The sequence below is a fragment of the Sphingobacterium sp. BIGb0165 genome, from assembly GCF_024810095.1.
Lineage (GTDB): Bacteria > Bacteroidota > Bacteroidia > Sphingobacteriales > Sphingobacteriaceae > Sphingobacterium > Sphingobacterium detergens.
In genome coordinates, this window is the sequence record NZ_JANUEB010000006.1 from 1 (window position 1) to 115,343 (window position 115,343).

At 38.7% G+C, this 115,343-nt stretch carries 89 protein-coding genes (1 of these 89 running past the window's edge); 18 read left to right on the forward strand and 71 right to left on the reverse strand.

Annotated features, from left to right (window positions below; all coding sequences use genetic code 11):
• Window positions 1–56 precede the first annotated feature (56 nt).
• Entirely contained in the window at window positions 57–566 is a 510-nt protein-coding gene (locus tag M2408_RS14495) for a hypothetical protein (RefSeq protein WP_259182991.1), read from the reverse strand.
• A gap of 889 nt (window positions 567–1,455) precedes the next feature.
• On the opposite strand from M2408_RS14495, the gene M2408_RS14500 reads away from it, so the two are divergent.
• Window positions 1,456–1,602, forward strand: coding sequence for a hypothetical protein (locus M2408_RS14500; protein WP_182983844.1), 147 nt, complete (start codon window positions 1,456–1,458; stop codon window positions 1,600–1,602).
• 128 nt (window positions 1,603–1,730) lie between these two features.
• Here the strand turns inward: M2408_RS14500 and M2408_RS14505 are convergent, their stop codons facing one another.
• The 17 genes from M2408_RS14505 to M2408_RS14585 form a co-directional block, all read right to left on the reverse strand.
• Window positions 1,731–4,217 carry a hypothetical protein gene (locus M2408_RS14505; protein ID WP_259182995.1) on the reverse strand — a complete coding sequence of 829 codons (2,487 nt, stop codon included), beginning with the start codon at window positions 4,215–4,217 and terminating at the stop codon, window positions 1,731–1,733.
• Window positions 4,218–4,503: 286 nt separating this feature from the next.
• Window positions 4,504–4,794, reverse strand: a complete 291-nt coding sequence (locus M2408_RS14510) for a hypothetical protein (RefSeq protein WP_259182997.1) — start codon at window positions 4,792–4,794, stop codon at window positions 4,504–4,506.
• A 121-nt stretch (window positions 4,795–4,915) separates the two neighbouring features.
• Complete coding sequence (locus M2408_RS14515; RefSeq protein ID WP_259182999.1) at window positions 4,916–5,419, reverse strand: hypothetical protein; 504 nt, start codon at window positions 5,417–5,419, stop codon at window positions 4,916–4,918.
• A 91-nt stretch (window positions 5,420–5,510) separates the two neighbouring features.
• On the reverse strand, window positions 5,511–6,185 hold the full coding sequence (locus tag M2408_RS14520; protein ID WP_259183000.1) for a hypothetical protein: 675 nt from the start codon (window positions 6,183–6,185) through the stop codon (window positions 5,511–5,513).
• Between the two features lie 227 nt (window positions 6,186–6,412).
• Entirely contained in the window at window positions 6,413–7,540 is a 1,128-nt protein-coding gene (locus M2408_RS14525) for a TlpA disulfide reductase family protein (RefSeq protein ID WP_259183001.1), read from the reverse strand.
• A 349-nt stretch (window positions 7,541–7,889) separates the two neighbouring features.
• Complete coding sequence (locus M2408_RS14530; RefSeq protein ID WP_259183004.1) at window positions 7,890–8,282, reverse strand: hypothetical protein; 393 nt, start codon at window positions 8,280–8,282, stop codon at window positions 7,890–7,892.
• A gap of 5 nt (window positions 8,283–8,287) precedes the next feature.
• Entirely contained in the window at window positions 8,288–8,653 is a 366-nt protein-coding gene (locus M2408_RS14535) for a hypothetical protein (protein ID WP_259183006.1), read from the reverse strand.
• Window positions 8,654–8,657: 4 nt separating this feature from the next.
• A complete protein-coding gene (locus M2408_RS14540) occupies window positions 8,658–8,996 on the reverse strand; it encodes a hypothetical protein (RefSeq protein ID WP_259183009.1) in 339 nt (112 codons plus the stop codon).
• A 383-nt stretch (window positions 8,997–9,379) separates the two neighbouring features.
• Complete coding sequence (locus M2408_RS14545; RefSeq protein WP_259183011.1) at window positions 9,380–12,172, reverse strand: carboxypeptidase regulatory-like domain-containing protein; 2,793 nt, start codon at window positions 12,170–12,172, stop codon at window positions 9,380–9,382.
• Window positions 12,173–12,174: 2 nt separating this feature from the next.
• Window positions 12,175–13,365 carry a hypothetical protein gene (locus tag M2408_RS14550; RefSeq protein ID WP_259183013.1) on the reverse strand — a complete coding sequence of 397 codons (1,191 nt, stop codon included), beginning with the start codon at window positions 13,363–13,365 and terminating at the stop codon, window positions 12,175–12,177.
• Between the two features lie 22 nt (window positions 13,366–13,387).
• Window positions 13,388–14,008: a hypothetical protein gene (locus M2408_RS14555; protein WP_259183014.1), complete on the reverse strand. Its 621-nt coding sequence runs from the start codon at window positions 14,006–14,008 to the stop codon at window positions 13,388–13,390.
• A 140-nt stretch (window positions 14,009–14,148) separates the two neighbouring features.
• Complete coding sequence (locus M2408_RS14560; RefSeq protein WP_259183016.1) at window positions 14,149–14,541, reverse strand: hypothetical protein; 393 nt, start codon at window positions 14,539–14,541, stop codon at window positions 14,149–14,151.
• On the reverse strand, window positions 14,538–15,761 hold the full coding sequence (locus M2408_RS14565) for a 6-bladed beta-propeller (RefSeq protein WP_259183018.1): 1,224 nt from the start codon (window positions 15,759–15,761) through the stop codon (window positions 14,538–14,540). Before M2408_RS14565 ends, M2408_RS14560 begins: the two co-directional genes overlap by 4 nt.
• 1,241 nt (window positions 15,762–17,002) lie before the next feature.
• Window positions 17,003–17,773 carry a formyltransferase family protein gene (locus M2408_RS14570; protein ID WP_259183019.1) on the reverse strand — a complete coding sequence of 257 codons (771 nt, stop codon included), beginning with the start codon at window positions 17,771–17,773 and terminating at the stop codon, window positions 17,003–17,005.
• Between the two features lie 13 nt (window positions 17,774–17,786).
• Window positions 17,787–18,668: a carbohydrate deacetylase gene (locus tag M2408_RS14575; protein WP_259183021.1), complete on the reverse strand. Its 882-nt coding sequence runs from the start codon at window positions 18,666–18,668 to the stop codon at window positions 17,787–17,789.
• Window positions 18,669–18,694: 26 nt separating this feature from the next.
• The gene (locus M2408_RS14580; RefSeq protein WP_259183448.1) at window positions 18,695–19,690 is read right to left on the reverse strand and encodes a glycosyltransferase family 2 protein; all 996 of its coding nucleotides are present in this window, start codon (window positions 19,688–19,690) and stop codon (window positions 18,695–18,697) included.
• A gap of 933 nt (window positions 19,691–20,623) precedes the next feature.
• Window positions 20,624–21,184, reverse strand: a complete 561-nt coding sequence (locus tag M2408_RS14585) for a hypothetical protein (protein WP_259183022.1) — start codon at window positions 21,182–21,184, stop codon at window positions 20,624–20,626.
• Between the two features lie 137 nt (window positions 21,185–21,321).
• Between M2408_RS14585 and M2408_RS14590 the strand changes: the two genes are divergently transcribed.
• Window positions 21,322–22,014 (forward strand): hypothetical protein, encoded by a 693-nt coding sequence (locus M2408_RS14590; protein ID WP_259183025.1) that lies wholly within the window; start codon window positions 21,322–21,324, stop codon window positions 22,012–22,014.
• Between the two features lie 29 nt (window positions 22,015–22,043).
• Here the strand turns inward: M2408_RS14590 and M2408_RS14595 are convergent, their stop codons facing one another.
• Window positions 22,044–22,385, reverse strand: a complete 342-nt coding sequence (locus tag M2408_RS14595) for a hypothetical protein (RefSeq protein WP_259183027.1) — start codon at window positions 22,383–22,385, stop codon at window positions 22,044–22,046.
• A 170-nt stretch (window positions 22,386–22,555) separates the two neighbouring features.
• On the opposite strand from M2408_RS14595, the gene M2408_RS14600 reads away from it, so the two are divergent.
• The 3 genes from M2408_RS14600 (at window position 22,556) to M2408_RS14610 (ending at window position 24,912) form a co-directional block, all read left to right on the forward strand.
• Entirely contained in the window at window positions 22,556–23,161 is a 606-nt protein-coding gene (locus tag M2408_RS14600; protein ID WP_259183028.1) for a hypothetical protein, read from the forward strand.
• Window positions 23,162–23,312: 151 nt separating this feature from the next.
• Window positions 23,313–23,987, forward strand: a complete 675-nt coding sequence (locus M2408_RS14605; protein WP_259183030.1) for a hypothetical protein — start codon at window positions 23,313–23,315, stop codon at window positions 23,985–23,987.
• A 118-nt stretch (window positions 23,988–24,105) separates the two neighbouring features.
• Window positions 24,106–24,912: a DUF6896 domain-containing protein gene (locus M2408_RS14610; protein WP_259183031.1), complete on the forward strand. Its 807-nt coding sequence runs from the start codon at window positions 24,106–24,108 to the stop codon at window positions 24,910–24,912.
• Window positions 24,913–24,948: 36 nt separating this feature from the next.
• Here M2408_RS14610 and M2408_RS14615 read toward each other — a convergent pair whose 3' ends face one another.
• Window positions 24,949–25,671, reverse strand: coding sequence for a hypothetical protein (locus tag M2408_RS14615; protein ID WP_259183033.1), 723 nt, complete (start codon window positions 25,669–25,671; stop codon window positions 24,949–24,951).
• A 200-nt stretch (window positions 25,672–25,871) separates the two neighbouring features.
• Here M2408_RS14615 and M2408_RS14620 point away from each other — a divergent pair, with 200 nt between their 5' ends.
• The gene (locus M2408_RS14620; protein WP_259183450.1) at window positions 25,872–26,138 is read left to right on the forward strand and encodes a DUF5367 domain-containing protein; all 267 of its coding nucleotides are present in this window, start codon (window positions 25,872–25,874) and stop codon (window positions 26,136–26,138) included.
• Between the two features lie 64 nt (window positions 26,139–26,202).
• Here the strand turns inward: M2408_RS14620 and M2408_RS14625 are convergent, their stop codons facing one another.
• The 3 genes from M2408_RS14625 to M2408_RS26375 form a co-directional block, all read right to left on the reverse strand.
• Window positions 26,203–26,538 carry a hypothetical protein gene (locus M2408_RS14625; protein ID WP_259183035.1) on the reverse strand — a complete coding sequence of 112 codons (336 nt, stop codon included), beginning with the start codon at window positions 26,536–26,538 and terminating at the stop codon, window positions 26,203–26,205.
• Window positions 26,539–26,699: 161 nt separating this feature from the next.
• Window positions 26,700–27,065 carry a hypothetical protein gene (locus M2408_RS14630; RefSeq protein ID WP_259183037.1) on the reverse strand — a complete coding sequence of 122 codons (366 nt, stop codon included), beginning with the start codon at window positions 27,063–27,065 and terminating at the stop codon, window positions 26,700–26,702.
• On the reverse strand, window positions 27,062–27,307 hold the full coding sequence (locus tag M2408_RS26375) for a DUF6984 family protein (RefSeq protein ID WP_409049491.1): 246 nt from the start codon (window positions 27,305–27,307) through the stop codon (window positions 27,062–27,064). Before M2408_RS26375 ends, M2408_RS14630 begins: the two co-directional genes overlap by 4 nt.
• A 188-nt stretch (window positions 27,308–27,495) precedes the next feature.
• Here M2408_RS26375 and M2408_RS14635 point away from each other — a divergent pair, with 188 nt between their 5' ends.
• The gene (locus M2408_RS14635; protein ID WP_259183039.1) at window positions 27,496–28,545 is read left to right on the forward strand and encodes a hypothetical protein; all 1,050 of its coding nucleotides are present in this window, start codon (window positions 27,496–27,498) and stop codon (window positions 28,543–28,545) included.
• A gap of 690 nt (window positions 28,546–29,235) precedes the next feature.
• On the opposite strand, the gene M2408_RS14640 is transcribed toward M2408_RS14635, so the two are convergent.
• The 7 genes from M2408_RS14640 to M2408_RS14670 all read right to left on the reverse strand — a co-directional run bounded on the left by M2408_RS14640 (window position 29,236) and on the right by M2408_RS14670 (window position 40,958).
• Window positions 29,236–30,363, reverse strand: a complete 1,128-nt coding sequence (locus M2408_RS14640) for a TlpA disulfide reductase family protein (protein WP_259183041.1) — start codon at window positions 30,361–30,363, stop codon at window positions 29,236–29,238.
• 270 nt (window positions 30,364–30,633) lie between these two features.
• Entirely contained in the window at window positions 30,634–34,620 is a 3,987-nt protein-coding gene (locus tag M2408_RS14645) for a LamG-like jellyroll fold domain-containing protein (RefSeq protein WP_259183043.1), read from the reverse strand.
• 462 nt (window positions 34,621–35,082) lie between these two features.
• Window positions 35,083–38,250, reverse strand: a complete 3,168-nt coding sequence (locus M2408_RS14650) for a sensor histidine kinase (RefSeq protein WP_259183044.1) — start codon at window positions 38,248–38,250, stop codon at window positions 35,083–35,085.
• A 9-nt stretch (window positions 38,251–38,259) separates the two neighbouring features.
• On the reverse strand, window positions 38,260–38,994 hold the full coding sequence (locus M2408_RS14655; RefSeq protein WP_259183046.1) for a LytTR family DNA-binding domain-containing protein: 735 nt from the start codon (window positions 38,992–38,994) through the stop codon (window positions 38,260–38,262).
• Between the two features lie 166 nt (window positions 38,995–39,160).
• Entirely contained in the window at window positions 39,161–40,027 is an 867-nt protein-coding gene (locus tag M2408_RS14660) for a collagen-like protein (RefSeq protein WP_259183048.1), read from the reverse strand.
• A 152-nt stretch (window positions 40,028–40,179) separates the two neighbouring features.
• Window positions 40,180–40,401: a hypothetical protein gene (locus M2408_RS14665; RefSeq protein WP_259183050.1), complete on the reverse strand. Its 222-nt coding sequence runs from the start codon at window positions 40,399–40,401 to the stop codon at window positions 40,180–40,182.
• Between the two features lie 20 nt (window positions 40,402–40,421).
• A complete protein-coding gene (locus M2408_RS14670) occupies window positions 40,422–40,958 on the reverse strand; it encodes a cysteine hydrolase family protein (RefSeq protein ID WP_259183052.1) in 537 nt (178 codons plus the stop codon).
• 249 nt (window positions 40,959–41,207) lie between these two features.
• Between M2408_RS14670 and M2408_RS14675 the strand changes: the two genes are divergently transcribed.
• The 7 genes from M2408_RS14675 to M2408_RS14705 all read left to right on the forward strand — a co-directional run bounded on the left by M2408_RS14675 (window position 41,208) and on the right by M2408_RS14705 (window position 48,101).
• Window positions 41,208–41,669 (forward strand): VOC family protein, encoded by a 462-nt coding sequence (locus tag M2408_RS14675; protein ID WP_259183053.1) that lies wholly within the window; start codon window positions 41,208–41,210, stop codon window positions 41,667–41,669.
• Between the two features lie 112 nt (window positions 41,670–41,781).
• Window positions 41,782–42,048 carry a hypothetical protein gene (locus tag M2408_RS14680; protein WP_147420381.1) on the forward strand — a complete coding sequence of 89 codons (267 nt, stop codon included), beginning with the start codon at window positions 41,782–41,784 and terminating at the stop codon, window positions 42,046–42,048.
• A 77-nt stretch (window positions 42,049–42,125) separates the two neighbouring features.
• A complete protein-coding gene (locus M2408_RS14685) occupies window positions 42,126–42,776 on the forward strand; it encodes a tetratricopeptide repeat protein (protein ID WP_259183055.1) in 651 nt (216 codons plus the stop codon).
• 211 nt (window positions 42,777–42,987) lie between these two features.
• Complete coding sequence (murQ, locus tag M2408_RS14690) at window positions 42,988–43,794, forward strand: N-acetylmuramic acid 6-phosphate etherase (RefSeq protein WP_259183056.1); 807 nt, start codon at window positions 42,988–42,990, stop codon at window positions 43,792–43,794.
• Window positions 43,795–43,797: 3 nt separating this feature from the next.
• On the forward strand, window positions 43,798–44,424 hold the full coding sequence (locus tag M2408_RS14695; protein ID WP_259183058.1) for an RNA polymerase sigma factor: 627 nt from the start codon (window positions 43,798–43,800) through the stop codon (window positions 44,422–44,424).
• 31 nt (window positions 44,425–44,455) lie between these two features.
• Window positions 44,456–45,457 carry a FecR family protein gene (locus M2408_RS14700; RefSeq protein ID WP_259183060.1) on the forward strand — a complete coding sequence of 334 codons (1,002 nt, stop codon included), beginning with the start codon at window positions 44,456–44,458 and terminating at the stop codon, window positions 45,455–45,457.
• 10 nt (window positions 45,458–45,467) lie between these two features.
• Window positions 45,468–48,101, forward strand: a complete 2,634-nt coding sequence (locus M2408_RS14705) for an outer membrane beta-barrel protein (protein WP_259183061.1) — start codon at window positions 45,468–45,470, stop codon at window positions 48,099–48,101.
• A 422-nt stretch (window positions 48,102–48,523) separates the two neighbouring features.
• On the opposite strand, the gene M2408_RS14710 is transcribed toward M2408_RS14705, so the two are convergent.
• The 6 genes from M2408_RS14710 to M2408_RS14735 form a co-directional block, all read right to left on the reverse strand.
• Window positions 48,524–49,024 carry a DUF2938 domain-containing protein gene (locus tag M2408_RS14710; protein WP_259183063.1) on the reverse strand — a complete coding sequence of 167 codons (501 nt, stop codon included), beginning with the start codon at window positions 49,022–49,024 and terminating at the stop codon, window positions 48,524–48,526.
• Between the two features lie 153 nt (window positions 49,025–49,177).
• Window positions 49,178–50,614 (reverse strand): MFS transporter, encoded by a 1,437-nt coding sequence (locus tag M2408_RS14715; protein ID WP_259183065.1) that lies wholly within the window; start codon window positions 50,612–50,614, stop codon window positions 49,178–49,180.
• A 133-nt stretch (window positions 50,615–50,747) separates the two neighbouring features.
• A complete protein-coding gene (locus M2408_RS14720; RefSeq protein WP_259183067.1) occupies window positions 50,748–51,560 on the reverse strand; it encodes an AraC family transcriptional regulator in 813 nt (270 codons plus the stop codon).
• A gap of 154 nt (window positions 51,561–51,714) precedes the next feature.
• Window positions 51,715–52,152, reverse strand: coding sequence for a carboxymuconolactone decarboxylase family protein (locus M2408_RS14725; RefSeq protein ID WP_259183069.1), 438 nt, complete (start codon window positions 52,150–52,152; stop codon window positions 51,715–51,717).
• A 69-nt stretch (window positions 52,153–52,221) separates the two neighbouring features.
• The gene (locus M2408_RS14730; protein ID WP_259183071.1) at window positions 52,222–52,659 is read right to left on the reverse strand and encodes an N-acetyltransferase; all 438 of its coding nucleotides are present in this window, start codon (window positions 52,657–52,659) and stop codon (window positions 52,222–52,224) included.
• An 84-nt stretch (window positions 52,660–52,743) separates the two neighbouring features.
• Window positions 52,744–54,207: a PLP-dependent aminotransferase family protein gene (locus M2408_RS14735; protein ID WP_259183072.1), complete on the reverse strand. Its 1,464-nt coding sequence runs from the start codon at window positions 54,205–54,207 to the stop codon at window positions 52,744–52,746.
• Window positions 54,208–54,283: 76 nt separating this feature from the next.
• Here M2408_RS14735 and M2408_RS14740 point away from each other — a divergent pair, with 76 nt between their 5' ends.
• Together M2408_RS14740 and M2408_RS14745 are read left to right on the forward strand one after the other, a co-directional pair.
• A complete protein-coding gene (locus M2408_RS14740) occupies window positions 54,284–54,946 on the forward strand; it encodes an FMN-dependent NADH-azoreductase (protein WP_259183073.1) in 663 nt (220 codons plus the stop codon).
• A gap of 131 nt (window positions 54,947–55,077) precedes the next feature.
• Window positions 55,078–55,305, forward strand: coding sequence for a hypothetical protein (locus M2408_RS14745; protein ID WP_259183075.1), 228 nt, complete (start codon window positions 55,078–55,080; stop codon window positions 55,303–55,305).
• A gap of 234 nt (window positions 55,306–55,539) precedes the next feature.
• On the opposite strand, the gene epsC is transcribed toward M2408_RS14745, so the two are convergent.
• The 12 genes from epsC to M2408_RS14805 form a co-directional block, all read right to left on the reverse strand.
• Window positions 55,540–56,349, reverse strand: a complete 810-nt coding sequence (gene epsC, locus M2408_RS14750) for a serine O-acetyltransferase EpsC (protein ID WP_259183077.1) — start codon at window positions 56,347–56,349, stop codon at window positions 55,540–55,542.
• A gap of 39 nt (window positions 56,350–56,388) precedes the next feature.
• The gene (locus tag M2408_RS14755) at window positions 56,389–57,864 is read right to left on the reverse strand and encodes a sulfatase (protein ID WP_259183079.1); all 1,476 of its coding nucleotides are present in this window, start codon (window positions 57,862–57,864) and stop codon (window positions 56,389–56,391) included.
• 14 nt (window positions 57,865–57,878) lie between these two features.
• Window positions 57,879–59,801 carry a sulfatase-like hydrolase/transferase gene (locus M2408_RS14760; protein WP_259183080.1) on the reverse strand — a complete coding sequence of 641 codons (1,923 nt, stop codon included), beginning with the start codon at window positions 59,799–59,801 and terminating at the stop codon, window positions 57,879–57,881.
• Between the two features lies 1 nt (window position 59,802).
• Window positions 59,803–61,266 (reverse strand): RagB/SusD family nutrient uptake outer membrane protein, encoded by a 1,464-nt coding sequence (locus M2408_RS14765; protein WP_259183083.1) that lies wholly within the window; start codon window positions 61,264–61,266, stop codon window positions 59,803–59,805.
• A gap of 2 nt (window positions 61,267–61,268) precedes the next feature.
• On the reverse strand, window positions 61,269–64,412 hold the full coding sequence (locus M2408_RS14770; protein WP_259183086.1) for a TonB-dependent receptor: 3,144 nt from the start codon (window positions 64,410–64,412) through the stop codon (window positions 61,269–61,271).
• A gap of 219 nt (window positions 64,413–64,631) precedes the next feature.
• Window positions 64,632–65,534, reverse strand: coding sequence for a sulfite exporter TauE/SafE family protein (locus M2408_RS14775; RefSeq protein WP_259183089.1), 903 nt, complete (start codon window positions 65,532–65,534; stop codon window positions 64,632–64,634).
• A 637-nt stretch (window positions 65,535–66,171) separates the two neighbouring features.
• Window positions 66,172–69,111, reverse strand: a complete 2,940-nt coding sequence (locus tag M2408_RS14780; protein ID WP_259183091.1) for a pitrilysin family protein — start codon at window positions 69,109–69,111, stop codon at window positions 66,172–66,174.
• A 239-nt stretch (window positions 69,112–69,350) separates the two neighbouring features.
• Window positions 69,351–69,908, reverse strand: a complete 558-nt coding sequence (locus M2408_RS14785) for a GAD-like domain-containing protein (protein ID WP_259183092.1) — start codon at window positions 69,906–69,908, stop codon at window positions 69,351–69,353.
• Between the two features lie 94 nt (window positions 69,909–70,002).
• Window positions 70,003–71,421 carry a TlpA disulfide reductase family protein gene (locus tag M2408_RS14790; RefSeq protein WP_259183093.1) on the reverse strand — a complete coding sequence of 473 codons (1,419 nt, stop codon included), beginning with the start codon at window positions 71,419–71,421 and terminating at the stop codon, window positions 70,003–70,005.
• Between the two features lie 149 nt (window positions 71,422–71,570).
• Window positions 71,571–73,046, reverse strand: a complete 1,476-nt coding sequence (locus tag M2408_RS14795; RefSeq protein WP_259183094.1) for a RagB/SusD family nutrient uptake outer membrane protein — start codon at window positions 73,044–73,046, stop codon at window positions 71,571–71,573.
• A gap of 11 nt (window positions 73,047–73,057) precedes the next feature.
• Window positions 73,058–76,681, reverse strand: coding sequence for a SusC/RagA family TonB-linked outer membrane protein (locus M2408_RS14800; RefSeq protein ID WP_259183095.1), 3,624 nt, complete (start codon window positions 76,679–76,681; stop codon window positions 73,058–73,060).
• 161 nt (window positions 76,682–76,842) lie between these two features.
• Entirely contained in the window at window positions 76,843–77,994 is a 1,152-nt protein-coding gene (locus M2408_RS14805; RefSeq protein ID WP_259183096.1) for a FecR family protein, read from the reverse strand.
• A 232-nt stretch (window positions 77,995–78,226) separates the two neighbouring features.
• Between M2408_RS14805 and M2408_RS14810 the strand changes: the two genes are divergently transcribed.
• Complete coding sequence (locus M2408_RS14810; protein WP_259183097.1) at window positions 78,227–78,787, forward strand: RNA polymerase sigma-70 factor; 561 nt, start codon at window positions 78,227–78,229, stop codon at window positions 78,785–78,787.
• Window positions 78,788–78,831: 44 nt separating this feature from the next.
• Here M2408_RS14810 and M2408_RS14815 read toward each other — a convergent pair whose 3' ends face one another.
• From M2408_RS14815 to M2408_RS14910, 20 genes are all read right to left on the reverse strand, one after another.
• Window positions 78,832–79,350: a hypothetical protein gene (locus M2408_RS14815; protein ID WP_259183098.1), complete on the reverse strand. Its 519-nt coding sequence runs from the start codon at window positions 79,348–79,350 to the stop codon at window positions 78,832–78,834.
• Window positions 79,351–79,459: 109 nt separating this feature from the next.
• Window positions 79,460–80,794: a DUF5689 domain-containing protein gene (locus M2408_RS14820; protein ID WP_259183099.1), complete on the reverse strand. Its 1,335-nt coding sequence runs from the start codon at window positions 80,792–80,794 to the stop codon at window positions 79,460–79,462.
• 44 nt (window positions 80,795–80,838) lie between these two features.
• Entirely contained in the window at window positions 80,839–81,750 is a 912-nt protein-coding gene (locus M2408_RS14825; protein WP_259183100.1) for a DUF4397 domain-containing protein, read from the reverse strand.
• Window positions 81,747–83,177, reverse strand: coding sequence for a hypothetical protein (locus M2408_RS14830; RefSeq protein ID WP_259183101.1), 1,431 nt, complete (start codon window positions 83,175–83,177; stop codon window positions 81,747–81,749). The genes M2408_RS14825 and M2408_RS14830 overlap by 4 nt, the downstream gene beginning before the upstream one ends.
• Before the next feature lie 26 nt (window positions 83,178–83,203).
• The gene (locus tag M2408_RS14835) at window positions 83,204–86,515 is read right to left on the reverse strand and encodes a TonB-dependent receptor (RefSeq protein WP_259183102.1); all 3,312 of its coding nucleotides are present in this window, start codon (window positions 86,513–86,515) and stop codon (window positions 83,204–83,206) included.
• Between the two features lie 111 nt (window positions 86,516–86,626).
• Entirely contained in the window at window positions 86,627–87,631 is a 1,005-nt protein-coding gene (locus M2408_RS14840) for a FecR family protein (protein ID WP_259183103.1), read from the reverse strand.
• Window positions 87,632–87,884: 253 nt separating this feature from the next.
• Window positions 87,885–88,496 (reverse strand): sigma-70 family RNA polymerase sigma factor, encoded by a 612-nt coding sequence (locus M2408_RS14845; RefSeq protein ID WP_259183104.1) that lies wholly within the window; start codon window positions 88,494–88,496, stop codon window positions 87,885–87,887.
• Between the two features lie 300 nt (window positions 88,497–88,796).
• Window positions 88,797–91,109 (reverse strand): IPT/TIG domain-containing protein, encoded by a 2,313-nt coding sequence (locus M2408_RS14850; protein ID WP_259183105.1) that lies wholly within the window; start codon window positions 91,107–91,109, stop codon window positions 88,797–88,799.
• Window positions 91,110–91,113: 4 nt separating this feature from the next.
• Window positions 91,114–92,187 (reverse strand): fasciclin domain-containing protein, encoded by a 1,074-nt coding sequence (locus M2408_RS14855; protein ID WP_259183106.1) that lies wholly within the window; start codon window positions 92,185–92,187, stop codon window positions 91,114–91,116.
• A gap of 10 nt (window positions 92,188–92,197) precedes the next feature.
• The gene (locus tag M2408_RS14860) at window positions 92,198–93,484 is read right to left on the reverse strand and encodes a fasciclin domain-containing protein (protein ID WP_259183107.1); all 1,287 of its coding nucleotides are present in this window, start codon (window positions 93,482–93,484) and stop codon (window positions 92,198–92,200) included.
• 60 nt (window positions 93,485–93,544) lie between these two features.
• A complete protein-coding gene (locus M2408_RS14865) occupies window positions 93,545–94,768 on the reverse strand; it encodes a fasciclin domain-containing protein (protein ID WP_259183108.1) in 1,224 nt (407 codons plus the stop codon).
• A gap of 12 nt (window positions 94,769–94,780) precedes the next feature.
• On the reverse strand, window positions 94,781–96,106 hold the full coding sequence (locus M2408_RS14870; RefSeq protein ID WP_259183109.1) for a hypothetical protein: 1,326 nt from the start codon (window positions 96,104–96,106) through the stop codon (window positions 94,781–94,783).
• A gap of 10 nt (window positions 96,107–96,116) precedes the next feature.
• Window positions 96,117–97,889, reverse strand: a complete 1,773-nt coding sequence (locus tag M2408_RS14875; RefSeq protein WP_259183110.1) for a hypothetical protein — start codon at window positions 97,887–97,889, stop codon at window positions 96,117–96,119.
• 2 nt (window positions 97,890–97,891) lie between these two features.
• Window positions 97,892–101,107 (reverse strand): TonB-dependent receptor, encoded by a 3,216-nt coding sequence (locus tag M2408_RS14880; RefSeq protein WP_259183111.1) that lies wholly within the window; start codon window positions 101,105–101,107, stop codon window positions 97,892–97,894.
• 35 nt (window positions 101,108–101,142) lie between these two features.
• A complete protein-coding gene (locus M2408_RS14885) occupies window positions 101,143–102,438 on the reverse strand; it encodes a DUF4302 domain-containing protein (protein WP_259183112.1) in 1,296 nt (431 codons plus the stop codon).
• A 12-nt stretch (window positions 102,439–102,450) separates the two neighbouring features.
• Window positions 102,451–103,737: a DUF4302 domain-containing protein gene (locus tag M2408_RS14890; RefSeq protein WP_259183113.1), complete on the reverse strand. Its 1,287-nt coding sequence runs from the start codon at window positions 103,735–103,737 to the stop codon at window positions 102,451–102,453.
• 13 nt (window positions 103,738–103,750) lie between these two features.
• Window positions 103,751–104,596, reverse strand: a complete 846-nt coding sequence (locus M2408_RS14895; RefSeq protein WP_259183114.1) for a substrate import-associated zinc metallohydrolase lipoprotein — start codon at window positions 104,594–104,596, stop codon at window positions 103,751–103,753.
• Between the two features lie 18 nt (window positions 104,597–104,614).
• Window positions 104,615–106,084 (reverse strand): RagB/SusD family nutrient uptake outer membrane protein, encoded by a 1,470-nt coding sequence (locus M2408_RS14900; RefSeq protein ID WP_259183115.1) that lies wholly within the window; start codon window positions 106,082–106,084, stop codon window positions 104,615–104,617.
• 8 nt (window positions 106,085–106,092) lie between these two features.
• On the reverse strand, window positions 106,093–109,686 hold the full coding sequence (locus M2408_RS14905; protein WP_259183116.1) for a SusC/RagA family TonB-linked outer membrane protein: 3,594 nt from the start codon (window positions 109,684–109,686) through the stop codon (window positions 106,093–106,095).
• A gap of 247 nt (window positions 109,687–109,933) precedes the next feature.
• Window positions 109,934–110,941, reverse strand: coding sequence for a FecR family protein (locus tag M2408_RS14910; RefSeq protein ID WP_259183117.1), 1,008 nt, complete (start codon window positions 110,939–110,941; stop codon window positions 109,934–109,936).
• A gap of 185 nt (window positions 110,942–111,126) precedes the next feature.
• Here M2408_RS14910 and M2408_RS14915 point away from each other — a divergent pair, with 185 nt between their 5' ends.
• The gene (locus M2408_RS14915; RefSeq protein WP_259183118.1) at window positions 111,127–111,708 is read left to right on the forward strand and encodes an RNA polymerase sigma-70 factor; all 582 of its coding nucleotides are present in this window, start codon (window positions 111,127–111,129) and stop codon (window positions 111,706–111,708) included.
• 295 nt (window positions 111,709–112,003) lie between these two features.
• Here the strand turns inward: M2408_RS14915 and M2408_RS14920 are convergent, their stop codons facing one another.
• The 3 genes in view from M2408_RS14920 to M2408_RS14930 are tightly spaced (at most 34 nt apart) and all read right to left on the reverse strand, a layout consistent with a single transcriptional unit that may run on beyond the window.
• Entirely contained in the window at window positions 112,004–113,140 is a 1,137-nt protein-coding gene (locus M2408_RS14920; RefSeq protein ID WP_259183119.1) for an AhpC/TSA family protein, read from the reverse strand.
• Window positions 113,141–113,167: 27 nt separating this feature from the next.
• Window positions 113,168–114,310: a TlpA disulfide reductase family protein gene (locus M2408_RS14925; protein ID WP_259183120.1), complete on the reverse strand. Its 1,143-nt coding sequence runs from the start codon at window positions 114,308–114,310 to the stop codon at window positions 113,168–113,170.
• A gap of 34 nt (window positions 114,311–114,344) precedes the next feature.
• A protein-coding gene (locus M2408_RS14930; protein ID WP_120258832.1) for a RagB/SusD family nutrient uptake outer membrane protein crosses the window boundary here: on the reverse strand, window positions 114,345–115,343 show its 3' portion. It continues 438 nt past the right edge of the window; 999 of the gene's 1,437 nt are visible here — the last part of the coding sequence; the start codon falls outside the window, past its right edge; the stop codon is at window positions 114,345–114,347.

A 115,343-nucleotide genomic window follows, 5' to 3' on the forward strand; every position in this document is an offset into this window, starting at 1 on the left:
TGAAAAAATAATCTTATAATTGTTGGCCCGTAATCACCGATACGGGTGGCCCATATTCAAGCGATAGGCTTGGCCCGGAATAACCGATATACACAGCAACTATGACCACCAATCATATGTCCGTCCTTCAATCTTAAATTAATCTCAGAGTAGTTGAGGACAATAGAGAGCCCTTCTTGCATTAGAAACGTATAAAAATTATACAATACAACCTGGCACAATTCTCTCCTCTTACGATTCGTTTTATTATCTTTAAACGACTCTCGCAACCTGATTTCAAGAAGTACCTTTGCATCATTATAATCAACGATTCCCTTTGCAAGCGAATAACACACTTCTTGTGTCACCTTATTAAAACCACCTTTAATAAAGTTGTTCTGTTTTAACATCTGCGCCATCCCTTTCGGATTCTCCTGTGCAAAATCTAGCTGTCTACATGACAATTTCATTACATCCTCCTTTTTTATCACATCCACCATCAAACTTGCTGCAATTGAGGCATGCAGACTCCTCCCATTTCCTCCAAAACCTCGTTTTGAAAGATCCGTTATATTCTTACGAATCATTTTAGAACAATATGAGTTAAGAGGTCACTAAACTCATTAAATTACGGGAGCCAAACCAATTGTCATTTTTTCAGATAAATTATTACGAGTTAGCGTTAATATTTACATTTGAAAAACCGAATATGAAGACGGGCTTGGACCTGTCCCAAAGATTTTAAGCCACATTCGCAGTGTGGCTTTTATCTTTCTACAACAAATATCAATGATTTTCTTGCGAAGCGGTAGTTTGACTTTTAAACATTTTGGGCAAAAGTTTGTCATAGGATGCGTATGCTGTCAGAAACGAATAGTAACTACCTAATAACATGACACATATGAATGTGGATAACTTTATCAATTCACTAAGAAAATTATCTTACAATTGTACTATCTTAAAAAAAAACTATCATTTTTAGCCAGTTATTTTTTTTATAAAATATACTTTTTTTTACCTTTGCACCTCTTTGGCGGATTAATGTCTTATAGCCTCAAAAAACCTCTAAATCCTACATCTAATTTTAATTACCAATCTTCTGTATGAATCAAATTGTATATAACGCAACAACGATCATTTGATTGTATAATAACATCTTTAAAGGATGCGCCGAAACAATTAAGCTTTTTTGCGATATACTCTTCTCTATTTTCAAGATACTCTATTAATTTGTTTTCGTTACCTTGTAATTCCCTTGGAATATTTAAAGTCAATATTAATTTATGTCCCACGTCCCAAATTTCCTGTTATGAAACTGATAGTGCAAGACATTGTGCTTTACGTTGCCTATAACGGTAACTTAAATTCATCCAAAAATGACACTACCCAAGATATCATTGATTATAATTTACAGGTTACGGGATACAATAAATGGCATACCTCATCTAATTGTATTTTAGATAAAAATATTTTAAGATGGAAACAATTAAAGCAATCAAACCGGGACCAAAGCCTAAGAAACAAGATGGCACTCCCGATAGAAGACAACGGGTAACACCCGACACTAAACCCAAACATCCGGATCTGAAACCGCACAAGCACAAACCTGGGGATTCGAAGTAGGGTTAAAAAGAGTTCAGCTATAACAAGATAGCTGAACTCTTTTTATTTTTAAGATCAATAGGAGCACATTAGAAACTCTCCTAAATCTGATGGGACTGTGATGTTTATAACTTTAAATCACATTCTCTCTACCGAATAATATCCCCATTTTCATCTTTCAAGATCAGATAAAAATTATTCGATTGTGGATCATAACAACTAAACCGAGCATATAAAGCTCCATCGGGAACAGTTATTTCTTGATTGGTGATAACCATATCCGTCTGCGGATAAGCTGATAGAAAGGCAGCTGCACCATTATTGCTATAAAATGCAATCCTACTGCCCTGATTACCAAATCGGCCATTGTAAAGGATCTTCTTCGCCCCCATCAGATCTACATAGCTACTGACACCCCAAAGCGCTGTTGCAGCTGAAGTCGTTCCCGACGCATTGATCATAGCAGACATTGTCAAGGAAGGGATCACCTTCGAAGGACTCTGATCGGCGGTCAATAAAACTTCTACATCCATAATCCGGTCTGCGTCAAAGGAATTAATGGAAAGCTCTTTGGATTGTGGATTGAAAGCGATAAATCCTGTCGGTGTAATATCCCCTAGCCTATTTGCCAAAACTCCTGATTTAATCTCGCCAATATATTGGCCATAGGCAGATTTTGAAGTCACAATTGCATTGTGAGTACCGATATTGAGTACCGAGTTTACTGTTTTACTCGGTGACCAAGATTTAAGGGAACAGAGGGAGACCAATCCGTCTTTGTGATTAGTGACAACCAATTGCGCATTCGTCTTGTTTTCATTAAATGTTATCGTTGACTGATCCTTGAATCTAAATCCGTCAGCAGCATTAAGTGCAAGTCCGATATCATCTGTTCGGAAAGTATCCTGAATAGAAACAGATTGGGACAGTTTATTGAGCTCTGCTGCTAAAGCTGGATCGATAAAACCCGAGGCATGCTCAAGCACTGAGGTAGCCGTATTACCTGCCGCATGGAAATTTTTGATCCCTCGGTAGTAATAAGGTGATTTATCCTTTCGCTGGCTATTCTCTACACTACAGTTGATGATATTGACTCCGTTGGCGATGTAATCTGCCTTTGTATAGCCCGTCCAACTATTCTTTACTTCCCCTGTTTCGTCTCCTGTACGTAGGATCGTTCCATTAACCTTATTTCTATATACAGAAAAGCTACAGTTTTCAATATTGATATTTTTATAGACTTCCCAAGATCCGGCGACAGGCTCGTCTGGCAATGCCATTCGCATAAAGCCAACGGCCATAGGTGTCCCGATATGCTGTACGTTTTTGATATACACATTCTCCGCATACCCACGGATACTGCCAAATTCCTTTAGCAAGGCTTTCGAAGTGGATGACTGATTGATGATCTTGACGTCTTCGATCCAAATGTTTTTGACGTAATATAACTGTGTATGCGACATAAATTTTCGTAGATCTTCATATTCATCGGTGATGACCCAAGTGGTATTTTTGACCCTAATATTTTCAACGAGCTTATTTTCGTCATAGCCCACAAACTTAAATCCATCGCCATTGACCGAATAAAGATTTTCGGCATAGACATGACTTGCCTGCACATAGATACATCGCTCAATAGGATTGATCGCCCGGATATTGTTATAGGTGGTATAACTCCCTGAACTCAGAACACAATCCATTCCATAAGGCTCTGGTATGGTGGGCACTTCTTTTTGAACAAAATTTGCGCTTTGCTCCCGCGTATTGATCAATTCGATATTCTGGATGTAACTATTCCAGGTATTATTTACCACACCGGAAGCAGCATTGTAGAATTTGCAGTCCGCGATAAGCAAGCCCTTGGAAAGTGACAGATTGCCGCCAACATTCCGGTCAGTCGTAATACTTGCATGGATGTTGTAAGTGACAATATTGCTGATTTCACCGCCCATCATTCCCGACTCTTCAAGAAGTCCTTTTGCTCGGTATTTACCATTCTCCTCAGGAACTATTGCCCGGCAAATAATATTGCGGTAATAGATATATCGATCTGTCTTTGTACCTGAGGAATAGAAAAGGGTACGACAGTTGTGCGCTGTTGTATTGCTCCCAAAATTATTCCGAAGTTCGATCTCAAGATCTGTAACATGCAATCGCTTCACATTGGTGGTGTTGATCTGAATGTCACCATCAACGATCAGTTTGGCTCCGTTGATCGCTCTAAGTGAAGATCCGCCCATTGTAGCTCGCGGTCCTGCCGCCTGGATCAATGTATCACGGCTGAGTATGACTTCTTTTTTATATTTTCCGGCATAGACGCTTGAGAAATAAAATGCATCTAAGTCATTGGTCAGGCCATCGCAATGAGCTCCGAAATATAAAACATCGACTCCATCGGTAAAATGATGAACAAGCTTGATACCTCCAACAGCAATAACGCTTCCTCCATCATCGCCTCCGGGTTCGGTAGCAGCGTAATAATATACGATCGGTGCTTGTGTATCTCCTTGTTTGTAATAGCCCAGTAGCTTTACGCCTGAATAGATTGGAGTGGTTCCTTGTAGTCCTGCAATTTCATCTGAGGAGAGTTCCCTCATCTCTTGCATCGTGTTTTTAATTAAAATCTGATTTGCCATATTTCTTTGATTTAAAGTGTATAGCAAAATTAGGCGGGCTGGTACCGCTATTTGAGGAAAATAAGGTGTATGTAAGCGGTAGTGGCGAGATACCGAAAAGTCGGTTATCATGAATATTTCAACATGAAGCACTCATGTGTAAAACAATGAAAATTGGCCGGTCGCCCACTAACCCAATCAGATGCCAGTTTTAAATTAAACTGGGTTTTCAGTTCATTGACCAACGGTGGGGTTGTAAGTAAGTCCATCGCTTTTCGGAGAAGCTGCTAGAATAAATTGGAATGCATCATGATAAGGAGGGTTCATATTGGATGTCATTTATTCCATCAAAAAGACCATAGGAGACCTTAGCTGTAATGATTCGGATTTCATTAAATTTGTTCTTTACTTTGAGGTTTAAATAGGTATGAAGAGGATAATGAGGCTTAGTAATGGCAAACATATATCCAAAAATAGATTGATGCTGTTTCGCAAAATTACCAATAGACCATGATGGTAGCACTTCGTAGGATATTAGCTCGAATTTATGCTGCTCCAAATCAAAATCTATATATTCATCAACTGCGACCCGAACCATTTTCTTTCGTAAAAAAACGCTATAGATTGCCAGCATGTACAATAAAATAAAGATAAAAATGATGTCAGGGCCCATATTTTCAAAAATAGAATGACGAGGTGAAAGATAATGAAATTAAGATCTAGCGAAAGTTCAATAAAGTGTCTGCTGTACTCTTCAGAAACTCATCCATGTTAAAACAGTATCGTTTATAGATCTTTTGTTCAGCAGAATAATATGAAATTTCACCTTGTTCATTATTCAACCCAATATAATATGTAGGTGTAGGCGTTCCTCTCAAATGAAATTTAAAGTCCGAAAAACATTCCTCCAAATTGGCATGGTACAAAAACATTTCATCTTCGCTGAAGAAGAATGACCGCTCATAACCGAGAGCTCGCAATTCAGCAATGGATTGATTTTCATCATTTAAGACGTCCAATTTTTTCACTGCTAATCTATCGCTTGCCTCGTCAAACCAGTCTCTAACTTCAATAATATCCCACTGCCAATCAAGAATATATTCGACTGTATTATCAAATTCATAGCATATTTGGATTATCCCCCAAACTTCATTGGGCGGTAACTCCTCTTCGTAAGGACTTGCTTTCCTTTCAAGATTAAAATACAATTTACCACAATTCATTTTTGTCAAAATCTAGTTATTTACAATATAAGCTCTCCAAGCGATAATCCTCAACAGTTAAGCTACCTAAAAAAGAAATATATTTGGTCTATCAAAATATAACCTCAACGGAATTATCAAATTCAAGACCTGTAATGCCATTTTCTTCAAGGGCAGATCTCAATTTCGCAGAAATGAAAATTCCACCTATGCGAGAATAGAAAAGGTCCAGTTTTGAATCAAATTCATTATTCAGCGCTAATACTTTTATTTGAGGAAAAGGCCTGAAATTTCTCATTTCCTCCCCATTCGAAAATTGATGGTCAGTGAGAGCCACATTTCCATATCCTCCCGTATAAAAGACCGATTTACTAAAGTCAACGATATCATAATCTTGCATTAAGGCAAAGAACATCTTATACGAATGAATTTCCTCTGAATTAATAGGGTCAGAGATAATACTTGGATAAAGTTGATGTGATTGAATATTAAATGATTCCAATAACTTAAGCGATCTATCGTCAATTAGAAAAAGGCAGTTATTAAAGTGAGGGCAGAAGCTCATGAAATTCGTTTCTTTTGTCAGTTTCAACTTTTTAAATTGAAAATAAACAGAGAAATCGGGTAATGCGTCTTTCAACGTCCAAGAACTTCCCGTATGGAAATAAGAATCCAGTTTCTTTAAGTATTCCTTTGTAAAAACCTTTTCCATCAATTCAACTTGATAGATCCCGTTCCGCACACCGATAATTTTGGGATCACTTGATAATTTTAATTTAAAATACATTAGCTTTTATTTAAAAGAAATCATTTATTTTTTTTCTAGGTTAGAACACGTTTGATACCTCGTCAGAACAAAGTTGATCAAGTACTTATACTAACATAGGCCAAAGCATTAAAAAATGGTACTCGTTGTTTTTTTTGATACTTTATCATATTTTTTCCAGTTATAAAAATGCTTCACTTTTATTTGCCTGCTAAATATTTCTAAAGGAATATTTTTAACTTACTCAGTTATTTTCCTAAAATATCTTCCAATGCTTTTAAAAGCTCCTCTTCCCTAAGATTAGTGGCTATAATCACACCATTAGGATCCAAAAGAAAATTTTGGGGAATTCCTCTCACATGATATAATTCAGCTACCTCACTTTGCCAGCCTTTAAGATCGGCAACCTGTAACCACGTCAATTGATCTTCTTTAATGGCTTTAAGCCATTTTTCTTTTGTAGTTTCATCATCCAAAGAAACCCCTAAAATTTCAAAATTTTTAGCTTTGAATTTTTGATAGGCTTTTACCACATAAGGATTTTCCTCTCTACAGGGTCCGCACCAGCTTGCCCAAAAGTCCAACAGCAGATATTTTCCTTTTAAACTGCTCAGAGATACCAAATTTCCGGATGTATCCCTAGCACTAAAATCAGGTGCTATTTTTCCAATTTGAACCGCGTTCATACGATCGACCTGCGTGCGAAACTTTTTACCTAAAGGCGTTTGTCGGAGAGCCTCATCCAGACTGCCCCATAAATCTTCTATTTGTCTTAATGTGAATCGACGGAGAAAATATTCTAATGCCATTAAACTGGCGAAACTTCTGGGATGTTTGCTTATATAGTCAATTCCCAAATCTCTTTCGTCCTGTTGGATTTTTTGATATTCAATGCTAAATTTATTCAATTCGTTACTATCTGGATTCGCTGTCATTTTGAATTGATCATATCGCTCGTACCATTTTGATCGTGCTAGCTCTGCTGGTTTTAATACCTGTTTAAGTTCTCGGAAATCGTTATTGATCTGCGATCCATCAATACGGGACTCATTAAAATTTCCATCCACATGAATTTTAATATTGGCTGGCTCAATTGAAAAGTCGAACTGATTTCCATCATCTGGGTTCGCTGCACCTGTATGTTTTAGCTGAATATAGGCATGTGTTCCATACACGGGAACGCCTTTAAAATAGAAGACTCCATTTTTGATAAGTGATGAATCTTGTTTAAAACCTTCCGTACTTTCATAGTTGAGATAAATATATTTATAGTCGGTTTTCTTGGTCAGCTTTCCTTCAATAGTAAAATAATCTTGTTGTCCATACGACAATTGTCCACTTAATAGCAAGGCTAAAGCGAGAAATGCTAGTCTCATAAATTTATATGTTCAGGGGTATAATTTAACTTAGATTTCGGATTAATTCCAAATGCGAAAATAGAAAATTTTTAATGATTTTTTTAGCATAATATATTTCCAGAAAACAATTAAAAACCGCTTTTAGACCTACGCATTTCAAAAGGGAGCGCTGAGCACGCCGCTCATATCCGATGCCCAACGTTCAGATGAGGAATGAATGTATTTCCCTGTACTGCCCCCAATTTTAAACCCGTCGAATTCGAAGGGTTTAGAAATAGAAAAAACCAATGCAATTGGTATTATATTCAAGAATTTAGATATTGAGGATAACAAGAATTTTATTCTCCAATATGCTAGGATAATAGCATTATAGAAATTCTATTCTCAATGCTGTCTTGGTAATTATGAAGCAGTTGAAACCACTCGTTTGACGAAAAGTGTAATAGAACAAATCTGGCATTTTCATTGCATTCATTTTATCCTCAGCAATATAATTTTTCATGCGATTAAAATAGCGCAAATGGCTATTGAAAAATACTTCAAAGCTATTTTCGACTTCTATTACATTAAAGATATTGACAAAATCAAACTCCGAAAACTCCTGCCAGACAACATTTTCAAAAATCATTTTCTTAATCGGAGGCGCGTTTTCTGTTATATACTCACCGTAATATATTTCCGTGACTTTGTTTTGAAAATTCACACTTAGATTGTAAGCGAATAAGTCTCCAAACTCTTCATTTAATTTATTGCCATCCATATTGATTAGACAGTTCTCATAAGAGGTGTTATTTTAAAAATGTGATCTTCATCGTGTTCATTATCCAATGACCAATAATCTATCAGTTCGACAAAATATCTTTTATCCTTCGATAACATCGCTCTAATTCTATCCCATCTATAATCTACAGATACGTCATACTCATTTAGATAATCATCATAGGATGCAACAATCAGAGACATTAATGTCATCCTTTCCTCAAATGCTAAATCATATTCGTGATACAAATCAATAAATTCATTTATCCGCGAGGAGTCTGCCATTTCGATATCCCAATCCTGCTCTGTCCCTGTATAAGGCAGGGACAACTTTTTGCTGAGTGCTATGATTATGTCTTTCTTTAAAATCATTCAGTTATATATAAGTTTTATCAACGTTGGAATAGGATTGCCATTCTTCATAATCAAACACTGTTTTAACTGTGCCTATTTTTGAGCAGGCATTTTCAAAATACCCGTCATCCAATGCGTCTTGAATAGCTTTACGGATAGTCGAATGAGATAAATCCGGCACGATAATCATATCGGAAGCCCAGAAATAGGAAGCCTCATCACGTCGCATCAACATGTCAATGTTTTTTAACGTAAACAAAGTAGCAACATATACGTCGTCATTACTCAGTATTATATGAATATCGATATTGTCATTAAAAATATCCGCTACCCGGTGAGTAAAAAATAATTTAAACTGCATTTCTCGCATAATGATCATCGTCAATTTAGCTATCAAAAATGAGGATTATTGTTTGTCTAATTTCAATAAATTATCAATTCAAGCCAAATTTAAAATAGAACTGATAGCAGCGATTTACTTCCTTGAAATAGATACTCAACAATAAACCCGTCGAATCTGACGGGTTTATTGTTAAATATTGCTTTGCTCGTAAATTACATAAGAAGATCCCTTCCTCATCTTTCAATAGCGCTGCATAAGACTTGTGAGTTTCCAATTTTCCAACAGCCGCCAGGGATTTTTCCAATTTACGTTACCCATTGATCTATTTAGTGGTCATGTCAAATATTGTTGATAGCTGCACTATAAGAAATTTGAGATAGTTGGAAAAACTTTATCTCAAACTATAGACCAAACTTCCTTGGAAAGTAAGTTAATGACAGCAGAAAATATCGGTTTAGGTTGTTGCGCTGTCCATAGGTCAATTCTGTTGGTGAACTATTTATATATATACCATTATTTTGATTCAGTAGATCATATCCAGCAATTTTCACCTCAAAGGAATTTCCTTTACCCAACCGGTAGCTTGCGGAAGAATTTATGAGGACCAAGCTCTTATTATATGCAGTAAAGCTGATATGCCTTGAAGACAGGTTTGAACGAAAAACCAGTTTTTTTGTAATAAAATATGAAGCTCCAACTCCGACGGAAAGATCTTTGCTACTATAATTAATAGTATTATTTGTAGGGACATTCCTCCGAAAAAGATTATAATTTCCCAGCACCCCAACAGAATATCTATTGTTATATGCATAGAATATCTTAACATCATAGGTTTGGCTATTGGAGTAAAAATTGAGTAGTTCGTCTCCTAAATATTGGTAACTCTTATTCCAATTAAAATCTATGTTGGTATTATATGACAAGGATCTGCCTCCTTTTAACGAATAGGACTTGTTTAAACTAAGCGTATTTTTAAAGAGATAGCCAGTCATAGGTGTATTCACAGTGTAGATCTTCTGTTGCTCATCGTAGATAATGCTATCAATGATGCCGCTTTTTACAATATTGTATGATGAACTGAAATTTATATCATAGCCGTTTGACATCCACTCTTTATAAGAGATATTCACAGCTATTTTATTGACCTTCTCCTTCTTTAAGTTTTTATTTCCAAAATAACGGAAAGAAGGGTTTAAGTCGTCATAAATCCGGACCAGTTGATCTAAGTCTGGGTAGTTTTCATCATATAAATATGCTGTCCCAATGTTAAATCGATATTTACTTAATTTATTAAAACTATAGTCCAACGCTAACTTTGGCAGCAATGTCCGAAATCTTCTGGAGACCATCATGTCCCCCAGTGTTGAGCTATTGGTTAGGTTAAATATCCTTCCTCCCAATTCGCTCCCTAATGTCAAATACGTTTCTTCACGACCCATGAGAATCTTTCTAACAAGATCTAGCTGATAATTAAGTGATGATTCAATCGTGCGCTTCTTAAAATCAGACCCATATGTCAGAAATGGATTTACCGATTGCTTGTTGTCTACCAGATCAAAAGTATGCTGATTCGTTTTGATTACTTCGTTTTGAAAATTATTGCTCCATTTCCATCTTTGCCATTGAACACCAAAGAGGAGCCTATTTGCATTTCTGTCAATTGTATTTTGATAATTTCTATTATCTGTTTTATCTGAGGACGGATCGACGAAACTTCTGTATTCACTATGGACATGCTTATCCGTAGACTGGGCTGACCATTCAGGGGTCCACTTCAAAAAGTAGGACAAACCATCAAAAAAATTAGCTTTCATGTTTTCTTGATACATCGTCGATGATATGTCTTTAGAAGATAGGTTGACATCAACGAGCATCTGTCCTTCGGTTCCATCTGATGTATGCTGGGAGGAACTAGCCTGAGTGCCATTATTACTGGGATAATTGAAAGTATTGAAAACTGATGAATTATTATTTTCCCTCAGGTTTTTCAAATTTAATCTAGTATTGATCGAAATTTTTCGCTGTTCGATCTCATTGTTATATTGATAATCAGCCATACCATATTGCACTACTTTTTTTGCTTCTGTTGAAGCTTTAAAAGCTCTTTCATTGGTAAGATCCTTTTCACTGGAGGTCAATTGTGTCCTTGAGGTATCGGTAGAAATTTCCCTGTTCCAGTCCACAAGATAATCGGCCTTCAGCAAGCTCTTTTTTCGTCTGTCATTATCTTTTGCGAAATCATACTGGGCTCTGCCTCCTAGAACACTCTGGGAGCTTTGCCCATATTTGTTCATATCAGGCTCAAAGTTGCTCATGATGCTGATATTTTTATACACTGTGCTTCGCAAAAGCTGCTCAATGCTATTTAGGGTTTTGTTGGTATTATTACGGGAAAAGGCGACCGTGCTTTGCAGCCTGCGGGTGGCATAATTCAAATTGGCGTTGCTATCGTGATGGTCGGATGTTCCAAATCCTAGGGATATCGCTCCAAAGATCATTTTCTCCATGCCTTCCTTTAACACAATATTCATCTCAAAATTTTGATCATTTGGATTGTTTAATATTGCACTAGCATCCCTCGTGTCATAGATCTGAAGTTTTTCGACAGCATTTTTAGAAATGTTCTGAAGGGCAATATCTTTATCACTGCCAAAAAACTCTTTCCCGTTTACAATTACTCTGGGGACCACTTTACCTTTATAAGTTATCTTCCCATCTCCCCAAACTGTTATGCCGGGTAATTTATAAAGGAGATCACCAATAACTGCGGTTGAATCTAAACGGAATGCATCTGCGTTGAATTCTATGGTATCTCCATTCATCGTAACCGGCGCCTTGATATCTACTGTTTCAAGCATCACATTTTTTTTAAACATATTGATATTGCCAATGCGCTTGGTTTCTTTCGGTTTCAATCGGACGTTAATCTCTTTCTTCTCAAATCCTTGAAATGTGAACACTACTTTCCAGTTGATATCCGAGGGAAGTTCACTAATCTCAAATCTACCGTACCGATCAGTCAGAGTTACTTTTTCAACAGTTTCCGAGTTCTCAGGATAAACAGCAACGGTAGCGGAAATTAGTACAGAATTACGCGAGGAATCGATAAGGACACCCGATACCTTGGTCTGTGCATACCCGGCATACATCATTACCACGCTAATGGCTAACAAAAAAAATAGCCTTAAAAACATTTTTATTTAAGCTTAAACTTTACGAGAATGGGATTTTTGGAATTTGCCATCCTTTTTATTCTTTCAGGAAGTTCTTTGTGCTGATAGAAATCTTCTATACAGCGGTTAATATCCCTACTCAGTACAATACTATACAAATATGTTCCATCTGAAAAAATGGAACCGTTCGTTGATGAAAAAAGCGGCATAAACGCATTGCTCTCATCAGGTATGACACTACCGAGATTAATTAAATCTCCGGTCTGCAGATTATATGCATATTGGCCCGAAAGCCCTCTGACAAAACTAAAGATCAGATAATCTCCATATCTTATTACATTGCTAATGGCCATTACCACATCAGGAAATCTTTTGTAAAACATGCTCCTGTCTGACGTGAACAGCTTATCTTTATATAGATCCAGAGAACCGGTATTTTTCAAAGGGAGAATAAACTGGTATTTTTTTTCCAGTCCTTTTTCTGAAATTTCAATCACTTCATAGGTCAAAGGATTTGAGTAATGTAAATAAGATCCCCTGTCTGCAAAGGTTGTAAAAAATTGAATTGTGGAAAACAGTCCGTCTTTGCTGTAGTTATTTTCATCAAGTTTCAATACTGATGATATATTTCCTTTGTGGTCTCTACGGTGGAGAATAGTGCGATCACCTCGCGTTAGTGCTCTGTATGGATTAGAATACCAGTATTCAGTAGTCCCAATTTTAACCATCCCATCAACATAGCATAGTTTCTGGTCAATAAGCTGATTTCTTACGGGTATCTGTTCTATAAATTCGCCTTTCAATGAATATTTTATCCCGTCTGCTTCCTGCTTGCCTTCTCCCAATTTGTCAATATCGGACAAATAAAAGTAGGCGTTGTCCAAATTATTGATTAAAGTATTCGAACGGATTTTTTCGTTATCGATTTCAAATTTAGATTGGAACTTACCATCTAAATTGTAGGTCCAGATACTTCCTTCTAATTGGTCATCTTTAAGGAATAATTGATCACCAATGATATAACATCGGTTAAAATTCTCTACCCACCCCTTTTTCGGCTTGTCGAGTTCTATATATACTACATCTGTCAGCAGATCAGAAGCCGTTCCACTAAATGCATCCAATGGGGAAATCCGGATCTCCTCCACAGGAAGAGATGCTGGTAAGGCCAGTTTTTGAGAATAACTACTAAAATGAATAAGTAATAAGACCATTAAACATAATCGGTTCATTTTATTATTTAATTATTTCGTTAAAATACAATTTAATCTCTGAAGGTAACGTGATCTCAGGAAAGAAAATTTTATCCGTTTCATAATTGGAATTAATAGTAAAGCAAAATGGCACTCCCTTTCCTTCGATTGGAATATCTAAAAAATTTAGTTTGTTTGTTTCAGAGGTATAAAAAGAGTAAGATTTAAGGGGAATTTGGCGATTTTTTTCTTTCGCTATAAAATCAGTAAAGTCTAAGTTATCACTTAACAATATGATTTTATTTCTCTTCCTTTCTGGTAATGTTTTGATCACAGAGATAATCGTATTAACACATGTATTACAATCGAGAGCAGAATATCTCACAAATACAACATCATTCCCATATTTTTTGATTAAATTTTTTAGACTTAGTCTATTTCCAAAAGCATCTATCAATGTAGCTTCTATGTTAATTTTTATGCCTTCATTTTCTAAAGTAACAAGGAGTATATCATATCCCCTAGAAGACGTCCGATCCTTAACCTTCTCGTTAGCAATGGCCTTATTGGTCTCAATACAGGTTTTGCCTCTCAAAAAAATCGTACTTAATAATATGATGTTTAATATACTCAATAGTACAATAAACGCTTTCTTTCCAATCATAAATCGCTATTTATATATCCATTATTTCAAGTGAATTCAAATTAATATTTCCGCATAAACCAATTTTATTAGAACTGATTTATGCAGAAACAAAATAAGCTAAAAGATTTTTTTATTAAATTTGATTAACCTGTTAATATTTATGATCCTGTCCCTGATCCACTACCTATTGGCCCTGGAGCACTCTCATCACTTGGGCAAAATCTACTTAAAACTTCAATTTGAGTACACGAGCTTCCAGCTTGCGTAACACACTCAGCTCTTTTGTAAAAAAGATCTTCCTCGTTTTGCATTTTCAAATAATAGATTCCCGTTGGGCTTGTTTGGGCTTTATAGGATATCCATTTACATGAAACACAAAGAACTTCACTTTCTCCATCACTTTTCTTCCCAGCAACACCTGATTGTTTGTATGTACAAGAGGGTGACGATAAATTCGTCTGAGAGATAGCTGGAGTAAAATACCCGCTTATCACCACAAGGTGTAGGATACACATCAATGCACCTATACCAATAAACATTTTTTTCTTCATAATTTATTTATTTTTACATCCTTTAGCTTAAATTTTACAATAACGCCATTTGAAAGCATGTTGATCTTATTATAGACCGACCTTAGATTCTCATTTTCGCTCAAGATCGAGTTCCTGTTCGGCACCTCATTCATTGCATCTAAAAACTGCTTGCTCGGATAATAAGAATAAAAATATTCTTCATCACTGCCGTAAACGAAATAGGAAATCGGCGGCAATGTTTTTGTATCACTTTCATATTTAATATCAGATTCAAGAATATTACCTCTGCCGCTTAATGATAATAAATTTATTGGACGAGATCTATTCCCCAATGTATAAATAACGCCATTTTTAGTTTTGAAAATAGACCTAATATTATAGAACTCCTTCTTATTTCGGTCTAAGTACTCGCTTCTTTTTCCGAAATATTCTGGATTCACAATAAAATCATTCGGTATTTGGAACAGATTCGGTCGATTTAACTTTATTTCGGTTGTAGATAAAATTCCTTCCTCTGAAATTTTATAATAATTTAATTGCCCCTGAATTGTCAAAAAAAGTTCGTTACCGCACTCATAAAAATTTTTCCAGTTGTTAGGAATCTCGCCCTTATAAATGCTTTTTTCATTGTAACCTATATAGCTATCAACCGTCTTCATAGACGATGTATCTATAAGATCAATTAAGTACTTTTTATCATCTCCCTTACTAATCTCTTCTCGCGTCAAATAATGGTTGTAGATAACGAATTTGTTTCCAATTGGCGCAAAAGAATAAAAATCTGATTTAACTTCTTTTCGGCTGATATACTTACCACTTCCGGTAAAAGAAATAATGCTACTTGTATTACCATCTCTCACATATATTAGGTCAGGCTTATTACTTTTTCTCAATTGTAAAAATTGAATTTCATCCACATCAGATTTCCCATCGAAAGTACCTAAAAATCTTCCTTCGCTATCGAAAATAAGCACTTGATTAATAGAACGATTTAATATGTAATAACGGTCTCCAATGATTAACATATCACTTATGTCGGAAAATAAATTTGATCGATTTGTTTCTAGGGGTATGAATTCTATACTTTCAAACACATCCCTCGAATAAATATCATTTTGAATACTATCTAATGTAATAATATCATTTATGGGTGTTTCGACAAGAATATTTTTTTCCAAATTATTTTGTTGAGTACAACTAAGAAAAGGTAACAACATGAACAAGTAATTTAACTTCATATTATTCTATATTTAGGTAAAACCAATTAAAAACTAAAAAATGAGAATACACGATAAAATAACCTACATAGATAAGAACAATCCACTTTCTATATTGATATAATTTCGGAGTTAAGAAATTATAAAATAGGAGTAAGATAAATATCAACGGCAAATACATGTAACGGTCCGCAAAAAAGGACGGTCTATATACTGGAACTATATGTAAACATGGCAACAATAAACATAAGCTTATAAGAATCAAATAAAAATAAGGCTTAGCATACCACTTCTTTTTTATACATAAAAAAAACAGCAGTACCCAAAAAATAACAAAGAAATAAAACACTATAGGAATTGACTCTCCAGGTTGAAAAGGATATCCATAATTATAATGTAGATTAAAAGGAAAAAAACAATTAAAAAGGTACCAAAACAACGAATAAAAGAGAAGAATTACTCTCTCACTAAAATTATAGCGAACTAGTTCCATACTCTCTGCGTTGATTTGGAGTGTCAATAATGAAAATATCACAACGATTGTAAAATATGTAGCATACTCAAAAAAATTGATCTTCTTTAGGCTGTCATTTTTATGGTAAAAAATATCTAATAGAAAAAAGATCACTGGAAGAATAACACTTTGCTCTTTACAAAGACATGATAATATAACAAGACATGCAATCGTCATCTGAGAACGAATATTCCTTTGATTATGCTTCAAAACAATCAAAATTGCACTCAGCGAAAAAAATGACGAGAGAAGAATTTTAGAAGCAGAAATCCATATTACACTTTCAACGTTTAGAGGATGAACGCACCATATCAAAGCCAAAATAAAGGATTTCTCGTAATTCTGCACGAAATAATTTATTAATCGGTATACGAAAATAGTATTAAAAATATGAATAGTTATTGATGCAATGTGGTAAATAGATGGGTTAAATCCATCAATCTTATTTAACAATATATAATAAATCGTATTTAGCGGAGAATACTGTATATCATTAATTTGGGATAATACGGACTTAAAAAAAGTAAAGGAATATTCCCTTTGTTGTACAAGTGAATTTTCTAACAGCATCCATCCATCATCGGCACTACAAAAACCCACAAAAACAAAGGAACTATAAACGGTCAATGTTATAATTGCAAAAATAAAATAGTAGGTATATGCTTTATGATTCATTTACAATGAAGAATTTAAGTTATGTACTAATAATAATTTTCGAAAAACAACCTTATACTACCTATACATTGGTTTAAATAAATTTTTTTCTTCTTTCCCGAAATTCCCTCCAATGCTGCTGCGTAGGAAAACTATAGTATGATGGTGTTTCTTTACTGCAATCAGCTATTGTACCATTTTCAATCTTAATTAAAGCATCAATACAAACTTGTGCGCTATTTGTGAAACATTTTTGATACAAGGCATCTACAGTATCCTCTTCCCTAATTGCTACTCTATATTGAGCCAAAACAAGTCCTCTGTCAATTTGTGTATTCATCAAATGAACCGAGACTCCCACCTCGCACTCGTCATTTCTAAGAGCCTGAAAAATGGGCCAAACACCACCATAAGAGGGTAATAAACCACTATGTCGGTTCAAACAAAAACGCGGTATTGACAAAATTTCATATCCAAAATAGAGAGAGTTGGAACTGATTATAACATCTGGTTTAAGAGCTTTTATCTTATTAATATACTCTCTTTTGTTGATATTATATTTCACTTGAAAATAAGGGATATTAAAATGTTTCAACACTGATTTTACACTGTAGAAATGATGTGGAATATCTTGATTTATAGTGTTTTTAACAAAAAACACTATCCTTTTTTTTAAAAGCTTATACATCTCTTTCAGTGTTAAATATTTATAATTTCGAATCATATATGATGTTATATTGTTTTTCGGTAAAATTTTCACCACTAAAGCACATCCAATAATTTCTTCCCGTTTAAATTTCAGTAAATCTGCAACAAAATCCGGCTGGTAAAAGCATGTTTCATCGACTACTAAAAGTATTCTCATTGTTTGACATCTTTTAGTTTAATTTATTTATTATAAAACTGTTTACAAATTGATATTCCTTCTTTCGCCATTTACTAGAGTAGTACTTTATAAAGCCTTTTTTATCAGTCCAATCAATACTTAAATGTGAATTTACTCCTCCCGGATGGAATAATATTTCAACAATTGCATTGCTTTTACCTGAATATTTTAATCGTTCAAGCGATGATTTAACCGCATGTCTATCCATTCTTCCTGAGGCCAGGATACCGATGAAATAATCATTAGTAACAATGTTCCTATCTTCTATTTTCTTCTTCTGGGTCAAACACAAAATCTTTAATATCAAATACTTAAGTATATTTGAAGAAATATAATTTCTCCAAGATTGTATATTAAAATAGAATTTCTCGTTAGGGTACCTCATAGAAGTAATATTATAATGAATTGATAACTCTAATATTATATCAAGTACAAACGGAATCATGTGGATATGGGTATGTCCATCAATGTGAATTTCGTCATCACATGATGGGAATATATCTTTATATACTTCTATTTGCTTTTTTATCTCTAAAGATACTTGTTGTTTAAGTGATTTTCTTTTCGAACGACTTGAAAAGATATAGCGTCCCCATAGTGAAATAAAACTATATTTAAATTCTCCAGTTTTATTTATTAAAAGGGATACATCTTGTTTTTCCGATACAGGTTTCCCCTCCACAAGGTTTATATGACACCCTGTCTCTAATTTAACGGCAGTATCTTTGCCTAAATTGAGGGATGCTTCATTTATATATGACGTGTTACATACAATACTTGCTCTATGAATCTTATTGTTTTTGGCGCATTCGAGTATTCGATCAGATATCTCCTTAGATATCCCATAGTCATCTGCATGTAGGATTAATTTCATAATTAATTGGTTAACGTAAAACAGATCTATTCAATTACTTCTCGAATATGATAATGAGGCCTCTTTTTTGCTTCAAAATATATTTTACCAATATATTCGCCGATTACACCTATACCCAGAAGTTGTACACCTCCTAAAAAATACAGTGGCAACGTTATTGAAGCCCAACCAGGAACAGTATTTTGAGTTAAAAAAACATATAAGACATTGCAACTTAAAAATAAACATAGAAAAAATATAAAAATGCCGAGGTATGTTATTATCCTAATTGGAGTTGTAGTAAATGATGTAATACCTCTTGTGGCTAAAGAGATCATCTGTTTAATATTATACTTTGATTTACCTTTAAGCCTTCTATTTTGCTTGTAACAAATAATCTTTACATTATCAGTTACCAAAGTTAAAAGTCCGCGCAAGAATATATTACTTTCTCCATATTTTAAAATTTCTTTTACGGCAAATTGAGATAACAATCTAAAATCAGCGTGGTTCTCGATCAATTTAACCCCGAAATTATTCATTAACCTATAGAAAGCTCTCGCGGTATATCTTTTAAAAGAAGAATCACAATTTCTATTTTCTCTAACACCACATACAATATCAGCACCACTTTTATACTCTTCCACCATTTTTTCAATCACAGATAAATCATCTTGTAAATCTGCATCAATAGTTATAATGCAGTCAGCTTCTTCTTTAACAAATTGGATACCTGCTAATAAGGCGCTTTGATGCCCACTATTCTTAGCGAGTCTAATAATTTTTGTATGTATTTTTTTTTCTTCTTTTAGGATTATAAAAGTATCGTCGTCACTTCCGTCGTCCACGAATAGTATAAAACTTGAAACGGAAATAATCTTGTTAGTTATTAGCTTAAATAAGACTGCTGAAATTTTCTCAGTTGTATCCGATATACATTCAGCCTCATTAAAGCAGGGTATAATTATTACTAATTTGGGCGCGTACATAATCAGGTTAAGAAGGTAAATACGTTTAAAGTTATTATTATAAATACAATACATTAAATTAAATGACACGTAAAATATCTCGTTATTTATCATATAATACAAAACATCAAAACAGGACGAAATAAATTGGAGTCCGTACTCAAAAACGTAGGTCGGCTAAACAACAACAAATCGCCAAGCCAATTAGTATTATAGTGTATAATTAAATCTTTTTACTGTTATTCTCTTATTTTAGGTACTAGCAATAGATTTTCTTACTGAACCGAACTCAAAGTATAATTTATATCTAATTTCAATATCAATCGATAATAAAGAAGCGCTGTTCAAAAAATCAAAGCAATAACAATCGTAAATAGTTTCTTTCTTTGGTTAATGCTCATTTTGTTACAATAATCTAGTTTACAATTTATAATGATGCAAATCAGTATTTCTAACATTGGTTACAACGAAACGATTGTTATTTATGTCAAGTTAAAAAAATATATCTTTAAAATCAAAATAAATATTGAAATAATTCATAATATGATTTTACCATTGATTTATTAACTTTCAAAAAATAACCATAAACACATGCATATCAACGTATTACACACAAGTTCTTTTATTTTTTTATTTTACATTAAGCTGTAGCTTTACCACCCTAAAAACGTGGTCATGAATTCAGGAAAGTATGTTCTTTCTCAACTTCTCCGATATATCCACAGATACGAGTTGGATATGTTTCAAAGTACGATGATTGCTGCCCACTATTGCGATCTCAGTTAGTTTGGCGTTGAACTGTGCTTTCAAACTATTTACCAAAGAAATCGCTGATAACAAATCGTTAGCATAATTTAGCCTGCAATCAACCACTACAATAGATCTCTTAAAGTATCTAAGCGTTGGAGAGAAGATAAATAATTCCGATTTTATTACCCCGAATTCTGGGATCTATACAAAAAAAGTAAAGTTCTTTCGAATTCTGCATTTTTATAGCTTCACGCTTTATTACATTTTAATAACCCCTAGTTCATCATTGAGATCTATCTTTTGCCTCCACTCTTCTTCCTCTAAACAGCTCTCATTTCGTAGATCCACCCCTTCTCTAACTGCCTTAAGTGTTATATATTCAGATATAGGAAAATTACCTACCTCCCATTTTTTCTTATAGCCAACGAAGCCAAAATTTGCTAGCATCTCCTCCAGCGATTGATAAATAGCATCGAACAATTTTCTTGTTTCAATATCTTCATGAATTAGCATCTCTTTATAACCCAAATTAGAAGGCGATAATTGATCAATTTTGATATTGATATGGGAATCAACAGAATTCATACTGATGGTCCAGTTATAATTAACACAATCGTCCTCCCACAATACAGTGGTAGAATAGGGAAAATACGCTATATCTTTTTCTTTTACGATTTCATAAATAAAGAAAAACTTGTTAAGTAGCTCTTGGAATTTATCGCCATAATCTGAACTATGACCTATTTTGAATCGTTTGGTCTCGGATGAAATCTCAGCTACAATATAGCCCAAGGTCATTATTTTAAATTTGACTTCCATTTATTTACAATAGTAATTGTTCACAGCGAATTTTCCTAAGTCTCGAGATAAATATCGCAATAAATATACTGCGCAAATACCCTGCATACCTTTAGAATATATTTGTTTAGAAAAATGAGGATTAGCAATTATAGTATATGACACTTGAAGAATTAACACTTGAAATTTATGCGGAAAGGGCATTGACTTATTTTGAAAGTAAACACCTCGTTACATGGGCCGTAAATGTTTTAACCTTGGGATATGAGAGTGACAACCTGTATATTTTAGCTGGTTTGGATAACGCATCTACGGAAGAACGCGAAATCTATTTTTGGAAATCAATTGCTGATCTAAAGTTGAATATAGAGAAAAGCGAAGAAGATTTAATGGAAAACTATGCATTAACAATCGCAAAAAAAGCACTCAAAAAAGAGGTCAGTATAGAATATGCTTTTGGCCAAATCTTGAAAATTGTGTCTGCGAGCGAGTATGACTATAGGTATATCGCCTTTTATGAAATTGACGAGGATCTGGACTATTTGAAATATGACAATTCAACCCTTTTTAACACAGGACTTACGCTTGAGAATTCAAAAGAATTCATCTTGGAGGAAATGAAAATCTTCGTCGAAATGGAAAGCTTAAATATCCCCCGCGAACAACGTGAAAAATGCTATTGCGAGACTTGTAAAAACCTTAATAGCCCAATAACGAAAAATAAATTTCAGCTTAAAAAACCATTTAGATATACAGTTTGGGCTTGCGGGATATGTGGTTCAAATAAGCTTAAATACAGCAGCAATCATGATGTTAAAAGGAGAATAATAGAACAGTCGAAAAAAGAATAAGGTTGCGAATCCCTTTGGGATGGACGGTGCTATTCCGCTGCTACTTTTTTATAACAATTTTGATTTGGGATATCAGCAGAATAATGGCCAACACAAAATTCTATCCTACCGCTATTTACACCTATATATCCAATCCCATTACTTATTGTATCGTTTAAAAGCTCAGGAAACTTCACTAAATCTCCATCCAAATTCCAAAAATAAGGGGGTTCGAACACTATTAAATCGTGATCTACTTTCCACTTTCCTTTAGTTTTCAGCACTAGCTTTTTATTCCGATCATACACCCGGCGATAATATATATTATTAGTCCCTAGCTGAATTGTATCATAGGTGTTTGTATAGTTAGCAGGACTATAAGTTCCTATCATTTCGCCAGTATAGTAACTACAAGAGGCTAGTATGATAATAAATTGCTGCTTTCATATTTAGTGATTTACCAATGAGATCATAAATAAAAACCTGATAAATGAATTTAGTAAATTGCATTATGGAAAAGAAAACATTTTGACATCATCTGTTAAATCATTCGCGCTATTTTATGAAAGAATACTTCTTAATACCCGTTTTATTTCTTGCTTTAGCTTGTCAAAGCACAATTAAAAAAACACCTAAAACAAAAACGCCGGAAAAAATTTTTAATTATTCCGCTTTTGAAAAAGACTATGCAGAAATACTGGAAGCGATACTCACCCATGACACTTATATCAGTCGATTGATCATAACAGAAAAATCTGAGACTTATATTGAAAACAGATTTACCAAAGATATGATACATACGGCTTACAATGAGGATTATCCCTCAGGAGATGCTATTGGAATCAGGGAATTGTTTGACCATCTTAATTATAGTAAGCAGGATTCCATCGGTTTTCTCAATCAGACAAGAGCCAGGGATACGGTTCATATTCCCCAAGCAATCGTTCATAAGTATATGGTTAAAGACAGCAATAGATTGACTATGGAAGAACGTTTTTTAACAAAGTTGATCTTTCACTTACCTATTCTGACACATGATGGTCAAAAAGCCTTTGTATCCGTGGATCATATCTGCGGTGGATTGTGTGGCCAGGGCTGGTATTTTATTCTTGACAAAACAAAAGGCAAATGGAAGGTGGTTAAATATGAGGGTACTTGGGAAGCTTAAGACCAATAGTAATATTGGGTGATCACTAACACGGCTTGAATAGATTATCGGATTATTAAATGAAAACAGTATTTTCAATTGCTTATAAAAAAAATACTAAATGCTATTTTTACAGCAAATTTGTATTTTGTAACCAATTGGTAAGAGCAATATGATGGCAGACGACGAACTTGAAAATGTAGATCCAGACGACATTAGCGATTTACTCGTTAAAGTTGAAAAGTCATTTGATATGAAGTTTGAGAGCACCGAACTGATGCACATTATCACTTTTGGTGAACTATGTGATCACATCGCCAATAAAATTCAACTAGCACATTTGAACGACTGCACAAGCCAACAGGCTTTTTATAAACTGCGTGATGCAATGGCATCGATACTTCAAATAGACTACAAAACAATCATGACCAGCTCTGCTCTCCTAGCCCTTCTGCCAAAACAAAGCAGACGTTCTCTGGTAAAAAAATTGGAAGTGCATTTGGGTTTTAAACTTCATATCCTACGACCGCCCTACTGGGCATCCGTGACACTTGCGATTTTACTAGTTACATCTTGCGCCGCACTATTCTTTAATTGGCAGATCGGACTTGCAGGACTTGCTTTTTCAAATGCCGGACTTTGGCTTGCAAAAAAATTCGGCAACATACTTAACCTGCAAACAGTTGGACAATTAGCAAAAAAAATGACAAGTGAAAGTTATTTCAAATCTAGACGCAACTCGAGCACTTTTAATAAAAGCGAAATTGAAAAAATACTGGTTGATTTATTCAGTAATGATTTAGGGATAGACAAAAGTAAACTAACAAGGGAGGCAAAACTCAGCTAGATTCCTATGCAGGGTACAATATTTTCAACGCAATTACTGAATAACAGACGAAATTCAAAATAAGGCTATTCTCCCTGCATGGCCACTAGTTGCATAAAACTTTCTTTAAATTAGCATTGTGGACAGAACAACAGATATAATTATTATTAAGTCAATTGACCAACTTCCATCAGTAGATGAAATCAAATCCATTTCAAGAGAAAGAGCCCTAAAACTTGTTTTTAAAGAAAATATTAACAGGCAGCGCGAAGAAATTGGCCAATATCTTGATGATACTCTTTCTGGTTTTCTAGTCTTGATACATAAGATCGACCCTGAACTAAACATTGTAAAACTCATTACGGATAAAGAAATTGAAGATCATCAAAACTTTTTTGAGCAATGTGCAAAAGATTACAGACAACTAGGCCAAAAATTAGTATTTATGCTGGTTGACAAACTTGATTTAAATTTAAACAAGGATTTTCCACTGGATACTTTTAATGAGTTAAAGAGGGACGAACGACAGATCGGAAAAGTTGCAGAATGGAAATATTTTGTCCATGGTTTTCATTGTGGTTTTCAAAATATAATAACCGGGCAGTATATTGAAGTTCCTCTTGTTTTCGGGCTTGAGTTTGGGGATTTAGATCCGTATTTTTTTGTGAAGTTTATCCTATCTTCACCAGACTATCACCCACTGCCAATTCCCCTCTTTGAAGAATATGCTGACGGGTTAAGAATAATAGAAAAGATGGTCTCGTTGGGAAAATTTGAAAAGATCCATTCGAAAATCGGTGGTCATGATGGAACCGTTGTCACAGATAGAGAAAAAGTTGAAATCAAGTCCAACTTAGATTTAGAAAAAATATTCGTAAACCATATTAAGGAAATTGAGAAAAAATCCAAATTCAATCTCTGGAAATTTCTCGGCTTGAAAAAATAACACTGATCAATCAATAGGGTATCCTACTATAATGTTTTACTTTTCTATATTTAAAATTTTATCGGAAATAATCAGACTATTGTCAATGGTAGTAGATATACCCATAAGCTCATTTTGAAGTTTGTGAAGCCTTTTGGCTATTTCCAATCGATCTGCTTTTGCCCTTACCAAAGTAAAAATTTCTGGAACATAACGTTGATATTCATCCCTTGGCGCAAGATCATTAACACCAATGGGATCCCAATCCAACCAAAGGATATCATTAATCTTTTTATAAAGAAAAAAGTCTCCAGCTGTTTTTAAATTTCTCCTAAGTTTTTTGTTGCGAATAAATAAGAGAATTGCAGATTTCACTTCTTGTTCAAGTCTATGATCTCCAAAATATGCCGTGATAGCTAAGGCCAAACTCGCGATATAATGCCCACTGTCTTTGTCAAATGGAGCAGGCTCTCCAGAAGCATTATAAGTTACCTTGGCAACAATTTCGGCTAGTCTTAAATAGTTTTCTGGAGTATAATTTTTGTTTTCTAGCCCAAATACTCTGATTTCGCTAAATTGTTGGTGCGCCTCTTTCCATCGGTCCTTGTTATCGATGATTTGATATAACTCTAGAATCGACAAGGGGATTTGGTTAATATAGCGGTCAAAACGCGACAAAATAAATCCTGACCAACCCGGTCTAACCTCATTTGGAATATTTTCAAAAATCTGCTTTCCGATTTTGATGTCTGATCTTAAGTCGTTTTGCTGTCTTGTCATAAAATTACATTTTCTAACAAAGGTTTTTTAAAGGATCTTCGTTATGCGTCAATGCAGTATCACAATCCTTATATATCGATGCACTTCGATCTATTTTTTATCAACTAAAATAGTTAATATTTACTAAAGGTCTTGCTATTTTCGAACGATTTAGATATCTCGACTAGCTAGTTGAGGAATTTTTATATTGACGATATTGAATACAAAGCCTTGATGGCAAAAGTCCAGAATATTTACAAAAATTTAAACTTTCAGGCCTTGAAAATATAGTCGCTGGCGTGCTATTGGTATTACCAGGAATGGTTCTCGATACGTTCGTTATTCAATTTTTTGAACAGTTCTACCCCAACATGCCGTCAAGCCGAGCTGCAACGTTTGGTTCTTGGCTCATGTGGGCGTACAGTGTCGTATTACTGACATCAATCTTTATTGGGTTGCGACAAAATAAAAATCTTAACAGGGGTTGAAAATACAGACATGGGCTGTGGGAAATAAAAGTTTCCATTTTTATTGAATCCTCCAACGATGTAATTAAGATTTTCCCATTACTCTTTCATAATTCCATTTCAGCAAAAATATAGAAAAGACAAGGTTGACCAATACAAGCACAATTACTATCCAAGCTACAATGATATATTTCTTTCGTGTTTCGGAAGATTCTTCCTTAATAGACTGTACGATACTACGCCATTTATTATTATGCCAAAAGACATACCAATTAAATAATACCAGAGGTAATACCGTAAATAACAAATAGTACCATTTAAGTTGAATAGGCCAAATTCTTATTTTAGCCATAACATACAATTCATTCATTAATCCACCTCCTCCCCATAATGTCAATGCTAATAGAAGACATACTGCCACATAATCCTTCGGATAAATTGTACTACTTCTCGTAGCTAATTTATAGAGCACATAGAAAATATAATAATATATCTTTTTCAAAATGCTAATATTTTAGAGATCCCATAAAAAAACTCCCCAATTGCATATCTATTATTAGTAAGGCTCTCATTAACGCAAAATTATCGATTTATATAATCTCTATACTCTTCCTGAATCATTCCTGCAGCAGTATATTTGTGAGGAGACGCTTTGTAGGTCACTTCTGCAAATCCCAACACTTCAGAAATTGAAGAAAAAGTATTTATCACACCAAATGGCTCATCTGGATCAACCAACGAAAACGCATAGATGTCCAAGAAATCTTCATTTCCCTCGTCAAATGATTCGAAATAAGTCACAGAAAAGCTTTCATCGCTTTCCTTATCAATGCTCAACCACCTGAGTATGGTATAATCTGTTTCCTGAACAACACCCAACCATTGCTCTAAAGATTTCCCAAGTCTCAATCTGGATTTAATTTCATCTTCGTTTAAATACCGCATCATAAATTTGTTGATACATCTAGAATCTTTAGCAAAGGAGAAAAATCACCTTTGAAAATATCTAATTTATAAAAATTATCATCCGTATCCACTATGACAGAGATAAGCAGATACATTCCGTCGACATCATGAGAATCCATATCAGCTACAGTGCCTCCATAACGTCTATGGTCTTTTCCTTCGACAATTACTTGGAGGCTGCCCATCCCACTGTCGTCCATTTCCTCAACACAAAGGTCTTCCAATGAAGCTATAATGCTGGCTCCCTCCGCGTGTCGCGCACCAAATAGGAAATTAGCTTTATTTCTGCAGAAGTAAGTCTTCTTTTCATGTTTCTCACCATCCTATGCCTTATTTTTCTTAGATCAATATAAAGATCCGTATTTCTAGCATCTACATCAAAATTTCCCTATATTTATTTGCCAGTTATTTTATGATGAGCATACAAAGTATAAATAGAGGATCCGGACACTATAATATTTCAACAGGTTTTGAAGAAGCTGGTTTACGGGCTCTGGCGGCGGATAGCAGTACAAAATATATCCAATTTTCCGCTCCACTATCAAATGATGAAATAGATTTATTGGAAAGGATTGTTTTCTCCCAAAGACAGGATATTGCATTACGGATATTTGGACATTATACCACAGCCTGTGACCTGACTTTTCTGGAGCGTATTCCCTCCCTCAAGAAGGTTTCAATAGATTGTTTAATTAAGGCGACTGGAATCAATACGGTTACCAAGCTCAAAAACTTAGAAACGCTGGCGGTGGGAATTCTAAATTTGGACAATTTTGACTTTTTAGAAAAAATCAACCCTAATCTAAAAGAGCTATTCTTGTATCAAACCAGATCCAAAAAACCGAATATTGAATGTATTGAAAGATTCAAAAATCTGGAATACCTCTATCTTGAACGCCAGCAAAACGGAATCAATGCGATCAGTAAATTAAAGGAATTAAAAAAAATTGTCCTACGTTCGATCTCAACCCCTAACATTGATTTTCTTGAGGGACTAGAAGATTTATGGTCGGTGAATATTAAACTCGGTGGAATAAAAAGTTTTGAACCACTAAAAAACTTACCCTCAATTAAGTACCTGGAGCTTTGGCAAGTACGTGGGCTTTCTGATCTCTCATTTATTTCAGCACTGCCCTCTCTGCAAAATCTATTTATTCAATCACTTAAACAGGTAACTGCATTGCCTGATCTTTCCAAAAGTAAATTATTGCGACGGATTTCTCTAGAAAGCATGAGTGGATTGACAGATGTATTTTCACTAAAAGATGTTCCAAATCTGAAAGAATTCATCATCTGGGATGGAAGCCAAAATGCAGATTTTTATTTACCAGTATTTGAAAACCCTACAGTGGAAAGCGTAAATGGTTTTTTGGGAAGCGCAAAAAGGAATAATCGATTTGCTGAACTAGCCAGGCAGTATCACAAAAAGACGTTTGAGTATAGTGATTTTATCTACAAATAGTTTCTCAAAACAGGAAAACATTGACATGATACGGATTCGAACGACTATCTTATTGGTATGTTTTCTGCTGGAGCTACAGCAAGTATATCCGCAATCTAAAAAGATAGCGGTTAATAGTGCTACAATTGATATTCAGCAAGTATCGCTGTCAAAGAAATTAATACTTTCAGATCTAAAAAAATCCAATCATGAATTTGCATTTAGGTTTTGGGGTAGCGGACAGGTAGTCGATATCACTGCAGACAGTACACACATTAGATGTGTATTTTAATCTCGCACTTTTGTTATAGAGATTATCAACGCTTTTTCACCCTCATTGTCAACCGCTCTTTTTTATTTGCTTTTTGCCTTTAATAGATGACTCAGGATAAAAAAAGTAAGCACAAACATAATTGCCTGAATGATAAATACTGGGTAAAGTAGATCTCCTTCGGCATAGCGATATACAAAGCTTATAATCGATACCGGAAACGTAAATACCGTACCGACAACAAACCATTCGTTATAAAACGGATCATCAGGAAAAATCGAACATACAGATAAAGTACCTATACCTACCTACTATAGAGCAATAAAAAATGGTACTCGTTGTTTTTTTAGATACTTTATCATATTTTTTCCACTTATAAAAATGCTTCACTTTTATTTGCCTGCTAAATGTTTCTAAAGGAATCTTTTTAACTTACTCAGTTATTTCCCTAAAATATCTTCCAATGTTTTTAAAAGCTCCTCTTCCCTAAGATTAGTGGCTATAATCACGCCATTCGGATCCAAAAGAAAATTTTGGGGAATTCCTCTCACATGATATAATTCAGCTACCTCACTTTGCCAGCCTTTAAGATCGGAAACCTGTAACCACGTTAATTGATCCTCTTTAATGGCTTTGAGCCATTTTTCTTTCGTAGTTTCATCATCCAAAGAAATCCCTAAAATTTCAAAATTTTTAGCTTTGAATTTTTCATAGGCTTTCACCACATAAGGATTCTCCTCTCTACAGGGTCCACACCAGCTTGCCCAAAAGTCCAACAGCAGATATTTTCCTTTTAAACTGTCTAACGACACCATATTTCCAGCGGTGTCCCTTGCGCTAAAGTCAGGTGCTATTCTCCCAATTTGAACAGCGTTCATACGATCGATCCGCTTGCGAAACTCTTTGCCATCGAATGTTTGTTTGATCCTATCATCTAAACCATCAAACAATTCTTCTATTTGTATTAATTTTAATCGACGGGAGAATCTTTCCAGCGTCATTAAACTTGGGAAGCTTCCAGGATGGTTAATAATGTAATCAACGGCCAGATCCGTTTCGTCCTGTTCGAGTTTTTTATATTCAATACTATACTTATTCAGCTCAATACTATCTTGACTGGCAGTAGCTTTGAATTGATCATATCTTTCATACCACTTTTCCCGTGCTAAATAGGCCGGCTCTAATATCCGATTAAGTTTTTGAAGATCTTTGTCGATCGGAGACCCTTCTATACGTGATTTATTCAGATTTCCATTGATATGAATCTTAAAATTTACGGGCTCAATCGAAAAATCGAACTGATTTCCATCATCCGGATCCGCTGTACCTGCATCTTTTAGCTGAATATAGGCATGTGTTCCATATACGGGAATACCTTTAAAATAGAAAGCTCCATTTTTAATAAGAGATGAATCTTGTTTAAAACCTGCTGTACTTTCATAGTTGAGATAAATATATTTATAGTCGGTTTTCTTGGTCAGCTTTCCTTCAATAGTAAAATAATTTTGTTGTCCATACGACAATTGTCCACTTAATAGCAAAGCTAAAGCGAGAAATGCTAGTCTCATAAAATTATATGTTCAGGGGTATAGTTTAACTTAGATTTCGGATTAATTCCAAATGCGAAAATAGAAAATTTTTAATGATTTTTTTAGCATAACATATTTCCAGAAAACAATTAAAAACCGCTTTTAGACTTAAGCATTTCAACTGGGAGTTCCGAGCACGCCGCTCATATCCGATATCCATCGTTCACTCCTGCCAGACAACATTTTCGAAAATCATTTTCTTAATCGGAGGCGCGTTTTCTGTCAGTGACGAGTGATCAGTAACGTATTTTAAAAAGGAACCATGTTCAATTGAAAATCTGTAGTTTTCCAATCATTAAACGCAACCAACAAATCGCTATTTACTTGCAATGGAATACTTTGAGTATTTGTTGATTTTATGTTGTCCTTTTCTCTAGCTACACTTGCTATGACTGAAACGTGGTTTACAGCTTGATGATTTCCTATTCTACATACACTTAAATCCGGCGAGATGGTAATATCCATATCTAAATTTGCTGCTAAAGATAAACCCTTAATCGTTAAAGCTCTAATCTCTTCGTCTACTATCCTACTGATAGTTAAAGCAATATCTTTATTTTGCTGTGTCGTTAATCGCACTTGTGAGTTATCCGCAGTTACCAGTATGGTATCCACATCTCCTATGTTAGTTTTTATATTTTCCAATTTTATCATAGCGCCGTTAGGCATAACACTATTGAAAGTATACGTGCCGCTTGCTGTTCCTCTGATCTTTCGTGTTAAGTTCTTTCCTGTCGGAAGTAAATATGCCCCTGGCACTAAGTAACATGGGTGACTACCAGGAATTTCACTATAAATCTTTCCATTGATATGCCCTGCTTTTAAACCTAACTCATCGGTGATCTCAATATCTGCAGGACTCAGCATAAAGTCCATTGCAAAGCCCAATACACCAAATGGACCATTAAATGGCATATCATGATCAGCGAGTGTAAAGGCTCCGTTGGCCATAATGCCTATCGTAATCTGCTTGTCTAGCCTAAATCCTGGCTTTTTATTATAGGTATAGGTTAATTTACCATCTACGGTACTAAACTCTAAGAAGCAGTCTGGATTAGTTTCGTTGTTACAATCATAGCAGTACAATTTAACGCCATCCAAGCTATTTACGGTACTCAATGCATCTGCTGAAAGCTTAGGACCAGTATGACCTGCTGGGTATACAAATCGATAAGGATATAAACAATGAGAATCGCTAAGTTTATCAAAATATCCACTGTCCCACACCTCACCTGCTGGTATAAAAAACAATAAAGGCGTATTATTCCGATCACAGCCTCTAAGGAAAGTTGTCTCAATTGAACGAATCGCATAATCTACATTATCGGCGAAAGTACGACCCCAATCATGAAAATGAATCAAAGACTCTTTGCTTAACAACTTTCCATGTATAGCGGTTAGTTCTTCTATGATGTCTGCTTCCTGAATACCTGTAATATCCACATTATTTGTCCAAAGGTTATCAGCAACTTTAGCGGACATGGCTGTACAGAAACCCGTTGCCAATCCTCCATCTCCTTTACCTTTTAAAAAGTAGGTATAAAATACAAAGAAAGCGGCTGTTAACATCGGATGGCCAAATATCGGGTCGAAAGATTCATGCCATACTTCACTTGAACCAAATGTCTTTTTAAACGTATCAAAGCTGGGCTTTCCTATATTCGGATTATGGAATGATAGGTTGTTTTTGCCAAAGCGATAGGGTATTTCTAAAACTCCAGCTTGAGAGACACTGCGTTCATTACTAAGCATACCATCTGGATTTCTGACCTGTACCGAAACTACAGATGAATTCCCTTGATTAAGAAAACCTATCATAGTAAATGTTAATTCTTTGCCAGAGGCTGCCACTTCTGCTGCAATACTTTGATTATTAATCAGTACCGATGCTCCCGGCACAAATGCTCTACCTCTCAATATTGTTAAAACTCCAGGCATCATCTGATCGGCAAATACGTCTAATTGCGGTTTTATTCGAATATTTACCCGGTTGCTTTCAAAATTATCTGCTACTCGAAGTATAAATAATGCTTTAGAACCTCCCGAAGTATCCAACGGTAAAACGACATTCATACTTCCATCAGCGTTTACATGATGCTGTAGTTCTATAGAACCATCAAAAATAACTTTATCTGAATTCGCAAAAGTAGTTCCTTTTACCACAATTGTATCTCCTGGAAAAGCCTCATATGTACTAACAGATGTAATAAAAGGCCTTGTTAACTGTTCATTCCAAGCATCTAAAGAAAACTGAAAAAACTCATTAACACCATCTAAGCCATGATTATAGCCCGCTTGTCCGTCATAACCGCGTTGTCCGTTTGCACCAACATCGCCATTGCGCGCATTATGACAATAATCTTTATCATTTCCACTTCGACCACCCAATCCTCCATCGCCCCCCAATGCGCCTGCACCTCCTTGGCCTGGCTGTCCTCCTTGATTTTTCCAACGAAAGCTGTTGTTGGTAACCGTTCCTTCCAATGTACCCTGCAATACACCAATGCTAATATTGCCACCATTTCCGCCTTCACCGCCGCGACCACCATCGCCGCCATTTCCACCATTTCCACCTCTACCACCATTTCCCGCATTTTTTTTACATTCATTAATTATTGGCCAATATGTACCCACACTTCCTCCTTGCCCATTTCCTCCTCGTCCTCCTCGTTGACCAATACCTCCTGTAATGCCGTCTTCTCCATTTAAATCTATATTTGGTAAATTGGTCATGTTCTTAACCCACATTTCTAAGGATGGCGCCTTTCTGCCATTTGCTCCAACTATTCCAGCGGCTCCTTTCCCTCCATAACCTCCAGCATACCCACTTCGTTGATCTTGATTGAATTCACGTTGTGCTGTATTATGATTTGGGATCCCATCTAAATATGGATCATCAGCATGTCCTTGGGTATAACCTCCAGGTCGTCTCCATGAAATCTCCGCATTAGGACCACATATCACTTCCTCTGCCAAAATTATAAGCTTATCTACATCTGCAGACACTTCTAATCTACAATTTGTCAAATCCAATTTCTTAGCAATAATTATAGCTTCATTTTGTGATATGATATTTAAGGTGTGAAAATGATAATCCAAGGTTCCCAATTGTTGCCAGTTTTGAGGTTTATTTCCTTTTAGATTTTCTGTAAATAGCTTTTTATCATAAACAAATAACTGACCATCTTTTTTAGTGAACATATTCAAGCTTTCCTTAACTCCCTTTACTTCGCCATTCGCCAGCTTTTTGTTCAATTTTTTCAACTTACCAAAATCTGCCTTTTTTTGGTCTAGCGGTCCTTCTTTCAAGATTTTTATATAGTTTATGCTATTTTTATTGGTCAGTTCTGTTGCCATCAAGCGACGTTTAGTTGCCATATCAGCTTTGATCAGGTCAACACCCAATGTTGCCCAATGTTCAATAGGCTTAAATACAAAACCAGGTTGAATCCATATATTGCCCTTTTGTATCGTTCTATTTGAAGTGAATTTCATTGTTCCTAGTGAACTTAAACTTTCTACGCCCGCCGCATTCATAATCTGTTTAACACGTTGTAGTTTTTTCCTGGCCTCATAAGATTCATAATTTACATGAACGACAACACCCTTTAATGCTTCGGATAAGGTCTTCTCCAATTCTCTGGAATACTTAAAATCTTGTTGTATGGAAGCTAATGTGGATACACCGGCACTCACATTAATCTGACCGATTGTCCCCTTAAATGTCGAGTCTTCACTTTTCAATGAAGCCCCCACTCGAAATACACTAGATGAAGCATTTTTAAATTCACCTGTAATTTTTTTTCTTGCTACGACCTGATTATCTATCTCTAAATACGTTTCGCCACTTTCATCCCGATATAACCGAACCATCTGAGGGCTTCCCTCAACGAGTTTCTGCGTACTTTTTAATTGACTCTTTTCTGCCGTTGTTTCTATATCTGCCATCAGAAATCCAGATTCATCAATGTAAATTGAAACCAGTAAATTATCAGACTCTATAAGCATTTGCTTATTCCCATTTATCGAATTAGGGCTGACCATCGCTTCTATGGTAAATGACTGCAATTCTTTTGAATTAACAAACATATCCATATCTAAATATCCACCGTTAACTTTAAAATCTCCATTTGTGGAGGTGAGCTGAATGTCTCCTTTCAATTTTAACGAAGAGGAAGTGCCAACATCATTAAATACTGCATTTCCTGTGGTTTTTAATGCAATTAATTTTTCCATGATTTTTATTGTTTAAAGAATGAATTGGTTCCTCTCTCTTCTAGTGGACGGAAAAGAATCAAAATATTGTAACGATCAGATTAAAGTTAAGTTTAAAAAAACCTTTACAGACTATCAATGAGTAAGTGACTGCAAAATCAGTGTGAATAAGGAGAATCAATTAGGGAGCAGCTGTTCAACCTGTCACCCTTAACTCGTTACCAAGATCTCGGCACTCGTCAGCAAGATCAATCGACATCTTTATCAACCACAACCATATATACGCGTCACCCTGTGCTTGACAGGGGGGCAACCGTCCGATATCATACATCATTCAATGAAGACAAGCTAGGTATTGAAAACAGAGAATCTTTCCAAGGCCATTAAACTTAGGAAGGTTGCCGGATGCGCTTCTAAAAATCGACTAAAAGCTTAAATGCATAAGTATGTTTTTCGAGAAAATGCCTATAAGGAGGTAATTGCCTATAAAGGAAGCGTAATCGTAATCCTGACAGTAAAATCATCCTCATCAGGTTTTTTGTCAATTGTGAGTGAAGCGGATTCTGCTGACTCATCACTACTGAGCATACGTAATCGTTCTTGTACTCCTTTTAAACCAAATGAGGTACTTTTGAAATTGCTATTTCCAGTTTTATGAAACTGATCAAAACCAACACCATTATCCAGAATTTCAATCCTAATTTCCTTTTCTTTTAAAGCTGTCCGGATCAATATCTTGCCTTTTTTGCCATGGAGATTCCTCATACCATGATGTACGGCATTTTCGACAATTGGCTGAATCAGCATCGACGGAATCTTTTTATTGCTTTTGATTAAGCGCTCATCCGATTGAATGCTATAGGTAAATATATGATCAAAACGTTCTTGCTCGAGATCCAGATACAGCCTGACCAATTGAAGCTCCGAAGCAATGGTCACCTTGGAGAATTGAGAATTCTCAAGTACAATACGGCTCAAAGTGGCGAATTTCTGAATCAGCTTGCTGGCCTGTATTGCATCATTTTCGACTACATAGGCCTCAATAGAATTCAAAATATTGAAAATAAAATGTGGATTCATCTGCGAACGAATAGCTTTCAGTTCACTTTCATATAATTGTTGCCGGAAGTCAGAGGCCAATTTTTTTTCCTTTTCTATTTCCAGGATCTCGCTCTGCTCCCTGATCTTGCATTCATTTTGTTTCAGCTCATGCTGTAAGGTTAGGCTAAATTCCTGCTGCATCCGATTAATTTTCTCCTGATGCGCGAGTCGATAGATCAAAATCAGTACTACTGCAAGAAAAACAAAAGTCACCAGACCGACTTTAAACCATAAACCTTGATACCATAACAGTTTTACAGACACAGGTATATCCAGTTGCGCTTTCGACCAATTTCCATTCTCGTCCCCAACCCGAAGGACAAAACGGTATTCTCCGCCTGCAATATTGCTGTAAACCGCCTGTTGATTTGCGTCTGAATCAATCCATTCCCGATCAACCCCTTCTAGTTTATAGCTAAAACGTAAGGTCTTGTCCGCAAGCTGGCCAGGTACAGCAAACTGAAAAGAAAAGGCATTTTCATCAGGCTGGAGCGCGATCTTTCCATTTACAAGCCGATAGGTATTATCGCGGTTCAGTATCCTGAATGCACTTATAACAGGGGTTATATTTTCGGTTTTACTTCCAATCTCAGCCATCGGCCCTTTGATCAGACCTTTATCCGTCATCCAAACCAATACATCCGAATCAAAATAAAAACTATGGGTCGAAAATCGCTCGGGCGGGAATATGCCTTGTCCTGCTCCCAACTGTAAAAACGTTCTGGACTTTGGATCAAAAATCATTACTCCATCTTGAGTTTTCATCCAGATTCGTCCTTTTATATCATTTTTTAGCGTATGGGCATAAAACAAGGGGAAACGATTACGGTCATTAGCCTGTAGGAAACGTGTTTTCCCCGGCTGTTCAACAATCATCCCTATACCCTGTTGGCTACTGCTGTACCAAAAGTGGCGATCGATATCCAAAAGAAAGGAAAACACGGTATTGGCGGCAAGACTTTCTCCAGACTGCCGTTGATGCTTGAAATTAATAAATTTCATATTCACCTTATCTACTACTTTAACTGCACCGAAGCCATCCATACCCAGCCATAGAGAGCCAGAAATATCCTTACCTAATGTGATTACTTTATGATCAATAAGACCATTCTCTTTATTGTACAATACAACCCTATTCGTAGAAAGATCATATTGATATAGTCCCGAGTTCCAGGAGCCGATCCATAGTATATCTCTTCCATTGACTGAATCCCAAATCACACTATTGCAGTCGGCTCGTTCAAGACCAAAAGTGTTTCCTACAATCTTTAATTCCCTAAGCTCTTTACTCACCGTATCAAAAACATAAATCCCGCTGTCTAGGGTGGAGATATAAATACAAATCCCTATAGCCGTAAGTTGGCTGATCTTAAGGTTATTCAGGGAGAAGGCTGATAAACGTAGTTGAAAATCTGGAGACAATTCACCGATCTGAGCCTTGGAGATATACCACTTCTTGTGACCTACTTTTAATATATGCTGGATAGGGTCAGTTTGAACAGGTATGAGGTCTTTAATTAAATTTAACTTTTTCGAATAATAAAATAGACCATGATCTGAACATATAAAATATCCTCCCTGTATGGATACAATACGATTAATTTTAACAGCAGATCCCTCTGGAGCAGCCCTGTTCCACGGTATCTCAACAACCTCCTTATTATATAGGTCATAACTGTACAGCTTGCCCCCATTATGGGCTGCCAATATTTTATTCTCGTCCGAAAAAAAGGAGACATCAGCGATATTGTTATCATAATGTGCAACATTAGGACCAATACCAAGAATATATCGTTGCGCAATCCACTGTTTTTGAGGTAATAACCGTATTAGATCATGATTATAATAGGCAGCAAAAACCTGCTCTCCTGCCATACAGATTCCCGTGACCGCATTTTCACCCTTGTTCAAAAGATCATAATGAACTGTCTTCCCAGAATTGGGTTCGTAAGAAAATAAACCATGATAGCGCGTACCTATCCACAGAATCCCATGCTGATCTTCTTGGATGCGGAAAATAGTTACATAGGCTGCCGGTGCCAGTTTTATCGATGATATGCGTCCCGATACCGGATCCAGAATCTGTAGGTCTGTTTCTTGCCCACCAAAAAACACCTTGCCTCCTGACTCATGAACAGCATAAAGTTCATGTTTCTCAACATCTCCGCCAGCCGCTTTAGCACTATAACTAGTCCAAGCCTCATGCTGGGGTTTGGACCGATCATAACAAACTAAACCCCGGTTATAGCTCGCGACCCAGATCTTATTATTACTGCCTATGCTGAGATTTCCCAGATCATACGAAAAATCTGATTGTTGCGTAGAACTAACAGGGAAAAAGTTATTCCCATCAAAATAGCACAGACCCTTCCCCGTTGTGATCCATACGAATCCTTTTTCATCGACAGCGGCATCTCTGATTTTGTCACTGGGGAGTCCCTCACGACTGGTAAAATGAAGAAAGTTATAAATCCGTTCCTGTGCCAACCCCCGCGATAAGGTAACCATCACAACGACAAACAACCGAATCAATAACTTTACGTTAACCATAACTACAGGTTAAGTACGGGATAACAATTCCATAAGCAGGCTTTTTTTGGATGGGGAAACCTCTAGCTCTGATCCGTCCACAAGCTGTAAGGTCCCCCCTTCCCCTTTCTTATAACGAATCACACAGCTAAGATTGACGATCGTGCTCCGGTTGATCCGCAAAAAACAATCACCATCCAGCAATCCTTCAAACTCTTTCAGTGTCCTGGAAACAATGATCTTGTTACCTGCAGAAAAATAGAACACCGAGTAGTTACTCATCGCTTCGATTTTGACGATTTCATCTTTCCTTACAAAATAAATCCCTTCTGCAGTAGACAGGGCCAACCGCGATGCGCAGGTGCTCCCCATATGAATACCCTGTTTCTGGCGCTGTTTTTTCCATTCAATACGTTTGGATAATTTTTCAATTGCAGCCGTTAGTTCATCAGTATCCACTGGTTTGAGCAGATAATCCAAAGCATCCGCGCGCAGGGCTTCAATGGCATATACATTATAAGCAGTAACAAAAATAACCTCGAAATGGATGTTTCCTAGATTTTCCAAAAACTTAAATCCATCCATCAGCGGCATTTCGACATCCAGAAAAACAATATCCGGACTAATGGATGGAAGGTCCTGTAGGGCAGCAAAGGGATCACTAAATATCCGTTCGACAGAAAGCCTATCAGAAAAAGCGCGGAGTTTATGCTGGAGCAAAGTGGCACCTTTCAGCTCATCATCAATAATGACTGCCTTGATCATAATCTATTTCGTTTACATTGATAAGCTCGAAAACAATCGAATAGTTATCTTAAATATACAATATATTTAGCAAAATATTTCACCTGCGTTCCATTCCCGACATCTATGTTAGAAAGACAGCTAGTAGTTTACCCTTCTCGATCAGCACTTTTTTAGTTTAACATTTCTATTCCGATTTTAATGCTGCCTCAACCTGATTCGCATCGTTTAGATCGACGCCCTTACGTTTCAAACTTGCCATGGTTCCACCCGGAATAATTACATAACGGTACATAATTTGAGCAGGTAATGCCACGAGATTTCCACCATCGTAGACAAACCGGTAGACAATGATCCTATTCTCTTTCGGATGGTGGGAAATAGTACTCATTCTCCCTCCAGCCCTTGAAGTATAAGGCAGCTGGAAAATTCCGCCCCCATAATCCAAATAAACAATTACAGTTCCACTACTCAATATGGTTGTGGACAGTCCTTTGGCAGCAAGATGGCCAATTCTGACCGTCGTACCATCCATAATAGAATCTTTAACCATTGTAGCACTTTGCCAACCACTGTAGAGTACATTAGCAGTACCCGTAGCTCCTCTCAGGTTAACCCCTGTTCCCCATCCGGATGCAGTCTTAGGGCCAAAAAATTGATAACTATCCACTTTAAAGTAGAAGTCACCTATGGCACCTAACGACACTGCTGGAATTTGGGTCCCACTCAGGATTTTGGATCCCGCCGCTCCATTGGCACCTGTCGCTCCCTTGAAAGAAGTAGCTTTGCCCCATCCAGCATCCGTTTTGGGACCATACATTTCGGAAGTCGTTTTACGGATATAATAATCTCCAGCTTTCCCCAGCGTAGCGACAGGAACCGCATCCCCAGAAAAAATTGTCGCCCCGTCATCACCTTTTACCCCCTGAATTCCCCTGGCACCCTGCTCGCCCTTTTCCCCAACGGCTCCCTGCGGACCAGTGTCGCCCTTTTTGCAGGAGAAAAAGATAACCAGTCCTAGACTGACCATCAACATGCTTTTTAAAACTTTCATTTGAATAATTAGTTTTTAAACTTTACCCAAATATATTGTTGGCTCAGTTGTAAAAAATCAGTAATGAGCGAAACAAGAGTTTCATTGAGTGAATAAACCTAAATATTTAGTAAAGAAACGAAAGGGAAAACCTGTTCACCTAGCAGCTAAGCTTACAAAAGAGAAAAATTTATAATCTTTTGGAGTAGATCCCCTTCGGCATAACGATAGGCAAAACTTACAATCGTTACCGGAAATGTAAATACCAGACCTACAAGAAACCATTCGTTATACAACGGATCGTCTGGAAGAATCGAACATACAGACAATGTACCTATTCCTACATAGGCCAAAGCAATAAAAAATGATAATTTTCTTTCTTTTGTGTACCACATATAGTATATCCACTCAATACTTAAGTCGCTAAAATAGCATGACAGGATTCGACTTTGATCATCCCCTGCGTCGCTGTCATTTCAGACCATAACCAATTGAAATAGGCTATCACCTGCTTAACTGGGATCATTGGTCTGTCTGCTGTCGTATGTCCATCTGAAGCTACGGTGATAAAATAATCCCTTGTTAGCGCTGATTTTATCGTGGCATCCACACAGAAATCTGTAGCACATCCGGTCACGATCAGTTCCTTCACTCCCCTACGCTGCAATATCGTCTGAAGATCTGTTTTATAAAATGAATTATTCGTTGTCTTAGAAACAAATATATCTTCAGGACCTCTGATCAATTCGGGCAATAAAGACCAATCTTCTGTACCAGGAAGGAAACAGTTCTCCTTTGTGCCATCATGTTGTATAAAAATAACCAGATTACCGCTCTTTCTGAACTGTTCAGAAAGTTTGTTTATCCGATCAATGACGCCAAAGGTATCATACCGCAGCGTATAGGGCTTAAAACTTCCCTGTTGCATATCTATAATTAATAAGGCTTTCATCCTAAACTCACTTAGCGATAGTTTGATGGATAAATATAACAAATGTTCATTATTCAACAGTATATTAGACCACGAACGAGATGCAATGCGTTATATATGCAGTTCTATTTCTTATCCTATGTCAAGTCAATCGAAGAGCAAATCTATTAGATTTGTAAGACTGCAAATGATCAAAATTCAGATAGAATAAAATAGAGGAGTATCAATTGTAGACTATACTGAAAAAAAAACCAAAAAAAATATAAAGCTATGCAAAAGATAATTCCAAACCTTTGGTTTGACAGCAATGCGCAGGAAGCCGCAGCATATTACCTATCGGTTTTCAAAGATGGAAAAATAATCAATATTACGTATTACCCGAATTCTGAAGCCGAAGGACTGGCTGATTTCCAGAAGGATTTTGCCGGAAAAGTGCTTACCGTAGAGTTTGAGATTTTGGGAATGCGTTTTATTGGGATCAATGCCGGACCGATATTCAAATTTAACGAGGCTATTTCGCTGATGATCCCCTGTAAAGATCAGACTGAAATAGACTACTACTGGGCAGCACTGACATCGGGTGGAGGACAAGAGAGCGTTTGTGGATGGCTCAAAGACAAATACGGATTAAGCTGGCAGGTTTGTCCTGAAAATTGGGAAGAACTCAACAAAAGACCCGGCGCATTCAAAAAAATGATGGGAATGAAAAAGATCATTATTGCCGATTTCTAAAAACAAGATGCTGATCGATCACGACCCAACGATTCATAAATCTCATCAAGCGAATTGTAAATCTCTTCATAAACAAGACGCAAATCTCTATAAATTTAAATTTAAGATGACTATGTTGAGAAATTATCAATTCAGTAAAAATCCGCTGCATTACGTTTATGCGCTGATCTGGTTGGGCGTGTTCATTACCTTTGCCTTTTATCTTTTCACAGGGAATATGTTCAGACCAGAGAACGGCAAGATCCATATCCTTGCAATTCTTATCGGTTGGGTGGTGCAATATCTTGGCCTAACGCTGACTTGCCTGATCATCCTGCTTTTAGGAATATATAAAGCATTGCGAACTGTGTTGGATAAAAAAGAAATTGATTCTCTATAATTCAACTATAGCTGTATTCACTCAAAATGAAATCTGACTTTTGGTATATTTAAAATAAATTATAGAAAGCAATACAAATGACAGATTGGTTTAGACGAAAAACTTGGACTCCAACCGACGAGCAGGAATTCTTTACCAAACTCATTCGAGCCAGAAAGTACAATCATCCTCAAATTTTAAGAATCCAAGCACTCGCACTTGTCGAAGCAAAGGATAACAATCTATTGGATGCAGCTGAAATGCTTTTGAATAGGGTATTAACAGAATACTCCGATAATAGAATTGAAAGAAGCCAAACCTATAATCAATTGGGAAATATCTATAGGCTAAGAAATGATCTCGAAAAAGCATTAATCTATTTTCAGAAATCAATCGACTTCGAGAAGGAATTTCCAAATGTAATTTCAATATCTTACCTCGATTTTTCGGAAATAATAGTACAAGCTCAGAAAACCGAATTTTATGACGACGTTTATTCTTTATTATTACAAAGAATAGATCAAGAAAATATCCAGTTTCCCATAGAAAATTACGTGGTGTATTCACTATTATCTTTTTTAGCAAATTTCAAGGGCGATACTCCAAAAGCTAAAGAATATGCGCACGCAGCTTCAACTCATGCTAATAAGAAAACCAACTCGCTCTGGAATGTTAATAAAAATAAAATCGGTATCGTTAAAGAGCGAAAATCCTGGCTGGATAAACTATTGAAATATAAAAAGAATTAACAACAGCACATGATGATTAGCGACTATAGTAGTATATCACACTCGAAGAATTAACACGATGTTAAGAGGATAAAAAGGGCAAATCAAAGCGAATTGATTTGCCCTTTTTGGTATATCTTACAATGCAATAAACAGTATGAAAAGAATTATCCAAAGAGAGTGAGTAGTTTTTTTATTTTAGGTGTCTTAAAGGTAAATGACAACATGAAATATGATAAAGTTGACTGAAAGTGAATCAAAATACAGCAATCTAGAAGAGTTGAATACCGCTGAACTGTTAAACTATATGAATGATGAGGACAATATGGTACCGCAGCTCGTAAAGAAAGTGATTCCACAGATTGAAATGCTTGTAAATGAACTCGTCAAAAAACTTAAAAACAATGGTCGGTTGATTTACATAGGAGCCGGAACAAGCGGCCGACTTGGGATTTTAGATGCATCCGAATGCCCACCAACATTCGGTGTCTCCCGCGATGTCATTGTCGGACTAATTGCCGGTGGAGACACTGCTATAAGGCATGCGGTCGAAAATGCGGAAGATAATAAGAGTACTGCGTGGGAAAGCCTAAAAAAATTAAACGTTTCAGAGGCAGATTTTGTAATCGGTATTTCAGCATCGGGCTCGACTCCATATGTTTTAGCGGGACTGCAGGCTGTGGCTGTCAGGGGTATCACAACAGGATGCGTTGTCTGCAACGCAGGAAGCCACATCGCGCAGACAGTGGATTTTCCCATTGAAGTAGTCACTGGACCCGAGTTTATCACAGGTTCGACCCGGATGAAAGCAGGAACGGCACAGAAGCTAATTCTCAATATGATTAGTACATCAGCAATGATTCAGTTGGGCAAGGTCAAAGGCAACAAAATGATAGATATGAAGATCTCAAACGATAAGCTGATGAAAAGAGGCGTACTTTTTATCATGGACGAACTCGGCTGTACGGAATACCAAGCATTAACCAATTTGCAGAAATACGGTAGCGTACGGGCTGTATTGGAGCATTATAACGATTAGCATATGAATAGCCAGCCTCATCATAGTTCACACTTGTCCACGCTATTTGAAAAGATCCATCAGGGCGATAAGCAAGCCTTTAATGAATTCTATTCATGCTACGCGTTAAGGTTACTGAATTTTGCAAAGCAAATGCTTTCGGATGCCAATACGGCGGAGGAAATCGTATCGGATCTCTTTGTACAAATGTGGACAAAGAGAGCCCTAATCAGAGAAATCCAAAAACCACAGCTATATCTCTATAAATCCTTGAAAAACGCCTGTTTAAACGAGATTAGAAAGAACGTCTATGCTAGCCAAACCATTGATTATGAATTGGAGGAATATACTGCTTCTCAAACTCCCAGCCCCCTCGATGCATTGATTGACAAGGAACTACATGCCATACTGACGGAAGCTGTGAATTCCCTGCCTATGCAACGCAAAGTCATTTTTACATTGATTCGAGAAGATGGCTTAAAACAGAAAGAAGTCGCCGAGCTATTGGATATTTCGCTGCGTACAGTGGAAAATCAACTCTACAGGGCGGTCAAATACCTCTCCAATTATATCGAAGTCTATTGGAAGAAGGAGCAGTCAATCATCAACAAATCAAATTTCAAACGTTTTTTACTATCACTTTTCTGGTAGGCAGTTAGACAGTTATCAAAAAATAAACACAATGGACAAAGATGATTTTTTAAGATTATTCGCTAAAAAGCTAGCTGATGGGCTGACCGCAAGCGAACAGCTCGATTACGATCTATATCTAGTAGAGCATAAGCAAGAGAAAGAGATAAGCCTCCTGTTAGAAAGGTTTTACCTAGAACCGAAACGCAACGAATCAACCCATAAGGACAAATTAGATTCTATATGGAAAAAAATCAATGCAGCGGAAAGCCCGACAGCAAAAATCAAAAACTACCGTAAAATGGTTTTTCTTTTTGGGAGCATAGCTGCAGCCTTGCTGATTTTTGTTCTTATTGGCATCAGATACTTCAACCCCACAGATATTGGCGAAGCCGTAATCCAAGAATCAGGAACGAAAATAGTCTCTCTTGTATTGAAAGATGGGACAAAGGTCACCTTGGATAAACATGCTACATTAAGCTACAATAGCAACTATGGAAAGGATAACAGAGAACTTCTCCTACATGGCACCGCATTTTTTGATGTAGCAAAGGATACGTTGCATCCGATGCGCATCACTGTGGGAGATTGGAAAGTAAATGTTGTGGGGACGAGTTTTACCATCAAGCCAAACTTGTCCAAGGATGAATCAGAACTCGTATTATACAATGGAAAGGTTCAGTTATTCCATAACGATTCGCCGGATCATATTTTTACCATCACTCCAGGAGAAAAAGCGGTATGGAAGCAAAAAGCGCACAGAGGCGTTCCTGATCTAGTGATCAATAGAGTGAGCCCCCGTGAACTGGAGTTTAGCAGGCTATGGACTCAGGATTCTATTATATTCAAAAATCAACCACTAAAAGATCTGATGGAAAAGGTTGGTAAAAACTACGATATGAAAGTAATCTTTGAAAACAAGAAATTGATGGACGCCAAATTCACTGGAGCTTTTGCAAGTAAGAATCTTCAAATAAATGAACTATTACACGCATTAAAAATCAGCTATCCTTTTGAATATGAGATAAGAGATAGTGTGATCTTTTTACGCTAAAAATATGAAAATGTTTACAAGATCGATTTTATCACTAATAATCACTTTTGTTGGCCTGCAGTTTTGTCTAGCACAGGTACGTCATATCCGCCTGGAACCAGGTACATATCCATTAAAGAATGTCTTTGATATGATTCAGAGTCAATGTGGTTATACTGTATTTTACAGCGATGAGATTGTTATGGAAGACATGACCCTGACGGTAGACAGCAAGCAAATCTCACTAGATTATCTATTAAACAAAAAATTAAAGGATTACCATCTTGCGTATCAATTTCTCGACAAAAAAATTTTAGTAATATCTGACTTGCCTCCTAGTACATTAGAACAAATGCGAGCAGATAAAATCGAAGGGCAGATCAGTGATATAAAAAATCAACCTTTGCCCTATGCAACCGTCCGTGTATTAAAAGGCGATTCCATAATAGGTGTTACAGTTGCAAATGAGCTAGGACGCTTTAATATTGCTCTACCCATTGATCAAAGACTGCTGCTGCTCGAGGTTTCTTCCCTAGGTTATAAATCAGTCAGAAAATCGTTTGGCGACCTTGATCGAACGGGCAAACTAAAGCTGACCTTGGATAACGACAATACCGTATTGGAGACAGTAACGATTACGGAAAACCGATCGCCCTATGTCAGGCAGGCAGACCGTATGATCGTGAATGTAGAAGGGACGATGCTTGCAAACGGCCTATCTACACTCGACCTTTTACAGCGATCACCTAATCTTTGGGTCGACCACAACGGCAATATCAGGATCAGGGGTAACCAATCTGTGATCGTCATGATCGATGATATTATACAACGGATGTCTGCTGAACAATTGGCAGAATACCTCCGCTCAATTCCTTCGGAAAATATTAAGCGAATAGAAATTATCTCCAATCCGGGAGCTGAATATGAAGCTCAAGGCCTTGGCGGAATCGTAAAAATAGTAATGAAAAAGGGAACAAGTGATGGATTCAAAGTAATCTTATTGGCTCGCTATATCCAAAATGTCAAAGATCCTTATTTTAACGGAGGTACCTTATTTGATTACAAAAACAAACGACTCTACCTGTCTGGAGCAATCGCCTATACCAAAGATAACCAACGCTATAAGACAGACTATAGCATCCAGTATCCTGACGACTCGAAATACCTGAGCAATACACAACGTTTTAAGGATCTCAATAGCTATAATGCCCGGTTAACAGCCAACTACGAAATCGCTAAAAACCAAAACATTGGATTGCAGACCATCTGGACAAATTCTAAGTCTGACCAAGACTTCCATACCAATAATGCCCATCACATAAAGGGTGATACTTTATACAAAACAACGGATAACGTATGGAAGAATAGACCGACAATGGTCAACTCTACCTTCAATTATTCGTTGAAAATAGATACATTAGAGTCTAGCTTTAAAGTGATCGCCGATTATTTGTACAATGACAATCGGGAATCGAATCACTATCGCATGACGGCACCTAACAGCCCTGCCCCCTACATCTATCAAAATCTTTCACCCAGTACAACACATATCTACAGTATACAGGCCGATCTCAACAAAAAATATCAAAAGGACTTTAGTGTTGCTACAGGCGTCAAATATGTACGGACAAAACGCAATAATACCGTCGAAAGAAATAATTTTATTGAGGATAACTGGCAGCTCGATTCTTTATATAGTAATCAGTTTATATACAACGAAGATCTGATCATGGGTTATTTCACCCTGGATAAAAAAATCAACAACTTCTCAATTAAAGCAGGATTACGGGCCGAACAAACTTTTATCGATGGACTATCGGTGACAAGTTCCGAGAAGGTAAAACAAAATTATCTCAATCTATTTCCCTCTATCTTTCTATTGCAGAACATAGGAAAGAAGGGTGCTTCTATTCATCTTAACTACGGAAAAAGGGTACGGCGGCCTTCTTTCAAGGATTTAAATCCCTATACACTTCAGATCGACGACTTTGTGCTAATTCAGGGGAATGTCAATCTACAGCCGGAATACATCCACCGCATTGAAACAGGGATTACACTAAAAAAAGGCATCTCAGTCGATCTATTCTATTCCAATACACAGGATAAAATAGTGCAATTTACCACACAGGTCAACAACAGGCAGATCAAATATCAATCTATAAACTTCAAAAATGGCAAAGACTATGGCTCCAGTGCATTTTTCCCATTTACAATAAACAGTTCTTGGAGGGTTCAAAGTAATCTTTCATTCTTCAAATCCGAGTTTGAATATGGCAATATCAACCTTTCTCAAAAAGTATTTGAAGGAAGCCTATTTAACTTTCTGAAAGTTAGTAAACTATTTGATGTTAATCTATATTTGAGTTATCGAACAGCATCTTACATTGGTAATACTAAATATGCGGATCAATTCTATTCCAGCGTAATGTTTTCTAGAGGGATTTTAAATGGGAAAGGTAAAATAACACTACAAGCCAATGATTTATTCAATACAGCGCGGGAACGTGAGTTTTCAAGCTATGAAGGTACTATCATCAATTTCTATCAAAAACGCCCCACACGTACTTTTGGGCTATCCTTTACCTATACGATTACAAAAGGAAAGAAATTTGAAGATAAGAAAATCATCCAATCCAATGATGAACAGAGAAAACGTGTCAACTAAGATAGCCTAAACACTAAATGTAAACTTTTTTCAGGACAAGACACTTATGATTTTTTTATTTCAAAATTAAAGCCCTCTATTCATTCGGTATAACTTGCGCTGTACCGAATGAATAGAGGGCAAATAAATCAGCTAATTTTACTTTATATCCAAAGCCTCCATAATTTTTGTTTGGGTAATATCCTAACTGGGCCTAGGTGCATCATTGTCAATTATTCTTCCATCTTTACCAATGATAATATAATGAAGTACACCAAAATATGAACCCCTTCAACCTTGTCTTCTGCAATCACTTTTTTCCAAAGATCAGCATAGCCATCAGGGATGACAGTCGACAATTTCCGCTCGCCAAATTATGTTCCATAAGTTTTAAAGCGGACATTTTTCAATTTTATGTATATGGATGGATACCGGAATCTCCATTATGAAACTATAATGCTTAGAAATAATGCGGTCAGATACAATCCAATTCCATAAACTGTATGAGCTTGCAAACTTTTAAGTCTTGCTACTAAAGGATTAGGCGTTTTGGAAGCGGCAATGCCAAAACCGAAAGCAGGCTGCATCATGAACCACGGAGCGATTGTCGTTAAAATTCCAATAGCTAAGGCTGGTAGAAACGTCGGATTATATGCCCATTTTACACCACAAATCAGTAAAAGTAAGAAAGCAAAAGAAATCCCGATCAAATAGTGAGCGACCCATCCAATTATCCGCTCTCCTTTAATTTTCTCTGCTTGTATAATATTTTGATGAACAAATACACCATGCTTAAAATGGCCAATCCATCTGCCTACGATGCCCATATCGAGGGAAAAGATGTTGAAGATGTACCGCAGGAATAAGGCATAAATATCCATAATTAGGGTTGCTCCAATACCAATGATTATTGAAAAAATAATCAGTTCAAAAAATGTATTCATCTGTTTTATTTATTATTAAAAATTTCGGCTGATAGAGCCCTATTAATCGAAGAACCGGCCTGAGAACCTGCTGAAACAGCTGTTGCAATAGAACGAAAAGCGGAGTTATCACCACAAGCAAAAACCCCAGGTATGTTTGTCTGCTGATAGTTATCAATTTGTTTTAAAATTACCTACTTGAGAGATTAAAATGAGAATCATAATTACTACTAATGGAGCCGTTGCAAAACTGCTGTATAAATATATGGATGCGTTAGTTACTCCGATTATTGTATTAGCGTCTGTTATGCCGCCTACATTTGTGACTAAACCTGCTAAAGCAGCACCAAAGGAAGTCGCAATAAGTTGTACAGTGGTTACAGAAGAAGAAGTTAAGTCTTCCTCCCCTGCTGGTGCTAAAGAAAACACTTTGGTTAATAAATGAGGCCATCCCATTCCTATTCCTGCTCCAATCGCTAAAAGACATATACAATTTAGAACTAGATTCCAATCTGGAGATAAAGTGTTTGTAATGGCGATATAACTCAAGCCGGTTAAACCAATAAACATTAAAAAGGCTCCGGAAATTACGATTTTTTTTGCCGAATGTCCTTTATAACCAGAAAACAGTATAGATGATAATGTCCATCCAATCGCTATTAAAACGGTGAGATATCCTGCTTTTAATGGGGTAAATTTGTAGAGTACTTGTGCAAAGTAAGGAACGTAGATTTCGACAGAAGTAGCTATTGTTAGTAATGCCATAACAGCATATGTGGCGCCAAGAGCAGATGAAATTTTATATGCACCAGTAGGAAGTAATCGTATCGTTTTCTTTTTTTCTGCTAGTCCGAGTAATATTAAAAACAACAATGCAATGACAACTCCCATTACATTTTCTGATATGTTTTTTTGTACACTACCAATAGATACGGATAATACAGCCAAACTAAGTAGCGAGAGTTTTAAATAGGGTATCGGTGTTATTGTGTGATCATTTCTTTCCTTTGGCAATATTATTGAAGCGGTTATTAGAATGAAAACGCAAAATAATAGCAACACTCCAAATGACCATCTCCAATGTCCATGCTCTGCAAATATACCTCCAAGGAAGGGGCCTGAAAAAGCAGCTACACCCCACATTCCTGAAACTAAAGCCATAGCTCTAGACCATAAATTTTCTGTAAAAACTAATCTAATCATAGCATAGGATAATGCAAAAAGCAATCCTCCTCCATATCCTTGAATAAAGCGACCAATTAATAAAAGGGGCATCGTTGGTGCTAGGGTACAAATTAATGTTCCTATACTAAAAAGTAAAATTCCTATTTGATATGCTTTTCTTGGTCCCGATCTAACCATTTGATTTGCGGAAATTACAGAACCTATTACTGATGCAACAACAAATATGGTGGTATTCCAAGCGTAATACTCCATTCCTCCAATCTCTTTTATAATTGAAGGCATTATCGTTGTTGCCAGATACACATTGGTCGCATGTAACATTACTCCTAAAGCTAGTATAATTGCCTTTAGGGAATTCCCTTTTGAGAAAAGGTCTGACCAAGATGCTCCTTCTTTATTATTTACTGCTATATCTATTTTACTCATTGATAAAGTATTAAAATTACTTTACAAAGCTCAAAAAGATAGAAGCCATTAACAATATCCGATTTTCGGAATTAAGTTTAATTTTTACGGATTTGTTATCCAATTTATGATCTAAATTGTAGAAATAATTTTCTTACATTTTTTTTCTATAGTCATTGGGAGAAATTGTCATATGACTTTTAAAAAATCGTGAAAAGTACGATGCTGTTTCAAAGCCTAGGGAACTAGCACATTCTTTTACTGAAATTGTAGTGTGCTTCAGCAAATATTGACTCTCTAATAGCAATCTTTCATGGATAATCTGTAATGCAGTATGCCCTGTCTCTTCTTTAACTACTTCTGTTAAGTGTTTTGCTGATATATTAAGCTTTGATGCATATTGCCCGATAGTCTTCCATTTTGAAAAATATTGATCAACTAGTCTTTTAAATTCATAGGTAAGTTGATAATTTCTATTCATATTCTTTTCAAAACCTAATAGACAATATTCGCAAGCACGATTATATTCATATAAAATTTCCATCAAGATTAATCGAGTAATGTCTAAATGATAGGCAGATTGCAACTCGAGTTCTCTTTTTACCGCTATAAATCTATCCGCTACTATTTGAAATCTTTCGTTTAATTTATATAAGGGAGGATAGTTGGCATTGAGTAATAACAATTCATCAATTATGCCCTCCTTTAAAAACATCTTTTGCAAGAAGGTTTTTACAAATAAGATCTGTCTTAAATCTAAATCATTAGAGACATTACTAATAGAAAATATGACATCTGGAGGAATAATAGTTATTACATTTGGACTTAATTCGAATTTGTGAAAACCGACTACGATCGATGTTGAACCCGTATAACAAATTAAAACAGTGTAATAATCATTTTTCACAGGTCTATCTATCTTAAGATTTCCTGTACCTTCGTGATACTTTACTTTAAAATCTATCATACAGAATACGCTATTCTCAAAAATAGGAGTTAAATTAAGCTATCTTTGGATTTGCTTAAATACCCCAAATACATAACCAATGTTCAAATAAAAACTACTTACCCGCCCTTGCGAGCAAGTGTTAGTAATTATTGCTCATTTAAAAGGAAAAAGACTAATCTAAAGGTTTATGAGTACTAATTGCTACTCTATTCCATGCATTAATTGTAATAATTGCCATTATAATCAGGCCAACATATTCTTCGTCAAACAACTTAGCTGCCATCTCATAAGTTTCGTCAGATAATCCATTATTACTAATCAAAGTAATTTCTTCTGTCATTGCTAAAACAGTACGTTCTTCTTCTGAAAATAAATCAGTTTCTCGCCAGGCATTTAACAGAAAAATTCGTTGGGCGCTTTCTCCTTGATTAATCGCATCGCGAGTATGTAAATTAAGACAATAAGCACATCCATTTATTTGAGAAGCTCTAATTTTTATAAGTTCCAGATGAATTTTGTTTAATTCTGAATTTTGAACAGCACTATCCAATGCTATAATTCTTTTATAGGCATTGGAAGCTACACTAGATAAATCAATACGTTTTTTCATTTTTTTCATTTTAAATTTATATAATTCCTTTAAACCTTTTAAAACACAATTTTCAATGCGAAAAATGCATCATTTTAAATAAGCATGTAAATGAACAGCAGAGAGTTCAAAGCCATTCTCAAAATATAATTTTTGTGCAGTATGGTTATCAAAACCTGTATCCAGAACAACCGCGTCCAACTTTTTAAATTCTGCTATAGCTCTGACATTGGATAATAATTTGCCACCAAATCCCCTGCCTCTATAACTTTCTAAAGTACACAAATCGTCAATATAAATAATATTACCACTGTGTAATGTAGTCATAATGCGATATCCTACAAATGAAATAATGTTTTCCTTATCATAAATTCCTTTGAGGTTATATTTTTCATTAGCAACCATTTCACGGATGGTACTAACCCAAATTTCTTTTTTTAAATGAGGTCTTAGTACTAGGGCTATATCAAAGCATTTTTCAATTTCTAAATCAGATTCAATTGATTGGATTTCAAATATGTTTTCCATGTTCCATTATTTTCCGATAAAATTAAAACACATTTGGAAGATTTAAACATACCAGATTAGTAATAATAGACAGCCCAAGGCAAATTACGGTATAACTTTTTTTAAGATGGAGATTGCTTCTGACATTTCTCTTTCATCTAATGAGGCAAATCCCATTCTAAGTCCGTTGGTAGAAAATAATTCATTTTTATAAAACAAACCGTTATCAATGTAAAGTCCTTTCTTTAACGCATTATCTGATAATTTTATCAAATCAATATTAGTATCGAAGACAGACCATACAGCCAATCCTCCCTCTGGAACCTTAAATACCATTTCATCGGGAAAATTAACCTTTAATAATTCACAAAACATGTCTCTACGTTGCTTATAAATTTTCAGAGCTTTTCTGTAATATCGATTCATTTCTCCTTGATTGAATAACGAAGCAAAAGCTTCTTCCAAGGTAGTGTCTCCCTGTCTGTCTATAAGTTCTCTCAAGGCAGTGGCTGAGTGAATAAAATTAGAAGGTCCCATCATAAACCCAATTCTAAGTGCAGGAGCAAAAGTTTTAGTGACCGATCCTAGATAAATTACATTTTCATTATGATCTATACTTGCTAAGGGCAAAAATGGTCTGTTGGCATAATGAAAATCAAAGTCATAATCATCTTCAATAATTGCAAATTTATGCTCCTTGGCAAGCTTCAGAAATTTCAATCTACGTTCCATACTCAGCGTAACTGTTGTGGGACAGTGATGATGAGGAATCAGATATACAGCTTTTATCTTCTTTTTTTTAAGAATCTGTTCAAGATAATCGGCATCCATTCCATAATCATCTATTGGAATTCTTAATAATTTGGCTCCGGTTTGTTTAAAAATATCATCAGCAGTAGTGTAGTTTGACACTCCTAATGCAATAATATCTCCAGGTTCAAGAAGTAACTGAGCTGATAAATAAATTCCCATTTGGCTACCTTTAGTAATCAACATATCATCAATTTCAACATGTAGTCCTCTGGTAGTTGAAAGATATTTACATAATGCTTCTCGTAGATTTTCTGAACCCTTCGCATCGCCATACTTTAAGAAGTTACGGCCATAGAATTTTCTCGATATGCTTCTGTACTCACGCATTAGTTCATCTATTGGAGCAAGCCTAACATCAGGAAAACCGTCATCTATTGCTAATTGAGTTTTTTGCAAATTTTTACTATGGACTGCATTACTAAACTTATTTGTCCATATAAACGCATCCTGTTTTTCCACTAGATTTTTTATATCAGGATTATTCTTCTGAGTAAGAATAGGAAGACTGGATAAGACATATACGCCTTTTCGTTCTATAGATTCCGTCCAACCTTGACTAATTAGTTCTTCATATGCTAATTTTATCGTATTACGATCGACTCCAATTAATAGAGCAAGGATGCGGGTACTAGGTAACATTTGAGATGGTTGTAAAGTACCTTTAGTAATGAATGAAATAAAATAATTACACACCTGAATATATAGAGGTATAGTAGATGTTCTGTCAATTTGAATTAAGGATTTATACGGTAACATCTGGGCTGTATGTTTTATATCTATTGGAGTACAAATATAAGCCAATTTCACGCTAATTTTGTCAAAAAAAGAAAAAATGAATTCACAAAATAAGGAACTAAACAACGTCCTAGTTATCAATTCAAGTGCAAGAACTACAGGTTCTCAAAGTAGAAAGTTGGCAGAAACCTTTATAAATCACTGGAAAAAAAATCACATAAATTCTAAAATTCAGCTTCGGGAATTGGGAAATAAAATTATACCTCATATAACAGAGGAATGGATAAGGGCAGCATTCAAACCTTTAGAAAATAGAACACTGGACGATTTTAATTCTTTAGAAATAAGTGATGAATATATTAAAGAATTAAAAGATGCGGATATCATAGTTATTGCATCACCAATGTATAATTGGTCAATACCAAGTTGTTTAAAAGCCTATATCGATCAGGTAGTACGTGTTAATGAAACTTGGAGATATAATCCTGATAATATTCAAAATCCTTATATAGGATTATTAGAAAATAAAGCAGTTGTTTTGTTACTGACAAGAGGGTCACAGGGTTATGAAAAAGGTGGTTGCAATGAACATATAGATTTTCAAACTAATTATTTAAAAAAGGTCTTCAATGTAATTGGAATCGCTGACATTCATGTAATAAATATTGATGGAGAGGCAAATAATAAAGAAGATTACAAGATAAATATAAAGATAGCACATCAAAAAATTATTGACCTTATTGAAACCAAACTCTCTTAAGGCAAGATAGCGAATAAGGAAATTCTATATTGGGCGTTGCTAACTTAGTTGGCATATGAAGTTAAGAACAATAAAAAATCTTAATTTTGAAATAATGATTATAGTCCGTAACTGGACGGCTTTCAAGAATCATGGGACTTGTTGGCTCCTATAAAAATATTGATCAAAAAGAAGCTTGGACAATTGCTTCAGATTTTATTAAAGATGAATTTGAAAACAGATTTGAAAAATTTAACTCTTACGAGTTTGTAATTGAAACGGCACAATGGTTTTATGATATAGCTTGGGATTACTCATTTTTACTTTTTGCCAAGAGAAAATATGAAATCATTGTTATTGACATTACAGATACGGACTGAACAAAAAACGGGTCACAAAAAAAAGACTACAAAATAAGTAGTTTTTTTTTTGAATTTGTGATTCTTTATAATTATCTTTAAATATCATAATATTTTAGGTTTATAATTGGTTATTGAAGGTTTTCACTCTCCCCGTTTGAAAACCTTTTTTTATTATATAAATAACATGATTCCATACCATATCCTTGCAAACCCATATAGCTGATACCCTCTAATAGATTTACAAAAAAAGTTTCATCGGTCAACTTTTGAATGGATGAATTGGATCTGTGGTTTATGGAAAACAGTTGTGTCTGGGGGTACGCTGCTTGTTATCCAGACGTTTCCTCCGATCACAGAATGATGTCCTATACGTGTATTCCCACCCAGTATTGTTGCTCCCGCATAAATGATCACATGATCTTCAATAATCGGATGTCTTCGTTGACCGGCCAAAACCTTGTCAACGCTAAGTGCTCCTAATGTGACTCCTTGATATAGCTTGACGTGATCGCCGATAACCGCTGTTTCGCCTATAACCAAGCCGGTTCCATGATCGATATGAAAGTGGCGCCCAATGGTCGCCCCCGGATGGATATCTATACCTGTACGTTCATGGGCATACTCGGTCAAAATACGGGGGAATAAGGGGACTCGATCTAACCAGAGCTGATGTGCCATGCGGTACATGCAGATTGCAAGAAAACCTGGATACGTGCGTATGACCTCACTGAGATTGTTGGCAGCGGGATCGCCATCGAGCATAGCCTGAGCATCTTCAAGCATGAGATGATAGATCTGTGGGAGGTTTTCAAAGAAACGTTGGACAATTCCACGATGATCACAGCCTATACAGTCTTTGCTATTCAGCAAAAGATCATATAGCTCATTTTCCAAAATTGTAAAAGTTGCTTTAACGGCTTCTACGGTAAGCAGCTTTTTCGAATTACGTTCTGGAAACATTAGCCGAAATACATCTCTTGCCCATTCCCAGATACGAACGTTGCTGGGCATATCATGCGCAGCCTGCTGTCTGGCAAATAATGTGCTATAGAATTTTTCCATTTATTTATATTTTATAACTTTTTTTTATCGTATAGAAACCTAATCTGAAATTTTCAGGAAAGGCCCCTTGTTTTTGGTATTGCGTGCATCCGTCGCCCTTCCCGGCATTTCGCCCCGCTTGCCCTTATCTCTCAGTGGTTGTCCATCTCCTCGGTCATACCAGTCATTCGTCAGGACAGTGGGTAATGTGTCTCCCGTATCGTCCTGCCATTTTTTTAAGACCTTACGGAAATGCGCCAACTTATTGTGGTACAAAGGATCATCAATTTTATTTTGAACTTGTTCGGGATCGCGTTTAAGATCATAAAATTCCTCCCTCGGCCGAGGGCTTATATAAGGCTCTTGCTGTAGCTTACTAAGCCCACCAGTCAGCAATTTTGCTTTTAGGGAATGTGCAGACGGACTCTGATTAGCATCGATGGGCCCGTCATTATTATACTGAGGCCTTTCATTAACAATATACAGGTACTCCGTTGTCCGCACCGCACGTTCGTAGGCTTCGTAATCATGCCAATTGTGCTCGGAAAAGATATATTCTCTAAATTGATCTGTTGCATCATCTTTTAATAGGGTACTGAAACTCTTGCCTTGTATAGCCTCTGGAACAGGAATATGGGCCAGATCCAGAATGGTGGCACTGAGATCAATACTACTAATCAGCGCTGTAATCGGCCTATGCTGTTTTATTCCTCGTGGCCAGTGTACGATAAAGGGGGTCTTGATACCACGGTCAGTCAAACGAGTCTTACTCCCGGGGAAAGGACGCCCGTTGTCCGCCATAAAGATAATGATCGTATTATCCAGTCTCGAGGACTCTTCCAGATGCCGCAACAGATCCCCGATGTAATCATCAAGGCGTGTAATTTCATTGGAATAGGATGCAAGATCCCTGCGTGTAATGCTGTCGTCTACCAGGGTTTTCGGTACCTTCACCTCATTTGGTTTATAGCTGTAACGAAATGTGCTATCGGCGGACCATTCGCGGTGTGCATCATAAGACGCAAGCCAAAGGAAGAAGGGCTTTTCCTTTGGTGTACTGTTTAATAAACTTACCCATTGCCTCTCTCCACCTTCGCCATTTGCCGCTTTGTCCACCAACAATGTATCATAAGCGAGGGCGCTATGTGACCCTTCATGCCATTTTCCGGCCAAGGCCGTATAATAACCTGCCTTTTTTAAAAATAACGGAAAAAGTGGTTGCTCCGCCCCCACTTCGGTGTGTAACTCCGCCGCGCCTGTATTGTGTGGATAACGCCCTGTCAATATGCTGATCCTGCTGGGACTGCATGAACTCGTCGTCAAAAATACGTTATCAAAACGACGCCCCTCCTTTGCCAATCGATCGATATTCGGGGTACGGATACTACGGTCTCCATACGCGCCGATATCATCCCAACTGACATCGTCTGCGATTACCAAGATGATATTGGGTCGATCCAACGTTTGTGCCTTTAAATTTCCAAAATAGATGGTACAAATGAATACTGTCAACGTACACAAAAATGTCTTTCTCATAATGCTTTTCTTGTCTACCATTTTACCGAGATCGATAAAGGACCTTGGTAAGCTAATTTTGTTTGCAATAAATAGTATGCTGCTTTCACGTCATATTCGGATGTTTTTTTTGCAAGAATTTCCTTTAAATCATCCTCATAAACTTTAAGTTCAGTACTATTGGCCGGAACTAATGCGTTGAGCGCCTGTAACCGAAGCATCGTATTGTCGTTCCGCAATTCTCTGCCGATGACTTTTAAGGCATTAATCTTGTCAATATTCTTTTGATAAAGCCCTTCCGCTGCAGCAATACGAACATAAGCGATCGAGTCAAGGGACAGCTGACGTAGCGTTTCACTCACTTTCCGATCTTTTTCCTTTAAGATCATCAGTCCTACCGCAGACCAATATCTTTTTACGGGATCATCACTTTTAGCCGACTTCAACAAGAATGGAAGTTGTTTTGGATCTTGGTCGGAAGCAGCATAGGCTACATCCAATACCGATCTTATGTCGTAGTGTTCTGAATGGCCATAGTCATATAGTGATGTTTTTTTTGATATTTCCACTGCCCCGCCTTCAGGAATAAAACCTACATCATTCAATCTGATTAGTAACTCCCGTGTATTTCGTCGAAGGCTATCCAATGTTATATAATATGAGGGATCATCGGCCAGATTTCTGATGTTTTCGGGATCCTGTTCGACGTCATAAAGTTCCTCGGTTGGTTTGGGCCTAAAAAAACGCGACTGGATATCATTCAGCTTGCCAGCATGATATTCTCTTTCCCACGATTGCATAGATTTGGCAAGCCATAGAAACTGTACATGCTGTCCATAAGGTTTATTTGGAAAGAAATTACGAACATACCGATAGCGCCCCTTTCGTATTGTTCGGACGAGGTCGAAGCGCTCATCCATACGCCCGCGAAAACCAAATACGACATCCTTATCCCCGTTAATTTTACTACCTAAAAATGGTTTTCCCTGGAAATAGTCAGGCAGGGATACACCTGCTAAATTCAACACGGTAGGTGCAAAGTCTGCAAAATCCACAAAGCGATCCGTAGAGGATCCCGCTTTTCCGTATGGATTCAAGCCGCCATACTTGGAAGGAAAACGAACGATCAGCGGAATCCGTAGTCCCGATTCAAACATAAAGCGCTTACTTCTGCCGAGCACGCCACCATTATCCCCATAGTAAAAGACAATCGTATTATCTGCTAGACCTGCTTCATCCAATTCTCTCAAAAGGTCACCTACGCGTTTGTCCATTTCTTCGATCCGGTCATAATAAAGTGCCCAATCGTGCTTCATTTCTTCAGTTTTTGGCAAATATGCGGGTATAGGTATACGTTCAGGATCGTGCCGAAGAGGGGCATCAGCTTCTTTCAATTCCGGGGGAACGGGGAATCCAAATTGCTTATACATTTCGGCCTTTGTAGCGTTGTCAAATATGGAGCTCTCATGGGATGTCTCGATATTAAATACAGCAAAAAATGGTTGTCCTTCTTTTCGATTTTTGTATGTTGCCTTTTTACTCGATTCGTCCCAGACTTCGGGCTGATCAACGGTGTTATAATGCTTTTTTGCATTATTTGTCGTATAGTAGCCTACCTGCTTTAGATAAGCAGGAAATAAGCGCACAAAATCGGGGGAGGGATATTCGCTTGTCATATTTTCTGTTCCTATACTTGGTGGATACATACCTGTAATTAAAGTAGAACGTGAAGGGGCACATACGGCAGCAGTACAATAGGCGTTGTTAAACATTATGCCCTGCTTGGCAAGCTGATCAATATTTGGCGTAGTTGCCAAAGAATCCCCATAAGCCCCAATAAAGGGGCTATTATCCTCACTGACAATCCATAGAATATTTGGCCGCCCGGACTGTTGTCCGTATGCTATTGTGCTGAGATACACACAATGTATCAATAAAAATATCTTTCGTAACATCATGTCATGGGTTTTGGGTTAAATTCGGATTTGCATCGATAGCGCTTAAAGGAATTGGAAACAGGAGTTTGTTTGCTGCAATTTGGATTCCTTTATTACTACTCAATACGGCCACTGCTCTACCGGTGCGGACAAGATCAAAGAAACGATGAAACTCAAACGCTAATTCCACGCGCCGCTCATGTTCTATTGCCAGTGCCAATGTTGGATATTTGTCCGTTGGGTAAGCGGAAGTTCCATAGTCGGCCAGTCCTGCACGTGCACGTACCTGATTTAGGTAACTTGACTCACCCGTGAGTTCGGCATAAAGCAGGAGAATATCCGCGTAGCGGATTGCTTCTACATTTTGACCGGGGTAAAGAAAAGTGCCATCAAAAAACTTAATGGTATAAGGGTAATCTATGAAACTTCCTGTTTGTAAATTAGTGAACCCGAGCTGTAAGGATAGCTCTTTACGCGGGTCGTTACTTTCATATTCACGGATCAGATCACCGGTGGGCGTATTTAACCCGTTACCTCTGAAGGTTGTTGAAATACCCGGTAGGTGAAAAGCAAAGTCCCATGGAGCGTAGTCTGCCTGATGTGTACTGTTGACATTATTTTGGCCAGAGAGGTATTGCACTTCCAGAATCGATTCCTTGGAATTTTTCGTGTCGGACTTAAACAGATAGGCGTAGTCATCCTTCGTTATCTTTCCATCGCCATTGGCATCCAATGTGAATTGATTACTTTGTATAATTTCAAGTAGTTGTGCTTTTGCCGCATTGCTGTTTCCGGCGGCAAGATATACTTTTGCCAATAGTGCTCCAGCCGCATGTGAGGTCAGCCGTCCAGCATTGCTGCCGGTATAGGAATTTGGGAGAACACTTTTTGCTTTTAGCAAATCTGCTATAAGCTGTTGGTATATCACGTTCTTATGCTCGCGAAGATAGGTATAGCTTTCGTCAGGTGTCACGACCTTAAGTGGAAAGGGCACATCTCCAAACGCCTGGGTCAGATAATAATAAATGATGGAGCGTACGACCAGTGCCTCTGATGCCAGCCGCTTCTTAAGGGCGGGGTCTGAAAAAACAACAGTCGTGTTCTGGAGCTTGTCCAGCACGTTGTTGATAATGTAGAGCGCATTGTAAGCATTGTTCCAGGCTGTTTCGACATAGCCATTATCAGGTTTGATCGTATGTCCGCTGATATCCTCCCCAAAACTGTTTGCTCCGGTGGTCTGTTTAATATAAACGTTATCGGAAAAAAGTTCGCCGTAGAGGTCTGGAACACCTCCGGAATTATAGATCCTCGTCAGTTGCCGATAAATATCGTTTGAAGCAGAAATCAAATCAGCTTCGCTTGTATAAAAGTTACCTTCTGTAAGATTGGTTTCGGGGTAAAGATCCAGTTTATCCACATTACATCCCGATAGGAAGCTAGCACTCACTATTGACCCAATTATAAATGATCTTATGTTTTTTCTCATCACTATAAAACTAAGTTTAAACCGATTGAATAAATTTTGGCCGAGGGATAGGTATTGGCACTGATCCCTCTTCTACTTGCATCGTCCGCATTGCCGGAGAATCCTTCCGGATCGAATACTGGAGCATCTTTTTTCGTAAAGAGATTTGAACCGTTGAAATATATGCGTAACGAAGAGAGTTTGAGCCGCTGTGCAAACTCTGGCGAGAGTGAATAGCCGAATGTAAGGTCTTTTAAACGGAAATAAGATGCGCTGAAGAGCCAGTAACTTGAGGGTGTTTTTTCATATCCATGTTCATCCACCTTGATTCGGTAATGATAACCGTCACCCGGATCTTCTTCCGAACGCCATCTGTTATTCAGCACTTTTAGATAGTTACGTCCTTCGTGATACAGCAGCGAGCGATGTACATTCTCGTCCATAATTTCTCCTCCCTGCACACCTTGGAGCACCACACTAAGATCAAAATTATGGTAGGTAAAACGGTTGGTAAATCCGTAGATAAAATCCGGATTTGGATTTCCGATGATCGTTCGGTCGTCTGTGTTGAGCACACCATTAGCATCAATATCTTTGTATCGGCCATCACCTGGCCGCGCACCGGCATATGCAGATCTATCAGCATCAATTGCAGCCTGATTTAAATACACACCATCATATCGGTACCCGAAGAAGCTGAACGCGGCCTGAGCGACCTGATTTATTTTCTGCATACCACTGGCCGCAGATCCACTCAAAATCATCGGTGCATCGTTCGCTCCTAATGAAAGAATTTTATTTCGATTGAATGAAAAGTTGAGGTTACTGCTCCAGGAGAAGCTCCCTGACTTGATGTTATTGCTTGCTAAAGTTACTTCTAAACCCTTGTTCTGAATTGCGCCCACATTTTTGAACACAGTTTTGAACCCAGACACTACGGGTACAGGAACTTCCAAGAGAAGACCGTCTGATTTGGATTGGTATGCATCGACAGTCAGTTGCAGGCGTTCATTCCATAAGCCCAGATCCAGACCGATGTTATATTGCCTTGTCCGCTCCCACTGTAGATTTGGATTGGTGATACTGGATGGATAATAGGTTGTCAACAGATTGTTTCCCAAGGCTGCGCGGCCTTGAGAGATCTGTCCGATCCATTTATAGTCGTCGAAACGATCATTTCCTGTTAGCCCATAGCTTGCCCGCAATTTCAGGTTGCTGATGAGATCTATATCCTGAAGGAACGCCTCTTGTGAAGCAACCCATCCGGCCGATATAGCGGGAAAAGATCCCCATTTATTGTTCGGTGCAAAACGGGAAGAACCATCTCGACGTATACTTGCGGAAAGGAGATACTTGCCTGCATAGCTGTAGTTTGCCCTGACAAAATAGGAGATGAACGTAGTTTTTGTGAGCTTGTCGTCGGCCGCATAAACAGTCTTGCCTGCGCTCAGCGCTTTTACAAGGTCATTGTCGTAGCCTCTTCTTTCGAGGTAATTATACCCATAACTGGAATAATTGTATTCTGTACCTAGAAGCGCATTTAATCGATGTTCTTCCCACTGTCCGTTATAGGTTAGGAGATTTTGGAAGGTATAGCTCGCTGTGCGTGATAGATCTCTCGACATTGCACCTTCGGTATAATAGGACGGTCCTAATAAGTGGTCCTTTGCTTGATAGTTGCTACCGTCGTTTCGGTTGTAATAATAGTTGAAAGCCGATTTGAATTCCAGACCTTTTATTAACTGAACCTGTCCATAGATATTGCCTATGGCATTAAAGCGTTCGCGCCTGATATCATCGGTGCTACGGTACAGTGGATGTCCGTTTTGCGGCCTAAATAGGATGGCATTATAATTTTCAAAACCGGACTGGTTTAAAGGTGCGCCTAAATAGCCATTTTCGCTGTAAACGGGATATATACTCGGGTACTGTACTGCCCATTCAAACATTCTAGCGTACGGTTCCTGCTCTTGGTCGAAGTTTAGGTTTGTATTCCCTCCCACTTCTAGCCAGTCCGTAATTTTCGATTTGATATTAAAGCTCAGTGCATATTTCTCATAATCCGAAAAAAGAGCGATACCCTTTCGCTTCAATACACCTCCTGAAAGACGATAAACGCTTTTCTCATTGCCTCCGCTAGCATTGATATCCAACCGATTAAGTGGGGCCGTACGAAAGATTACATCTTGAAAATCTGTATTTGGTAAGCTTTCCGGATGTGCTAATGCCTCGGGCCAGGTATATTTATAATTTCCCCGGGCAGCAAGTGTATTCGGAGCATTCGGATCCCCACCTTTGTCTACCCAGCTATTTTGGGCAGCGTCGATAGCAGCCTGTGCGTATTCAGCGGCATTCATAACCTCGACTTTATCGATTACCTGTTGAAGAGCCGTGACGTAGTTGGCCTCAAAACGTGTTCGTCCGGATTTTCCAGATTTCGTTGTAATGAGGATGACACCATTGGCAGCCCTGGAACCATAAATAGCTGCCGAGGCAGCATCCTTAAGGACCTGTATGGACTCTATATCCGCATTGTTGATGAGCGAAAGGTCATAGTTGGGGACAGGAATACCATCTACAACAAGTAAAGGTGAACTTCCGGCAGAAACAGAGTTGATTCCGCGTACCTGAATGCTTGCAGAAGCTCCTGGCTTGCCACTTCCTGTTGTTACTTGTACGCCAGCAATTTGTCCGTAAAGTGCTTGCCCGATTTCCGAAGATGGACGCCCGCTGATATCTTTTGTAAAATTCAAGTTGGTACTTGCTCCCGTGAGATCCCTCTTGCGTTGTGTACCATAACCAACCACGACTACTTCATCGAGGTCTTCCGAACTCGGTTCGAGCGCAATCACTGTAGGAGATGTATTGACGACAATGGTTTGCCTTTTATAGCCTACATAGGAAATGATTAGTGTAAACGGGAGTTTCTGCCCGGTAACGAACTGAAAATTACCGTCACGGTCGGTTTTTACACTGTGTGTAACAGCATCTAACTGTACCGTCGCACCTTCAATAGGCTGTTTTGTCTGCGAGTCGAGGACCTTTCCTGTCAACGATGCATTGATGATCGGTTTAGTTTCTACCTGTGCATGGAGTAGTGTTGGGCCGAAGCCAAGCGACAAACACAGGAATAACGTAGAATACCGAAGTACCCTAGACTTTTTCATAGGTATATGAAGTTTAATAATGAATACTTACAAGTGCCAACGCCAATTGAAAACTTGTTTTTTTTGCCAATGGAAGCCATAGCTCCCAGGTGTTTCTATAATTGAAATATGCTATTGATCACATACACATTCGCATCCGGCATGAGAGACAATAGCGGTTGATCAGGTCTTGAAATAGATAAGGGTTATCAGAAAATTTCATCAGGTTGAATATTGTGTTTATGAAAACCAGAACTGGTATATTCCCCATCCTGAGGTTAAAATAACGAGTATACCGACAACGAGCAATAGTAGTCGCTGATTTATACGGGATGCGACATATGCTCCGATCGGGGCTGCCAAAACTCCTCCGATAATTAAACCCAAAACAATATCAAGATGCTGTACGCCCAACACAAAAATAAAGACCGACGTAGCGAAATAAGTAACAAAAAACTCCGCTGTATTTACGGTACCTATCGCCTGTCTGGGGCTCTTTCCTTGAGATAGCAAGTTTGATGTTACGATTGGTCCCCATCCGCCACCACCAATCGCATCTAACAAACCGCCAGCGAAAGCCAATAAAGAAGCATTTTTAATAGGTTTATCTTTTTGCAATTGTTTTTTTAGGGCTTTGAATAATAAGTAAACACCCAATCCGAGCAAATAAACAGAAATATAGGGTTTTATCGTATTGCCATCAAAAACCCCCGAAAGCAAATACGCCCCTAAAACCGCACCGATACTACCTGTTATGACAATTTGGAAAAACAGCTTTTTATCAATATTATCAAAGCGGATATGAGACAATCCCGATATACCCGTAGTAAATATTTCGGACGTGTGAACCGCAGCTGAAGCAAATCTTGCCGGAATACCAAACCATAGGAGTAAGCTCGTACAGCTTACTCCATATGCCATTCCCAACGCTCCATCTATAAGCTGGGCAACAAATCCTGCAACAATAAACCAAAAAAAATTGATATCAAACGAGAATGCATTATCCCGAAATCCCTGAACCAGCAAATAAACAAAATAACAGGTGATGAATAATTTTAGTACTACAATTAACCAGCCTACATGTCTGAGTGAAATTTTATTTCCGATCCTGCTAAATCCTAGCAAAGCAATTGCTCTCTCCATTTCTTACGTTAGTTTAAGGTTGATATTTAGTAAATTACACCTGCCAGCAAAGCAAATATAAAAAAGATATTTAAAAAAGACTACCAAACAAGTAGTATTTATATTTATTTTCTTGCTGTTGTCCTGTTAGTACAGGTGAATTGCCCACTATTTTTGAAAAAGCACTTTTAAAATAGCCATCAAATGTGAGCAATTTTGTGCTTTGAGCGTATCCGTACAACGAGTAAGAGTATTCATCATTCGGGTAGCATTTTATTATTCATTAGGGCAGACAAAAGAAGCAATACTCCCTCATTACTAAGTATACTATTTATAGCTATAATATAACTAATGTTCACTGGCAGTCATTAGCTGTCTACAAGGGGGAAGAAATCAAAAAAGCTTTTCCAAGAATGCAGAAACTTTTGATCTGAGCTATATACAACAGTTAACAGAGAGATTATAGAAATTAAATTTCCTTTTTGTAATAATAAAACTTTTAAAACTACAAGTTTGAAAAAAAAAATTGCTCAGTAAAATAACGATATACTAAGCAATATGGGCTAATGAAGATTATCCTTAAACCGTAAAAAAGGGCCATCATACAAGATGTGGCCCCAATAAACTATAAACATTGAAACATTTTTTTTGAATTGGATTAATATCCAAATATCTGATCAAGACTTAGCTTTTGGATACTACCCAAATCTGAGATAGTAGCTTCATTTAAGTCTTTTTCATCGCCAACAATACAATAGATGTAAGGTTTATGGGCGATATTATTGGCATGAAAAGCTTTAAGGTCTGAAAACGTAAGTTGAGGAAGTTTATCAAAAACCATTTTTCTAGAATCTTCTGTAAGTCCCCGACGCTGTGCAGCCAGATAGCTTGAAAGAATACCCGCCCCCGTAATCCGCTCACTTGCCAAAGATTTCAGTAAATTTGTGCGGATTGATTCCAAACCTACTTTTGATTCAGGAAGTTCATTTAAAAGCTCATTCATACCATTGACAGCATCCTTAAACTTGTCAGATTGTGTCCCGATATATGCACCTACCATACCATGGTTTTCTTTCTTTTGGGGTTGTCCATAATATGCATATGTAGTATATGCCAACGCTTTTGATTCGCGGAGCGTCTGGAAGACAATACTTCCCATGCCACCGCCAAAATAACCATTAAAAAATGCAACAGTAGGGATTTCATTTTTGTCAAACAAACCTGAGTTGCGGATCCAAAATACTTCAGCTTGCTTCATAACATACTGTGCAAACAAGACTTTATTTTCTTCTGTTGGTTTCTCCTCGAATTTCACGCCTTTCTCAATCGTAAAATACGGCAAATCGTTATGCTTTAATGGTTTAAGATTTTTCACTAAATCAGTTACGACTTGTGGACCATAATATAGGATGCGATGTTTCGCGTTCGCGAGGTTATGCAATACTGTTACAAGATCTGCCGCTTTCAGGCCATCAAGCTCTTGGTCTGTATAGGTATAATTGAATGGGTTTTTGGCACCATAACGTGCGTAGGCTTTTAAGCCTTCCATAATAGCCCCTTTATTTTCTTTTGCATTGGCCCTGGATTTTTTCACACGCTCGATATAGGCTTTAAAAGCGGCCTCATCCACCACACAATTGTGCATCAGATCTTGCAATAGACTAATAGATGCTCCAAAATTGCTATTTAATCCAGAAACTGAAACACTGCTTTCCTCATTTCCTGAAGAGACACCAAATTCTGATGCCAATTTGTAAAATGCTTTGCTAAACTCTTCGCTGGTTTTATCTTTCGTACCCAAAAACTCCAAATAACCCACAGCCAGTCCCAATAACTTGTTGTCCCAACTTCCAAAGTCAAAATGATAAGTTAGGCTGAACAGCTCATTATTTTTATTCTGAACGGCCAAAACATCCAAATCCTTCAGTTTAGCTGTTGCCATATCTCTCCCAAAATCGATCCATAGCGGTTTGATATCTTGCTCCGGCATCGCATTAATCTGCTTTAAAAAGGCTGACTCTACATTCCGATTAACCGTAATTGGTGTAATAGCTGGTTTAACTACTTTATCGACATTGGTATCCTGCCCTTTTTGTTTATAAACAGCTACGTAATTAACATCAGATAAATACTTATTGGCAAAACGCACAATATCCTCTTTGGTAATTTTAGCTAAGCGATCCGTATAAGCTAATTCTTTGGCCCAGTCAAGCTCTGAAGTAAAACCCGACATCAGCTGCTCGGCGGTGCTGGTGTAATTATCATACAGCTTGATCTGTGCTTTCTTTTCATTGTTGACAATCGAAGTAAGTAGGTCATTTGAAAAATCTCCTTTTCTCAATTTGTCGAGTTCACCCAACAACAATTTCTTAACATCTTCCAAGCTCTGGCCTGTCCCGGGATTACCCTGAAGGATCAACATTGAATAATCCTTCAACACATACGGAAATGCGCCCGCACCCAATAATTTTTGAGATTTAACCAAATCAAGGTCAATCAATCCGGCAGATCCATTGGTCAGTACATTGGCCATAAGATTCAGCAGCTGTGCGTCTGGATCAGCTGCTCCTGGAAATCGAAATCCCATCAGAATATACTCTGATGCAGGCCCTGTAACAGTTTTTGTAATGGGACTGGTAATAGCTTGCTCCTTTTCAAACTTGTACGGCGGTACAGGTTTAGATTTCATACCAGCAAATGCTTTATCAATGCTTTTGATGACATCTGTCGGATTGAAATCTCCGGACATAATGATGCCCATATTGTTAGGAACGTAATAGGTATTATAATACGCACGGATGGCCTTTAGTGAAGGGTTTTTAAGATGTTCAACAGATCCCAAAACGGTTTGCTGACCATAATTGTTGTTGGGGAACATAGCTGCAAAAATAGCCTCTGTAGACTTTCTATTGTCGTTATCCAAGCTGATGTTTTTCTCTTCATACACGGACTCAAGTTCGGTGTGAAACAAACGCAGAATGGGATTTCTGAAGCGCTCGGCCTGAACGGCCAAATATTTGTCAATTACATTGTTGGGTATATCTTCCACATAGACTGTCTGCTCAAAAGATGTAAAGGCATTGGTCCCCTTAGACCCCATGCTGCTCATCAATTTGTCGTATTCATTAGGAATAGCATACTTGGAGGCTTCGCCAGAAACCCGGTCGATTTCTTTATAGATCGCCGTGCGTTCAGCAGCATCAGTGCTGTGGTTATATTTTTCATACAGCCCGTCAATCTGATCTAATAATGGCTTTTCTTTGGACCAATCGAGACTACCAAACTTGTCTGTACCCTTAAAAAGCATGTGTTCAAGGTAATGTGCCAACCCCGTATGGTCTTTTGGATCAGTTTTACTCCCAGCCTTGGTTGCTATGTACGCCTGAATGCGCGGTTGTTTTTTGTTGGGGCTGAGGATAACGGTGAGGCCATTTTTCAGTTTATAAAAACGGGTTTGAACTGGATCGTTGGTCACATATTTATACGTGTAACCATCTTCGGTTTTCTGCTTCCACTGGAATCTCGACTGTTGTGCCGATACATTATTGGAAACAAATAAAAGAAATGGAATTATGAATGTCCATATAACTCTTTTCATAAGCATAATTTGAGAATTGTGTTTTTCTAAAGGATTTATAACTGCACCAAATATTCTACAACAATATTGAGCATAAACAAGATATATTACAACTATTTACACATAGTTCGATAAATTTCTGCGTATAAATATCTTTAACCGAAAATTATTAGGTTCATAAGCTCTATTGAAGCATTTTTTAATATTTTTTTCATTTCAGAGCACAGCGATAACCACCTAATAATCAACACAAAAACACATTATTTTATTTTCGAAAAAATTTTGGTTCGGCTAAGCAGGTAATCTATGAATTGTACTTTAATGAGTTGATCCGCCTTTCTGATATCGTGATATCCCAATGATGGTACGCATCCAAACGACTCTCCAAAAGACAGCTTTCCTAAATTTTGCACTGCAGATAAATAATTCTTGGTATTTAACGAAGACTCATAAGCCTCCGATTCACAGATATCCACAAAGAAAAACCGAAAGCCCCAATCAATCACTTCTCTTTTTCCTGTCCTAAAATTTAATGCAATCACATAGCCATTTTCCCAAATAATAAGATCGGATAGGCCCGTTGTAAACATGACAATGGCATCTGCATATTTTGAAGCATAAACTTGCTTCAATAGACTTTTGTACTCTCCGGGATTCACGACGTTTAAATAACCGTTCATGAAGCTCCCAAATCCATAATTTTGCCAAAAGCTCAACAATTCATCCGGTAATCGAGCCGTATAGCTTGCAACGAGCTCAAATGAAGGTCTCTCTTGAAGCTGATATACGGGGTATTTTTCAAAAAATTTATCAAACATACTTTTGTTAATTGGAGGTATTATCAATGGTAAAAGCACTGGTATTTTGAAAGGTTACCAAAATACCAGTGCCAAAGAATAAAATCGCTCAAGGCTATTTGTTATTCAATGCTCTCATTAACTGATTATATGTTTCGTCATTGCTGGGTCTCGGAGCATCATTATCTAGTATTTTACCATCTCTGCCGATGATTACATATCTTGGAATACCGGAAATATTGAATGCCTTGGCAACAACACTTTTGGTTCCACCTTTTGACAAAAGATGAACGCCCTCGATCTTATCATCGACGATTGCTTTTCTCCATTTGGCTTCATTGTCATCTATGCTAATGTATAAGAAGACCACATCTTTGTTGTCAGCAAATCGTGCATGGAGTTTAGGGCTACCAGCTTGCATTTCCTGTCTACAGGGGGAGCACCAGCTCGCCCAGAAATCTATATAGACGACCTTCCCTGCAAAATCTTTTAAGGACACTTTTTTACCATTGATATCGTCCAGCTCAAAGGGTGGCGGTGTAGCTCCAGAAGCGAGTGTTAACGCACGATCATAAATCCCCTGAAGCTCTGCCACATGCGCATCGCTTCCGCCGTCTGCAGCAAACTTAGGAATATAAGATTTATAATCGTTAACATCTTTGGCATTTAACAATAGATTGTTAACAGCCGAAAATAATGCAAGCTCTCTGATTTTCCCGGTGAGATTCTTTTTGATTAGGTCATATTCCATCTTACGTTTTTCTTCTTCTTTTTGTGCAACAAGGCTATCTTCTTTTCCAATTTCCAGCATGTGTTTATATCTCAGGTAGCCTGGTAAACTTCCTCTGATAAATCTGTTATAGGGATAATAAACGAGTAGCTCATCTGAAAGCTTCACTTTTTGAAGCATATTCAGATAATCTGCCGGTATAACCTCTTTAAACTTTTTTTTCAGTCCCTGACTGATCATATAGGGCATGATCATCTCAAAACCCAAACCCTCGTAATAAAATTTGAGGTACTGGAAATCGAAAAAATCCTTGCTCACTTTTGATTTATTGCTTTCTAAAAAAGCAAGATTATCTTTGCGCATTTGTGCAATCTGCTTATTTAGTACCTCCGACGAAACTTTGGTGGCATCGATACTAGAATAGTTTTTGATATAAAGGGCCATCAGATCTTTGTAGGCGATAGCATTTTCCTTTCCCTTCCCGGTAAAAGTCGTAGCGTCTTTAAAGTCGGTTTTGATCAAAAGATCATCACCGGGTTCGATATAGAGATTTAATGATCCCTTTACAGGTTCGTCCATACCCAATCGAACGTCAATGGGTTTTTCCAATGTGGTAGAAAACTCAAAGATACCATCTGCATCCGGTGCGAGCGTTTTCACCTCGGTCTCTCCATCTTCAAAACCGAACCACATGGTCTTTCCTACCAAGGGCTTAATATCCACACGGACACGTGTTTTCTTACCCTGTCCAAATCCCATACTGGCATACATACACAGTATAAAAACAATTACATAATTTTTCATGTTCTCAATCTATTTTAGTTGTTATTTTATTATTTCACTTTTACTTAATTCATCATTTCCTCAGTCAAACCTAACCGCATGAGAATATCCTGGAGTCTCTACCTTTTTGATGATTTCCAATTGAAAATCAGCTATACATAGTGGCTGTATTAGGGGTTCTGCTGCATGGCTGGATTTGACTGCAAAATGTAAAGTGGAAACCTGAAAGCCAACCGCTCAGGCTTCAGTTTGTATGTCGCCGTTACTTTCCCGTCTTTATCGTACAATTGATGGGTATCACCGACTGTACCCTTATGATCTGGATCGACAGAGAGCCGACGCATGTCCCACCATCGCTCGCCACTCATAAAAAACTCTCGTATACGTTCCTCCAAAATAAACTGGGTTAGTTTGATTTTATCAGTGGTTATTGCTGGGGGAACTCCAGCTTCGTCACTTGGCATACGATTTTTCCTTAAGGTCATCAGATTTTCTACGGCACCATTCAGGTCACCAAGCCGAGCTTTGCATTCCGCCAGCAACAGATAGATGTCAGGAATATTAACCCCCAAGTTGGTCAATCCGCCTCTTCCCCAGGCGCGTTGCATATCCTGAGGATACATAGCTGTCATACCAAATGTAAAATTGCTCATAAACTGTTTTCGTAGGTCAGTATTTGCAAAGCTCTTCACCGTTTGGGGATTGAGCATAATTCCCGATGCGAGGTATACATATAGGTTCGATGTAAATTTTAAATATAAAATCTCTTCGTCGGCATAAGGATCCATCCCCCGAGCGGGACCAATAAATGGATTGACTGGTGTAAATACTCCTCCGTTTGCAAGCTCTTTATTATAGTCGTACAAGCCTACTGGGATGCTGGCCCCAGCTAAATCTTTTAGGGCAGCATCTAGTAAGGGTAATGCCAAGTCAAACTTTCCCATATAAACATATACCTTTCCCAAAAGTGCCTCTCCAGCAGATCGGGACATCCGGATCCGGCTGCCTGCTTTCTGCGGAAGATCAGGAATAGCCGCTGTAAGATCGGCTACTATCTGCTCATACATTTCTTTCACAGTTGCTCGTGTAAACGCGGTCTGGGTAACATCTGCAATTTTATAAATTGGAGCCGCCAGATCACTAGCTGCTGTCGCCTCATTGTAGGGTTTTCCATAGTAATTCACAAGCATAAAGTGGCTATATGCGCGCCCTGCCAAGGCCTCTGAACGGATAGACTTTTTTTGACTTTCCGTCCCTTCTTTAGCATCCAGTACCTCGTTAATAATCTTATTATAGTAATATAATTGCCGAACGAGCGAGTTAAATTCGGAATAGTTATCGTCTGCAAGGTAGATATCATCTTCCCAACGAAAAGCTTTCTGATCTGATAGCCGGAAGGTCCCAGTACCCAATACGGAAAACAAGGGTGCATAACCTGCAAGCTCATCTGACATGAGGATGTGCGATGCCAGAGCCTGTCCACGAATAGATTCTGCATTTAATAATAAGTCATAATCTGCTGTCTTCTCGGCAATCAAAAGCCCTTTTGGATCAGTATCCAAAAAATCTTTTTTACATCCAATGAAAGAAACCCCAAGTATCAAAAGGGATATGATCCAAGTACTATTTTTATTGATGGCTCTCATAATTTTAAATCTTAAAAGGTTAAATGGGCTCCAACGGTAACGGTATTTTGATTAAAAGGCATGATTCTCGTCCCGTAACGAGCCATTTGAAATTCGGGGTCTATTCCATCCTTATTATTTTTCCACAACATGATATTGGAAAGCTGAACCCTGAAGCTTAATCCCTCCAATCGAAGTCGCTTGATCATATCACCGGGTACTTGATAGGAAAAAGCCATATCCCTAATTTTGACATAAGAAGCACTCAGAACATTTCGGTCGGCCCGAATATAATATTGTAGGTCGCGGGCTTCATTGGCTCCTGCATCACTGAGAAAAGATGGGATATCTGTCTTCAATTCATCTCCCGCGACCTGCCATCTATTGGCAAAATCCGCATGCAGGTTACCGGATTGAAAATCTTGGTTGTCGATAAAGCTTCCATTATTATTTGCGGTATAAGTCTTATTCACATCCCTGAACATGACATGGCCGAGGTTGTAAACCATATTGACAGTTAATCCAAAGTTTTTATAGCGGAATGAGTTGCTGAGCCCGCCACTCCAAACAGGCTGGTACACGCCCATGTAGCTGATATCTTCAGGATTCGTATCTTGTCTGACCTTCGTGATCGTACCATCCGCCCGGTAAACCTGGGGATCCCCCACTTTATCCAGACCAGCATATCTATAGGCGAATACGCTAAAAGCTGGATAATCTTTCACGTAATCCGAATTAATCAATGCATTGCCCGTATTGATCGGTGCTGCCAGATAACCAAAATCAGTTACTTTGTTTTTATTATAAGCCATCGTTAGCATCGTGCTCCATAGGAAATCTTTTCGCTCAATATTGATCGTATTCAAGAGTAGCTCTACACCTGTATTACGTAAGCTCCCCACATTCCCATTGATAAATGTCGTTCCGGTCAATGGATTGATGCCGAGACGCCCCAGCAGGTCGGATGTCTCTTTACGATAAAACTCCAAAGATCCATTGATCCTGTTATTCATCAATCCAAAATCAAGCCCTAGGTTATAATTTTTTGTACGCTCCCAAGTCAGATTTGGATTAGCCAAGGTGCTTATACTTAGTGAAGTCCCCCCAGGTGCATTGGGATCTGCCGCTGCTGCCAGGACATCTTTGGATGAGGCAAAACCAGGTGCTGGTGAATTACCTGTAATACCGTAGGTGGCACGCAAAGCGAGCAGATTTACCGTTGGTTTCACTTTTTCCATCCAGGATTCCTGTGTCAGCATCCACTTTAGCCCCACACTCCAAACAGGTCGTCGTTGTGCGGATTTATTGATACCAAATAAATTGCTCTGATCATTTCTCCAACTGGCATTGAGGGTATATTTGCGAGCAAGGGTATACCCGGCATTTGCATAATAAGAGGTAAATCTACTGCGAGGAACAGACTCCAATTCTCCGAAATAACTGTTGACTGGCAATTTTGAACTTGCGCCTGATCGAGGCAAAATAGGGTTGATCACACCTGTTGAACTCAATGTTTTGTAGTCCAGCATCGTGTAAGTCTGCAATACCTGATCATAGCCATAGACCTGGCTTGTGTTGACGGTCGTGACCTGTTCCTGAGCTTCCTGTCCAATCAAGGCCGTCAATTGGTGCTGATTGTCATTCCAGCTCATGTTGTAGTTCAACTGGTTTCGAACGGACCAATTTTCCATGGTGGCATTATTGATACTATATTCCCCTCCATTCGTTGGAAGATGATAAACAATATTTCCATCTGCGCCTATTTTGGCAAAATTGACTACATTGATACGTTGTTGATAATTGGAATGATCCAAATATTGTTGTGTCCGGTAGTTGCCACGGATATAGCCGTACACCCCTTCAAAACGAAGTCCTCTGAGAATATCTATTGTCAGCCCGGAGTTAAAACGCCCCGTAAAATTCTTATTTTTCCCTTGGCCCGTCTCCATGTCTTCAAGCGGATTATAGGCCAGTCCAATCCGGCTTAATCCTTCAATGGATGGCCGCTGTTGTTCGGAAAGATAGCCCATATAATTGATATCCATTGATTTCCCTGAAGCATCTCGAAATAATTGATAAGGCAAAAACTGGTTATTGATCGCTTTATAATTTATGGAAGATATCGACTGATAGTTAAGATCTGCAATCAAATAGGCCTTCAGGAAACGGTTGAACGCAAAGTCCTGACGCGTATTGATCTTGAACGTTTCATCCTTGCTCCCGGGTGTAGCGGAGCGGTTGTTGGTATAGGCCAAGGAATTATAAAAAGTATGTTTATCACCCCCACCAGCAATAGATAAGGTATGATTCATGACCATCGCCGGCCGATAGAATAGATCACCTATCTGTCCAACATTATCGAGTCGTGAAAGGCTGTCTAACTTGGTCTTTCCCTGTGCCTCTGTCAATACACCACGATGAATATCGTAAAGTATCTGTCTATCTGGAGTTAATCCAGTAGACACTCCCGTATTGGGATTATAGTTCGTCACCGAGGAATATGGCTGTTGTACAGGATCAAAAGTCTCCCGCGAGGCCTGAATGAATTGGGCACTGCTGAGTACAGGAAAGTAATCGTATTGTGGACGGCCCTGAAAATTAACAAAACCATCGTAGGTAATCCGGGTTGCTCCACTTTTACCTTTTTTGGTGGTTACCACGATCACACCATTTGCCGCCCTCGCTCCCCAAATTGCAGCAGCAGTGGCATCTTTAAGAACGGTGATATCTGCTACGTCCTGTGGATTTATGGCGGTAATGTCGTTCACATCCATGGCTATCCCGTCCACCACGATCAAGGGGTTTGTATTGGCCTCAATCGTAGTCAGCCCGCGGATAAGAAAAGGAGCGCTTTTGCCATATATTGTATTGGGTGCATTGTTGATCACAAGGCCCGGTACCAAACCGTCTAATCGCTGGATCAGATTCATGGATCCGGTACGGTCTGCAACAACCTTCATATCTGGTTTGGCAAAAGATCCGGCACTTCGCTCTTTGGCCAGCGATTGATACCCTGTATTGACTAAAACCTCATCTAAAATTCCCGCTAGTTTTAGTTTGATGGTTCCCATATCAGTGGCCGCCTTCGCATTATAGTCCTGATAGCCGATATAGCTTATTGCAATATATGCCTGACGAGGAACCTTTTGTAATGAAAACTCACCATTGGCATTGGTCATCGTTGCCGCCTTCTTTCCTTTGGCAGTCATTGAAAAATCCCCGGTCTCCTCATTTTCGGTGGAAGTGATGGTCGCTACAGAAATGGTCGCACCCTGAAGTGGATGGCCATACTGATCCAATACACGACCCCGAATATCGATTTCCTGCAGGCTTATAGGATCGGTTTGAAGTGTTTTTGATGGCGATGCGGTGACCACAATCAATCTCCCATCTATTTGATAAGTAAGCTCCTGAGTATTGAAGAGTCGCTTTAACGCCTCATCTAATGTTACGTTCGTTACATTAATCTTCACAGGCCCAACCCCATCCATCAATTTACGGTCGAAGATGAAATCATACCCTGTTTGAGTCCGGACCTTTCGAAGAACACTCTTTAAAGAGCTATTCTTTTCATTCAGAGTCACCCGCTGTCCAAAGGTTGTGATGGCATACACTTGCATCATGGACATAAATAATATGACGGTGGTTAGGCGCATAATGATCAATTTAAAACAAAAATTTTTATACATTTGAGTTAAATATTGGTTAGCAAAACACGATTAGGTTCCAAGCTGTCGTGTTTTGAATTTGATAATTGATATTTACTTTTCATAGTCAAAAGGATCTATATCCTTTTGGCTTTCTTATTTTCATTTCTTTACCTTCTTATCATAATCCTCCTTCCTTTGATTTCAAACCGGATGTTTGTTCCCTTTTCTATTTTGTGCAGTACATCTGCTAGTTCACTACTACGTGAAATCCATCCGTCTAATGTGATATCTTTCACTGATATTCCCTCATAGTCAAACTGGACATTATACCAGCGCTCGATATCACGTAATGTCGTTTCGAAGTTTTCCGATCCCAAGGCGAACTCTCCACTTTTCCAGGCCAACATTTCGGCTACATCAACGGTTTTAACTTCAATATTGCCTTTGCTGATGCGCGACTGTTCTGAAGGTTTAAGAACCCTAAATGCTTTTGTCTCCAAATCGGTAACCTTAACAGAGCCTTCGGCCAAAGTCGTTTCTGTATAGGCGTGATCCGGATAGGTACTGATATTAAAATGTGTGCCCAATACAACAACTTGCTGTTTAGCTGAAGACACAATAAACGGTCTCTTTCTATCTTTTGACACCTCAAAATAGGCTTCACCCTTTAACTTGACCAAGCGGACTTTAGGGTCGTTAAATCCTGTTGCAAATTCGATGGAAGATGCTGCATTTAACCATACTTTTGATTTATCAGGTAAGCTGATCATATAGGTTTCACCGGTTGAGGTACTCAAAATATTCACACCCTTGCCTTGGCTGTGATCACGTTCAATTTCATACCGAAGTTGACCATCGGCAGTTTTAGTTATACGAACCCCATTTTCATTTGCCAATTCTCCTGTCTTATTAGCTGACAGGGAAATCTGCCTTCCGTCAGCCAAGGTCAGTGTTGCCCCGCTTTGACCGGGCAAAATGCGCTTATCCATTGACTTGGCAACATATTGATCTTGCATTGTCGTACGATATTGATAAAAATAAAAGGCTATACTCAAGAGTATCAAGAAAGACATCGCTATTGCTATACGTGGCCATAGTACGATCTCTTTCGGTCTATTAATCTTCTGGTTGATCCTGCTCAGTAACCTTGCTTCCAGCTGTTCTTCGGACGCCGCAAAAGATTCGGATAACTCAACCTCTTTTTGCAGGTCGCTCGTATACCATAAATTGAATGCCTCTATTTCTTCATCTGTAATGGTCTTATCCAACCATTTTGAAGCTAAGTATTGATACTTTTGTACATTGTCGTCCGGTTCCATAATTGGGGCTTTATGAATATGTCTCCTGTGAAATACAAATCCCTTAGTCCATGCGGAAAAAAACATATTTTTTGACTATTTAGAGATCCCCCTGAATTACTCAATTAAAATAGCGCGGCCAACCGAAAGCTAATTATTCACATGGCATGACTTTTTTTGCCATTATTTTCAAAATAATATACAGATTTGCATATTGCTGACTTACTTGGAATAGCGGGTATACTATAGACTAATGATAGACTTAAAAACATATGCCGATGATGAGCTGACCACCTTGATGATTGAAGGGGATCATAATGCTTTTACTGAAATCTATAAACGATATTGGAAACGGCTATTTCATATTGCAAGTTTAAGACTCAATGATCCCGAGGAAGCCGAGGAGGTGGTGCAAAATATATTTGTTTCCCTATGGGATAGAAGAGAGAAACTCGAAATAACCACAAGCATAAATGCCTACCTTGCCATATCTGTAAAGTATAGAATTATCAAAGTATTGGACAAACACTACAACCAGCAAAAATATGTGGAAAGCATGACCGCCTCCATATTGGATGATTCTACCCAACAATGGCTCGAATTTCTAGACCTCAAAGACATACTCGAAAAGACTATTACCGATCTTCCCGAAAAATGTCAGCTTGTTTTTCGGATGAGTCGCGATCGACATATGTCTCAGAAAGAGATAGCGTCGGAACTGAATATCTCCCAAAAAACAGTGGAAGCTCACTTGGGCAAAGCGATAAAAACACTGCGGAATAAACTGAATAGGTTCTTTATGCTTCTGTTGTAAAATACAACCTACAGATAACTGAAGTATTGTGATCACTTATTATATTAAAAACCTATACCAAACTGCATACCTACTCCTACAGATGCGGGCTGGTTATTGCCAAACCTAACTGGAAAGGGAGCAGCTAACCAATAGTTGTGTGTAGTCTTTTTTATAATTACTTTATTCAAAACTGGCGTAAAACCAAAACGTCCATTGCTTTCAAAAGCCAGTCTTCCGACCATACCAAATCCTCTATCGAAACGAAACAGTACTCCGGGATGAAAAAGCACAGAGGTTACTTTGGTACCATCACTGTCTGAGCGAATCGCAGGAGACAATTCAAAACTAAACCCGAACCGTTCGCTCTTCATTAGATTGAGACCAACCGGAAAAATGATCGTATAATTGTTCTCAAAATTATACTTCATACCCTCCTTATTCCAGTTACCTATTGGATGTGTGATACTGAAATAGGCGGTCACTTTTGGATACATGGCTTTCGTTTGGGCTTGGATCCGAGATTTAATACCAGATATAATTAGTATAATTATAAAAACACGCATAATAAAAACCTCACTCATAATCCATGCTGTTGCCTACTGTACACACTTGGGTTCTTTACCAAGAAGCTTTTATAACTGATGCAGAACATCCACCAGATTTCAATTGATGGATGTTCTGCACAATTACTTAATACCCCACTTCGACCTTACTGACAAGCAAGGGCGCAAAACTATATTCACTAGAGCTAACCGTTGACCGCTTAGAAGAAAGATTATAAATGGCAATTTGTGGATTTGCCAAAAACTCATCCACCATTGCTGCTGGTACCCCTTTTGAAATCAAGTCTGCCTTGGTAGGAAATTTAATTGTCAATGAATAAAATTTACCCACCTCACTATAGGTCGGTGATTCACCAATCAAGGGTTGACCATACATGGCATCGTCAGATGTTCCCATGCCGACACCAATTTTGAGTGTGTGATTTGCGGGATTAAAATCCTCTAATGTGAAATTAGGAACATAATCGCCGAAATATCCCCCATCAACCGCTCCTTTTAAGGCACTGCCCGCAAAAGTTATTGTGATCGTTTTTGCTTCAGATTTCACTGCATCTGTAAATGTAAGAATACCTGCTTGATCGGCTTTTGAAAAAGCCGCCGTTGTGTTGGTTCTAAGCAGATATGAATAAAATTTAGTAGCCTCTGTAAAATTTGCATCTGCTGCTATTGGAATAGTTCCGCGTGTACTGTAAGCGTTACCTCCCACATAACGAATTTGATCCGGTATCAAGACATTTTCTATTCTTGTCACATCGCCTGTAATCACATCATTTACATTGCGAACATCAATACGCACATCATTTCCATTTATTCTTACAATACCTGTCAGTTTGCTTACACTGACAGGTAACGTGTTGTTTTCAAATACAGCACCTGTAATCACTATTGAAGTCAAGTCTCCTGAGGCATCTTTTACACGTAATGTCCCTTTATATTTGCCATCCGTTGAGCTTAGCTCAGTCGCATTGACGGACACCAATGTACCATCCCAATCAACCTTATTTGTTTTGATATCGGCAATTGTGGTGGCCTTGGGCGTAATGGAACCAGCAGCTATTTTCTTCGCATTGGCTGAAGGTATGTTTTGCAATATCACTTCCCCATTAACCTGAGCAAGGGTTTGGTTGCTGATGGTCAATTCGATCTCATCACCTAATGCAAAAGTCTGCGTGGCATCGAAGGTTACAATAACGCCTGGCTTACCTGTTCCTTCTTGTAAAACAACCGTTTTATTATCGATATTCTTCGCTGAAACATCCGATACCACAATACCTTTAATCTTACGCCCATCGGGGATTTTAATCGATGTGGCGGTACTTAATGTCCGTAATTCCGTAACAGTAATTGTTTTTACTTCGATCGGCTGCGGCTCAGGATTTCCTTTATTTTCTTTCTTACAAGCTGAAAGTCCCAGGATCAGGAACATACTTAGAACAATACTACTAACAAATTTTGATTTCATCTGATTTCTATTTAAAATTGATTGTTAAAATTTCACTTTTTTAATTAATAGGTTCTTCTTAGGTTAATACGCAGGTTTGGTGCAACGGATACCTTCACAAAACCAATTGTACTCCCTTGGATGCTGTTGATTCGACGGGTAGTTTGCAAAGCAAATCCTTGCACGACGATGATAAATGAACTTTTAGAAACAGCGGGGACAGATGCAGTGAACAATGGACTCGCACTACCTGTTTTCCTGATCTTAATCAATAATTGCCCTAAGTTTTTCTGTGCTCCAGCGGTATCTATCGCTGTATAATCACTATATGTACCAGAAGCAAGTGCAGCAGGTAATCCTTCATCTATTTTGGTACCATTGCTGTCCTCTCGGAATATCTCCAATGCTCCCAAATCAGGAGAAAGATTGAGCACCTGTATGCGCACCTTTCCGGATACTCCTTTGCGTTCGACCGGAACATTGAGAATCTGATAGGATGTATCGGAATGAAGGCTTTCCACTAAATACTGTGTTGTGAAGCTATCGGATTTAAGGTCGATACTGTTGTTGGCAATCGTCCTTTTTAGGACATTATCATTGGAAACCGATGTATAGCCGAAATGGTAACTTCCTGTTTTCAGCGGCAACCAATACACGACATTATAGGTGACATCATTTGGTACACCCAAATAATCAACTGCCAAATCGGATCCCGTTACCGAACGCGGATATTGCCTTGCATCATCCGTTGTTGAAAACTCAGGAGTGGGACCGGTAGCAGCGGTATCTTTGAAGTAAACTCTGTGTCGACCGGATATCGCACCGTTCTGAATTAAACCATCTGCAGCATTGTAAAAATTGACGTAGGCGACCTTCCCATCATTAGGCGCATAATCATCCTGTTTTTGACAGGAAAAAATTAGGTTAAGCCCCATTAAATACATCCAATAGGTTGTTATTCTCATTGCTATTTTCATTGGTATGTTGTTTTAACGATTACAGATTTTGAATTTGCGGTACCATAAATCATACCCTCCTCATCATAATTCAGCCATTGATCAGCACCAGGGCTTAGGGTATAAATTCCTGCAGCAACTCCACCGGGTGCATAACGTTCTCCGCGTTTCAAATTGAAGTTTAATAAACCCATGGTCGCAGGTACACCACGATCTGCCCGTTCATTATAGAAATTTAACAGCCGTTTGCCTGGTAGCGCTAGGTTAGCTGATTGCGACGGGAGGGTCAATACAGCAAAAGTGCCGGATATATAGGGTTGGTAAATGCTGCTTACGGGGTTCCAATAGGTAAAATTATTGGTATAGATCTCGGCCTGGGCATTCAGGTCAAACAATGAGACACTCACTGTCCCCCCTTGCAAACGGGCGTATAACAAGCCTTCGTCTGGATAAATGGCATAGGAAAATTCTAATGCTTGTCTGGTCTTGACTCCTGGTAAGGGATTATTTGACTGCGAGTTATTGTTATAATTAAGCAGATACTTAAACCGGCCATCAGCCGCCAGCTTGGCCATGGCATTTTGTTCTTGAGATAATTGTACATATACGTTTCCTTTACGATCTGGATAGATACCTGTTACCTGAAAAATTTTAACATTGCCAATCAAACCCTCATATGGTTGCATGGAAGCATGTGTGGGATTTGTTTTCGGCAATACTGAACGGTTAAGAGTGGTCAACTGGCCCTTTCGTAGGTCTATACGGCAAAGACGGTAAATGTCGTTGGTTACATTATCGGCGTTGCTATCTGTCGTGATGGCAGAAAAGTAGGCATATTGCTCTAAAGGGTCTACACCACCAGCATTAAATGCGTTAATGGTAAAACTTCCAAAATTATCTGTAAGTGTGTTACCATCGAACATTTGTGTTGATGTTCCGTCCTTGGCAATGCGTATTATAGAATTCGCAACTGTCCAAAAAAACACAGTACCTTTCCCATTAAGGCAAAAAAGCGGCATTGTCCCTCTTGACAAACTTGTCACCCTTTGCCATTTCACAGGACCTGGAAGTTGGCCCATTGCAGAACTTTCGATGATCTCTATTGATCTGATTTGAATAACATTGCCACCGGAGCTAATTGTAATGGGGCGATCCGGACCAATGCCCATTTCTGGGGTGATAATGATCTTCGCCCGGTCAATCACTTTTTGAATCTTAGTTAGGGAAGCTATCTCGGCTTTTACACCACCTATCTTAATCTCTAACTGATTTTCGGCATTTAAACGCCCATCAAGTATCAGTGTATCACCTACACCATAAACAGTCTGATATTCATTCCTTACTTCAGGTTGTGCATCCAACTTTTTGTAATATTGTTCTGCTTTTTTACAGGCGGAAAACGATAGGGCCAATAAAATGGCAATAATTGCACATGTGAACTGATTCATATATTTTTTCATAATTATCCTGCTCATTATAACGAATAAGAAAGGCTAAGGACAAAGTGCCTGCCTGGATTGTAGTTGGATGAAATGTTATCACCCGTCCATTTATCTCCATCCTTTTTCTCCTGTTCATATTTATTTGTAAAATTGTAATCCTCAGCTGTACGCACGGATTGATTCAACACATTCTGTATACTTAGCTTTGCCTGTAGTCTCTGCACGAGACGTTGTGTTAGTGAGAAATCCAATACATGACGTGGTAACTCGATCAAGCTTCCTCTGTATTCGAAACCGGAAAAATCATTCTTCTTATACCCCCGTCCGGCAGCATAGATATTCTCTCCTGATGTGCTGTAAATGACAGCGACTTTTGTACCTAATGCAGCATTGTCATAATATAACCCAGCATTGATAATATAAGGAGATTGTCCCTGTAAGGGACGACCGTCATCCGGCGTAAGCGCAAGTGATGACAGGATCGTAGTGTCGTTCTCCGTCCTACTTTTAATCCATGTCAGGTTGCCTATGATTGCCAGATCTCGAAAGAACTTGCCAGAGATAAAGTCAAGCTTCTTATTAACCTCAATCTCCAATCCTTTAATCGTTGCAGAAGCTGCATTTTGGTACGAAATAGAAGGAAATATAGCCTCTACCCGACTGGAAGTATTGATCCGTTCAATCGGATTCTTAAGTTCTTTATAAAAAATACCGGCGCTGATCATTTCACCTTTGGCATTTTTACCCGGATAAAGCTCTATTCTAAAATCATAGTTATTAACTGTGGCCGATTTTAACGTCTCATTACCTCTAACGATCGTGTTGTTCTCAAAATCCAGTTCCTCGTACGGCGCTACCTCTCGAAATTCAGTACGGTTTACAGTTTTTCCGTATGCAGCCCTGACAACCAAACTTTCGTTAGGCCGCCAGGACGCGTTGACCGAGGGTAGCCAGGTTTTCATGGGATTATCAATATAAACGGGCGTGTTAATATCAGTAGGAATTGCTTTAGGTATAGCAGCACCGATTTGCTGACGATTATATTCATAGCGTACCCCACCATAAACCTCAAATTTTCTGCTAAGCGGTGTCAGATGCAACGCAAAATAACCGCTACTGTTTTGTTCCGTACCAAGATAGCTGTCACTTCCAGATGTCCGATCGTAGACGCGAAGGCCAGAATAATCGTCCCGCAGGTATTCTTCAGTCCAAACGCGAGATAAATCCTGCTCACGAAAACGTACCAGCTGAGGGTCTATGTAATGACCTGTTCCTGGCTGATAATACATATTATCGGGATCAGTATTGTCTCCCTCATGCACTGTATATATCCGACGGAATAATTTTCGTTGTTTCCATTGCTGAAAAGTACCAACACGGAGAGAAAGCCAAGGTTTCCATTTATAGGTATAGTCAACCGAGCCATTATAGTTTCCTTCACTGTTGCGCATCCATAACCTTGAAATGATACCTAGCCGCGACGGGATCGGATCATAAGTATCAGCTGCTGCAAGGTTCTGCCCCCTGGCCCGCCATTGCAAAGAGGTGTCACCAATGGCAACAAGACCAGTTGGTGCCGTCAGGCGAATCACCCGCTGATCGGGTGTACTTTGCAGGCTATACGTATAGCCTGCGTTCCATTGGAGCAGGTGCTTGCCCGCATCATAATAATGTGTTCCACCGAGGTTTCCCGCATAAAGAAATCGCTGACCAAATGATAGGATATTATCCTTGTTGGCCACAACATTGGGAAAAATGTTATAGTTGACTGTAGGACGGCTCATCCTAACGATTGTTAAATCCTGGCCCTGTTGCAGAAGAAAATTTTTAAATGAAATACTACTGCTATCTCGGAGCTTCATCACAAAGTTTTGAAGTAGGTTCAATTGAACTGTCTGTGTGTTCCGACCTTCATTGCTAATCCTGTCAATAGCTGAACCGTTGCTTTCCGGATATTCTAATCCCTGTTGACGGTAAACATCTGTTTTTAATGACTCATTCTTATAGCTTAATGAAGTCAGTGCAGATACCGTCTTCCCTCCCACTTTAAATGCATTGTAATAGTTTGCAGTTAATTGCATGTTTGGCAATGCCGTCATTCTTCGATAGGCCAACGTAGAATTGAAAGTGCTGGCATATTGCGACGGGCTGAGTTGTGCCAATGCTAATTGATCATAAGCTGGGACCGAGGAAGGTAACTTGCGAGTTCCGTCATCAATACCTAAGAAATCCAGTTTACCGCCATTGTAGGTTAGAAAATTACTATTGAATGTCGTGCCTGGTCTCACACCCAATTGAAACTCTATATCGAAGTGTTTAACGTTTTTAGCATCTTTGGTGTAAATTTTGACAACGCCGCCTGTAGCATCGCCCAATATCTCAGGTCCTGCGGATTTATAGACCATGATGCGGTCGATGATACGGCTCGGTATCAAGTCGAGGGCAAAGGCACGACTATAAATTTCAGTACTTGGCGCTACGTTATCATTCAGATAAGTCAGATTATAACGTGGGTTTAAACCACGTACGATCACAAACTTATCATCAGCAACGGTGATCCCAGATATTTTTCTGATAACCTCTGCTGCATTCCGGTCAGCAGATTTTGCTATCTGTTCCGAAGATATGGCTGAAACAACCAATGAGGACTGTTTTACCTGTTCTAGTATTTGTTTTTCAGATGTATGGCTCACTGGCCTATGCGTTTTGCCTACACCATTGATCACGACCTCACTTAAAGTATTACTCCCCTGAAGCTTCACATCATAAGTGACATCTTTTCCAGAAGATATCGTTACCGAAACTCTTTCTGTGGCATATGCAACAAATGATACCTGTAAAGTATATTTTCCATCTGGAATATTCGTCAATCTATAATAACCGTTATTATCAGATGAAATTCCTACATTGAGTTCAACAATACGAACGGAAGCGCCGAGCAGGGGTTGTGAAGTCTCAAACTCCACGATGCGCCCCTTAAGGGTGCCGTTTCTTTTCTCCTGACCGGCCAGAACGTTTGGGTTTTTCGGTACGGATTGACTTAGGGTAACATATTCATTGTCTAGCTCATAATTTAAACCACAGGCCGCTTTAATGAGTTCAAGCGCCATTTTTACTGTCACCTCATGTTTTTCTGTTTTTATAATGTTAGCCAGTTTCGGATCTAAGGCTTCGGCATAATTAAACCGTAATCCACTCTGTGTTTTTATCGCTGTTACGATTTTATGGCCGGTTAATGGCGCATCTGGTAGGTTTATCTTTTTATCCTGAACTTGCCCATCAACATTCAGAGAAGTTAAAATTATAATAAGAAAACACACTAAATATGTTAAATTTTGTTTCATACTTGCATTAATAATAGATCTGGGTTTCCCCCTTGGTTTATTTTTATTGACTGACGCTATCAATTGATAATCAAAGCACCTGGTTTGAACCAGGATGGTATCCTTATGTAATTAGTTCGTTTCCATGTTCCTTTCTTTTAAAAGAATATTCTTGCCATTTACCTCATAGCTAAAGTTCGCCGATTTTGAAAGTAGGTTCAACACGCGGTTTAATGATTGGTCTTTGAAACTGAAAATCACTTTCTGGTTCAATAGCAAAGGTTGTACAACTCGAATTTTCACGTTGTACCATTTTTCCATATCTCTGATGATCATACGAAGCGGGACACGGTCATATTCCAGCTCGCCGTGCAACCAGTTAAGCGTACTAGCAGCATCTATGGAAGAAATACTATACTTTGCTGTCGTCTGTTGGTATTTTATCTGCTGGTTTGGGATTAATCTGGCGATTTCTCTATCAGATCTAAGCACACTTATTTGTCCGGTATGCAGTGTAATAATATTCTCGCTGTCCATAGTATTAACTTCAAAAGAAGTCCCTAATACTTTTGTGGTTAGACCATCTGAACTAACATAGAACGGTTTTTCCTTATTGTGGGCAACGTTGAAAAACGCTCTGCCATTGAGTTTAATCCGTCGGTCGGCACGGTTAAAATTTGATGGAATATCAATCGTGGATCCGGGGAATAATGTTACCGTACTACTATCGGCAAGCATTACTGTTGTAGTATGCCCAGCTTCCCCTTGTATGTGTTGCCATGCTAATTGTTCTTGTGCAAAATCTCTCCGGCTTTTTAACAAAAAAGTGACACCTACGCTTAGTATGGCTAAAGCAACGGCTGCAGCATATGCATACCATCGGATACGCGGCCTAAGCTGGATGATCGGAATTTCCTGCTGTCTGGCAACGAGTGAGTCCCAGACCCGCTCACGGGCTTGTTCATCCTCGGTAGAATCACCGCCATCTTCTTGCAAATAGAATGCTTCACGCAGACAGCACTCTACATAATCCGCATCGATTTTCAAGGCAAGATAAGCTCTGACAATTTTTTGCTCTTCGGGATCACACTTTCCTAAAAAATACCTGATCAATGATTCTTCACCCGGTCGTTCCATATGTTATATACTTTTTCATCTTATTGTTTCCCGATCTGCTGTTACCACGCCCTTCTATAAGTATAGACGTAAGATTTACTAGGTTATAACTATGAGAAAATAAAACTTAACACATAAACTATATTGTATTAATAATTAATTAACACAATAGAAATAGATACTGAACTGATGAGGAAATTTACAGGAAGTACAGTGCTGCTGTAGTTGCTAAGTATGTTCGTTTTTTAGGGAAATAGATTGTTCGTGCCAATGATTAGAGAACTGTCGAACTGGCTACCATCAAAATGAATGGCAGCACTTCCGAATATTCACCCAAATCGTCACGGATAATTTTCAATGCTGCTGTAATCTGATTGTTCACCGTGCTTGTAGAAATGTTCTTTTTTTCGGCGATCTGCTTCTGGGTCAACCCTTGCTCACGGCTCAAGAGAAATATTTCCCTCTTGCTTGTAGATAATTTATCTAGGGCTTGGCGATAAATCTGTTCAAGATCTTTGAAATTCAGTTCAGGATGATCAGTACTGCCCAAATGCTCAACTGCTAGGGTTTCTATATCCAGCGTTTGGAGAATATTTTTTCGATGGAAGTCGCTAATCTGATTTTTAGCAGAACGAAATAGGTATTTTTCAAAATCATCCACCCTTAAAAGCTCACCGCGACGCTGCCAGATGTTTAGAAAAACATTCATAACCATTTCTTCACTGTCCTCACGGGCCTTAGTAGATTGGTAACAAGTCTGAAAAAGTTTAGGATAGAAGTAATCAAAAATACGACGGTATGCAACATCATCGCCACTAAGCCAACTTGTAATATCCTGCTGAACAGTATTCACTTCCATTGTTCCTATCCCGATGATTAATACCATACAAAAGTATCTATATTAGTATTAACTTAATATTAATTAAAAAACAGGCATAGATTATTATGTCTCCGGAATAGTACGCAGCTATTAAAATTTGTGAGACTCATTACGATTATTGTGGAATTATATAACTTTTGATTCTGAATGGCCATGCTTCATATTTTTATTTTTTAGAATCGCGAAATCTAGTAAAAAATAAGGCCATCCTTCCGGATGACCTCACAAATAAACATGATAAGAAACACAAGACTGTACAAAACGCAAAAAATGCAAGATTGGTATTTTTCTATATAATCCTTCTTATTACCTTAATTGTATCTTTCGAACACAGCTATTACCATTATCAAGGATGTAGCAAAAACGTCCATCCACAGAAACTGCAATATCATTGACATTATTCGAAACCTTGGTATGCCTTAAATCTCCATCTGCATAACCGGCATCGTTCTTAAATATTGTGCTCACCTCACCATTATCATTATTCACTCTTCTCAGGGCAAAATTACCGGCATCCAATACCACAATATGTTGTTCATTAAGAAGAGCGACACCTTTGATATTGTTAAATAGGGCTGCAGCGCCAACACCATCCTTGTAACCTGCCTGCGTACTATTTCCTGCGAAATTGGGATTGCTTCCACCCAAAAAAGCAGGATAATCCGTATTCTGATTAATGAATTTGGTAATGACACTTTTGTTAAATGCAAAGTTTAATCCCTGACCATAAATATTACCGAGCTGATCAATAGCGAATCGTATATTGGGGTAAGCATTCGAAAACTTAATCGTAGAATACGAAAAGAATTCATACCAAAATGTACCATCGCCATTATCAAAGGTTACTAAAGCCGATAAGTTGTTATTATTGCTCAACAAATTATAAAAAACCCAACCATCTGGCCAACTATTAGTTGGTGGATAAAATGCAATGCTTCCCAATGGCTTGGGTGTTGTCCAAGAACTCGAAACAGCATCTAAGGTAAGTTGCCGATAAGCCAAATTCTGTGGTTCAGTGACAGCGATAACATTTCTAGCCTTGTCAAAACCAAGCGCGGAATTCTTGTCGAAATTAAATAATATCTCATTTCCTTTTCCATTCCGCAACCCGCTTTGGCTATTTAAACTCCCTGCAAAATGGCTTACAGTACCATTGGGATCAATTTTCTTTATACAGTGATGGTCAACTTCAAGCACATATACATTTCCTTGATTATCAACGGCCATGCTCCCCCCATTTGTCCCTAACCGAAGCTGCCCCCTTCCTAGACTAGAGCTATAAGCATAATTAAACGGTTCAGCCGAGGTAGTGGACATTGTATTTGTCTGGACTGTGATTGGACCCGAGCTTAGCGCATTGGGTACGCGAACACGAAGCTTACCAGCTGATGACTGGATAACTTCTGCAGGCACACCATTAAATAAAACCCTATTTTCTGTGTTCGTTAAACTGAATCCAAACCCTTCGATATCCACTTCATTGCCGGGAATACCATTTTCAGGTGAAATTTTCGTAATCCCAAGCTTCTGATAGGTAAATAATGGTCCGGTCACTTTTTGTCCATTAACCTCTATACGAACCAAACCTGACCTGACGGCTTTGTGAATTTGTATCGCAATCTTTGTTTCGTCGATACGTTTTATAGGCATCAAAACTGTATCAATATAGACTTTGGTCTCACCCGGAATAGGACTAAAATAACTGCCTTCAATCATTATTTCCTGACCTTCAAATGCGCTATTCGGTGATATAGAAAATATTTTGGGCGGCGGAACTACTGTAAAAATACCCCCATCCAATTTGGAATTGGATTTGGTATCCAATGTATATGTCGGACCTGTAACAATATTCTCGGGCAATTTGACCTGGATTGTGCTATCGGTCTGCCCTTGAATTGGACAGGGGATAAATTGTCCAAAGGGCCCTGAGAAATTGACCACCACTGCACCTTTAATATAATTCAGTCCATCAATTTTGATATCAACAAGAGTTCCCGGTCCACCTGATTTAGGTTTCATATCCAGATAGCGCAGGAACTGAAAGTTTGGACCGATACCTTCTTGGTTACCACTGACAACTTTGACCGGTCCCCGCCCGCTCCCTCCCATTACTTCAATATACATGACGGTATCCGTTACACTGATTATCTTGGCAATGGAATCATTTAAAAATACCTCAGGGAGTTGAGTACCCGAGGTGAAACCCGTACCTTTTACTTTAATCTGCTTCCCTTTTATAGCATAGTTTGGTTCAATAGTAGTCACACTCAAAGGCTGATAGGTAAAATCACCAATCGACGTACGCGTGCTGCCTTGAACAAGGAATACTGCAACCTTTCCCGCGCCCTCAGGGACGCGCACTAGGATCTGATGATTTCCTCTACTAATGATCTCTGCCTTGGCACCACCAAACTCAATGGCAAAGCTGCCTCCAAGATCCAGATCCTCCCTCTCCAAGGTAAGTATTGAACCGGGGCGTCCGGAATTTGGATAATAATGGTTAATAATTATCGGCTCGACTGTCTGTCCGGCACTTCCTCCTTCCTTGCGACATCCCATTAATGTCATCAGGAAAATCATCAACAGGAAAATCGGGTATAATTGCTCTTTATTTATCATGTCGTTAATATTTTAATACCTGGTGAATCTGATGAATGGTACCGGATTTGGCTACAATGTCCTTTCGGTCATAATCGACCAACGATTGCTGTCCCGTTGCATCAATCAATGTCAATTGATTGGTATATATTCCGGTATAATAACCTTCGTAAAACTTCAGCTGAAGATTATTGCCATCATACATCTTAACCTCCCTCAAGCCGTATTTTCCATCCACGGATGTCATAAACCGATTACCATTAAAAAGAGTTACCATTGTCGTGAACAGACCAGAACCTGAAAAATTTGTTGTAAACGAGAGATCTCCAACAAACAGAATATCTGGATACACATGATATAACACCAACTTTTTGAGCTCATTTATATTGGCTTGCTCCACTTTTTCTAAACTGCCCAAACCAATTGCAGCCATCGCCTGATTGGTAGGCACAAAAACAGTGGTATTCTGAAGGTCATTGAACAAGGATGTTAACCCGGCCCGTTGTATTGCATGTGTAAAAAGAGTCATTGAAAAATCACTTTTTATGGCTTCAAAAACTGTCGAATATTCATACTGCTGCAGCATACCATTTAAAACATAGATAATTCCATTTGTCCCACGTATTGGCTGCCCCTCAATACGGAGACCATTGACCGTAAAAAATGCAAGATCGTCCTTTATCCATCGGCTCACATAGTTTGTATGCCCACTCTTACTATATAATTTTTGCTTTACAAAGAAGGGCAAAGATGCCAAATCTATATAATCATCGAGCACATGGTTTTCTACAAAAGAATTGATCGAGAGCCCCTGTTGCTCTTTGATTGTACTAGCATTAAGCCCCAGACGAACTAGAAAAATATCATTGGGGGCCAAAAGAACCGTAGAATCAGCTCCATTCAGTACATTTTTGATACCGGTCATTCCAACCGCAGCATTAAAAGTCGATAGATTAGGATTGTCATTAAGGATGTATCCTAATTTTTGATAATCAACTTGTTGATAAATTTCAGTATCGGGCTTGCAGCCACTAACAAACAACAACATAATAGTTGCTCTCGTCATCCATGAGATTAGCCTTGATTTAAAATGTTTCATAACAATGGATTTAATGGATGGAAAAATTCTTTGGAACCAATAAACGATCTACGCCATGAACAACACCATTCAATGAATACAGATTGGGCCTGATCACTTTAGTCGCAACCGCCGTGTCTTTGGCATAAACCGTATTGTTATTGAAATTAAATGGCGAAATTAAGTAGATACTTTCAGTCGGTGTCAACACACCGTCGATGATTTCAATTCTTGAATAACTTGCCACTGGCAGCGAACTCAATGCGCTATTTGCAAAGTCATTGGTAAAGATGAGGATACGGGTTCCCGCTCTGGCGTATCTCTGGTCTGCGTAACGCATCCCCCAATTGTGATGGTAATCCAATAAGGAATCGGTAGCAAACTCACCCTTAACGCGATAAAACCCAGCATAGCCATCTACTGGCTCTTGCCAATCTGCCTTAGGGTACCCCCGTTTTTTATTGAATTGCATCAAGTCATCTATAGTCGAAAAACCAGCCGCCTGAAAAGCTTGGTTAGTCGGTATAAAAAATGTATTAAGATCGTCTACAAAGATGTCTCCTGCATTGTCTCGCCAAGCACCCATATGATATCTCATATAGGATATTCGATTGTAAGCTTGTGCCAAAAGATGCCCCTCACTCGGTTTATAACCATTGGCTTGCTCAAAAATGGTTAAATAGATCGAATCTGTCTTTTCCAGTAGCGCAGTATATAACGAAAATTGTGGATCTTCTTTCAACATCTCCCAGGCAGTCGTGGCTGATGGTTGGATCAGTTGATTAATGTTATATATTCCACCATTTGTAGCTGATAAAAATTGAACCTCGCCTCGGTTGGTACCATTGACAACTAAGCTATTTTGCTGGATACCCACCCCCAATGAAAAATAATAAGGTAACTTATTCCCAGTATATAGACAGCAGGGCATCTTGTACAAGCTTTCCAAAACTAGACTGCCATGTTTAACCGTTAATGCACTCAGAGTCACTTTCCCAATCACTATATGTAATTTGAGCAGTTCCAAGAGGACAGATGGACTGGACTGGTCTATTTTCGTCGCGGTCCATCCTGCCTTCGTCAATGCCTCGTCAGTGGGTCTAAAAACAGTAAACATCCCCTTAGCACCCCCAATATCGTTTAGCATGTTATTGATCAAAGCTCTATTCCATACTCGTGCAAATAGACTTCCACCATCCTGATTAACAAGCTCATTCAGCCTTCCTTTGACTGAATCTGTGAACTCCACTTTGGCTCCTTCTTCAGCAACCTGAAACTCCTTCTTTTTGCAGGAAATAAACACCATGAAGGTGGCCATGAAGCAAAAAATTATTATACTTTTTCCCATCTTGTATCGTATTAAGCAGTGAACTCCTGATCAATTTAATTCGCGTATGGCCTCCTCAAAATAGACTAGTAGGCCAGTTAATTGATGCACATTGCCATTTTTGAACAAATAATCATTTTTGAATTTATATTCGGCGTAAGGCACACATATTGATATTTCCAGCGCTTTTTCGCTATCAATTCCGCCTAGAAAGCGGGAACAATCATAGGTAACATCCGTCTCTTTATAACCAATTGGATAAGGTTGTTTTGAAATAGCCACCCAGCAAGTCGCATAATCCGCTGTACTAAAAACACGGCCATTTTCATTAAACCTACCTCCAATGATAATCTGTTTATAGGTATTATCGCCTTTCAAATCTGTCGAAATCCAGTACTCTTTATCTTTCTGTAGGTAAAAACAATAATCTGAAATAAAAAATCGCTTACCATACATCAGGTAGGCGCCAAATAAGCGTTCGCCAATAAAACGTTTGGGATCCAAGCCCTGAATGATTTCTTCGGTAATACCATAAGCTTTAAATGCACTATTAAGGGGAGCAAAAACAGTGACTAAGTGTGTATCATCCAAACGATCCCAAAGCCCAAAATGCTTTAAACCTGCCACGAAGATGGAATAATCGGGATTTCCGGCTAAATACATCTGTACAGTCGTATCGCCGTAAAATTTGATCAACTTGGTTAAACTGTGTAACACTCCATTAAAAAATGGATAATCACCCTGAATTTCCTTAGGTGCGAATGTGCTCTTCAACGTAATCCTATTGCTGATAAAGGATCCCGAGAAGGAGATCATTTGCGACCCCATCTCATCAGGATTTTGCGTTATATCGATCGAAGTACGATGTACAAACAGCTCCTTACCGGAAAGTGTCGGATATCTTAAATTATATTGGTTGATTGGGATGTCTTGAGAACGAAGCACTATAGGCAAAATATGATAACCGATCACCTGCTTTAGCCAGTTTTGATCCATTTTCTCTAAGTCCCGCTTATTAAATACTCCCTCTTCATTCCATACGGAATTTTTAATGGCCAGGACAGTAAACTGTGTCTCTCTTGAATCCAGGGTATCCAAATAGCCCGTCAGCTTTAAGGCCTCAGCAAATAATGAATACTCAAAATTATTCGTTAAAAATACTTTTAACGTCCGGCTTTCTTCTCTGGGTTGATTGAGCAAAATGTTCTCATGCTTACAAGATAAGGCGAGCAGAAAAACAAAAAACATACAAATAAAATTTATTTTATTTCTCATAATGTGCATAGTTTAATTATATATTGGCGGGGCATATTTCCGTTGCATGGTCATTAAATAAGCCTGACCATTGATCACCTCGACGGTATTTGCAGATGGAAAAGACTTGGGATTATCTACTCCCGAGTGTGTATTAATAATCATATTGGGTAAATTCTCCCCCATATGATATTCATAGCGATCTCGCCCAGTGTAGATAATTGGCCCATTCAATAGACAGTTTAATAGTGCAAATTGCCCCTTTGGATCAATAAAGGGACCACCGATATGCAAGTAATCTCCAATCAGCTGTCCATATTCATAAAATGGATGATTGCCTGATGTCACCTGCAAGCTAGGGCTGATAAAATAAAAACGTTGCCAAATATCTGTATATACGCCATTGTCATCACCTTTGACCCAAAGTGGGAAAGAAACATAAGGCGCTGGTGCCGCTGATTGTATATTTCGTCTTACGGTATATAAATACTGGTGGGAATAACTTTTGGCTACCTCCTCTCCATTGCGCAGCACTATACCTTTTTGATATGGAACAAAATCCTGACCTTTCATCAACGTCAGGTAGACATCCATGGTATCTTTAATACCGCCCTCGAAAAGGTGCCGTTTTATTTTGCCATTCGGTAGTTTTTGACTTGCCGGAGCCTCTTGATAACCTTGAGCAGAATAGTTATAAAAATTAACATACGTCAATGAATCCGAAAATGCCTGTTTGTGAAAGTCCTCTCTACGTAGCAACAGTGTGCGACTGCGGCTGCTAAAATTGGCATACAGAGCTTGTAGGGTGTAGACTTCCCCGGAGGTCAATTCAAATTCACCAGCTACAGCTTTGCTTTTGCGCAGTTCGGGCGCCAGTTCAAAAAATGGCGTCGAGTTTTTGGGTCTATACATAAATAGGAAAGTCAGTTTGCCTGCGGGAACCTGGGCCCAAGAACTCAAATCGAAACCGTTCAATACAGGACCGACCAATACATTTTCCTTGCCCGGATACTCAGGATTATCAACTGAGGTGGATGCCCCAATATGGACCGGATATGGTGGCGCATAGAGCTCCCTTTGTTTTAAAAAATCACCCACAATCTCCGCACTTACAGGATTTCCAGCGGCATCCAAAACTGGGTTGACCAACATGCACAAATAAGGCAAGCTATCCTGCCTAGTATTTTCCAGGAGATCGGGCAGATTTAAACTATTGAATACGCGCAAATAAGCCGGATCCTTCATTTCGGTATATTCAATTTTCTGGCAGGAGTAGCATAACCAACAGCCTAGCAAACAGCTAATCAAACTAGAGATCCGAACATACATTATACGCACTGTATTTATTTCTGTTTTCATATCGTTTACTTTATTTACTATGTTTGATACAGATTAATTTCGCCTGATTTTGTGCGCCGGACTTTGTGCTGCCAATCAGGGCAATGCTATAAACACCGCTATTAAAGCGCGGTACTTCTCGACCAACTTTGGTATATAGCTCGGGATTGTTTACAAAAACATCGTTTGGCAAATAAGGAACATTTGTGACCCAACTACCGGGATAAACGGCAGGATTGGAAGAACGATATGCCTTAAAATTAAATGCTGCATCCCCCTGTCTCGAAAGTGTCTCGTCCCACAAGGAATAGGGATTATCAATTTTAGGCATTCCGGGTTCCAGATTTAAGTTGATTTTTGTAAGGTCAAATTCCATGACATAGATATTCCTCGCCATAATGAGTTGTCCATCATTAAGCGTAAAATTGAGATAGGGTTCATCCGCACAGAAATTAAAGAATCGCATGCCTGCATAGGAAGTATACTCATAGCGGTTAAATCCGCCATAATCACCCGAGACAGGATAGTACATTTCTTGGCTTAGATTGTTATATACCGGTACTATTTCCAAATTTCCCTGCTTGTTTCGCCAGACCCATAGGCTGATGTTCTGGTTAGCCAAGGTGTTCATTTTTTTTGATGCAAGTACATTGCCTTTGGTATCTTTTACTTCACATAAAACATCCGCATTGGCATTTAAAATACGTGCATCGGCATATTCGCTATAATTTAGCAAAGGACTGACTTCTTTCCCATCAATCTGAATACGGATATTCTGGTTGGCCCCAGCGTTAATCGCTTGCACCTTAAAAAACTGCTGATTGGGGATAATCTGCCTATCTTCAATAATCTGAAATTGATTTTGGACTGTTTGAACCGGATTGTTGTTACCCGTGCTCAGGTAATAATCGCAATATTGGGGAACAACAACAATGGTATATACCCCTCCCGGTTCGAAGGCTTTGAGAGGCGCATAGGTATTGCTGGAATGCATAACTATATTCGAATCGGGTCTGACATAATCGATCCGTGATGTCGGTGGATTTAATTTACGTTTTGAACGTTTGTCTTTATGGAGACCATGTACCCCCGCAGAGATCTGTCGTCCATCACTTGTCAACACTTTAAACTGATAGGCTCCATATGGTACCTCCACATAAGATGATACCCGCTGGTTTGTTCCTATGTTACTTGTTTCCGAACCGACAGGTGTACCATCCGCATAGGCCAAAGTCACTGATCCATATAAATTTTCCATTGGGCCGAATTGGGATGGAATAGGAAGTGCAGGCAATGCTTTGGTCAGATTTACAATACGAACCTTAAAATTAGTAGCCTTCTTGGGTAATGTGGTGTCACGGGGAATCGGAACTGCCCAGGGTTGACCGACCCCTTCAGTAGGAAGGGTGTAATAATCCAAAGCTACCGAAGCATTTTTAGGTAGCTGAAATTTCATAGATTCCCCTTTAAAGTTTTGTAAACCCAGCTCCAGGCTATCTTTATTTTTAAAGAGCGCCTGTGGAATTTTCCAACTGATCCCCATTAAACCACCTGCTTCCTGAAAAAATTCTGTCGGTGGATTGCCAAAGAGCCAGTTTTTCCCATGATAGGTCAATGTATCACCATTAAAAGTAACCTTCTGAAAAAAACCAAAATTTAAAATGCGCAGGTTGGAATACGCAATTTCTTCGGGTTTATTGTCATAGGTAAAATCCAGTTTCTCCTTTTTGCAAGCAGAAAAGAGAAGTACCACAGCCAAAAATGGAAGAATTGAACTTGCCAGTTGAGCGAATTGTGTCTTCATAACTAAAAAAGATTATAAGTAAAACCCAGATTGATCTCTGCTCCGCGTTTATAATTGCGATGGACATACTCTTTATTGTACCATAGTCCCCTTGTTCCGGGATTGGCGTAGACAGTTTTGATCCCTGGGTTTAAAATATTTTTTACAAAACCTTTGAATGCTAACCTCTTGTTTAAATGTTGTGACCACACAAAATCCAACATAGGTACAGGCTGTGCATATAAGTCGGGTTCGCCCAACAGGTTAATCTGTACCAAGCGCTCCCCCACGATATTGAAGGTGACCGTGAAATCGGAGCCCCAATTTTTACGATTGAAGTTGAGCCAGGTATTTAAAGAATAAGGAGCCTGTTCAAACAACGGGCTATTTCGAGGGCTATGACGATCCAGCGTCTTATTTGCTTGATATCTAAGGTCGGATTTCACAATATTTGACTGTGCTAACATCAAATTGCTACCCAAAAAGAAATCCTGTAAAGGCGAGCAAAATTCGCCTAGATTTTGTACTACTTCAAACTCCGCTCCCCAGACATGACCAGTATTAGCCTCATTTTCGAAGCGTATTGCTGGAAATTCGGGATAGGTAGCCGCCAAGCCATCGGTCTTTAAAGAGAAAACCTTTACCAATTGATTTTGAATACGTTTCCCGAAAAAAGAAACAGCTACGACTTCTCCTTTTCCCGTAAACCATTCCCAGCGGAAATCTAGATTTTGGGAATGCTGATTGACCAGGTTGGGATTACCAACCACCAGCCCCATCTGAAAAGGGTCGTATTCAAACACATTGGTAATCTCCCGAAGTTCCGGTCTAGCCAGTGTAGAACTATATCCACCACGCAAATTCATATAGCCTTCTTTTAAGGAATAAATTAAATTGAGAGAATAGTAAGGCTTAAATCCAGTACGATAAGCGGAATTGGGTTCAATATAAACTAATGGAATAGCTTTACCATCTGCATTTTGAATTGTCAGTGAAGGATCTAAATACACGCCCGCAGTATCAACAACAGACCCCATATCGGTAGACTCGATACGCACCCCCCCTGTCGCCCGCCATTTGTCTCCAAACTTTAAATCCGCCATTGCATAGTAAGCCTGGACCTCATAATAGCCCTTATAATTATTAGGTGATTTATAGGTATTGTACAAAAAGCCATTTAATGGTGACCCACCTTGCCCTATGCCTGCCTTAGGTAATTGCATACCTACTATTTCACTGGAAACCAAGCGATCGAGATCGCCATGAACTAGATATAGAGGTACATTTTTCTTTTGAGCTTGCGAAAAATTGGATCCCGGTAGAAATAAGTGGTTTTCGGAAAATTCGCGATTTCGAAATAGATAGTCCCCGCCGAATTTAAACTGCTGAACAACGCCTGATAATTTAAAAGGAACTGTAAGATCAACCTTATAATTGTAGTTATTTTCTGTTAGATAGCGCCAACGTCGTCCATTGGGTTCGGCCTGAATAATACCGAATGGTCCATATCCGTTGACGTAACCAGAAGTCAAAGCATAGCGCTGTGGTGAAAATTCAGTCACCTCTAGCGGAGCAGGCCCTGGAAAGTATTCATTGGAATATTCGTAAATACTATGCCATGACCAGTCCACATCACCCGGTACAAATTCGGCAAGTGAAGCATAGCGAAAATCAGGATCTCGATGGGTTGCCGTTGAATTTGAACCCGAATAGGATAATTTCATGCCATCGAAGAGTTTGGGAAAACGATGCTCCCCTTGAAAATTGTAGGTATGGAGAGTACGAAAGGTCTGTTTTAAAGAATAAATACGACTATTTACAACACCTGGCAAGCCCGTATATTCATAGGCACCATTCATATTGGTAGCATTGTTTTCTCCACCCCAAGATCCCAAATATTGAAGCCCGACCTCATGATCTGGTGAAAAACGATAGGCCAGTCCAGCCAATACACCATAATTGAGCGTTTCATTACCTGTATTTTCCTGATAGGTCTGGTATTTGCCCATATTCAGGTTATTGGGTGTTATATAATTAGGGATATTCCGCCAGGAATAGACATCCCGATTACCGGTCACTACCCCTTGATAAATAGACCATTGCGTAAGCTGTTGTCGATAGATATCGGTCTGACGGCGGTAGTAATTCCCTCCTAAAATCAGCCCCAAAACATGTTTTTTATTAAATAAAGAATAACGATTTCCAAAATTGAGACTGTAAATCTGATTGGGAGTAGCTGTGCGGTAACGTGTCGTCATTACTGGATCAAATCCCTGCATAATTTTATTTATACGCTGGGCCTCTGCATAGGCTTCTGGCGAATAATTTGCACGCCCAAAAACGGCCTGCATCGAACTTAGACCATTTGGATACTCACCCGCTAAGTTTAAAAAGTCCTGAGATAGCTTTTTATCGTTAATCCGCTGCCCAAGTATCCCCATATCGGCATTCCAAAAACTATTGAATTTCCCACCTATTCCAATATTTGAATTAAATCCGGTCTGCACGTTGAATTCAAGCAGTATTGTATCAGGAACTGATTTGGTCTTTAGATTGATGATACCGGAAGCTGCATCCGCTGGTTTGTCCGGCGTATAGGATTTGTAAACCGTGACATTATCCAATAAAGAAGCTGGGACCAAGTCAAACGGAATCGCCGTGCGGTCAGGATTGGCTGATGCGAGTCGTGAGCCGTTGAGCTGCCCAATAACCGAGCGATCTCCCATACCACGTACCGCCACATATTTCTCATCTGTCACCGTAACGCCGGTGACTCTTTGCAAAGCCTGAGTAACGGTAATTGATGCTGTACGCCGCATAAGATCGGCAGAAATCCCATCTTGAATAATTCCAGCCTTCCGACGTTCTTCTAATACAGCAATCTCTGTATCTACACGTTTGGAGGCCTGGACCTGCACTTCATCAATCTTTAAACTCACAGCCGTCAACCTCACCGTAATTGTATTGCTCTTAACTGTCTGGAAAAGCGTATTATATCCTAACGAAGTAAATACCAAGCGCTTGGTGAAGGAAGCTATTGAGATCGTAAAGTGGCCATTGTTATTTGATATGGCAAAATTATTGGTACCTTCCTCTCGAATAGATACCCCGGGCAGGGGCTGATTAGTACGTTCATCCACAACCAGCCCCGTGATGGCAACAGCGCCCTGGGCATAAGTAGCAGACTGAAATAGACCGAATACGATCGTCAGCAATAACATAGCCAATTTTTTTCTCATGGTTTGTTTTTGTTCTTTCATTTTCTCTGGACTAATTATTCAAACCGTATCCATTTCTGCTCTTGTTGATTGACAGAAACTAAATCATAGGAAGCTGACCCCGAACGAATGACATAAAACCCCCGGGGTTCAAAAAAAGCAGTCACCGTGGGATCCCAATGGGTCTTGTTAGCCGCAGGTGTTTCCCCAAACTCACCGATCTGCTGAAAACCTACCAAGCCGCCGTCGGGAGAATACTGCGTATAAAAGGCCGGGCCGTAAGAACCAATGGTTGATGGCCCCGAAAACACCCGTAAAGTACCGTAAGCTTCATTAAGCCAACGAGGCAACAACATGACATAGCTATATTCGTTCATCTGTGAAACCCCATAGGCATCGACAACTCCAGCAACAGTAAATCCACTAAAAGAAGCGGAAAATGGCTGGGCTAAAGTGGTATTATTGCCAATATTCAAATTCAGCTGATGAAATGGATGATTGATAAAATCGGTCGCCGCAGTATAGTCATAAGCTGAAGGTGCCCCCTCATTACTGATCGGAATATTACTTCCATTGATCCGGGCAATCAACCTGTCGGTATTTTCTTCTCGTTCTATTTCGATCGTTGAAAAGCTATTGACGTCTTCGGTAAATCTATTTTGTATACGTATGCCAGTAGCTGTGTAGGCATAGTTAGATTCAAAAAACTTAAAACGGTCGACCAATCCATAATTGATATAAAGTTTTCGCAACGTGGGATTAAACTGCAGATCGTAAGCTGCACCATTGTACACAATACGCTTGAAATACTTCGGCAACTTTTGTATAGCTTGAATAGTTTCTATTGTCTTTTGGACGCCGCCCTGTCGATAGGCTTGCTGTTGAGTACTACTATTCGGAACGAGCATAAATTCATCACCGTAGCGATTTCCGCGCAAAACAAGGGTATCTCCTTTTTGGGTCAATATTGAAAATGAACTATCCAACAAATTAAAAAGGCCTTTCATTTCTGCAGGGAATACACCGGTTTTCAAGGTCAGACATGGTTTTTTATCTTGAATAGTGAATTGATAGCCGAGATTACGTATTTGTGGGAAGACATCAATCAGAAAATCTGCAGTGAGCTTGGTTTTCAAATCCACATATCCAGCATAGAATCCATATTCTTTGGATTTCCACGAAAATTCCCATCCGTTAACGTTATCATCCAATACTTTTTGATAACGAACCAACAAAGAATCGGGATCTGAAAAGGAAACTTCCACAGGGATTTCTATGTCCTGCTCCTTCCGGCAGGAAACCTGCACCAGAAAAAGTAGGCTCATCATAAGTGATATATATAGGTATCTCATAATTGTTAATTTTTATCTAAACCGAAGCCAAACCCTTGAATCTTTGATCGATACGAGATCGTAACCTGTCCTTCCGGTCCGATACACGTAAAAGCCTTGCGGATCTAAGGCTGATCTTGTAAAAGCGGTGATCCGATCAGCAATATCTTGCGTAATGGTACCGCTACTATTGCCATCAAAACCAATAAAATTGGTAAACCGCATAATTCCTTGGGCATCAATCTGTGTCTTAAATGCAGGTCCGATATAATACTGTCCATTATTGTAAAAGAGGTAGAAAACATCCGTACCATCAACGTAACGGAGTGGTATAAACCGAATGCCTGCATATCCTGGAATATCTTGCAGTTTATGTACATCGGTTTGACCTGCCATAAAAAAGCCTGTCGCTGAAAAATACTGGTACTTCACCATATACATCGAGGTCGCATCCTGAGGTTGTCTAGTAAGTACGCTGGCCTGATTATTAAGCTTAGCATGGACAGTTCCCAACGTGAATTCGCCTGTACCGGCGGCGATGTTCAAGTTGAAATCTTGCATGGCATCAAACTGTTGACCGCCAACATTCAAAGGCGCTCGAAACCGAATTCCATTGGCCGTAGTTGCATATTCGGTGAAAAACGTAATACTGTCAATGGCCCCAGTACCCCGAAAGGAAACAGTCTTCAAATCTCGGTTTAAGGTAAACTGAAAGGTATGATCACCTACAGTCAGTTTATTGTAGTAATAAACGAATCTGTCGAAATCGGCTAGCTTTTGTTGATTAAACGCATAGACCTGCTGAATAAAATTTTCGCCTTGCGTGGCTTTTGCCCTGACCAGCAACAGCTCGGATTTATTCAGGTTGCCAATCATCCGAATTGAATCAGCACTGGCTGAAACAATGGAAAATTCAAAATCAGAATACCGGCCTTTACCAGCGTCGCCACCAGAAATCTGCGGATCTGGATCTGCCAGCATATGGATATAAGAATAAGTGTCAAAATAAAGGGACGGAATCTGCGCCGCGCGCAACCTATATGAACTTTCCTTTGCGACCGAAGCTGTTGTGGCATCGTAATCTGCATACATCCGTATTCTATTGTCGCGATCGAAATAGAACTTAAAGGTATAACCTCCTCCCGCATCAGGGAATAAGTAGGCTATCCAGCCATTCTCCGCTGAAGCTAATTGATCATAATAGGTCGCGAGTTGCTTATTTAACCGCTCGTCCGGGCGCAATCCATCAAAGTCTTTATTGGATTGACAGGATTGAATGAACATGATCAGCACGACGAGATAATAATATATGTACTTCATCTTTTAGCTTGTGTTATTGTGTGATTAATGCAATTCCTACTTTTACTTCAGATTGAAGTTTTCTAAAATCAATGCCCAATTCCTTATAATAAGCAACGACTAATTCTTCTTTTCTTCTGAAGGTCGCTTCTTGGGATGGATTGGCTGCAATGACCGCATCGTAATGAGCCTGCCCTTCTACCAAAAGCGTAGAAATGGTTTCTACAAAATCTTCCTGCATCGTGGATTTTGCATAGGCAGTGATTAAGCCCTGTTTATTTGCTTGTTCATTTGTGGTATTATACCAAGTTGCTGTATACCAAGAGGAACTTAGTGTCCTCCATGCTTGAGGAATAGCAATCGTCTGATGCAGGATGTGTGCAAACTCATGATGTATCGTATGCATCATCCGAACCACCTCTGTACGGTTGTTTTTCGCAAAATAGTTGACCACGAAAAGAATGATTTTATTCCCCCCTTCCGCAGTTCCCAATATCACCGTTCCATTCTCTTGATATTCGGGTGACCCCACGAGTACATATTTTAAAATCTGGTATTTTTTCAGAAAATCATCGCCGCCGATCTTCTTATAAGGATCCATCCAAACGGCTTTTACCGTCTCCATTACTGGTCGTACTCTATTCTCTTGGGGCGGTACGAGGTTGCGATTGAAATTAACTTCATAGGGATCCCACTTATACTTCACTTCAATATTATAGGGGATGACAAAATTTTCATATAAGTAATCATCAAGTGCGTTAAAGGTCCAATCATCTCCACCCAATCCATTAATGGGTTCAGTCGGGAGCACTTCTGTTTTTTTACAACCTGTCAACATACCGAAGACAAGCAGTAAAAGAAAATAAGCGTATCTATACATGGTTTTCATTGGTTAAAATTAACGTGGATTCTGTTCTAAGCCGGACATCCTCACTTCCTGAGGAAGCTGCAGCGTACGACGCAAATCATTTGGCCCTAAGACGTATTTTTCCAATCGGTCTTTGGTCTCATGGACTACCGGCAAACGATGACGAAGGATATCCAAATAGCGCATTCCCTCAAAAAGAAACTCCCGGCGTTTGAAGTCAAGTACAGCGTTTACTAAACAGACTTGAAGGTCCAAATTTTGATAAAAACTAATCAGTTTTGCGCTTGTTATTCTGTGGACTTCTGGGTCATAAATAGGATAATCTTGCGAATAAAAAACCTTTTTACTGGCAAAGGTATTTAGATCGGTTATCGAAGCAGTATGATTACCGATCATGGCATAGGCTTCTGCACGATTCAACAACACCTCTTCTGCGGTGAACAAAGGAATCATATTGTAGCTAATTCCATAATTAGCATTTAGTCCCGAGCGCACAAAGTGAGTACGAAATTTCGGGATATTGTAACTGCTCTCCTGCCCATAGATTAAATACGCGAAATTTGCTCCTGTGACATTCGGTCTGAAAATCAGCTGCGCCAGCAGCTCGGATGTGAAACCAAACCGTAAGGAAGAATAGGAAGCACCCCAATTGGATGCTGCTTCAACGAGCAATATATTTGCTGGATTTTCAGCCTTGGTGTATTCCGCCTGACTTTCAAAATATTCCATAGAGAGAAAGGCCTGCGAATTATTAGGGCGGAGCATCGTGCCAATTTCCGTTCCCACAAATACTTGGTTTGCATGAACAATGACTTGATCATACGATTTTTTAAACAAGTAAAACCGTGCAGCAAAGGCATGTGCAGCAGACTTGGTAAAATGATACTTAGCGGACTTATATCGTGAATCGTCAAGTAATGGTAAGCCTGCAACAAGATCTTTCTCAATCATATCATACGTATAAGCCACCGTTTTGCGCTCATATTTGACCAGTAGCTCCTCTTCGGGATCCGTTACGTAAGGTATTCCAGGATCGGTATCAGCAGTATATTCATCATAAGACTTCGCAAAAAAGCTGACCAACATAAAGTGAGCATAAGCCCTCGCTAGCAAAGCCTCACCTTTCTGTGATTGGTATCTTTCGGGATCCGCAACACTGGAAATATAGGTTAGAGCACGGTTAGCTGCGGCGATTGCAGCATAACAGCTATACCAATAAAAATCTGGTGTATCTTGATTTCTGGAGCGAACATCGGTGAAAGTCCAGGGATCTAAATTCATAAAAGTCACAACGCCGATTCCTGGCCCTTTATCTCCAGCATTATCTGACATGGCCTCCGCAAAGGCATAATAGGAAGCCTGGGGGTAAGCCGATGTCAATAATTCAGACACTTTTTCAGGTGAATCCAATACTGCACGCTGATCGGGTGCTTGTTCCAAATATTTGGAGCAACCGGCAAAAAATATCTCCAAGGTTAGGACAAGTAAAATGTTTTTCATAGCACGCATCATAAAGTTGTTTTTATTGAAAATGTAAATTGCCTTGGAATAGGTAAGGCTACCCCTCCAGAACCGTAGAACTCAGGATCTTGTCCCCGGAGTTTCTTGTCCGAATAGAGCAAACTGATATTATTTCCGACTAAAATCAAGGATAAATTGCGTAACCCCCATTTATTGACAAGCTTCTGAGGTAACTCATAACTGATATTTATTTGCTTTAATCGAACAAAGCCACCATTAGCGATCCGTTCGGTCGAATAATTGTAAGACTGATAGGCAGATCCTTCTATTCGGCTGGCATTACGGGCTTCAACAATGGATGGGATAGGCCCGTCATAAGGTAGAACAAAGCGTTCTAGAAAATCATATGACATGGCCTGCAGATCTGTATATTGATTCTGGAAAATTGGGTTTAACCGGACCTTGTTTCCTGCAGAATAGGTGATCAATATTGAAGCCGTAAATGATTTATAGCTAAATTGATTGTACCAGCCACCACTGAAAGTTGGATCGATGTTTCCTTCATATTTTAAATATTTCGTTTCGTTACTCTGGAGATAAACATTCGTAGACTTAACACCTTGTTCATTGACAAAGGAAGGTACACCAGACAATGGATCAAGCTTATCAAATTGAATAGAGAACAAGCCACGAACGGGATAGTCAACCTTCGCTCCGCCAATATTGCCAACAAGATCAAAAATCTGTGGCTCATTGACTAGACGGGTAATCTTTCCTGAATTATAGGCATTGGTTAACTGTGTTTTCCAACCCCAATTTTTCCTTTTAATGATTTGGGACTTAACCATCAGCTCAACACCTTGAGACCGCATATCAGCATAATTGGCCAATTTAAAAGGTTCGCCACCTATACCGGCTGTACGGATCACACCGATCAAGTCAAATCCCTGACGTCGATAAACATCCAGCGTCCATTCCAATTTCCGGTTGAACATGGCTGCGTCTATACCAATATTGGTTTCATATTGTTTTTCCCAGGTTAGATCTTTATTTGGATTGTTCTCAATATTTAGTACTGGTTCGACCTCCGTTAAATAAGGCCGTGTTGTACTTGCAGACCGAATTACCAGGGAGGAATTCCGGGCATTGCCCATCGAAGCATTCAATCCATAGGAAGCCCTCAAGGTGAGTGAGCTAAATAATTGTTGATTTTTCATAAAAGCCTCTTCATCCACATTCCAGGAGCCCGATAGATTCCAGGTTGGCAACCAACGGGCAGTACTAGACTCTCCCATCTGATTCGAACCGTCATACCGAAGGGTTCCGTTCAATTGATATTTCCCCTGAAAGGAATAGGCTGCATTGCCAGCAAAAGCCACATAACGATCATGGAAGGTGGCCATTTTATAATAACTTAGATTACCTTCTACTTCGCGTTTGATCGCATTTGGATCAATGTATGGAGTACCGCCACGATCAAATTGATAACCATATCCAGTAAATACATTACTCATGCGATCTAAAAAGCGTAATTCTTGGGACAGAAATAATCGCAACGTATGATTTTGTCCGAGCTTTTGATTCCAATCTAAGCTATTGCGGAAATAATAACTCTTGAGATTATCGTTGGAGGTTGTGTAGAATCCACCGTAGGGCAACACCGATACAGGTCTAGCATCGGGGTCCGCTGGATCCACATAGAGAAATTTGTTCCGATCGGCAATAGTCGTATTTTCAGGTTGACCAGAATAAATTGTCCCAGCACGGTAAGCCATAGGCATGTTGGATTTCTCCCGAATTTTATGCTCGTTGCCTGAATTAACATAACGATAGGAACCTATGAACGCGTAATTAATATTCTTTGGGAGTTTATATTTTACCTCAGCCTGAACTTTTAAATCCAACATTTTCAATTCAATATTGTTATTTTCAAGCTCATTTAGAATATTAAACGGTGCATAATTCATCGTAAAATACTCCAGATTACCATTTTTGTCATAGGGGGTTAGCGTGCGGGTGGTATTCATCGCATAACTAAAGGGATTGATATCAAAATCACGTGACACCAATCCAGTTACAGGGTCATTTTGTCTACCCAAGGAGCCCGGGGTCTGCTGATCGCGGATAGACGCCGAACTGATCAAACCCAATGAAAGCTTATTACTGATCGAAAAGTCGGAGCGTGCATTGGCGGTGTATCGTCGGACTTTATCCCCAATAGTCCAACCATTATCCTGAAGAAAAGAGGTAGAAAAATAGTGCTGACTCTTCTCTCCTCCTGAGGTTAAACTAAGAGAATGTTCCTGCATCAAAGAATTTTTAAACAGGATATCAAACCAGTCGGTATTGGCATAGACATAGCGTTGGAGAAAATTCCGTCGTCCGGCCACACTGTTTTCCACCTCTGCCACACCGTCTGTACCATATTTGAGCGCCTGCGCCATCTTTGTATAAACACCTCCATTCGGGTTATTTGCGAGATCGGTATAATCCAACCATCCCTTCCTTTCCATCTCTGCAAAAATTGACATTTGGTCATAGGAGTTGATGATATTGAACTGGTTATAGCTTGGCTTAAGATAAGTAGTATAGTTGCCAGTATACGAAAGTGTTGCCGGAGACCCCGCTTTTCCACGTTTTGTTGTAATCAAAACAACTCCATTCATGGCTCTGGCACCATATAAAGAAGTCGCTGAAACGTCCTTCAGGATCTGGAAGGACTCAATGTCATCGGGATTCAAACCTGCAACCGATGACCCCAACAGGGTATTAGGGTCGCCGGAAGATAGTTGGTCGTTGGAAATGTTGACAATATCTTCCAAGATCACTCCATCCACTACCCACAAAGGTTTATTATCACCTGTGATGGAGGTTGCCCCCCGAACCCGAATTTTAGGTGCAGCCCCAAATGTGCCGGACACATTCTGAACAGACACGCCCGCAGCCTGCCCTTCCAGCATCCGGCTTACATCTGGAACACCTAAACGTAAAGCATCCGAACCTTTTATTGTCACAGCTGAACCAGTAAATTTCTTTCGATCAATTGCCTGGTACCCCGTATTAATAACTACTTCTTCAATTTTGTTGACAGCAGCAAGCATTTGAATAGAATAGGTCTGCTGACTGCCGACTACTTGTTCTACTTCCTCATAACCCAATAAGCGAAAGTGAAGGATGTCGCGTTCATTGGCCTTAATCGAGAAACGACCTGTATGATCGGTGGAGGTCCCTACATTTTTACCTCGAACGCGTACAGTGACCCCCTGTAAAGGCTGCCCCATCACATTTCTCACATAGCCATTAACCGTTTGCTGCTGAACCATAGACCCCGCTTTAATGACAATGCGATCACCGACCAAGCTATATGTTAATTCCTGACCATAGAACAATTTATCGAGCACCTGCTTAACAGTAGATTTCTCAATCTGCAGATCAACCTTCTCCTGTAAAACAGGATGATAGCTAAATAAAATCTGGACATTCGTCTGTCGACCAAGTTCTTTTAATATTTCTGACCGTCGCATTTTCGACACGTCAATGTGGGCATTTCTATCAAGAACACCTTGTGCATGGATATCAGTGGCAAGTACCAGCTGCATAGTTACCATGGATATGGTAAGAGTGGCTATAGTAAAACGCATAATTCGTGCAACTCTATGTAGCTCTAGGCTATAAGTTAAAATATTGTTATCTTTATGCACTTGAATCTATTTTTTAGATGTTGTTCAGACAATAGGATTCCAGACCTTTGAACAACAAAAGTTAAACATGGGGATGTGTGTTCGAGACACATCCCTTTTTTTAATACATTAGGGATTTAGAATGAGCCTAACCGGCAGATACTAAATAAAGGTTACGCGGGGATGTTTTCATATAATTGATTTTTTGTTATTCAATAACGAGTTCAAGCACTTTACCATCTTTCCATTTGATCTGAGCTCCTATGGACTCCGCGATACTCTGCAATACGTCCTCGATGGGTTCGGAGACCTCAAATGTACCTGTGATACGTCGTTTAAGCGCTTGCTCTGATTTTATTTCGATCAGAATACCATATGCTTTTGAAATACGAAATAATACCTCCGAGAGGACTGTATTGTTAAAATTCAATATTCCGGACTTATAATCCAAAAGCAATTGATCTACGGACATTGTCGTTACAGATAGATTTCCAGCGCGGTCATCCAAAACAATAGATTCGGAGGCCTTAATGAGAATTTCGTTGTCAGATTTGTCCTTATTTTTTCGCACACTCAGTTTTCCCTCAATCAAATTTATCCGCTCCGTCTTTAATTCGGGATAGGCTTCGACATTAAAACTGGTACCAACCACCCGCGCTTCCAAACCTTCTGTTTCCACGATAAATGGTTTACCAGGATCTGAAGTCACTTCAAAATATCCTTCCCCTTCCAACCTGACATTGCGTGTAGGGCGTTCGCTAAAATCCGAAGGATAGAATAACTTGGTCCCTCCTTTTAACCATATTTGAGTACCATCTTTCAGTGTTATTTGCTTCTGGGTGCCCGTAGAAGCTTCTACAGAGGACCATGTAATTTTCACAGGATTCTCCCTTGACCAAAATTTTGAGGCTTGAAAATGATCTGTCAAGAAAAAGAATAAAATACTAGCCGCTGCAACAAAAATAGCTACCCACTTAATAATGGTATGTTTCGGTTTTGCTACATGACTTACTCGTTCTGGAGTAATTTTCTGCTCAATATCCTCGAAGAGTGCTGCTAAGTATTGTTGTTTTTGTTCTGCACTCAATCCATTCCAATTTTGGTTAACATGAACATCGTTCTCCCGAAACCAATTTTCTATCCACAGCTCTTCTTCCGGAGTGCATCTACCAGACTCATATCTGATTAATAATTGTTCAAGATCGCTGCTATTCATAAGGTCTTTAATCTTTGGTTTAATAGGAAGACACGCAACTCAAAGGATAGTACTATTTAATTTTCACTTTTTTTTTTCAAGCTCAGGCGAAAATACTTGCAATTTATCCGAATTAGAAAATGTTACAAGCATCGCAATTATTTTCTCGTTTTATTTTTTATCTTTCACCATCTAAATATAAACCTATGAATGCGAGCACAAACGACATCAGTCTGTTTCATGCTTTTAAAGCGGGTAACGACGATGCATTTTCAAAAATTTACCAGCTGTATGCTGAGCCGTTGATTGATTATGCATCAAGGAAAGTAAAATCCATGGATGAAGCCCGGGATTTGATTCAGGATTTATTTATCTATCTCTGGGAAAAACGCACTGACCTTAATATCAATCAATCCTTGCGGGCTTATTTGTTCCGCTCGCTAAATCGAAGGATATTAAATTATTATAGAAGGAATAATACGCGGGAAGAATACGCATCTTATCTATTGAAAATGGAACATGCTGTCTCTAATCCAGATCATTCAGTCGAGCTTAAAGACTTACAGCACAATATTCAATTTGCCATATCAAAAATGCCGAATAAAGTTAGGGAGATCTACCGCTTAAGTCGGGAAGAATACATGAGCATCAAGGAAATAGCACAACATTTAAACCTTTCTGAGCAGACAGTCAAAAACCAATTAACGTCTGCCCTATCAATTATGAAGCAGATTCTAAAAGGAGTTATCAGCTTGATTATCTTTTTATATTTTTTACTGGAAAAGTAATTGTACCACTTTTACGGATGAATACTCAATAAAGTACAATTGCCCTTCAACATAATCTCCAGTAAGAATATGGGTGTGAGCAGTCATTTCATTTGTAGTTGATGTTGAATGCTTCAAAAGGGCCATCGCTAAATAACGTGGCCCTAAGAAACATGACAAACAGCTGAGACCAGCGATTTAAGCCACAAATTAATATCCAAATATTTCACCTAGGCTAACCTTTTTGGCTAATAATACAAAAGCACATGCCAGTAAAACTTTCCTGCAAATATTGAATTTAGTTATCATTCGACTGCTATTTAATAAATTTGCTCAATTCCTTTTCAATGTCCTCTCCACGCAGGTCTTTTGCGATAATAGCTCCTTCGGGATTGATCAGGAAATTACGTGGTATTGCCATGACCCCGTATTTTAGGGCCGCATCATTTTTATACCCTTTTAAATCGCACAACTGGACCCAGGACATTTTGTCTTCTTTAATCGCTTTTAGCCAATGCTCTTTCTTGCTATCTATTGAAACCGCAACAACTTCGAAATTTTTGTGTTTATACTTTTGGTAAATTTCATTAATAAATGGCATTTCAGAACGGCAAGGACCGCACCAACTGGCCCAAAAATCAAGCAATACATACTTGCCTTTGAAGGAAGAAAATGAAACAGGTTGCCCTTTGTCATTGTCCATCACAAAATCAATGGCATGCTTTCCGATGTCAACAGTTTTTTGCGCATTTAACTGTGCATGGAGAGCCTTCGACAGTGATAAACTGCGGACACGTGGGCTCAATTTATTGAAACGCTCTTCAAACTTTGGATTTTCAACCCCCATTTGATTGCTGACAATAAGGAGACTGGCAAAAGAATTAGGATGCGTATCAAGGAACTTCAGCTCTGCGTCTTCTACCGCTTTAGCCATGCTACTGTATTTTGGTCCGAGCTCTTTATTGGCCTCCGAATGACCAGCAGCAGCATTTTCCATCATCTGTTTTGAAATTAAATCTGCTTTTTGCTGAAGCGGCTTTACAATATCCGATAAAACCAAATAATCGGTCTGAACAGGGCCACCGGTAATACGGCCCTGCTTGATATTGGGTCCGGTCACAAGAAATTCAGCATTTTGAAGCATAAATTCCTGCTGATCCAGTTTATGATAATTTTTCCAGTCTAGTGGATCCAGTTCCTTTCCGAGGGCAGTCATATGCAATTTAGCACTTACCATATCACTTGCAAGTTTGCCTTTTAATATAAAATTGCCATTTTTGACATAGGTCGAATCTACAATAAACTCTTTTAGACCATTCGGATTCATATAACGCAAAAAGACTTTATATCCTTCGTGATCGCCGGACAATTTTCCTTTAATAAGGTAAGCGTCCTGAGTGTAACCATAGAGCCCAATTAGGCTCATGATGGTAAATAATACAATCTTTATCATGTGTTTTTATTTGTAGTGTTGAATAGATTAATTTACATCCAGAACCTCAGCAAGTCTTTTGTCAAGTGCTTCTCCCTTTAGTTCTTTGCCAATAATAACACCATTGGGATCGATCAAAAAGTTTTGTGGAATACCTGTAATACCGTAAAGAATCGCTGCCTGATTTTTAAGACCTTTTAAATCACTTAACTGTATCCAGGGGATTCCATCTTGTTTGATGGCTTTTAGCCAGGCTTCTTTTTTACTATCCATGGAGACTGCAACGATCTCAAAATTTTCACTTTTATATTTTTCGTATACTTTGATCATATGGGGGTGAAGATCCCGGCAGGGACTGCACCAGCTGGCCCAAAAATCAAGCAATACATACTTACCTTTGAAAGACGACAAGGAGACAGGTTGTCCCTGTGTACTATTTAGGGTAAAGTCTAATGCCCTGTTGCCGGCAGCAACAACTTGGGTTGCTTTCAGTGTGGAATCCATTTCTTTTCCAAGGTCTGAATTTTGAACACGTGGGCTTAGTGCATTAAATTGAGACTCAAAATCGGGATGATCAATACCACCTTTCATTGCAATCAGATAGAGACTCACAAAGGAATCGGGGTGGCTGATTCTAAAGTTATTTTCTATCTGGTCTATTTCGGCAGTAATTGGCTTCATTTTTGGCCAAAGTGCCTCCGCAGCCTTCTCTTGCCCGCTTCTACTAAGTTTTAAAGACTGTTGAGAGAGTAACTGCATCCTTTCTTTCCAGGGCTTTAGCTGTTCATTCAGCAAGTTAAAATCCGCTTGTACTTTACCGCCTGTTACATGGGCTTCTTTGATCGTTGGGCCCGATAATTGAAAGCTGTCGTTTTCGAGCATAATATATTGCAGGTCTCTTTCATAATATTTCCAATATTCGGAAAGATCTACATTTTCATTAGGCTCACTCAGAATCAATATGGCCCGTTCTACATCTTTAAATAACTTGCCTTCAAATTTGAACACGCCGTTTTTGACAAAAGTGGAGTCTTTTATCGGGTCTTTCAACCCTTCTGGATTAGGATACTGCAAAAGTACTTTTTTCCCGTCATGATGGCTAGAAAGTTGGCCTTGTATAGAGAAAGATTGCTGCGCATTGGCACAAAGCGCAGCCAGGCTAGCTAATGTAGCGATTGTAATTTTTATCATTTTTCAATTATTTAAATGAAACTTATATGTTTTTTTAAGGGTTATTTTCCATTCCGGGGTTTTGATCCATTACTTTTTGTGGAAAGCGCAACACGAAACGTTCGGGTTTAAGTGTAAATGTACCGGCGACAGCCCCCGTCGCTGCATAAAGTGTGTGGGTATAAGTTTTGGCCTTGAATAAGGGATCGACAGACAGTCTCCGCATATCAAACCATCGGTATCCACTCAGGGCAAACTCCCGTATACGTTCTTCCAATATAAAGTTGAGTAGTGCAAGCTGTTGCCCTGCAATTGCTGCCGGAACAACTGCATTGACTGATGGCATTCTGCTTTTTCGCAACTGTTCTACATCGGCCTTTGCTCCCGTCAAATCGCCTAATCTTGCTTTACACTCAGCCCGTAATAAGTACAGGTCCGGAAGCAAGATTCCATACTGAAAGGATGTGGGTCCCATTTTGCGAAGCAATCCAGCGGGATATTCCGGTCCATAATAGGCATTCCTTGAATAAAACTTAAGTCGTAAATCAGTGCTTTCAAAAAGGCTCACAGTCTTTTTGTCGATCACAAACTCATTATAGAAGAAGGTCCAAAAATTACTGGATTGTTTATTATAAACGCACTCTTTATTGTTTACAGCACTTGGATAGGAAGGTCCATAAGATCCTATCGGCAAAAACTCACCTCCGGGAGCCAAGGTTTTATTGTAGTCATATAATGCTAAAGGAATGGCCGAATTTGCTACCGCCAAAAGTGAAGCATCAAAATGCGGCAAAGCTAATTCGGGCTTACCCATAAAAAGGTAGACCTTGCCCAGCAAGCCTTCGGCCGCAGCTTTCGACATGCGCATGGAATGAGTTGTCTTTGCCGGCAAATCAGGTATCGCCTTATTTAAATCATTAATGATAAACTCGTAGACCTCTTTAACACTGGCCCGTGTAAATTGATTAGCCGTAACATCGGCTTTGGTCAAAATTGGAAACCCGGGATCTGTCCCAGCCGTATTGACATCGTAAGGTTTACCAAAATAATTCAC

Coding starts and splice junctions, on each gene's coding strand:
- M2408_RS14885 (WP_259183112.1), bottom strand. CDS start 102,438: ATGAGATACCTATATATATCACTTATGATGAGCCTACTTTTTCTGGTG.
- M2408_RS14595 (WP_259183027.1), bottom strand. CDS start 22,385: ATGATAGGAACTTATAGTCCTGCTAACTATACAAACACCTATGATACA.
- M2408_RS14825 (WP_259183100.1), bottom strand. CDS start 81,750: ATGAAAATAGCAATGAGAATAACAACCTATTGGATGTATTTAATGGGG.
- M2408_RS14700 (WP_259183060.1), top strand. CDS start 44,456: ATGGACAAAGATGATTTTTTAAGATTATTCGCTAAAAAGCTAGCTGAT.
- M2408_RS14635 (WP_259183039.1), top strand. CDS start 27,496: ATGATGAGCATACAAAGTATAAATAGAGGATCCGGACACTATAATATT.
- M2408_RS14860 (WP_259183107.1), bottom strand. CDS start 93,484: ATGGCCACCTTCATGGTGTTTATTTCCTGCAAAAAGAAGGAGTTTCAG.
- M2408_RS14810 (WP_259183097.1), top strand. CDS start 78,227: ATGATAGACTTAAAAACATATGCCGATGATGAGCTGACCACCTTGATG.
- M2408_RS14645 (WP_259183043.1), bottom strand. CDS start 34,620: ATGGAAAAATTAATTGCATTAAAAACCACAGGAAATGCAGTATTTAAT.
- M2408_RS14520 (WP_259183000.1), bottom strand. CDS start 6,185: ATGTATTTTAAATTAAAATTATCAAGTGATCCCAAAATTATCGGTGTG.
- M2408_RS14835 (WP_259183102.1), bottom strand. CDS start 86,515: ATGAAACAAAATTTAACATATTTAGTGTGTTTTCTTATTATAATTTTA.
- M2408_RS14515 (WP_259182999.1), bottom strand. CDS start 5,419: ATGAATTGTGGTAAATTGTATTTTAATCTTGAAAGGAAAGCAAGTCCT.
- M2408_RS14675 (WP_259183053.1), top strand. CDS start 41,208: ATGCAAAAGATAATTCCAAACCTTTGGTTTGACAGCAATGCGCAGGAA.
- M2408_RS14590 (WP_259183025.1), top strand. CDS start 21,322: ATGACACTTGAAGAATTAACACTTGAAATTTATGCGGAAAGGGCATTG.
- M2408_RS14670 (WP_259183052.1), bottom strand. CDS start 40,958: ATGAAAGCCTTATTAATTATAGATATGCAACAGGGAAGTTTTAAGCCC.
- M2408_RS14780 (WP_259183091.1), bottom strand. CDS start 69,111: ATGAAAAGAGTTATATGGACATTCATAATTCCATTTCTTTTATTTGTT.
- M2408_RS14760 (WP_259183080.1), bottom strand. CDS start 59,801: ATGATGTTACGAAAGATATTTTTATTGATACATTGTGTGTATCTCAGC.
- M2408_RS14500 (WP_182983844.1), top strand. CDS start 1,456: ATGGAAACAATTAAAGCAATCAAACCGGGACCAAAGCCTAAGAAACAA.
- M2408_RS14575 (WP_259183021.1), bottom strand. CDS start 18,668: ATGAAATTAATCCTACATGCAGATGACTATGGGATATCTAAGGAGATA.
- M2408_RS14845 (WP_259183104.1), bottom strand. CDS start 88,496: ATGGTATTAATCATCGGGATAGGAACAATGGAAGTGAATACTGTTCAG.
- M2408_RS14695 (WP_259183058.1), top strand. CDS start 43,798: ATGAATAGCCAGCCTCATCATAGTTCACACTTGTCCACGCTATTTGAA.
- M2408_RS14895 (WP_259183114.1), bottom strand. CDS start 104,596: ATGTATAGATACGCTTATTTTCTTTTACTGCTTGTCTTCGGTATGTTG.
- M2408_RS14495 (WP_259182991.1), bottom strand. CDS start 566: ATGATTCGTAAGAATATAACGGATCTTTCAAAACGAGGTTTTGGAGGA.
- M2408_RS14540 (WP_259183009.1), bottom strand. CDS start 8,996: ATGCAGTTTAAATTATTTTTTACTCACCGGGTAGCGGATATTTTTAAT.
- M2408_RS14560 (WP_259183016.1), bottom strand. CDS start 14,541: ATGAAGAAAAAAATGTTTATTGGTATAGGTGCATTGATGTGTATCCTA.
- M2408_RS14655 (WP_259183046.1), bottom strand. CDS start 38,994: ATGATCAAGGCAGTCATTATTGATGATGAGCTGAAAGGTGCCACTTTG.
- M2408_RS14880 (WP_259183111.1), bottom strand. CDS start 101,107: ATGAGAAAAAAATTGGCTATGTTATTGCTGACGATCGTATTCGGTCTA.
- M2408_RS14505 (WP_259182995.1), bottom strand. CDS start 4,217: ATGGCAAATCAGATTTTAATTAAAAACACGATGCAAGAGATGAGGGAA.
- M2408_RS14735 (WP_259183072.1), bottom strand. CDS start 54,207: ATGTTACCGTATAAATCCTTAATTCAAATTGACAGAACATCTACTATA.
- M2408_RS14820 (WP_259183099.1), bottom strand. CDS start 80,794: ATGAAATCAAAATTTGTTAGTAGTATTGTTCTAAGTATGTTCCTGATC.
- M2408_RS14545 (WP_259183011.1), bottom strand. CDS start 12,172: ATGTTTTTAAGGCTATTTTTTTTGTTAGCCATTAGCGTGGTAATGATG.
- M2408_RS14665 (WP_259183050.1), bottom strand. CDS start 40,401: ATGTGGTACACAAAAGAAAGAAAATTATCATTTTTTATTGCTTTGGCC.
- M2408_RS14600 (WP_259183028.1), top strand. CDS start 22,556: ATGAAAGAATACTTCTTAATACCCGTTTTATTTCTTGCTTTAGCTTGT.
- M2408_RS14840 (WP_259183103.1), bottom strand. CDS start 87,631: ATGGAACGACCGGGTGAAGAATCATTGATCAGGTATTTTTTAGGAAAG.
- M2408_RS14570 (WP_259183019.1), bottom strand. CDS start 17,773: ATGAGAATACTTTTAGTAGTCGATGAAACATGCTTTTACCAGCCGGAT.
- M2408_RS14615 (WP_259183033.1), bottom strand. CDS start 25,671: ATGACAAGACAGCAAAACGACTTAAGATCAGACATCAAAATCGGAAAG.
- M2408_RS14535 (WP_259183006.1), bottom strand. CDS start 8,653: ATGATTTTAAAGAAAGACATAATCATAGCACTCAGCAAAAAGTTGTCC.
- M2408_RS14850 (WP_259183105.1), bottom strand. CDS start 91,109: ATGATAAATAAAGAGCAATTATACCCGATTTTCCTGTTGATGATTTTC.
- M2408_RS14855 (WP_259183106.1), bottom strand. CDS start 92,187: ATGAAACATTTTAAATCAAGGCTAATCTCATGGATGACGAGAGCAACT.
- M2408_RS14605 (WP_259183030.1), top strand. CDS start 23,313: ATGATGGCAGACGACGAACTTGAAAATGTAGATCCAGACGACATTAGC.
- M2408_RS14660 (WP_259183048.1), bottom strand. CDS start 40,027: ATGAAAGTTTTAAAAAGCATGTTGATGGTCAGTCTAGGACTGGTTATC.
- M2408_RS14510 (WP_259182997.1), bottom strand. CDS start 4,794: ATGGTTCGGGTCGCAGTTGATGAATATATAGATTTTGATTTGGAGCAG.
- M2408_RS14715 (WP_259183065.1), bottom strand. CDS start 50,614: ATGAGTAAAATAGATATAGCAGTAAATAATAAAGAAGGAGCATCTTGG.
- M2408_RS14775 (WP_259183089.1), bottom strand. CDS start 65,534: ATGGAGAGAGCAATTGCTTTGCTAGGATTTAGCAGGATCGGAAATAAA.
- M2408_RS14550 (WP_259183013.1), bottom strand. CDS start 13,365: ATGGTCTTATTACTTATTCATTTTAGTAGTTATTCTCAAAAACTGGCC.
- M2408_RS14565 (WP_259183018.1), bottom strand. CDS start 15,761: ATGAAGTTAAATTACTTGTTCATGTTGTTACCTTTTCTTAGTTGTACT.
- M2408_RS14870 (WP_259183109.1), bottom strand. CDS start 96,106: ATGAAAACAGAAATAAATACAGTGCGTATAATGTATGTTCGGATCTCT.
- M2408_RS14630 (WP_259183037.1), bottom strand. CDS start 27,065: ATGATGCGGTATTTAAACGAAGATGAAATTAAATCCAGATTGAGACTT.
- M2408_RS14905 (WP_259183116.1), bottom strand. CDS start 109,686: ATGCGTTTTACTATAGCCACTCTTACCATATCCATGGTAACTATGCAG.
- murQ (WP_259183056.1), top strand. CDS start 42,988: ATGATAAAGTTGACTGAAAGTGAATCAAAATACAGCAATCTAGAAGAG.
- M2408_RS14710 (WP_259183063.1), bottom strand. CDS start 49,024: ATGAATACATTTTTTGAACTGATTATTTTTTCAATAATCATTGGTATT.
- M2408_RS14915 (WP_259183118.1), top strand. CDS start 111,127: ATGAATGCGAGCACAAACGACATCAGTCTGTTTCATGCTTTTAAAGCG.
- M2408_RS14685 (WP_259183055.1), top strand. CDS start 42,126: ATGACAGATTGGTTTAGACGAAAAACTTGGACTCCAACCGACGAGCAG.
- M2408_RS14815 (WP_259183098.1), bottom strand. CDS start 79,350: ATGAGTGAGGTTTTTATTATGCGTGTTTTTATAATTATACTAATTATA.
- M2408_RS14585 (WP_259183022.1), bottom strand. CDS start 21,184: ATGGAAGTCAAATTTAAAATAATGACCTTGGGCTATATTGTAGCTGAG.
- M2408_RS14755 (WP_259183079.1), bottom strand. CDS start 57,864: ATGAGAAAGACATTTTTGTGTACGTTGACAGTATTCATTTGTACCATC.
- M2408_RS14640 (WP_259183041.1), bottom strand. CDS start 30,363: ATGAGACTAGCATTTCTCGCTTTAGCTTTGCTATTAAGTGGACAATTG.
- M2408_RS14920 (WP_259183119.1), bottom strand. CDS start 113,140: ATGATAAAGATTGTATTATTTACCATCATGAGCCTAATTGGGCTCTAT.
- M2408_RS14865 (WP_259183108.1), bottom strand. CDS start 94,768: ATGAGAAATAAAATAAATTTTATTTGTATGTTTTTTGTTTTTCTGCTC.
- M2408_RS14720 (WP_259183067.1), bottom strand. CDS start 51,560: ATGATAGATTTTAAAGTAAAGTATCACGAAGGTACAGGAAATCTTAAG.
- M2408_RS14800 (WP_259183095.1), bottom strand. CDS start 76,681: ATGCGCCTAACCACCGTCATATTATTTATGTCCATGATGCAAGTGTAT.
- M2408_RS14765 (WP_259183083.1), bottom strand. CDS start 61,266: ATGAGAAAAAACATAAGATCATTTATAATTGGGTCAATAGTGAGTGCT.
- M2408_RS14770 (WP_259183086.1), bottom strand. CDS start 64,412: ATGAAAAAGTCTAGGGTACTTCGGTATTCTACGTTATTCCTGTGTTTG.
- M2408_RS14730 (WP_259183071.1), bottom strand. CDS start 52,659: ATGGAAAACATATTTGAAATCCAATCAATTGAATCTGATTTAGAAATT.
- M2408_RS14725 (WP_259183069.1), bottom strand. CDS start 52,152: ATGAAAAAACGTATTGATTTATCTAGTGTAGCTTCCAATGCCTATAAA.
- M2408_RS14680 (WP_147420381.1), top strand. CDS start 41,782: ATGTTGAGAAATTATCAATTCAGTAAAAATCCGCTGCATTACGTTTAT.
- M2408_RS14790 (WP_259183093.1), bottom strand. CDS start 71,421: ATGAAAAATTATGTAATTGTTTTTATACTGTGTATGTATGCCAGTATG.
- M2408_RS14805 (WP_259183096.1), bottom strand. CDS start 77,994: ATGGAACCGGACGACAATGTACAAAAGTATCAATACTTAGCTTCAAAA.
- M2408_RS14925 (WP_259183120.1), bottom strand. CDS start 114,310: ATGATAAAAATTACAATCGCTACATTAGCTAGCCTGGCTGCGCTTTGT.
- M2408_RS14705 (WP_259183061.1), top strand. CDS start 45,468: ATGTTTACAAGATCGATTTTATCACTAATAATCACTTTTGTTGGCCTG.
- M2408_RS14530 (WP_259183004.1), bottom strand. CDS start 8,282: ATGGATGGCAATAAATTAAATGAAGAGTTTGGAGACTTATTCGCTTAC.
- M2408_RS14795 (WP_259183094.1), bottom strand. CDS start 73,046: ATGAGAGCCATCAATAAAAATAGTACTTGGATCATATCCCTTTTGATA.
- M2408_RS14525 (WP_259183001.1), bottom strand. CDS start 7,540: ATGAGACTAGCATTTCTCGCTTTAGCCTTGCTATTAAGTGGACAATTG.
- M2408_RS14830 (WP_259183101.1), bottom strand. CDS start 83,177: ATGAATCAGTTCACATGTGCAATTATTGCCATTTTATTGGCCCTATCG.
- M2408_RS14555 (WP_259183014.1), bottom strand. CDS start 14,008: ATGATTGGAAAGAAAGCGTTTATTGTACTATTGAGTATATTAAACATC.
- M2408_RS14745 (WP_259183075.1), top strand. CDS start 55,078: ATGGGACTTGTTGGCTCCTATAAAAATATTGATCAAAAAGAAGCTTGG.
- M2408_RS14890 (WP_259183113.1), bottom strand. CDS start 103,737: ATGAAGTACATATATTATTATCTCGTCGTGCTGATCATGTTCATTCAA.
- epsC (WP_259183077.1), bottom strand. CDS start 56,349: ATGGAAAAATTCTATAGCACATTATTTGCCAGACAGCAGGCTGCGCAT.
- M2408_RS14910 (WP_259183117.1), bottom strand. CDS start 110,941: ATGAATAGCAGCGATCTTGAACAATTATTAATCAGATATGAGTCTGGT.
- M2408_RS14740 (WP_259183073.1), top strand. CDS start 54,284: ATGAATTCACAAAATAAGGAACTAAACAACGTCCTAGTTATCAATTCA.
- M2408_RS14580 (WP_259183448.1), bottom strand. CDS start 19,690: ATGTATTGTATTTATAATAATAACTTTAAACGTATTTACCTTCTTAAC.
- M2408_RS14650 (WP_259183044.1), bottom strand. CDS start 38,250: ATGGTTAACGTAAAGTTATTGATTCGGTTGTTTGTCGTTGTGATGGTT.
- M2408_RS14875 (WP_259183110.1), bottom strand. CDS start 97,889: ATGAAGACACAATTCGCTCAACTGGCAAGTTCAATTCTTCCATTTTTG.
- M2408_RS14785 (WP_259183092.1), bottom strand. CDS start 69,908: ATGTTTGATAAATTTTTTGAAAAATACCCCGTATATCAGCTTCAAGAG.
- M2408_RS14900 (WP_259183115.1), bottom strand. CDS start 106,084: ATGAAAAACATTTTACTTGTCCTAACCTTGGAGATATTTTTTGCCGGT.